Origin of the sequence: Pseudonocardia oceanicola (genome assembly GCF_047200735.1) — a bacterium.
GTDB lineage: Bacteria > Actinomycetota > Actinomycetes > Mycobacteriales > Pseudonocardiaceae > Pseudonocardia.
On the sequence record NZ_JBJZON010000002.1, the window covers coordinates 226,956 to 335,604 of the forward strand.

A 108,649-nucleotide genomic window follows, 5' to 3' on the forward strand; every position below is an offset into this window, starting at 1 on the left:
CCGCCTCGAGGGTGGACAGTAGTGCCGGTGTCGTGCAGAAGGCACTGACGCGGCGGTCCACGAGCTGCGCGTGCAACGCAGCGCAGGTGCGGCCCCTCGGGTGCAGGCACCACCGTGGCGCCCGACGCCCACGCCCTCCAGGTCTCCTCGATGCCTCCTCCGGACGACAGGGCCTTGCCTTGGCGAGGGTCGCCACGTGGGCCTCGACGCGGTCGTCGAACAGCAGCCCGACCCGGTCCCCGGCGTCGGTGCCGTGCAGCCGCAGGTAGCGGGCGAGCCGATTGGTGCGGGCGTCGAGCTCGTCGTAGGTCAGCCCGACCTCTGCCGTCGACGGCGAGCTGCCCGGCCCGTCCGTACTCCCGGATCCAGTCGCAGCGCTCCTCGAACACGAAGTCGAGCCGCTCGTGCCGGCGGACCCGCCAGCCCTGCGCCTCGTGCCGGTCGACGACCACCAGGTCCGCGAGCGACTCCGTCGCCTGATCCCGAGTTCGAGCACTTAACTGACGGCCCGCGACAACCGATCGCGGCCCGCCGACTACCGGTGACCGCCGGAGCTTCTCCCGTGGTGTGCATTCGGTATAGCCGCCGGCGGCTTTCTGGCCTGCTTAGACCGGTCGGCCGCGGCTGACCGGCACCCGGAAAGGCGGTCAGCCTCACACGTTCGCCCTAACGGCCGGATACGCAAAGTTGTCGATGCCGCCGTCCGGGGCGGTGGAGCACCATGGGCTCGAGCCGCCGGAGGGGCGGTGGCCCAGGGGTGGCACCCACCGGGTGTCGGATCCGGCGCGGGGCAGGGCACGGCTCCGCGCCGGGCACCCCGTCGCGAAGCCGCCGCCGGGGCAGCGCCTCCGCGCAGGGCGGGAACCCGATCACGGCAGGGGCGGGGATCACGGCAGGGGCGGGGCCTCGGCGTCCTCGTGGGTCGGGCTGTCGAAGTCGATCGACGCGTACTCACGCAGCTTGGTGAGCCGGTGGTAGCCGTCGATCAGCCGCACCGTGCCGGACTTGGACCGCATGACGATGGACTGCGTGGTGCAGCCGCCGGCGCGGTAGTGGACGCCGCGCAGCAGGTCCCCGTCGGTGACGCCGGTGGCGCAGAAGAACACGTTCTCACCGGTCACGAGCTCGTCGGTGGTGAGCACGCGGTCGAGGTCGTGTCCGGCGGAGATCGCCTTGGAGCGCTCCTCGTCGTCCTTCGGCCAGAGCCGGCCCTGGATCTCGCCGCCCATGCACTTCATCGCGGCGGCGGCGATGATGCCCTCCGGGGTGCCGCCGATCCCGACCAGCATGTCGACGCCGGTGGCGGGGCGGGCCGCGGAGATCGCGCCGGCCACGTCGCCGTCGGAGATGAAGCGGATCCGGGCACCGGTCGCCCGCACGTCGGCGACGAGCTGCTCGTGGCGCGGCCGGTCGAGGATGGTGACCGTGACGTCCCGGACGTCGATCTCCTTGGCCTTCGCCACGGCGCGGATGTTCTCGCCGACCGGCTTGGTGATGTCGATGTGCCCGGCGGCGTCGGGCCCGACCGCGAGCTTCTCCATGTAGAACACGGCCGAGGGGTCGAACATCGCGTCCCGCTCGGCGACCGCGAGCACCGCCAGGGCGTTGGGCATGCCCTTGGCCATCAGCGTGGTGCCGTCGATGGGGTCGACGGCGACGTCGCACCAGGGGCCCTCGCCGTTGCCGACCTGCTCGCCGTTGTAGAGCATGGGCGCCTCGTCCTTCTCGCCCTCGCCGATCACGACGATCCCGCGCATCGACACGGTCCCGATCAGCTGGCGCATCGCGTCGACCGCCGCCCCGTCCCCGCCGTTCTTGTCGCCGCGGCCGACCCAGCGCCCCGCCGCCATCGCGGCGGCCTCGGTGACGCGCACCAGCTCCATGGCCAGGTTGCGGTCCGGGGCCTCGCGGCGTCGCTCGGGCTTGGGTCCAGTCATCGGGCCTCCTTGGCTCGGGTGTACCGGTCGCATCGCGGGGACCGGCTGCGCCGCCGGCCCGCCGGCCCGCCGCACACTGCGGGCTCGGCGGCGGCGGGATTCGGACCGATCCTCGCAGAACCGCCCGGCCTGCGGGGTGGGAAGCGACGGACGCCATGCGCCGCCCGCGCGGTCGTGGGGGACGATGGACGGGTGAGTGCCGACCCGCCCCCCACCCCCCAGGGTCCGTCGGCGGGCCCACCGGGCTCGCTGCAGGGGCCGCCGCCACCGGCCAAGCCGCCGCGCGGGTCGCTGCGCGTGCGGGACATGCTGATGGCGCTCGCCGTGCTGCTGGTGGTCGTCGCGGTCGGCGGCGGTGTGCGCTCCTGCTCGTTCGCGCCCGCCGGGCCGACCGTCGACCCGGACGCCGCGCCGACGGTCGACGCGCCCGCACGGCTCGCGGAGTTCGCGCGGGTCTCCGAGTTCCCGCTGCGCGTCCCGGCGGTCCCGCCGGGCTGGCGCAGCAACTCCACCGATCGCAGCCCGGTCGACGGCGGTGGCACCGCCGTCCGGGTCGGTTACCTGACGCCGGAGGGGAAGTACCTGCGCCTCGTGCAGAGCGACGGCACCGAGGAGGCGCTCGTCGCCACCGAGGCCGGCGGCCCGCTGGCCGGGACCGGGGTGACCGACGCCGCCGGGGTGCGGTGGGTGACCTACCAGGCAGACGGCGGTGAGCCCTTCCGGGTGGCGACGGCCCCGGACAACCCGCAGGTCCAGTGGCTGATCACGGGCAGCGGCACGGAGGCGGACTTCGCCGCCCTCGCGCAGGCGACCGTGAACGGCCAGGTCCTCCCGGCGGGCGACGAGCAGAACTGACCGTCCGCCGGGTCGGTGGCCAGGCCCGTCCACGCTCGGGCGGACCTCCCGGCACGAGCTGCGCGCACCGGCACAGCACCGCGGACCCGCCGAGCGAGCAGGTCCTCGCGCCTGCCGCTCCCGGAGAGCGACGACCGGGCGACCCGGCCCTCAGTCCTCGGCCCGGGCCTCGGCGAGGGCCTTCTCGACCCGCTCGCGGGCCCCGGCGAGGCACTCCTCGCACCGCTCGGCCAGCGCCTCGCCGCGCTCCCAGAGCGCGACGGTCTCGTCGAGGCCCAGCCCGCCGGCCTCCAGGGCGCGGACGACCTCGACCAACTCGTCGCGGGCCTGTTCGTAGCCGAGGCCGCCGACCGGGGGACGCTCACTCATCGCGACCATCCTCCACGGCCGCCGCGACGGTGCCGTCTCCGACCCTGATCCGCAGCCGGTCACCGGGCGCGACCTCGCCGGTCGACCGCAGCACCGGCAGGATCCCGGCGCCGGTCATCCGCTGGACGATCGCATAGCCGCGGGCCAGGGTCGCCGTCGGGCCGAGCGCGGTCAGCCGCGCCCGCAGGTGCGCGATCTCCGTGCCGTCCCGCTCGACCCGCCGCTCGACGGCCGCGCGGGTGGCGGCCCGCAGCCGCTCCAGCTCCTCGTGCCGGCGGGCCATGTCCCGCAGCGGGTCCGCGAGCACGGGCCGGGCCCGCAGCGAGACGAGCAGGCGCTGCTCGCGGTCCACCCAGCCGTGCAGCGCCCGCCGGGCGCGGTCGCGCAGCCCGGTGATCCGGGCGATCTCCTCGGCGAGGTCGGGCACGAGCCGTCGGCCGGCCTCGGTGGGGGTGGAACAGCGCAGGTCGGCGACGTGGTCGACGAGCGGGGTGTCCGGCTCGTGGCCGATCGCCGACACCACCGGGGTCCGGCAGGCGGCGACGGCGCGGCAGAGCGTCTCGTCCGAGAAGGGCAGCAGGTCCTCGACGCCCCCACCACCGCGGGCGAGCACGATGACGTCGACCGCCGGGTCCCGGTCCAGGATCGCGAGCGCCTCGACGATCTGCGCGACCGCCAGCCCGCCCTGGGTGGCGGTGTTCTCGATCCGGAAGTCCACGGCGGGCCAACGGGCCCGGGCGTTGCTGACGACGTCGTGCTCCGCCGCCGACGCCCGGCCGGTGATCAGCCCGATCCGCTGCGGCAGGAAGGGCAACCGTCGCTTGCGGGCGGGATCGAACAGGCCTTCCGCGGCAAGCAGCCGGCGCAGCCGCTCGATGCGGGCCAACAGCTCACCGAGCCCGACGGCGCGGATCCGGTCCACGCGCAGGCTCAGCGTGCCGCGTCCCGGGAAGAAGGAGGGCCTGCCGTGCACGATCACCCGGTTGCCCTCGGCGACCACCTCCCGCTGCTCGGCGACCAGCGCCATCGGCGCGGTGAGCTGCAGCGACACGTTCGCCACGGGGTCGCGCAGGGTCAGGAACGCGGTCCCGGTGCCCGCCCGCGCCGTGACCTGCGCGAGCTGGCCCTCGACCCAGACCGCGCCCAGCCGGTCGATCCACTCCGCGATCTTGCGGGTGACCGTCCGGACCGGCCAGGGCGCCTCCTCGGTGGACGGGCCGGAGCTCATCCCTCCCGGACCGTGCTGATCCGGTTCGAGAGCATCGTGACGTACGGCGGGCGGTTCTGGTGCGAGGTCTCCCAGATCAGCAGCGCCTGCAGCCCGGGCAGGTCCAGCTTCCGCAGCTTCCCGCGCAGCTGGTGCAGGTTCATCCCGGGGTACTCGGGCAGCACGGCCGGCGGGGTGTCGGCCTCGTCGCCCAGCGTCTGCTCGGCGATGCCCTCGATCGCGGCGCCCGCCACCGTGTCACCGGGCTCGGCGAGGTGGTCGCCCTCGACCCGGTCCCGGGACCCGGCGTCGGGCCGCTCCTCGGCCGCGGGCTGGGTCGCCGGCTCGGCCGCTGCTCCGGGCGAGGGCACGAGGTCGGTGCGGGGGGTGGCCGGGGCCGCCGGGGCGCGGCCGTTGGCGCCGGGCTCGTCGACCTCGTCGTCGAAGGTGGCCCAGGCGGGGGTCTCGGGGGCCTGGCCGAACGCGCCGAGGGCCTTGTCGCCCTTGATCGCGAGCTCGGTGACCTTCTGCTGGACGCGCATGGACGCCTGCAGGGCCTGGCTGACCGCGGTCACGGGGAACTCGACGACCAGCCGCGGCAGCTCGCGGACCTGCTCGACGGCGGTGGCGGCCAGGCCGGCGGCGATCCGCACCGGCATCGGTAGCGGGCTCATGGCCGTATTGTCCCCCGTGATCGGCGCCGTCCGCAGCCCGGGGCGGGTCACCTCACCCACATCCCACGGCGGGGGCGATCGCGCGCCCGTACTCTGGGCGACATGAGTGGTACCGCCGGATCGGACGGCAAGCGCGTCCTCGTCGCGAAGCCCCGCGGGTACTGCGCGGGGGTGGACCGCGCGGTGGAGGCGGTCGAGCAGGCGCTCGAGCAGCACGGGGCGCCCGTGTACGTGCGCAAGCAGATCGTGCACAACAAGCACGTGGTGGAGACGCTGAGCGAGCGCGGTGCCGTGTTCGTCGACGAGACGAGCGAGGTGCCGGAGGGCGCGATCGTCGTCTTCTCGGCGCACGGGGTGTCCCCCGAGGTGCGCACCGAGGCGAAGGCGCGCTCGCTGCAGACCATCGACGCCACCTGCCCGCTGGTCACCAAGGTGCACCAGGAGGCCAAGCGGTACGCCCGCGAGGACTACGACATCCTGCTGGTCGGACACGAGGGACACGAGGAGGTCGAGGGCACCTCCGGCGAGGCCCCGACCCACATCCAGCTCGTGGAGAGCGCTGCCGACGCGGACAAGGTCACCGTGCGCGACCCGGAGAAGGTCGTCTGGCTCTCGCAGACCACACTGTCGGTCGACGAGACCATGGACACCGTCCGCGCCCTGCGCGACCGCTTCCCCACGCTGCAGAACCCGCCGAGCGACGACATCTGCTACGCCACCCAGAACCGTCAGGTCGCGGTCAAGGCGATGGCCCCGCACTGCGATCTGGTGCTGGTCGTCGGTTCGCCGAACTCCTCCAACTCGGTCCGGCTGGTCGAGGTCGCGCTCGGCGCCGGGGCGGGGGCCGCGCACCTGATCGACTACGCCCGCGAGATCGACGAGTCGTGGCTCGAGGGCGTGCGGACCGTCGGCGTGACGAGTGGTGCGTCCGTGCCCGAGGTCCTGGTCCGCGGGGTGCTCGACTACCTGGCCGAGCGCGGCTGGGAGTCGGTCGAGGAGGTCACCACCGCCGAGGAGACCCTGACCTTCGCCCTGCCCCGCGAGCTGCGGCCGAGTCGCGCCGGGCGCTGACCGGCGGCTCGTCCTCGTCGTCCTCCTCGATCGGGTCGCGCTCCCGGCCGCGCACCCCGAGCCGGCCGAGCCGGCTCACCACGTCGTCCGGGCCGGTGCGCTGCACGATCAGCCGCAGCAGGCCGATCAGCAGGGTGAGCCCGGTCGTCACGGCCATGATCGGGAAGCCGTTGACGAGGGGCGCCCCGACCATGAGCACGGTCTCGGTGAGCCCGGGTCCGGTGTTGCCCACCAGCAGCACGACCGTCGGCACCGTCACGGCGACCAGCAGCGGCGGCTGCACCATCGGGCCGAAGAGGTTGCGACGACGCACCCAGCCGACCGCGAGCACGCAACCGACCACGTAGGTGATCCCGAAGACCACCCCGAGCGTGCCGATCCGCAGCACGTCGACGAACACCCCGAGCGCAGTGAGCACCGCGGCGAGTGCGACGGCGGCCAGGGGTGGGATGCCCAGGACGGTGGCCAGCGCCGACCGTTCCGTGACCGGCCAGCCGCCGGAGGACCGCGGGGAAGGGGCACGCGACGTCACCCGGTCACGGTAGCCCGTGGCCCCTCCGGGCCCGCGTCGCGCGCCTGCCGGCCGCCGCCCTCAGCCTTCCGGGGGTCCTCCCGCTCCGTCTCCCGGGACTCCGGGACCAGTTCGTGCAGCGCGATCAGCGACTCGCCCGCCGAGGCCACGAGTTCCGGCGCGGAGACCGCCCGCGGCACGCGCTCGACGGGGCTCGGCGCCTCCAGGTCCCCCTCGGACACCTTGAGCTCGGTCAGCCGCCGCGCGGTGACGAGCACCCGCGCCTCCAGCGAGGAGACGGTGCGGTTGTAGCTCTCCACCGCGCCGTCGAGGCTGCGGCCGAGCTTGGCGACGTGCGTGCCCATGGTCGCGAGCCGGCCGTGCAGCTCCCTGCCCAGCTGGTGCACCTGGGCGGCGTTGCGCGCCAGGGCCTCCTGCCGCCACCCGTACGCGACGGTGCGCAGGAGCGCGATCAGCGTGGTGGGGGTGGCGATCACGACGTTGCGCGCGAAGGCGTGTTCCAGCAGGGCGGGGTCGGAGCGCAACGCCGCCTCCAGGAACGGGTCACCCGGCACGAACAGCACCACGAACTCGGGCGTGGGCTCGAACGACGCCCAGTAGGCCTTGGCGGAGAGCTGGTCCACGTGCGCCCGCAGCTGCCGCGCGTGCGACTGGAGCTTCTCGCGGTGCACGGCCGGGTCCTCGGTCTCGACGGCCTCGAGGTAGGCCGCGAAGGGCACCTTGGCGTCGACCACGATCTGCTTGCCGCCGGCGAGGCGCACGACCATGTCCGGGCGCACCCCGCCCTGGCCCTCGGCCGCTCCCTCGCCGGTGACCTGGGTGGAGAAGTCGCAGTGCTCGACCATGCCGGCGAGCTGCACGATCCGCTCCAGCTGCAGCTCGCCCCAGCGCCCGCGGACCTGCGGCGCCCGCAGCGCCGTGACCAGTTGCCGGGTCTCCCCGCGCAGCTTCTCCGCGTCCTTCGCCATGGCCTTGACCTGCTCGACGAGGCCCGCGTACGCCGCCTCGCGCTCGCGCTCGACGGTGCGCAGCTGGCCCTCCACCCGCTGCAGCGCCGCCGCCATCGGGTCGAGCAGCCTGCCGATCGCGGTGGCACGCGCCGCCTCGTCCTGCTCCGCCTTGGCGTGCAGGGCGGCGGCGGCCTCGCGGATCCGGCCCTCCGCCAGGCTGACGAACTGTTCGTTGTTGCGGGACAAGGCCTCCGCCGACAGCGCCTGGAACGTCTCGCGCAGCTCCGCGTCCCGCGCGGTGAGCAGCCGCTCCCGCTCCAGCGCCGCCTCCCGCTCGCCGGCCAGCGCGGCGCGGGTGGCCGACACGTCCGACTCCGCGCGGCGGAGCCGCTCGGTGGCGGTGCGCACCTCCTCGTGCAGCTCCTCGATGCGTTCCAGCAGCCCGGTCCGCTCGGCCTTGAAGGCCGCGGCCTCGGCCCGGGCCCCCGCCGAGGCGGTGGCCGTGGCCTTCGCCGCCTCCGCCGCCGCGACGCGGTGGCGCGCCCCGGCGAGCAGCCACGCCAGGCCGCCCCCGATCGCCAGGCCCAGGACGAGTCCGGCGAGCAGGAGCGGCAACGCGTTCGAAAGATCCACGATCAGCAGGGTGCACCCGACCCCCGACAATTCCGGCCACCGGCGCGCTCCTCCGGCGGAACCGACCCGCCGGGCGGGTCACGCCGCCTGCGACCGTGAGCGATCGGCACCGTCGCTCACGAGGGACGGGCGCCGAAGCCTCGTCCGATCGCGCGGTCGGCGGGGGCTCGGCCGGACGTGGCGCGGCTCGGTGGGCTCAGCGGGTCTCGCGGTCGAGCAGGCAGCGCTTGACCGACAGGCCCCAGCGGAAGCCGCCGAGCGTCCCGTCCGTGCGCAGCACCCGGTGGCAGGGCACGAAGAGGGCGGCGGCGTTGCGGGCGCAGGCGGAGGCCGCGGCGCGCACCGCCGCCGGGCGGCCGGCCTTCGTCGCGAACTCGGTGTAGGTCACCGGCCCGCCGGCCGGGACCTGCCGCAGTACCTCCCACGCGTGCTCCAGGAACGCGCCGGACCGCTGCCGCACCGGCACATCGTCCACGGCGGACAGCTCGCCGGCGTAGTAGGCGTGCACCGCCTCGGCGGCGGCGCCGCCGTCGCCGGGCTCCACCGTGGCCGGCCGGAGCACGGGGTGCACCAGCGGGACGAGCTCGCCGGTCCCGGAGGTCCAGCCCGAGGCGAGGACCGCGCCGTCGTCCGCGAGGACCAGGGTGAAGGGGCCGTCGGGCGTGTCGAGGGTCGTACAGGTGCTCATGCCGTTCTCCTGACGGTCGGGGCGGCGCTCGCGCGCCAGAGGTGGGTGGCGGCGTACGACCTCCAGGGCCGCCAGCGGGCGGCGTGCCGGGTCAGGGCGTCCACCGCGGACGGCAGGCCCAGCGCCGCGGCTCCGCGGCGGACGGCGAGATCGGACACCAGGGGTTCGTCGGGGTCGCCGAGCAGCCGCATCGCGACGTAACCGGCCGTCCACGGGCCGACCCCCGGCAGGGCCTGCAGGTCGGCCCGCAGCGCGGCGGCGTCGCGGCCCGCGTCGAGTGCGAGCGTGCCCTCGGCGACGGCCGTCGCGAGCGCGGCGAGGCCTGCGGCCCGGCGGGCGGGACCGCCGACCGTCGCCACGACCTGCTCCGCGAGCCGCTCGGCCGTGGGGAAGAGCCGGTCCGGCCCGTCCCCGGCCAGCTCGCCGGGCAGCGACTCGCCCAGGTCGGCGACGAGCCGGGCACCGGTCGTGCGGGCTGCGGCGACCGACACCTGCTGGCCCAGCACGGCCTTGACGGCGATCTCGAGCCCGTCGGCCGCGCCGGGCAGCCGGATCCCGGGCGTCGCCGCGACGGCCGGCGCCAGGGCCGCGTCCCGGCCCAGCAGCTCGTCGACGGCGATCGGGTCCGCGTCCAGATCCAGCAGCCGGCGCAGCCGCGCCACGGCCGGGCCGAGGTCGCGTGGTGCGGTCAGCCGCAGCTCCGCCCGCACGTGGCCCGGAGTTCGGTCCCCGAGCCGCAGCGCGACCGCGGCCGGGCCGTGCGGCAGCCGCAACGTCCGCCGGTAGACGCCGTCCTCGACCGACTCCACCCCGCTCAGGGCGCGGCCGGCGAAGTGGGCGAGCAGCCCCGCGGCGTCGAACGGCTCCCGGTGCGGCAGCCGCAGGCTCAGCGTGCCCGCGACCGGCGCCGGGCCGCGCCCGGCCGATTCCCGGCGCAGCACGCTGGGCGTGACCGCGTAGACCTCGCGGACGGTGTCGTTGAACTGGCGGACGCTCGAGAAGCCCGCGGCGAACGCGATGTCCGCCATCGCCAGCGGGGTGGTCTCGATGAGCAGCCGCGCCGTGTGGGCACGGTGCGCCCGGGCCAGTGCCAGGGGCCCCGCGCCCAGCTCGGCGGTGACGATCCGGGTCAGGTGGCGCTCGGAATAGCCCAGCGCCGTGGCCAGGCCGGCGACCCCGGAACGCTCGACCAGCCCGTCCGCGATGAGCCGCACGGCCCGGGCGGCGAGGTCGGACCGGCTGTTCCAGTCCGGCGAGCCCGGCACGGCGTCGGGCAGGCACCGGCGGCAGGCGCGGTAGCCCTGTTGCTGTGCGGCGGCCGCCGTCGGGAAGAACTCGACATTGCGCCGCTTGGGCGTGGTCGCGGGGCACGAGGGCCGGCAGTAGATGCCGGTGGTGCGCACCGCGGTGATGAAGACGCCGTCGAACCGCGGGTCGCGCGCGGCGACGGCGCGGTAGCAGCGTTCGATGTCCAGCACGAGGACGACTCTGCCACCTCCGCCGGCCCGCTTCTCGCGGAAATCGGACACGTGCGTGCGGGTCTGGTGGTGCGCGGGTGTGCTGCTCCGGGCCCGGCGGCGCAGGGGCGCGGCGCAGTGCGGGGCCGGTCGGGGAGGGGGGAGGACGATGCGGGCCCTCCCGTCCGGCGGGACTCAACCCAGGCGGCAGAGGCCCCCGTCGAGCACGCCCGTCGCGCAGGCCCGCCGCACCGCGGCACGGGTGTCCGGGGACAGGTGCTCGGCGATCCGCTGCCGGGCCCGCTCGCGCCGCGCTCCGCCCGGGCGCCGCTCGTCCTCCGCGCTCTGCCGTCGGGCGACGGGTACGGGTCGGGTGACGGCGGGGGCCGGCGGCTCGACGGGCTGCGCCGCCGCGGCGATCGCGGGAGTGAGCGCGATCGCCGCGAGCGTGCGGCCGTCGACGACGCCGGCCCCCGCGGGTTCGGGGGCCACGGCGGCCCGGGTGGGGGCGTCGGGGACGGGAGCGGCGGCCGGGGTGAAGGTCGGCAGCGGCACCGGTGCGTCCGCAGTGGACAGCGACACCGCCGTCAGCGTGCTGCCGGACAGCGCCGCAAGCACCGTCCCGGCGATCGCCGTGCGTCCCAGCGCAGCCGTCCCCACATCCGCTCCTCTCGCCGTCCGGTACCCGGGTCATCGCGGTCGGACGAGACGGCGTTAGCCCGGACGGAGCAGTGGAACCCGATCGGGGGGTGGTGCCAGCACCACGGTCGGCCCTCGGGCAGCACCGCTCACGATTGGCAGGCTCGCCGGATGTATCTCGGGACCCGGTCGGAGAAGTCTCTTGATCCGTGACGACCGGACGCCCCGGTCGTCGGGAAGGACGTCATGCGCCCCGCCGACCAGGCAACCCCGACCGAGGAGCCCACCGCCCGGATCGACCGGCTCGCCCGGGCGGCCGCGACCGGCGACCGACGCGCCTGCGAGGACCTGATGGCGGCCGTCCACCCACCCGTGCTCCGCTACTGCCGCGTACGGCTCGCGCAGGGCGCCGGCGATGCGACCTCGGCCGAGGACATGGCGCAGGACACCATGATCGCGCTGTTCCGTGCGCTGCCGAAGGCGGACCTGGACTCGGGCCCCTTCCTGGCGCTGGCGTTCACGATCGCGCGGAACAAGATCGTCGACACCGTCCGGCGGCGGGGGATCTCCCGGATCGACCTCACCGACCGGGTGCCGGACCGCGTCTGCACCGCCGAGGCACCGGACGAGCTGAGCGTGCGCGCCGAGCAGGCGCGGATGGTGCAGAAGCTGCTCGGGCGGCTCCCGCAGCGGCACCGGGACGTGCTCCGGCTGCGGCTGATCGAGGGGCTCTCCGCGGCGGAGACCGCCGCCGTGCTGGGGTCGACGCCGGGATCCGTGCGGGTCACCCAGCACCGTGCCCTGACCTCGCTGCGTCGCTACCTGGCCGAGCGGCCGGGGCCCGTGGTCGAGCGGGGCCCCGTGACCGTCGGGCGGCCCGTGGTCCAGCGGCAGGGCGCCGAGCTCGCCGCTGTCTGACTCGCCCCGCCGGGTCCGGTACGAGGGGTCCGGAGCCGGCGGGGCGGGACGACTACCCTGGACGCTCGTGTCCCTCACCCTCGGCATCGTCGGGCTGCCCAACGTCGGCAAGTCGACCCTGTTCAACGCCCTGACGCGCAACGACGTGCTCGCCGCGAACTACCCGTTCGCCACGATCGAGCCGAACGTCGGGGTGGTGCCGCTGCCGGACGCACGCCTCGACCGGCTGGCCGAGATGTTCTCGTCGGCCAAGGTCGTCCCGGCCACGGTCTCGTTCGTCGACATCGCCGGGATCGTGAAGGGCGCCTCCGAGGGGGCGGGGCTGGGCAACAAGTTCCTGGCCAACATCCGGGAGTCCGACGCGATCTGCCAGGTCGTGCGGGTGTTCTCCGACGACGACGTCGTGCACGTCGAGGGCAAGGTCGATCCCGCCGCGGACATCGAGACGATCGCGACGGAGCTGATCCTGGCCGACCTGCAGACCCTGGAGAAGGCGATCCCGCGGCTGACCAAGGAAGCCCGGATGCAGAAGGACCGGCGTGCGGTCCTGACGGCCGCGGAGGCGGCCGCGGAGATCCTGAACTCGGGCCGCACGCTCTTCCAGGCCGGCGTCGACGCCGCACCGCTGCGCGAGCTGACCCTGCTCACCACCAAGCCGTTCCTCTACGTGTTCAACGCCGACGAGGGCGTGCTCACCGACGAGGCCCGCAAGAAGGAGATGGCCGACCTCGTCGCGCCGGCCGAGGCCGTCTTCCTCGACGCCAAGGTCGAGTCCGAGCTGCTGGAGCTCGACGAGGAGTCCGCCCGCGAGCTGCTCGAGTCGATCGGTCAGCCCGAGCCCGGCCTGTACTCCCTGGCCCGCGCCGGCTTCCGCACCCTCGGCCTGCAGACCTACCTCACCGCCGGGCCCAAGGAGGCCCGCGCCTGGACGATCCACCAGGGCGACACCGCCCCCCAGGCCGCCGGCGTGATCCACTCGGACTTCGAGAAGGGCTTCATCAAGGCCGAGATCGTCTCCTACGACGACCTCGTCGAGGCCGGCTCGATGAACGCCGCCAAGGCCGCGGGCAAGGTCCGCATGGAGGGCAAGGACTACGTCATGCAGGACGGGGACGTGGTCGAGTTCCGCTTCAACGTCTGACCTGGGGCTGTTTTGCCAGGTCAGCCCGCTATGCGGCGCCGTCGTTCGTCAGCTGTTCGTCAGTAGGCGCGAAGACCTCGCCCAGCATCGCCGCTGCAGCGGCGCGCGTGCGGTCCTCGGCGGTCGGCCACAGGTGCGCGTAGGTGTTCAGGGTGACGGTCGCGCTGGAGTGCCCGAGGGAGCGCTGGACCGTCACGACGTCGCAGCCCGCCGCGATCAGGCCGGACGCGTAGAAGTGCCGGAGGTCGTGCAGCTTGGTCGTCGGGCAGCCCGCAATGGTGCGCGTCTTGCGCCACCAGTAGCCCACGGTGTTCTGGTGCGGCGGGTTGCCGTTCTCACCATGGAACAGCCACCGGTCTGCGCCCCGGCCGCGTAGCCGGGCCATGTGCCCCCGGACGATCGTGACCAGGCCGTCGGCGAGGTAGATCGTTCGCTCGCTGCCGTACTTGGGAGCGCGGATCTCGACCCCGCCGCCGCGCTCGCGCTGGACCTGGCGGTGCACGACGAGCCGACGATCGTCGAGGTCGAAGTCTCCGACCTTGAGCGCAGCAGCCTCGCCGAGCCGGAGCCCCGCAAAGGCGGCCAGTGCCACGAACGTACGGAAATCTCTCTCGGCCGAGTCGAGCAGCGTGCGGACCTGGCCGGCGGTGGGCAGCTGCATGGCGACGTCCGCGCGTCGGGCTCGCGGCAGCCGAACGCCCTCGCCCGGATCGGCAGCGATCACCCGGTCCTTGACCGCTCCGCGCAGTGTGGCCCGCACGTTGTTGAAGCGGGTCCGGATCGTGCCGGGCGCCAGGCCCGGGGGCTGTCCAGGGCCGCGGTCCATCGTCTGCATGTGCTTGACCCAGGCCTCGACATGGGAGCGCAGCAGCGACCGCATCGGGACGTCCCAGAAGGTCACCGAGCGCGCGGCGAGAGTCATCGCGCGTTCGGTGCCCGGCGCCCAGAGCTGCCGTGCAGCCCAGCGCTCGAAGTACTCCCCGAAGGTGACCCGGCCGGCGTTCGGGTCCACATAGTTGCCGCTGACGAGCGCGGTGGTCTGTTCGTCGAGCCACCGTTGCGCGTCGGTCTTCCGCCTGGTCGTGCGGGTGATCTGCTTGCCGCCCGGGAACGGCCGGTACTGCGCCTGCCATCGTCCGTCGGGCAGCTTCCGGATGCTGGCCACTACACAGCCTCACGGACGAGCGAGTCGACCCACGCACGCACGTCCTGGGGGCGGTAGCGAACGTGGCGGCCGATCCTGATGCCGCGAGGCCCGTAGTTGCGGCTGCGCCACTGGTAGAGCGTCTGGACCGGTACACGGAGGAACTCCGCGACATCCTTGACGCCCCAGAGCTGCTCGGTCATGACGTCCTCCTGGTCGTGCGCTGCTCACGGATGCGTGCGGCGTGGGCGATGGCGAGTTCGCGGTCGGTGTCGGTGTGGTGGCCGATGCCGACGAGGTGCCAGTCGTTGACGACGATCACCGGGTCGTCGGCGGGGTGGCCGAGCTGATCGAGCTGCTCGGCGAGGCGCCAGGCGCGGCGCTCGTGGCGGATGGTGCGGAAGGTCGTCGAGTAGGCGCGGCTCTTGGTGAGGAAGTGCCCGCGGAAGCCGAGCATGTGGGCCCACTTGCGCAGATTCAGCTCCGCGTACTGCGGGAGGCCGCCGAGGTGCCAGGCGGTCTCGATGAGCCGTCGATGGTGGCTGGCGAGGGTCATGCGCTCGAGGTGGGCCAGCGAGCGGATGGGGCGGTCGGGGTGGCCGTCGGTCTTGCCGGTGCCCTTGGTGGCGTACTTGGCGATGTAGCCGGCCAACCGGCTATCGGTGATCTCCCCGGTCTCGTCGGTGACAGCGTCGTGGGCGGTGGGGGTGATCTCGCGCAGGTCCAGTTGCGCGCCCCACCGCAGGGTGAGGGCCGTTCCGTCGGGGCGTTCGACGTCGAGGGCGGTCGCGGTGGCGGCCTCCCGGACGGCGTCGCGCAGGCTCTCGGCGGTGATCCCGGTCGGTGGTGGCTCGGTGGGCCCGTCGGGCCCGTCGAGGCGGAGGGCGGCGTGGAAGTGGACGAGTCCGCGGCGTTGGTATTCGGCGACCTTGGCGTAGGACAGCCGGGCAACCTGGGCGAAGCGGCGGCCGGAGACCCCGAGCCGGGCGGCGAGAGCACGCCGCAGGGTGATGGTGAAGCGGTGCCAGAGCTTCCCGGCGTGGGCCTGCCAGAGCACGGCGGCTTCGTAGTCGTAGGTGTCGTGGTCGATCGCGCCGCTGAGGTTCGGGTCGTGGTCGCGGTGGTGGGTTCCGCAGGCGCAGGGGATGACGCGGCCGCGGGCGGTGAGCCGGCGGGTGTGGACCGGCCCGAACGAGGGCGCGGTCAGGGTCAGGAACAGCCGAGGCCGGTCGGTGACCGAGGCTGGGATGCCGCGTTCGGCCCCGGCGAGTCCGGCGCGGATGAGGTGGAAGGCGTCGGCGGCGTAGCGGTCGGAGCAGGACGGGCAGACCGTGTCGCGGCGGTTCCCGCAGGGCGCCCAGACCTCCCCGGCGCGCTGGGCCAGGACCCGCCCGTCGGTGGTGGTGATCGTGGACGAGCCGCGCAGCCGGACCGGGTGGGCGCAGCCGCCGGTGGCCTCCATGCGGGCGCGCCAGGCCGGGTAGTCGAAGGCACGCAGCCGGTTCGAGAGTTCCGTGTCCATGGCGTCGCTCATCGGGCGTACACCTCGTGCTCGTGTTCGATCTCGACCGGGTCCGCGACGAACCCGTGATGGCGGGCCAGCCGCTCGGCGCCGGCGCGGTAGGAGCGGGCGCGGCCGATGACGTCGCCGGTCTCGGTCTCCACCAGGTAGGTGCCGTCCTCGCGGACGATCGAGCCGGAGAAGTCGGCGGCCCCGCAGGTGACCAGCCCGTGTCCGGGGCGGACGACGTCGACGTGGACCAGCACCCGGTCGCCGGGTTGCGGTCCGGTGGTGGCAACGGTGGCGACGTCGACCGAGGTGGCGGGCTCGGGTTCGGCTCGGCCGTCGACGGTCACCGAGACCCGGGGTCCGGGCACGAGGCGTCCGGCCGCGAGCAGCTGATAGACGGTGGCGGCGATGTCGGGCCGGGTGGGGATCGCGTGCTCGGCCGCGCGGGTGCCGGTGTGGCGGGTGTGCACAGCCTCGCTGATCCCGACCAGCACGAAGCCGGGATCAGCGGCCTCGCGCAGGGTCCGGTCGGTCAGCTCGTCGTCGAACAGCAGGTCCTGGCCGGCAATCTCGCGGCGCGGGCGGGGCAGCGGGCTCATCGGGTCCACCACCAGGCGTAGCGGGCCTCGGCGCCCCACTCAGCGGCGAGGGCGCGGGTGGCCTGCCACTCGACCAGGACGGCGCCGACGACGGCGGCCCAGAACCAGCCGGAGCCGGTGTCGAGCAGCAGCCAGAGGATCCCGAGGACGGCGGCGAGCGCCATGGTGATCTTGAGCCAGGTCGCGGCGGCCCATCCGGTGACGGCCCACATCACGCTGCCTCCTCGCCGTCAGCCAGATGCACCGGGAGAGCGCGCAGCTCGTGGGGTGCGGGTGGGGCGCAGCGCTTGACGAGCTCGTCGATCTCGTCGTCGGTGACCAGGGCAGCGCGGAAGCGGATGGGCAGCCGGGACCGCTGGTCGATCACGTACCCGATCCCGGCGTGGGCCTCGTCGCCGGGGATCTCATCGGCCAGCGCGCCCCGGTCCCGGGCCCCGTCTCCGAGGACCATGTCGACGTGCGAGGCGGCGGTGACGCCCAGGCAGATGCGGGTGGTGAACAGCTCCCGGACGTCGACGACGTCCTTGGTCGGTTCCTGCACGTAGCCCATTACCGAGGTCAGGCAGGCCCGGCCCTGGGTGAGGATCTCGGCGAGCAGCCGCAGGGCCTCGCGGACGTCGGCGCGTTCCCCGTAGGCGGTGAGCATCGCCATCTCGTCGATCACGACCAGGTCGAGCGGTGTCTCCGGGCTGACGTCGAGGCGGCGCAGGCCCTGGTCGGCCATGTGCTGCTGGCGGGCCTTCATCTCGTCCCGGACGTCGGTGAGCAGCGCGATCGCCTCCGCGGCGGTGGTGGCGTGGCGGTGGAACAACGGCACCCCCCGGCGGGTCTCCGCCCCGCCCTTGAGGTCGATCACGTGCACCCGGACCAGGCCGTCGCGGATGGCCGGGCCCATGGCGCGTAGCGGGGACCAGATCAGCGAGCCCTTCCCCGCGCCCGAGGCGCCGGCCACCACCACGTGCCGCCCCGGGACGGCGAGGGTGAAGGGGTGGCCGTATTCGTCCTCGCCGACCGGCAGCGCCGCGAGATCTACCGACTCTGCCGAGGCGGGGATCGCGGGGGCGGGGATCGGGAAGCGGAACGGCTGCTCTCGCTCCACCACGACCGTCAGGACGCCGGGTCGGTGGCGAGCGACGGCGACCCGGTGCGCGCGCAGGGCGTCGGCGAGGGGCTCGGTGCGGCCGGCCCAGAGCGTGAAGTCCTGGCCGCGGGCCAGCCGTACGCGAAGGGTGTCGATCGTCGGGGTCGCGGAGCGGACGCGCAGGACGCGGGGGGCGTCGATGTGGCCGGTGTGGTGGTTGGTGTGGGCGAGGCCGCAGTCGGCGAGCAGGGTGGCCCAGCGGCGACCGCGGTAGGTGGTCCAGCGCCGCCAGGTCGCGCGCAGGGTCGGGGCGGCGAGGCGGTCGAAGGAGGGCGGGTGCAGCCGGCCCCAGACCACGACCACGAGCGCTCCCGCGGCGACTGCGATCAGGGTCGGGAGTGCGCCGACGAGGACCGCGGCAGCGATCAGGGCTGCGGGGACGAGGGCGAATAAGGGGTGGCGGACGAGCCAGGCCAGGCCGCGGAACTCGCCGCCGACGCGGCGGGAGGAGTGGCGGATGAGGTCGTGGTGTGCGCGGTGGGGGCGCGGGGACGGGCGGTGGGCGGGGCGGGCCATGATCAGACTCCCTTGCGGATGGCGAGCTGGGCCAGGCGCAGGCCTTCGGCGACTCCGGCGCGCCAGGCCTGCTCGGTCGGGATCTCCGGGGTGGTGGCGTGGAGGAACCGGCGGCGTTCGCGGTCGAGGCGGCGTACCAGGCGCCCGACGCCGTGGGCGGGCTGGCGGACCCTGCCGTGGCTGGTGCGGGCGGTGGTCAGCGGCATGACGACTCCTCGGGAGTGATGGCGGTGCAGGTGATTGCGGTGCCGTGGCAACCGGGACAGACCCCGTCGCCGGGGCAGGCAGGGCAGGGGCGGGCGTCGGCGGCGCCAGGGTGGGTCTCGGCGGTGGTGCCGTAGCCGTCGCAGGTGTCGCACGAGCCGGAGCCGGTGCAGTCGGGACAGGTACTCATCGGCTGGCCTTCCGGGTGGGTGGGCCTGTTTTCGGGCAGGGGGCAGCCACTGCGGAATTGCTGGTGGTTTCGCCGATCAGTGAGGGGTTGGCTGCCCCGTGCCCGAGAGCGGCGCGGTCAGGCCGCGGTGGTGCTGGTGGCGCTGGTCTGGCTGCGTGCGGTTTCGAGCTGGCCGATGACGTCGGTGAGGACGTCGCGCAGGCGGACCAGGTCGCCGTGGTGGCCGAACACGGTCACGTGGGCGTCGGCGCCGTCGATGCGCACAGTGGCGCGGTCCTGCTCGGGGTAGAGGTGCGAGTGGTAGCGGGTGGTCTCGAAGACATGTAGGCCGACCTCCACATGGGTGGTGGGCAGCCAGTCCGGGCGACTCATCACTTGTCCCCGCTCGGACGTGGAGCCGGAGCCGGAGAGGCGTGCTTGATGCCCATCGCCCGCCAGGCCAGGCCCGCGTTGACCCGCCCGGCAGTCTCCATCTGGTACGGCGTGACCCGGGCGTCGATCAGCTCGACACGGGCGTCCTCGCCGAAGTCCGGACCGGGGTCGGTCCCGAGCGTCACCTTGATCTCCTCGCCCTTCGGTGCTCGCTCACCGGGCTTGACCCGCAGCTTCGCGAACAGCGACACCGTGAACTGGGTGGCGCCGTCCCGGTCGGTCACCGGCACCTGGGCGCCGTTGGCGTCCTCGCGCATCTTCGGGGCGGGCGGCTCAACGACGGTCAGCTTGTAGCCACCGAGGTTGACGGGGATGTCTCGCATCGCTTCTCCTCATCTCACATGGACGTCTAGGGGAGTACCAACGAGTCCGAGACTAGAGCATGTCTAGGGGAGTTGCAACGAGAAAGTCGGGGAGTCGAATCAGCGCAGCTCAGCGGGCGGGGAAGTCGTACTCCAGGACGTAGGCAGGGGCGGCCTTGACGGTGTCGCAGACCTCGACGGGAGTTCCCTCGGTGTCGAAGGCAGTCCGGACGACGACGAGGACCGGGACGCCGTCGGGCAGCTCCAGGCGGCGGCGTTCGTCGTTGGTCGGCATCCGCGCGGTGACTTCCTCGGTGAAGTGGTCCAGGACATGCCCGGCGTCCTCCAGGCGCGCGTAGATGCCACCGGGGCCGGGGTTGGGCTCGACGATCGGGGTGCCGTCGGCGATCGAGCGCGGCAGGTAGGACACGGCCACCTCGATCGGGCGCCCGTCGAGCAGATACCGCCGCGAGCGAGCCAGGACCTCCTCCTCGCCCAGGCGCAGGCGCTCGCGCACTTGGGGTGACGCGGGCACGTGCGTGATCTCGATCTGGTCGACACCTGGCGCTGCGCCAGCCTTGTCGGCCTCGGCGAGGAAGGCTGCCTGTCCGGCTTCACGGTGCTTGCGCGCGAACCGGTCCGACGCGAGCCGGCGCACCGGAGCGGGGGTGCGGACGAAGACCCCGCGGCCGTGCTCGGCGACGACGCGCCCCTCGCCGCGTAGTTCCTGTATGGCCTGGCGCGCGGTCATCCGGGCGACGGAATAGTGCCGGGTCAGCTCCGCCTCGGAGGGCAGCCGATCGCCCGGACGCAGGTCACCGGCATCGATCGCTGCCCGCAGTTGGTCGGCGATCTGCCGGTACGGCGGGCGGTCGTCGCGGCGGTCGATGGCGCCGAGTTGCACGGCGACTCCTCCAGTCGTCCAGGGGACTGTAGGGTACCGAGCCAGCCAACCCGGGGGAGGTGAGCCCGTGACCGACACTCCCAAGCACTCCGTCAGCGTCGCCGGGATCGTCGTCGACGGCCGCGGACGCGTCCTGGTCGTGCAGCGCCGCGACAACGGTCACTGGGAGCCCCCGGGCGGGGTGCTGGAGCTGGGGGAGACCTTCGAGGAAGGTGTCCGCCGCGAGGTCGTCGAGGAGACCGGCATCCGGGTCGAGGTCGAGCGGCTCACCGGCGCTTACAAGAACCTCTCCCGGGGAGTTGTCGCGCTCGTGTTCCGCTGCCACCCGGTGGCCGGCTTACCGACCGAGACCGACGAGTCCCAGCGAGTCCGCTGGTTCACCCTCGCCGAGGTTCGCGAACACATGACCCCCGCCTACGCGATCAGAGCCGAGGACGCCTTCGCCGACGGCGTGGCGACCCGAGCACACGACGGCGTCCAGCTCGTCCGCACCTGACAGCCGCTCCTCGCCCGGACGAGAACCGCTCAAGATCAACGCGATCACACCTATGCATCAAGACCTCTACGGGGGCCGCCCCGTCGTCAGCGGCCCGACTGTCACGTGACTTCTGAAACTCCGCCGCGCCCGCGCGAATGCGCAACGGCCCTCTGGCCAGCCACTTCGCGTAACCCGAGGCCGCGGGGTTCAGACTTTCTCTACCTGATCAAGGGGCGCCTGCGGCGCCCACGGTGCGAGGCTGCGGCCTTCGGCCGGTCCCCGCACCGTGCCAGCGCGCCTGGCGTTTGCAGGACGGGGCTCAGATCGATCACGGAGGGCGGAAGTGTCACCTAGACGCGCTACAGTTCGCTGGTGACCGAGCCGTCGTCCTTCGTAGCGATGCGCCTCACCGGGAGGCGCTTCGAGGATGGCGGCATGCCCGTCGAGGCGCTTCCAGAGCTTGCGGCTTACCGTGACCTAGTTCTTTCGGTTGCGCGAGAGTTGTACCTGAGGCAGAACCGGGCACGGCAGCGAGTGCCACGCGGGTTTGCTGACTCGTTCGAGCTTCGCCTTCGAGAGATTAACAAGGGCAGTGCTGTCCCGGTTCTCGAACGAGTGATAGGGGATGGCGCATTACTGCCATCGAGTACGGATCGATATTTTGACGACGCCCGTGACATGGTCCAGAATGCGATTCTTAGCGTGGCTGGATCTGGTCGACTTCCAGAGTCTTTCCCGGCGCGGACATTGCCCGAATTCTCGCGCTTTGGTCGTACGCTTAAAGCGGGCGAATTTATCGAGCTAAGCTCGCCCGTCAATCCAAGGCCAGCGAGGTACTCTGCGGCAGTTCGGCGCATCCTGATCAAGTCGAAGCGGACGAACTATATTCAGGAGTCCGTGCTAGACGGTGTAATAAGTGAGATCAATTCTGGCGGTCCGAGCTTCCAGCTCGCAATGAGGGGCAGGCCAGGAACGATCACGTGTACATTTGAGCCGGAGCTTTTCGCGTCTGTTCGTACGTACCTGCGGGCCCCCGACGAAGAAGGGGTGCCTGTAAGAGTCGAGGGTTTCGTATCATTCGATCCATCGGATCGTCCAATTGCTGTACCGCACGTTCTCGGTATCGCGACACCCGATGCGGACGAGGACGATGGTGCAGAGGCGCCGACGATCGACGTAGTGTCAACCGCCTCCGGACCTATCACCGCGGCGTTGCAGAGGCTGAGCGAGATTGAGTCGCTCGAAGCAGGCTGGCTGGATGGCGAGGGTGACGAGGTTTCGGCGGAGGCTCTAAGGTTCCTTCGAGGACTGCTCACACAGATGCCCGCTAGTACTGTCGGTGACCTTCGATTCTTTCCAACCGAGACCGGTGCCATTAAAGTTGAATGGCAACGGTATTCAACCGAATTCAGTCTCGATGTGAACGGTGACGGGACCGTCGTTTATGACGAAATTGATCTGCATACCGGTAGTGAGACTGAGCGCGACCTCACCTTCGATGATGTCGACGACATTCGTGTTCTTGTGGTCGGAGCCTAGTTGAGTAATCCGAACATTCCGCACCCTAGGCTGGAACCGGGTGAGGTCGAATGCGCTGACGTCGACGAAGTACTGCGTCGACAAGTGCACCCTAGCTGGATGGATCGAGGGTCGCCCTCTAGTCAAGCCTTCAAGCCGACTACGAAAGACGAGGGCAGGCTCTCGGTGCGCCGCGAGATCATGTCGCCCGAGGAGGCCTACAACGCGCACATTGAGTCCGGCCTTCAGACTGTCGGAACATGGGGCGTCTCTGTCGGTGAGATCCGCGGGGCAGGCGCAAGGGCGGTCGATGACTCCGCTCTCCCAGATGTCCCCGAGCATCATGCGTACGTTGATATGCGGACTCTCACAGCCAAGCAGTCGGAGCGAGCTGCCAAGGCTCTCAAGCGGGCTGCGATAGATCGTGGGTGCCTGTACACCCCGCCCAGCTAAGGGCATTGCCCTCGCCGGGCGGGCAGGTCTCCGAGATGGCGGCACCGTGCCATCCCGCCGACCTCCCGGAGGGCGTACCGCACGGCCACCCGTGGGCGGAGCCTGACAAGGTCGGATGCGGTTGCGTCGAGGGCCGCCCACGGGCGTCCGCGCGGTCGGTCTGGCGACAGGTCGACGGGATGGCACTCAGTAGGCGCGGGGGAGCGGGGCGCCCCCGGAGAACCCCGGAGATCAACGGCAGATGCCCACGCCGGGCCGAGGCAGGGGTACGTGCGCTCGCGCGTCCGGGCAGCGTACGAGGGGTGGCGGCAGATGCCGGGAGCCGCGGAAGTAGTGGAGCTTGTCTCCGCGGCTTCATGGCGCCCGACGGCGGAGGCAGCTCAAGGAGGAGGAGCGGCGCTGTCGTAGTAGCGGCGTCGGGCGGCCTTGATGACCTGGAGGGTGGGCCCCGAGGCGTGGTCGACGTTGAGGGGTGGGTGCAGCGTTTGGATGATGTCACCCTCGACGTCGCGGGGCGTGGGGTGCTCGCACCAGGAGACGCGAAGGTTGGTGCCCATCCACCCGGTGAGCCGAGCCTCGTCCTCGTCGACCAGGACCACGCGGTCGGTCCAGTGGGTCCGGTAGCCCTCCTCGTCGAGCAGAAGGCCGGCGAGGGTGCGACGGAGTGTCGAGCTCCCGCTCCGGCGGAGGTGGTTCGAGGCGAGCCGAGAACGAAGCTTCGTCGCGAGACCGACGTAGAGCAGGCGGAGGTCCGGCTCCGCGGGGTGGGCGGGGCCTACGAGCTCGGGCAGAATGGCAGGCGGCGCCCACCAGGCGTACAGACCCGGAGCGGCGGGCACCTGGGTGCGTACCTCGTCGGTGCGGACCGGGCGAGCCAGCAGCTCGTCGACGACGGCGTCGAGGGCCGGGGGAGCGGATGCCATGTCGGCAGTCTGCCCGGCGGCCCGGAAGCCCGAGGAGCCGTTCGTCAATCGTTCGTCAGGAGCCCCACCAGCAGCGACAGACGGCGAGCGCCAGCTAGACCTAACGACGCAGGTCAGAGCCGGTACGAACCAAATCGCCCCAGGTAGGTGCTACCTGCGGATTCGTTCCGTTTCAACGTCTGACCGAGGCGTTCCGGCTGATCGACCGCCGGCCGGCTCCACACACGCCTGCCGGTGTGAGCCCGCCGACAGAACCGGGCGGGAGCGCCAACTCTACCCTCACGTGAGGGTAGGTTCTGCTCGTTGCGGGTCCCCGTCGCCGTGTGCGCCCGCGTTCTCCCCGGTCTCTTCTTGTGAGTACTCATGTCTTCTTTCGTGCTGCCCAGGTTCGCCCGCGGGCGCCCGTCGTGGCTGTCGCCCAAGGTGTTGCGCACCGAGGTGCTGGCCGGGCTGGTGGTGGCGTTGGCGTTGATCCCGGAGGCGATCTCGTTCTCCATCATCGCCGGCGTCGACCCGCGGGTCGGGCTGTTCGCCTCGTTCACCATGGCCGTGACGATCTCGATCGTCGGCGGCCGCAAGGCCATGATCTCGGCGGCGACGGGGGCGATCGCGCTGGTCGTGGCGCCGCTGGTGCGTGAGCACGGCCTGGAGTACCTGATCGCCGCGGTCCTGCTCGGCGGGGCCCTGCAGGTGGTGTTCGGCCTGCTGGGGATCGCGCGGCTGATGCGGTTCCTGCCGCGGATGGTGATGGTGGGCTTCGTCAACGCCCTGGCCATTCTGATCTTCACCGCGCAGTTGCCGTACCTGGTCGACGTGCCGTGGGCGGTGTACCCGCTGCTGGCCGTCGGTCTGGCTGTGATGGTCGGGCTGCCGAAGCTGACCAGGGCCGTTCCGGCACCGCTGGTCGCGATCGTCGTGCTGACCGCGTTCACCGTGCTGGCCGGTGTGGCCGTGCCCACCGTGGGGGACCAGGGCACGCTGCCGGACAGCCTGCCCACCCTCGGCCTGCCCGCCGTGCCGCTGACCCTGGAGACCCTCGCGATCATCGGCCCGCCCGCGTTGGCCGTGGCCCTGGTCGGGCTGATCGAGTCGCTGATGACGGCCAAGCTGGTCGACGACATCACCGAGACCCACTCGAACAAGACCCGCGAGTCCGGGGTCAGGGTGTGGCCAACATCGTCACCGGCTTCTTCGGCGGGATGGGCGGCTGCGCGATGATCGGCCAGACGATGATCAACGTGAAGTCGGGGGCGCGGACCCGGCTCTCGACGTTCCTGGCCGGGGTGTTCCTGCTGATCCTGGTCGTCGCGCTCGGCCCGGTGGTGGCGCAGATCCCGATGGCCGCCCTGGTCGGGGTGATGATCATGGTGGCGGTGGGGACGTTCGACTGGCACTCCGTGCGCCCGGCCACCCTCAAGCGGCTCCCGCGTAGCGGGAACCTGGTCATGGTGGCGACGGTCGCGGTCACCGTGACCACGCACAACCTGGCCTACGGGGTCGGGGTCGGGGTGCTGGTCGCGATGGTGCTCTTCGCCCGCCGGGTCGCGCACCTGGTCGAGGTCACCGGGGTGCTCGACCCGGACGGGGAGACGAAGATCTACCGGGTGTCGGGGCAGCTGTTCTTCGCCTCGTCCAACGACCTGGTCTTCCAGTTCGACTACGCGAACGACCCGCAGCACGTGGTGATCGACCTGACCGCGGCGCACGTCTGGGACGCCTCCACCGTCGCCGCCCTCGACGCGATCACCACCCGCTACGAGGCCCACGGCACGAGCGTGGAGATCGTCGGGATGAACGAGAACAGCCGGGCCCGGCACGCCGCGCTGGCCGGCCACTTCGGTGGCGCGCACTGAAGGAGAGTGGACAGGTGCTGCAGATCGGTGAGGTCGCCACCCGCGTCGGGCTGTCGTTGCGCACCCTCCGGCACTGGGACGAGGTCGGTCTCGTGGTGCCCTCCGCACGCAGCGCGGGCGGCTTCCGCCTCTACACCGAGGAGGATGTCGAGCTGCTGCTGTTCGTCAAGTCGCTCAAGCCGCTCGAGCTCCCGCTCGACCAGATCGGCGACCTGGTCCGACTGATCACCGCGGTTCGAGACGGCGTGTTCGGGTCCGCGGCCGATCCGGCCGGCCGCGAGGGGGACGAGGCAGCCGCCGACGCGCGCGACCGGCTCGCCCTCTACCGATCCGCCGTCGAGGCGCGGCTCGAGGCACTGCGCGCGCAGATCGACGGGCTCGAATCGCTGGCCCGGGAACTGCAGGCGCTCGGGGTCTCCCTCGCCCCAGCTCGGTCACCGATCCGGCAGGACTGACACCGTCGACGAGTCGCCGCCCACCGGCACGGCCCGCGGGCGACGGACATCGGTCCGGCGCCCGCGGGAGCTCGGCGGGCCCCACCGGACGCGACGGCGGCGACGGCGTTCGGCGGCACCGGCTCGGCGGGGCCGCCCTCGCGATCTCCGGTCCGCCCTACCCGAGGATCTTCGCCTTCTGGGCGGCGAACTCCTCGTCGGTGAGCACGCCCTGGTCCCGGAGCTCGCCGAGCTGCTTGAGCTGCGTGATCACATCAGCACCGCCGGCCGGGGGCGGCGGGGCCATCTGCGCCTCGTAGGCCCGCTCGCGCTCGGCGGCGGTCTCCGCGTCGCGATCGGCGAAGCGGCGGGCCTGACGGCGCTGGACCCGCCCCGCCACCGAGCTGGCGGTGCCGGCGATCACCGCCGTCCGGGCGATTCCTCGCAACAGACCTGGCACGGTCGTCCTCCCTCTCAGCTCGGCAGTCCGGTCTCGAGGCGGTTCAGCGCCTCGATCACGTCCGGTGCCGGGATCCGCTGGCTCGCGATGAGCTCCCCGCCGGCGTCGAGCACTGCCCCGACCAGCGGGACGGCCCAGGTGTTCTCGTAGAGCAGGACCGCGGCCGTCGACCCCGGCCGCATCAACTCGGCGACGGCGCGCACGTCGTCGTCGTGGAGGAGCCCCGACCGGGCACCGTCGAAGACGCTGAAGCCGCCGATCCCGGACGAGGTGACGTCGGTGAGGTCGAGACCCGAGTACGACCCGTCGAGGGCCTTGCGGATCACCAGGACGTCGTAGAGGCGGACGACGTCCCGCCGCACCAGGTCCATGAGCGCGTCGCCGCAGGCCTTGGTGTCCGCGTCGTCGGGGAACTCGACGAGCACGAAGTCGACCGGCCCCGCGACCATCTGATCCTGCATTCCACTCTCCCGTCCCATCGGAGGCGCCGCACGGGACGGTAGGCGGCACCCGGGCCGTGGAGGTCACCCGTAGCGGACGACTTCCGCCCGCCTCACGTGAGGGAGGCGCCCCAGGAGCCGCGCCCGAGCCGGCCCGGGCCCACCCGCACGGATCCCGGCCGACAAGATCGGTGCTCGAAGGAGTGGTCCGGTGATCACGGGGAAGCACTCCCGAGGCCGCGCTCGGCGGACAGCGCCGGGGGCGGACGGGCGGCCGTCGGATCGTCCGACGGCGGTCAGGTGGGGTTGGTCGTGCCCTCCACGGCCCGCTTGATCTCGGAGAGGGTGCGCTCGAGGCCCGCGCGGACCCGGTCGCCGTCGCCGTGCTCGGTGTGCAGGGCGACGGTGACCTCGGAACCCTCGGACGCGGCGTTCACCGACAGCTCCCCGTGGTAGGCGTTCGGCCCCTCGGAGCCCCACCGCAGCGAGCGCAGGGCCGGGTCGCTGTCGAACCAGGCCTCGCCCTCCTTGCGCTCGCCGTCGACCTCCGCGACGACGTGCACCTCCTCCGCCCCGCCGGGCACGTCGCCGGTGGCGGCGCTCCCGGTCGGCTCCGCTTCGCGCATGGCGGCGAAGTAGTCCGGGAGGTTGTGGACGTCGGACAGGTACCGGAACAGCGTGTCGGGCTCGGCCGCCACGGTGGTCGAGTGTTCGTAGTCACCCATGGCGGGCGGATACCACCGGGCGACCGGCCCTATCCCCGGATCAGCGCCGGGCGCGCACGGCGGCGGCGAGCTCGTCGAGCAGCTCGGCCGTGGTGTCCCAGGACATGCACTTGTCCGTGACCGAGCGCCCGTAGACGAGCTCGCCGTCGAGGGACTGGTTCCCCTCCACCAGGAAGCTCTCCATCATCAGCCCGGTCACCCCGGTGTCACCGCCCGCGATCCGGTCCGCGATCTCCCGCACGACCCCGGCCTGGCGGACGTGGTCCTTGCGCGAGTTGCCGTGACTGGCGTCGACGACCACCCGCTCGGGCAGCCCCGCCTTCGAGAGCCGGGCACGGGCGTCGACGACGTCGTCGGCGGAGTAGTTGGGCCCGGCCGCGCCGCCGCGCAGGATGACGTGCGCGTCGGGATTGCCGGTGGTGCGCACCAGCGCGGCGAGCCCGTCGGCGTTGATGCCCATGAACACGTGCGGGGCCGCGGCCGCGCCGATGCCGTCGACGGCGACCTGGACGTCGCCGTCCGTCCCGTTCTTGATCCCCACCGGCATCGACAGGGCGCTGACCAGCTGCCGATGCACCTGCGAGGCCGCGGTCCGGGCCCCGATGGACCCCCAGGTCACGGTGTCGGCGATGAACTGCGGGGTGATGGGGTCGAGGAACTCGCACCCGACGGGCAGGCCGAGCGCGGTGATGTCGAGCAGCAGCCGGCGGGCGGTGCGCAGGCCGCGGTTGACGTCGAAGCTGCCGTCGAGGCCGGGGTCGTTGATCAGGCCCTTCCAGCCGACGGTCGAGCGGGGCTTCTCGAAGTACGCCCGCATCACGACGAGCAGGTCCCCGGAGAGCCGCTCCGCCTGGGTCGCGAGCCGGTGCGCGTAGTCGAGTGCCGCGTGGGGGTCGTGGATCGAGCAGGGGCCGACGACGACCAGCAGCCGGTCGTCGCGGCCGTCGAGGACGTCGACGACGTCGGCGCGGCCGCGGGTGACCACGTCGGCCACCCGGTCGTCGGCCGGCAGCTCGTCGCGCAGCAGTGCGGGGGAGAGCAGTGGGCTGATCCGCGCGGTGCGGTGCTGGTCCAGCGCGGCCGTGCGGATCGAGCTCGGCGCGGCGGTATCGAGGGGGGACATCCGGTGGGTCCTTTCGCGGACCGGCCCCGGTCGAGGATCCCGCCGAGCCGGCCCAGGTGGTTCCGGCTCTCGTGGGGATGGATGGTCAGCGCAGCGGGCTGCGTGCCGACCCATCCCGGGCCGGCCCGCTAAACCAGTATCGGCGCGCCATGCGGACCACCGTAGCAGCCACGGTCAGGACAGCGTCCAGATGGCGTAGTTCAGGGCGGCGGCGAAGGTGACCCAGCCGAGGTAGGGCACCAGCAGCCAGGCCGCGGCGCGGGAGTGCCGGGCGAACAGCCCGATCGTCGCGACGATGGACAGCCACAGCAGCACGATCTCGGCGAACGCGACGCCCTGCAGGCCCGCACCGAAGAACAGCGGGGTCCAGGCCATGTTGAGCAGGAGCTGCAGGCCGTAGACGACGTGTGCGGGCGCGGTGAGCCCGGCCCGGCGCCAGACGAGCCACCCGGACACCGCGATCGTGGCGTAGAGGACGGTCCAGACCGGCCCGAACAGCCAGGACGGTGGCGCCCACGAGGGGCGCGTGAAGTCGGCGTACTGCTCGGACGCCGACGCCGAGGCCAGCCCGCCGACCACGGCGACGACCGCGACGACGACGGCGAACCCCAGCAGCGCGAGCAGGGCGGGTGGGCGGATCCGGGACGCAGGAACGGTCATACCGGATAGTCTCGACGATCGAGAGACTTCTCGCGCGGCGAACCGCTCCTCGCCCGAGATCGGGCCTACCGGCCCACGGCGTCGATCCGGGCGGAGATCTGCGCCGCCAGTTCGGTGTCCTTCGCGGTGAGACCGCCGGCGGAGTGCGTCGAGAGCCGGAAGGTGACGTTCCGCCAGCGGATGTCGATGTCCGGATGGTGGTTGCGCTCCTCGGCGTCCTCGGCCACCCGGTCCACGACCGTGATCGCGTCGGGGAAGCTCGGCAGCTCGGCGGTGCGCACGATCGCGTCGCCGTCGCGCTCCCAGCCCGGGAGCTCGGCCAGCGCGGCGGTGACGGCGGCGTCGTCCAGCAGTTCGGCCATACCGGCCATCATGGATCAGTCGCGCGCCCCGGTCATCCCGATCAGGCGTCCCGCCGCTGCATCCGCCAGATCGTGAAGCCGATCCCGATGGCCGCGTAGCAGAGTGCACGCAGTGTCGAGGTGCCCATGGCGTCGAGCACGATCGGGTCGCGCAGCGCGTCCGCCCCCGCGGACCAGCCCGAGGTGAGCAGCCAGGGCTGGAGCCAGTCCAGCGCCGGGATCGCGCTCAGCACCCCGAAGGCGATGAGCCCGCCGAGCACGCTCGCCAGCACCACCAGCGGGTGCTCGGTCAGCGAGGACACCGCGAGCGCCACCGCTCCGACCGCCGCCAGCTGCCCGACGACCCACACGGTGACGAGCGCGACCCGCGCGAGCCCGGGGCCGAGGCCGAGCGTCGTGCCGGACAGGGTGACCATGCCGCCGTCCGCGCTGCCGACCACGACCATGCCCGCCACCACCCCGACGACGGCGATCACCAGGGCCGCCGCCGCGGCCACCACCAGCACGCCGAAGGCCTTCACCCCGACCAGCCGCAACCGGCTCACCGGCGCGAGGAGCAGCCCGCGCAGGGTCCCGCTCGCGGCCTCACCGGCGAGCGCGTCGGCCGCCGCCATGGCCACCGCCAGCGGCAGCAGCAGGGCCAGCGCGACGGTCAGGGCCGCGATCGGCAGGACGAGCCCGTTGCCCGCGACCGCGCCGATCAGCCCGCCGCCACCCTGACGGTCCGCGATCACGACACCGACCGCGATGAGGACCGGGATCAGCGCGAAGAGCCCGAGCGTGACCAGGGTGCGCGGGCGGCGGAACACCCAGCGCACCTCGGCCGCGAGCAACCGGCCCAGCGGGGCGGCGGAGCGGGCGCCCGGCTCCCGCACGGTCGTCGTCATGGTCCCTCCGTGAGCTGCGCGAACAGCTCCTCCAGCCGCGGGCGCCGGCGGCGCGCCTCGTGCACCGCGACGCCCGCGCGCACCAGCAGCGCGACGATCTCCGGGGGCTCCGGCCCGTCCGTCACCACCACGCCGGGCTCGCCGCCGGAGTCGCGCGTCGCGACCGCACCGGCCTCGGTCAGCACCCGCAGGGCGGGCTCCACGTCCGGTGTCACGACGACGAGGCCTCCCGTCCGCGCGTCGAGCAGCCCGCGCAGCTCGCCGGCCGCGACCAGCGAGCCGGACTGCAGCACCGCGACGTGCGTGCAGGTCGCCTCCACCTCGGCCAACAGGTGCGAGGACACGATCACCGTGGATCCGGCCGCGTGCAGCTCGGCGATGATCGCCCGGACGTCCCGGGTACCGGCCGGGTCCAGGCCGTTGGTCGGCTCGTCGAGCACCACGAGCCGGCGGGGGACGAGCAGCGCCCCGGCCAGCCCCAGCCGCTGCTTCATCCCGAGCGAGTACCCGCGGAAGCGGCGGTCGGCCGCGTGGGCGAGCCCGACCCGTTCGAGCGCGGTGCCCACGGCCCCGGGGATGGCCGCCGCCGCGAGCAGCGGCTCGGCCGCGGCCATGCGGCGCAGGTTCTCCCGCCCCGAGAGGAAGGGATGGAAACCGGGGCCCTCGACCAGCGCGCCCACGTACGGGAGCGCGGCGGCGACCTCGGGCAGCGGCCGGCCGAGCAGCTCGGCCGTGCCCGCGCTCGGGCGGGTCAGCCCGAGCAGCATCCGGATCAGGGTGGTCTTGCCCGAGCCGTTGGGCCCGAGCATGCCGAGCACGGCGCCGGCGGGGACCTCCAGGTCGAGGCCCGCCACCGCGACCGTGCGGCCGTAGACCTTCCGCAGGCCGACGGCCCGGGCGGCGGGAGCGGCGGTCACCCGCGCAGCCTCCCGCACGGGGACGGTCGTCACCGCGACAGGGCCTCGGTGAGGACCTGCTCGGGCACCGCGCCGGCGGCGACCCGGCCGTCGTCGGTGACGATCGCGCTCGCCACCGCGGTGGTGACCAGCCGCCCGCTGCCCCACGACCCGCTCACCGGGGTCCCGAGCCGGGAGAGGTCGGGCCCGCCCTGCGGCGCCTGCTCCCCGGCCGGTCGCTGCGCGACGACCACCGTGTCCCATCCGTCGCCGATCACGGTCGGCTCGCCGCCGCGCGCCCTCGGGCCGCGCTCGCGCCCGTCCTGCGGAGCGTCCGTCACGGTGGTGCCGGGCGGCGGGGTGAAGGTGAACAGCGAGGCGTCCTGCGGGCCGAAGGTGATGTCGGTGAACCCGACCTCGAAGGCCGGGTCGGCGGAGCCCGTGGCCAGCACGGTCAGCCGCAGCGGGATCCGCTTCTCCGCGTCGACGGCGATCCGGACCTCGCGCAGCAGCGTCCGCTCGGTGGGCTTGGGCGCCAGGACCAGCTCGTACGCCGGGCGACCCGCCACCTCGGCCGTGCCGTCGACGGTCACGGTGCTGGTGGTGCGCAGGTGGGCGATGGCGCCGGCGGCCGACCGGGTCGGGTCGGCGGCACCGGCGCCCGGCCGGTGCTCACCCGGCGTGACGGCCTTCCTCGTGGCGGTGCGGTCCGCCGAGTCGTAGGACCAGGCGGTGGTGCCGTCGGAGACCAGCACCTTCTCGCCCTGGTCCGAGGCCAGCGCGACCCGGCCCTTGCCCTCGCCGTCCGACCAGACCCGGGCCTCGGTGGTGCCGTTCGCGAGCTCCGGGGCGCCGGGGATCGCCGGCAGGCCGAGCGCGTTGTCCAGCTCCACCGTGCCGTTCAGCGGCCCCGGGTCCGCCCGCTCCACCGAGGCCACCAGGTCCTCCGGCGAGACCGGCGGGAGCTCGGGCGCCGCACCCGCGCCGGCGGGCGTGGCCACCAGTCCCAAGCCGACCACGCCCGCGATCGCCACACCCGTCCCGATCCGGGCCCAGAGCCGTCCTGCCGTTCCCGCTGCCATGCCGGTAAGCCTGACGCATGCGGGCTGAGAGAGGTCTCAACCGACCCCCCGCGGCTGAGAAACGGCTGAGCGGAGCGAGCATCGGTTCCCGAGGTTCCCCACGGTGCCCGGCGGTAGGTTGGCGCCGATGGCCAGGGTGCTGGTGGTGGACGACGAGCCCGCGGTGCGCACGGCGCTGACCCGCGGGCTCACCGCCGAGGGGATGGAGGTCGTCGCGGTCGGCGACGGCGACTCCGCCCTGCGCGCCGCCCTGACCGGGGGATTCGACGCGATCGTGCTCGACATCATCCTGCCGGGGCTCTCCGGGTACCGGGTGCTCGAGCGGATGCGGGCCGCCGGTGTCGACACCCCGGTGCTGATGCTCTCCGCCAAGGACGGCGAGATCGACCAGGCCGACGGGCTGGACCTCGGCGCCGACGGCTACCTGGTCAAGCCCTTCTCGTTCGTCGTGCTGGTGGCTCAGCTCAAGGCGATGCTGCGCCGCCGCGACGCCGCCCTCGGCCGCTCGGGACAACGGGTCCGGCTCGGCGGCCTCGTCGTCGACCCGGCCTCGCGCTCGGTGACCTGGGAGGACGTGCCGGTCGAGCTCTCGCCGCGGGAGTTCGAGCTGCTGCACGCCCTGGCCCGCAGGCCCGACACCGCCGTCGCCAAGGACGAGCTGCTGCGCCTGGTCTGGGGCGACGAGCAGGCCGCGAGCCGCAACGTCGTCGAGGTCTACGTGGGGTACCTGCGCCGCAAGCTCGACGCCGTCGGCGCCGGGCACGTGCTGCGCACCGTCCGCGGGCACGGGTACCTCGTCGGATCGGGCTGAACCGGTGCTGCGCCGTCGGTTCGGGCGCGGCCTGGCGCGTGCGCGGGCCCTGCGGGTCCGCGGCTGGTGGCGGTGCCGCACGTTGCGCTTCCGGATCACCACGGTGGTCGGCCTGGTCGCGCTGGTCGCCCTGCTGGCGTTGAGCCGGCTCGGGGTGACCCTGCTCTACACGACGCTGATCACGGCGGCCGACAACGAGCTGCACACCCAGGCCCGGGTCGTCGTGTCGCGGCTGGAGGCGGGCGAGGCCGTCGACGACCGGGCGGCCCCGCCGTCGATCCGGATCACCGACACCGCGGGCACCCCCGTCGACGGCCGGGGGCCGTTGCCGATGAGCGGCCGCGACGTCCGTGACCTCGCCGCCGGGCGGGCGGAGAGCGTGTTCCGCGACGGCACCGCCACCCGCTGGGTCGCGGACCCGGCGATCCTGCCCGACGGGACGACCCGGCTGGTGTTCGCCTCGGGGGACCTGGTGGGCGGGGCGACGCTGCTGGCCCGGGCGGCCGTCGGGTTCGTCGTCGCGGGGCTGCTCGCGGCGGGGGTCGTGGCGCTCGCGGCCTGGGTGGCGACCCGGGCGGCGCTGCGGCCCGTCGACCGGATGCGCGCCGCCGCCGCCGCGCTGCCGCCCGGGCGGCGGTTGCCGGTCCCCGTGGCGCACGACGAGCTGCGTGCCCTCGCCGAGGAGCTGAACTCGCTCCTCGCCCGCCGCGACGACGCCGCCGCCCGGCTCGAACGCTTCACCGGGGACGCGGCGCACGAGTTGCGTTCCCCGGTCGCCGCGATCCGGGCGCAGGCCGAGGTGGCGGTGGCGCACCCCGACCCGGAGCTCGCGGAGGAGACCCTGCGCAACGTCGCCGTCGAGGCGCAGCGGCTGTCCGGGCTGCTCGCCGACCTGCTGGCGCTCGCCCGTGCCGACGCCGGGCAGCGGCCCGACCCGGAGCCGGTCGACCTGGTGGCCGCGGCCCGCGCGGCGATCGACCGGGTCACGAGCGGCCCGGCGCCCGAGCTGCTCGCGCCGGGGACCGCGCTGGCCGCGGCCGGGCCCGCGGAGGTCGCGCTGGTGCTGGAGAACCTGCTCGGCAACGCCGCCCGCTACGCCGCGACCCGGGTCCGGATCGAGGTGCTGCCGGCCGGGCGGGTGACCCGGTTGGTGGTCTCCGACGACGGCCCGGGCATCCCCGAGGCCGACCGCGTCCGGGTGTTCGACCGGTTCACCCGGCTCTCCCAGGAGGCGGGCGCCGGGCACGCGGGTCTGGGATTGGCGCTGGTCGCGGCGCTGGTGCGGGGGCGCGGCGGCGAGGTGTCGGCGGGGGAGTCGGCGTGGGGCGGGGCGCGGCTGGAGGTGCGCTGGCCCGCGCCCTGAGGCGGCGCCGCGTCTGGAACGATCCCGGACGTGCCGGTGGAGAGTTGCTCGACCCTGATCGCGGCACCGCGCCGGCTGGTCGCCGGGGTGGTGCGGGACGGTGAGGCGGCCGCCGAGTCGCTGCGCGCGGCCGGGCACCGGTACTCCGCGGCCGTACGGCTGCTGGTCCCGGGCGACGAGGTGCTGCTCGACGCCCGGCTCGTCCCGGGCGTCCGCCTGCCGTACCGCTCGCGGATCCGCACGGTCGGCGTCGACGGGATGGTCTCCGACCTGGTGGGTGGACCGGCGAGGAGCCTGCGGCACACCACGACCCTCGGCGACTCCCCGGGCGGGACCGTCATGCGGGACGAGATCCGCTGGCGGTCGCCCTTCGGCGCGCTCGGCCGGATCGGGGACGCGATCCTCGTGCGCCGGTTGATGCGCGAGATGCTCGCCGCGCGGTCCGCCGTCTACCGGCGCCGGGCCGAGGACCTGGCCGCGGCACCCGCCGTGGTCGGGGCGGCGGTCGTCCGGGACGGGGCGGTGCTCGCGGCCCAGCGATCGCGGCCGGCCGAGCTGCGGGGGCGGTGGGAGCTGCCGGGCGGGCGGGTCGAGCCGGGGGAGACGGAACCGGAGGCGCTGGCCCGCGAGTGCGCCGAGGAGCTCGCCGCGCAGGTCGAGGTGGGGGAACGGACGGGCACCGACCTCCCCGTCAGCACCCCCGGGGGAGAGGTGGTGCTGCGCATGTACGCCGCCGCACTGCACCCGGACTCCCCGGAGCCCAAGCCGCTCGAGCACCTCGCGGTGCGCTGGCTGAGGGCGCGGGAGCTGCCCACCGTCGGGTGGGTGGACGCCGACCGCGCCGTCGTGGCGGACCTGGAGGCCCTCCTCGTCACCTCGCTGCCGCAGTAGGGATCCACAACGCGCTCAGGGCCGGGTGTGGATCGCACAATGGTTCCATGACGCGGCCAAAGGTCGGGTGTGGAGCGCGATGTGGTTCCCTACTGCGAACTCGGCCGCCAGTGGTGGAACCGGGGCGGGTGGACCCCCGTCGAACCCGGACATGGAGCCGATCACGCACCTCAGCCCCGCTGCTGTCCACCTCACCCACCTTCCCCCCGCCGACGCCCGTCCCACCGCCGCTCCCCGTGCGGGGGCCGCCTCCATCGGCGTTCCCGTCACCGGCGTCGCTTCGGCCGGTGCCGCCTCCGCCGGCGCTCCGGCCGCTGATCCCGCTCCCGCCACGGCCCGTTCGACGGCCGGCCACCCCGCCGTCGCCGCGCTGCTCCGGCGGCAGGCGGGGGTGATCTCACGGGCGCAGGCACGAGCGGCGGGCCTGTCGGCCGACGCGATCGACCGGAAGCTGGCCGGGCGGCACTGGGTCCCGCTGCACCCGCGCGTCTACCTCGACCGCAGCCACCGTCCGACGGACGAGGCGAGGGTCCGGGCGGCCGTCCTCTGGGCGGGCGACGGCGCGGTGCTCAGCGGGCTGGCCGCCGCCTGGTGGCACGGGGTGGCCCCGGCCCTCGCGGGCGAGATCGCGGTGACGGTGCCGCGCCGGCGCTCGCCCCGGAACCGCCCGGGCGTCACGGTCCGGCGTCGCGACCTGACCGACGACGACCGGGCGAGCCGGCACGGCGTACCCGTCACGGCCCCGCCACTCGCCGTGCTCGAGGCGGTGGTCGAGCTCGGTGGGGCGGGCGGCCCGTTCCTGGACCGCGCGTTGCAGTCGCACGTCGCGTTCGCCGAGGTGGCGCGGGCCCACGCGCGCAACCCGGGTGCGGCGGGCGCCACGGCCGCCCGGGCCGCCCTCACCGCCAGCGCCGAACGGGCCGCACCTGCGGCCGCGCGGCTGCTGGTCGGGCGGCTGCGGGAGGCCCGGATGATCGGCTGGCGCACGGAGCACCCGGCGGCCGGCGTGGTGCTGCCCGTGGCCTTCCCGCAGGCGCGGGTGGCGGTGGAGGCCGAGGGCTGGGCCCGCCCGCTCGGCGCGGAGGCACGCCGGGGCGTGCTCTGGCGGCGCGGGGTCCTGTCGCGGGCGGGCTGGACCGTGCTGACCTGTCGCTGGCACGACCTCGCCACGCGTCCCGCGGTCGTGCTGGCGGAGATCGGGCGGGCCGTCGCGCTCAGCCGGCGGGCGGGGTGAGCGGGCGTGGAACGGCCCGCGGGGTCGGGATCACTCTGTGACCTTGGTCATCGGCTCCGACGGTGCGGCGCCGGGGTCGGGTCCGCCGACGACCGCCGAGGCGAAAACGATCCAGAACCGGTCGCGCCGACCCGTGCGCACCGTCCACGGAGGACGGACGGGGGCCCCCGCGGGCCTGCGACCTCAGTAGATGCGGGCGGCCTTGACCGCGCGCGTGTACTCCTTGCCGCTCAGCCCCTGGGCGTCGATCTTCTTCAGCCGCAGGTGCACGACCGGGCAGCTCTTGCACCGCTTCGGCTTCGACCGGCAGCACTTCTTCTTCACCTTGGCCATCGTGAGGGCAGCCTAGGCTCACCTCTCGGCGAGGTCCAGACGTCACCCGGGATACCGTGAATCGTGACTTCAGCTGGATCCGCGCTCGCCGACGCCCCGCAGACCGCCGACCGCGGCCTGCCCGACGGCGTGCGCGCTCTGCGCAACGTGGCCATCGTCGCGCACGTCGACCACGGCAAGACCACCCTGGTCGACGCGATGCTGCGCGCGTCGGGAGCGTTCGGCGAGCGGGCCGAGCCGGTCGACCGGGTCATGGACTCCGGGGACCTGGAGCGCGAGAAGGGCATCACCATTCTCGCCAAGAACACCACCGTGACCTGGCAGGGCGTCACGGTCAACGTCATCGACACCCCGGGCCACGCCGACTTCGGCGGCGAGGTCGAGCGCGGCCTCTCCATGGTCGACGGCGTGGTGCTGCTCGTCGACGCCTCCGAGGGGCCGCTCCCACAGACCCGCTTCGTGCTGCGCAAGACCCTCGCCGCGGGCCTGCCGGTCATGCTCGTCGTGAACAAGACCGACCGTGCGGACGCCCGTATCGAGGAGGTCGTCGACGAGTCCCTGGAGCTGCTCCTCGAGCTGGCCGACGAGCTGGGCCTCGACGAGGACCGGACCGCCCACCTGCTGGACCTGCCCGTCGTCTACGCCTCCGGTCGTGCGGGCCGCGCCTCCCGCAACCGCCCGGGCGACGGCGAGCTGCCGGACTCCGAGGACCTCCAGCCCCTCTTCGACGTGTTGTTCGACGTCGTGCCGGCGCCGAAGGACGACCCGACCGCCCCGCTGCAGGCGCACGTCACCAACCTCGACGCCACCTCCTTCCTGGGCCGCATCGCGCTCTGCCGCGTCCGTGCGGGCGTGCTCCGCCGCGGCCAGCAGGTCGGCTGGTGCCAGGCGGACGGCACGGTCACCCGCGTGAAGATCACCGAGCTGCTGCGCACCGAGGGACTGGAGCGGGTGCCGGCCGAGGAGGCCGTGGCGGGCGACATCGCGGCCGTCGCGGGCATCGCGGACGTCATGATCGGCGACACGCTCGCGGACCCGGAGAACCCGGTGCCGCTCGAGCGGATCCACGTCGACGAGCCCGCGATCTCGATGACCATCGGCATCAACACCTCGCCCCTGGTCGGGCGCGACCCGAAGCCGGGCCAGAAGCTCACCGCCCGCCAGGTCAAGGGCCGGCTCGACGCCGAGCTGGTCGGCAACGTGTCGCTGCGCGTGCTGCCCACCGAGCGGCCGGACACCTGGGAGGTGCAGGGCCGCGGCGAGCTCGCGCTGGCGATCCTGGTGGAGACCATGCGCCGCGAGGGCTTCGAGCTGACCGTGGGCAAGCCCGAGGTCGTCACGAGGACGATCGACGGCAAGCTCCACGAGCCGTTCGAGAACCTCTCGATCGACGTCCCGTCCGACTCCCTCGGCGCCGTCACCCAGCTGCTGGCCGCCCGCAAGGGCGAGATGAGCCAGATGGTGCACGGCGAGAACCGGGTCCGGCTGGACTTCCGGGTGCCCTCGCGCGGCCTGATCGGCTTCCGCACCGAGTTCCTCACGATCACCCGGGGCGCGGGCATCGCGAGCCACGTGTTCGACGGCTACGGCCCGTGGGTCGGCGAGATCTCCAGCCGGCTGCGCGGTTCGCTGATCGCCGACCGCACCGGTGCGGTCACCGCCTACGCGGTCGACGCGCTGTCGGACCGCGGCGTGCTGTTCGTCGGCCCGGGCACCCAGGTCTACGAGGGCATGGTGATCGGCGAGTACACCCGCAACGAGGACCTCGAGGTCAACATCGTGCGGGAGAAGAAGCTCACCAACATGCGCAAGTCGACCGGCGACGAGCTGGTCAAGCTCACCCCGCCGACGATCCTCACCCTGGAGCAGAGCCTGGAGTTCTGCGCCAACGACGAGTGCGTCGAGGTCACGCCGGAGAACGTCCGGATCCGCAAGGTCGAGCTGGACTCGCACCAGCGCGGCCGCCAGCGGGCCCGGGCCAAGGCCGCGGCGGCCGGCGTCTCGCGCTGATCCGCAGGACCCCGGACCTGCGGGGCGGGCCGTCGGTGCGACGATGGCGGTCCGGCGGGCCGCCCGGCCCGCGGGCCGGGGAGGGCGCGTGATCGGCTGGGGGCGCAGGGCGCTGCTCGTGGTCGGCGGCTGCCTGCTCGCCCTGCTGACCGCCTGCACGGACGCGCCGGTGGAACAGCCCGCGCCGCCCGCGCCCGCACCTCCACCCGTGAACGCCCGGGTGACCGAGGTCGTCGTCGGGGTGGACGACCTCGGCGCGGGATTCAACCCGCACCTGCTGGCGGACCGCTCGCCCGTCACCCAGGCGCTCGCGACCCTCGTGCTGCCGTCGGTCTTCCGGCCCGACGCCGACGGGGCCCTGCACCTCGACCGCACGGTGGCGACCAGCGCCGAGGTCGTCTCGACCAGCCCGTTCACGGTGAGCTACGAGCTCAACGTGCAGGCCTCGTGGTCGTCGAACTCGCCCATCGCCGCCGAGGACTTCGTGTACCTCTGGCAGCAGATGCGGACCCAGCCGGGCACGATCGACGCCGAGGGGTACCGGCACATCACGGACGTCCGGTCGCGGGCCGGGGGCAAGGCCGTCGACGTCGTGTTCGACGAGCCCTACCCGCAGTGGCAGCACCTGTTCACCGGGCTGCTGCCGGCACAGATCCTCAAGGACGCGCCGGGCTCGTGGACCGGGGCGCTGCAGGGCGGGCTGCCCGCCTCCGGCGGTCCGTTCCGGGTCGCGGCGGTGGACCGCGCGCGCGGCGAGGTCGTGGTCGTACGCAACGACCTCTACTGGGCCACCCCGGCCACCCTCGACCAGATCGTGCTCCGCCGGCTCGACCCCCAGACCCTCGCCGAGGGCCTGCAGGTCGGCGACGTCGACGTCGCGATGCCCGCCGCGGGTCCCGAGGTCACCGAGGCCCTCGCGGCGCTCGGCCCCGCGGTGACGACCGCGCCCGCACCCCGCGCGACCGTCACCGACCTCGCGCTCCGCTCGGACTTCGGCCCCCTGTCCGACGTCCGGGTGCGCCAGGCCGTCGGGGCCCTGCTGGACCGCGAACGCATCCGCGCCGCGGTGGCGCCGTCCGCCCTGCCCGCCGACGCGTTCGGCCTCGCCCCGTCGGAGCCCGGCTACGCGGCCACCGCGCCCGCGGGCGCCCCGGCCCGCCCGGATCCGGCGACGGCCCGGCGCCTGCTCACCGAGGCCGGTTACACCCGCGACGCCGACGGCACCTGGACCCTCGGCAACACCCCGCTGGACCTCGTGGTGGCCGCCGGCGCCGAGCGCACCACGGACGTCGAGGTGGCCGAGGCCGTCGCGGAGCAACTGCGTGCCGCCGGCATCGGCGTGCAGGTCGTCGCACCCCCGGCGACGGACCTGTTCACGCAACGGGCCGTGCCGGCGACCCCACCGGACACGACCCCGTCGGCCTCGGGCACCGTCCCGACCTCGGCGAGCGGCGCGGTCACCCCCACCCCGAGCGCGGCCCCGACCGGCGGACCGGCGACGGGGCCCACGACGGGGCCCACGACGGGGACGAGTGCGTCGGCCACCACCACGGCGCCGCCGAGCGGCGCCGCCCCGAACGCCCCGGTCCGGGCGGACATCCTGGTCGAGCCCCGGGCGGTCGGCGGGCCGGTCGGACCGCAGTTGGCCTCGGACTACGGCTGCCCGGAGCCGACGTCGGCGCTGCCGGCGCCGCCGGCCCTGCCCAACGGCTTCTGCTCGGACTCGCTGCAACCGGTGCTCGAGTCGCTCGCCACGGCCGCGGTGCCCGATCCCACGGACCTCGGGACGGCGGAGCGGGTGCTCTGGGCCCAGCTGCCGGCCCTGCCGCTCTTCCAGCAGGTGTCGCTCCTCGTGAGCACCGCGCCCGGCGCTGCCGCGACCGGGTTCGACCCGGGCCCGCTCCGGACGGGGCCGCTCACCGGTGCGCAACGATGGAGCGCTCCGGTCAGCTGAGCCTTCCCTCGTCGGAGATAAGTTACTGCAGAGTAATCACGATGTGTCGCGCTGTCCACGTCACGTCACCCTTTGGTCACGATCGGCGACTTCGTTGGCGGGGTCACCTGTGAGGTTCCTAAGTTGCGCAGGGATCGGGCGGCCGCCCGGCACAGGGACGGCCACGCGGCGAGGGGTGGAGTGCCCCGATCCCGCGGCTCGACCGGGCCGGGACGGGCGAGAGATCGAGGAAGTCCATGAAGAGAACGAGGGCGGCCGCGGCCGCAGCGGTCGTCACGGCGGCGACCCTTGTCCTGGCGGCCTGCGGCGGCGGTGGTGGCGCCGGCGGCAGCTCGGGCGGTGTCTACGCGGACTGCGCGACGAACCCGAACACCTGCAACAGCGTTCCCGCGGACCAGCTGCAGCAGGGCGGGACGGTCACACTGGCGTCCGAGAAGAACATCGACAACTGGAACGTCATCTCGTCCGAGGGCAACACGGACTGGACGGGGATGTCGACCAAGCCCCTCCTGCCGTACGTCTTCTACACCTCGCCGGACCTGAAGGCGACGCTGAACACGGACCTCGTCGACTCCGCGGACCTCACGGACCCGACGACGATCGTCTACAAGATCAAGCAGAACGCGGTCTGGAACGACGGCACGCCGATCACCGCCGACGACTTCGCGATGAACTGGAAGTGGCAGAACACCCGGGACTGCCCGGACTGCGAGACCGCCGGCAACGGCGGGTTCGACCTCATCCAGAGCGTGGTCGGCTCGGACGACGGTAAGACCGTCACCGTCACGCTGTCGCAGCCCTACATCGACTGGAAGAGCTTCTTCAACTCCGCGGCGCCGCTGTTCCCGGCGCACGTGGGCGCGCAGCAGGGTGACCTGAACACCCCCGCGGGCCTGGCCGCGGCGTTCGACTACTTCGGCAAGACGGTGCCGGACTACTCCGGCGGCCCCTTCCAGGTCGAGAACTGGCAGGACAACGTCGCGCTGACGCTGGTCCCGAACCCGCAGTGGTACGGCGCGACCACGCCGAAGCTGGACCGGCTGGTGATCCGGGTGATCACCGACGCGACCCAGGAGCCGCTGGCCCTGCAGAACAACGAGGTCCAGGCGCTGTTCCCGCAGCCGCAGGTCGACATCGTCAGCCAGCTGAACAACATCCCGAACGTCTCGCAGTACCAGGCGGCCGGGCTGTCGTGGGAGCACTACGACTTCAACCTGCAGAACCCGTTCCTGGCCGACACGGCGTTGCGCCAGGCGCTCTACACCGCCGTGAACGTCCAGGACGTCATCTCGAAGACGGTCGGGCAGTTCAACCAGGACATCACGCCGATGAAGAACAAGATGTTCGTGCCGCAGCAGGAGGGCTACCAGGACAACCTGAGCGCCACCGGCCAGGGCACCGGTGACGTGGAGCGGGCCAGGACCATCCTCACCGACGCCGGCTACACCGGGGTGGGCACCGCCCTCGTCGCCCCCAACGGGCAGGCCGTGCCGACGCTGCGGATGCGCTACACGACCGGCAACGCCGTGCGGCAGACCGAGTGCGAGCTGTTCCAGCAGTACGCCAAGCAGCTCGGGGTGAACGTGGACATCGCGACCACGGACAGCCTCGGCACCACGCTGGACAGCGGCGACTACGACGTCATCGTGTTCGGCTGGATCATGTCGCCCGCGCCGTTCGGCGGGGCGCAGCAGGTGTGGCTCTCCGACTCGGGCTCGAACTTCGGCAAGTACCAGAACCCGACGACCGACCAGCTGATCAACGAGGCGGCCTCCTCGACCGACATCGCCGACGCCACGGCGAAGCTGAACGAGGCCGACCGGATCATGGCCGAGGACGCCTACGTCCTCCCGCTGTACCAGAAGCCGACCCTGGCCGCGGTGCAGAACACGCTGGGCAACGTGCGCAACAACGCGTCGCTCGACGGGATCACGTACAACACGGCCGAGTGGGGGATCCGCGCCGACTCGTGACGTGACGTGACGGACCGGGACGGGCCCGAGGCCGCCGGCGCCGCGCGCTGCTCGCGCGGCCCGGGCCCGTCCCCGGCGCTACCCTGCTCCTGCCGGCGGCCCGCCCCGCCACGAGCGGAGCGGACCGTGCTCCCACCACGAGTCGGAAGAAGCACATCCGCATGCTCGCCTTCGCCGTGCGCAGGATCCTGTACTCGCTACCGGTCCTGCTCGTCGCGTCGTTCATCATCTTCGCGCTGGGGTCGGCGTCCGCCGACCCGCTGGCGCCGCTGCGGGAGAAGAACCCGCCCGCTCCGCAGAGCGTCATCGACGCCGAGACCGTCCGTCTGCACCTCGACCAGCCGCTGATCCCGCGCTACCTCGGCTGGTTGGGCGGGTTGTTCACCGGGGATTTCGGGCCCTCCGTCGTGTCGACCGCGGACATCGGCACCGACCTGGCCGACCGCTTCCTCGTCACCATGCGGCTGATCGCCCTGGCCATGGTGATCGCGCTGCTGCTGGCCGTGCTGATCGGCGTGCTCACGGCGGTGAAGCAGTACACGACGTTCGACTACACGGCGACCTTCGTCGGCTTCCTGTTCCTGGCGATGCCCGCCTTCTGGTTCGCGATCCTGCTCAAGCAGGCCGGCATCGACTTCAACAACGCCGTCGGCACCCAGGCGATCTACACGATCGGGCAGGTCTCGGTGCCGGCGCCGCAGGGCGCCGGCGCCTACGTCCTCGACGTCCTCGGGCACATGGTCCTGCCGACCATCTCGCTTGCGCTCATCTCCTACGCCGCGTGGAGCCGGTTCACCCGCGCCTCCATGCTCGAGGTGATGAACTCCGACTACGTCCGGCTCGCCCGCGCCAAGGGCCTCTCCCGGCGCACGGTGATGGTCAAGCACGCCCTGCGCACCGCACTGATCCCGCTGACCACGGTCACCGCGCTGGACATCGCGTCGATCATCGGCGGCGCCGTCGTCACCGAGAACGTCTTCCAGTGGAAGGGCATGGGCGACTACCTGGTCACCTCGATCCGCACCAACGACGTCTACGCGACGGCGTCCTGGCTGCTGGTCGCGGCGACGGTGGTCATCGCCTTCAACCTGATCGCCGACCTGCTCTACGGCGTCCTCGACCCCAGGATCCGCTATGCCTGACACCACCACCACCACGACCGGCACCGGCCCGGCGCCGGCGGCGGAACGCGAGTTCACGGTCGAGGAGCGCAGCCAGGCCCAGCTGGTCCTCCGGCGCTTCCTGCAGCACCGCGCGGCCGTCGTCAGCCTCTGCGTGCTCGTCGCGCTGGTCCTGCTCGCCTACGTGGGCGGCTTGCTGTGGAAGTACGACGCCGGCGAGTACACCCCGGACAACTCCGTCCCGCCCTCCTGGGACCACCCGTTCGGCACCGACTCCGCGGGCCGCGACCAGTTCGCCCAGGTGCTGCGGGGCACCCGCATCTCGCTGCAGGTCTCGGTCAGCGTCGCGATCCTCGCCACGCTGGTCGGCACGCTGTGGGGCTCCGTCGCCGGGTACTTCGGCGGCAAGACCGACACGATCATGATGCGCATCTCCGACCTCGTGCTGACCCTGCCGCTGATCGCCGTCGCCGCGATGCTCGCGCACAACTTCGGCGGCACCTGGTACCTGATCGCGCTGGTCATCGCGGGGCTGTACTGGGCCTACGTCTCCCGGGTGGCGCGTGGCGTCGTGCTCTCGCTGCGGGAGAAGGAGTTCGTCGAGGCCGCGCGGGCGCTCGGCGCGAGCGACACGCGGATCATCCTGCGCCACCTCGTGCCCAACGCGCTGGGCTCGATCCTGGTGAACCTGACGATCCTGGTGGCGCTGGCGATCCTGCTCGAGACCGCGCTCTCCTACCTGGGCTTCGGCGTCACCCCGCCGGACACGTCGCTCGGACTGCTGGTCAGCGAGGCGCAGACGGCGCTCACCACGCGGCCGTGGCTGTTCTACTTCCCCGGAGTGTTCATCATCCTCATCGCCCTCACGATCAACTTCATCGGCGACGGCCTGCGTGACGCGTTCGACCCGCAGCAGACGAAGGTGCGCCAGTGAGCGAACGGTCGCGCGCAGGAGGAGCCGGCGACATCGACCTGTCGCCGAACGGGACACGCGGCCCCGGCCGCGCCGGGGACGTCGTGCTCGAGGTCTCGGGGCTCGACGTCACCTTCCCCGGCGCGGACGGGGCCGTGCGCGCCGTCCGCGGCGTGGACTACACGCTCCATCGCGGCGAGGTGCTCGGCATCGTCGGCGAGTCCGGCTCCGGCAAGTCCGTGACCTCGCTGGCGGTGATGCGGCTGCTGCCGGACACCGCGCAGGTCACGGGCTCGGTGCGGTTCGACGGCCGGGACCTGCTCACGCTGTCCGAGCCCGAGATGACGCGGGTCCGGGGCTCCCGGATCGCCATGATCTTCCAGGACCCGATGACCTCGCTGAATCCCGTCTACACGATCGGGGCGCAGATCGCCGAGGCCGTCCGGGCCCACCGGGACGTGTCGAAGCAGGCGGCCATGGACCGCGCCGTCGAGCTGCTCGACAAGGTCCGGATCCCCCACGCGAAGGACCGGGCCGACTCCTACCCGCACGAACTCTCGGGTGGCATGCGGCAGCGCGTGGTCATCGCGATCGCCATGGCCAACGATCCGGACGTGATCATCGCCGACGAGCCGACGACCGCGCTCGACGTCACCGTCCAGGCGCAGATCCTCGACTCGCTCGCCGCGGCGCAGGCGGAGACGGGGGCCGCGATGGTGCTCATCACCCACGACCTGGGTGTGATCGCGGGCCAGGCCGACCGGGTGATGGTCATGTACGCGGGCAAACCGGTCGAGGTCGGCACGGCGGAGGAGGTCTTCTACACCCCGCGCATGCCCTACACCCTCGGCCTGCTCGGCAGCCTGCCCCGGCTCGACCGGCCCAGCGAGCGGCTCACCCCGATCCCGGGGTCGCCGCCGTCGGTCGTCGCCATGCCGCCCGGCTGCCCGTTCGGGCCGCGTTGTCCCAAGCACACCGGGCGGTGCGACGAGAGCGAGCCGGAGCTGCGCGTGACCACGGGGCCCGGGCACCTCGCCGCCTGCCACTACGCCGAGACGCTCGAGGGCCAGGAGGCGGCCGACGTGTTCGGCCGCGAGGTCGCGGACCACGGGACGCCGGCCGGGCTCGCCGCGCCGGCCGGCACGGACGGGGAGGCCGTGACGTGACCACCACCGAGACGGTGCCGACGGGCACGCGGACGCTGCTGAGCGTCCGCAACGTCGTCAAGCACTTCCCGATCCGCTCCAAGGGCCTGGTCCGCCGGCAGATCGGCGCGGTGCAGGCCGTGTCCGACGTCTCGTTCGAGATCGCCGAGGGGGAGACCCTCGGCCTCGTCGGGGAGTCCGGCTGCGGCAAGTCCACCACCGCGCGCGTGGTGCTGAACCTGCTGCCCGCGACCTCGGGCGAGGTGCTCTACAAGGGCCGGGACCTCACCAGGATCGGCCGCGGGGACATGCGCGCGCTGCGCCGCGAGCTGCAGATCGTGTTCCAGGACCCGTACGCCTCGCTGGACCCGCGGCTGCCGGTGAACGAGATCATCGCCGAGCCGCTGCGGATCCACGGGCTCTACCGCGAGGACGGCCGCGAGCAGGTCCGGCGGCTGATGCAGACCGTCGGGCTCAAACCCGAGCACGGCAACCGGTACGCCCACGAGTTCTCCGGCGGGCAGCGGCAGCGCATCGGCATCGCCCGCGCGCTCGCCCTGCGCCCGAAGCTGCTGGTGCTCGACGAGCCGGTCTCGGCCCTGGACGTGTCCATCCAGGCAGGCGTGCTCAACCTGCTCGACGAGCTGCAGGCCGAGCTGGGGCTGTCGTACCTGTTCGTGAGCCACGACCTGTCCGTCGTGCGGCACATCGCGGACCGGATCGCGGTCATGTACCTCGGCTCGATCGTCGAGACGGGGACGTCCGACGAGCTGTTCGCGGGCCCCGCGCACCCGTACACGCAGGCGCTGATCTCGGCGATCCCGCTGCCCGACCCGCGCAAGGAGCGGGCCCGGGAGCGGATCACCGTCGTCGGGGACCTGCCGAGCCCGGCGAACCCCCCCAGCGGCTGCCGCTTCCGCACCCGCTGTCCGAGATTCGCGACCGAGCTCACGGAGGCGGAGCGCACGCGGTGCGTCGAGGAGCCGCCGGCCCTGGTCGAGCGGGGGCAGGGGCACCCGGTGGCCTGCCACTACGCCGAGCGCAGGGCGATGCTGTGAGGACGTAGGCTCCCGCCGTGCTGCCCGCTCGCCGGATCCTGTTCGTCCACGCGCATCCCGACGACGAGACCCTCACCACCGGCGGTGCGATCGCCCGGTACGCCGCCGCGCCGGGCACCGTCTGCGCGGTCGTGACCTGCTCGCTGGGCGAGGAGGGCGAGGTCATCCCGCCGGAGCTGCGCGAGCTCGCGCCGGACCGCGGCGACCAGCTCGGCGGGTACCGGGTGCACGAGCTCGCCGCGGCGCTGGGGGCCCTGGGCGGCCCGGAGCACCGGTACCTGGGTGGGCTCGGACGCTGGCGGGACAGCGGCATGGAGCACGGCGAGGGCACCCGCGCGCTCACCCCGGCCGTGCTGCACCCGCGCGCCCTCGCCGCGCCGGGGGCGTTCGACGAGCAGCTCGGGCAGCTGCTCGGCGTCGTCGACGAGCTGCGCCCCCAGGTGGTGGTCTCCTACGCCGACGACGGCGGGTACGGCCATCCCGACCACGTCCGCGCCCACGAGCTCACCACGGCGGCGGCGGCCGCCCGGCCGGACGTCGTGGCCCGGGTGTTCCACGCCGTCCGGTCCCGTTCGGCACTCGACGCGGGGCTGGCGGGGATCCGGGACCTGCCGGGCATGCCGTTCCGGGTCCCGGGGCCGGACGAGCTGCCCAGCGCGCCCGACGCCGTCGTCACCACCCGGCTGGACGTGCCGGAGCACCGGGCGGCGCGCGTCGCGGCGATGCGCGCGCACGCCACGCAGATCGCGGTGTGGGAGCACGCCGACGGTGCTCGGGGCGCTGCCGGGGCCGCCGGGACCGTGGCCTTCGCGATGAGCAACGGCGTCGCGCAGCCGTTGATCGACGTCGAGGAGTACGCGATGGCGTCGGGGGCGGGCCCGACCCCGACCGACGACCTGTTCGCGGGGCTCGACTGATGCGCTGGGTCACGCTCGCGGCGGTGCTGCTGGCCGCCGTGCTGCTGACCGCGCTCGAGCTGCTGCTGCAGCCCCTGTACCTCGGACCCGTGCCGGTTCCGGTCGGCACCGTGCTGGTGCTGCTCACGATGCCCTGGTTGACCCAGGCCGCCGCGGAGGTCTCGACCGCCACCGCCGTGGCGGCGTCGCCGCTCGCCGTCTGGGTCGTGGTCGTGGGCGTGCTGGGCTTCGCGGGACCGGGCGGCGACGTGGTGCTCCCGGCCACCTGGCAGTCGCTGCTGCTGCTGGTCGCGGGCCTGCTGGCCGGCCTGATCCCGCTGCGCCGGGTCGTCGGGGCGGCCGACCGGCTGCGCGCGGGACGTTCCGCCGAGCACAGCCAGCGCTAGTGCCCTCCACCGGGTCCGAGGTAGTGGTAGCGGTGGTGCTCGGTGCAGCCCAGCCGCGCCCAGAAGGAGCGGGCGCCCTCGTTCTGCAGGTTGACCTGCAGCACCGCCCAGCGCGCGCCCTGTTCCCGTCCCCACACGGCCGCCGCCGCGGTCAGCGCGGTGCCGACCCCCTGCCGCCGGACCTCCGGACCGGTGGCGAGGCGGGACAGGTGCAGGTGGTCCTCGACGACGGCGGCCCGCAGCGCGCCCGTGGGCGTCCCGCCGGCGCCGCGCGCGACGACGAAGCCCGGTCGCGCGGCCCTGGTGAGGACGTGCCGTTCCGCGTCGCTCGCGGGGGCGCCGGTGACGGCCCACCAGTCGTCCGTCGGACCGTGGGTGAGCTCGACGTCCTCGACGGGCGGTCCGGACCCGCCGGCGGCCGCCAGCGCCGTGAGATCCGCCACGAGGACGGCGACCTCCGGCCCCGCCTGGTGGCCGCCGTCGAGCACCCAGCCCTCCCGCCGCGCGGCCTCCGACCAGGGCGACCCCATCGGCGTCTGCAGCCGCGGGACGAGCCCGTGGACGCCGGCGAACTCCCGGACCCGGTCGAGCGCGGCGGGGACGGGCAGGCCCGGGTCGCCGACCGCCAGCGCGGAGTTCGCCCGGCCCGTGAACCCGCCCGCCGCGCGCAGCCGCCAGCCCCCCAGCCGCTCGTCGACCAGGGTCGGCCAGGCGTCGGCACAGAGGTTCTCCAGGCGGGACACCGCACTCCACGAGGCGCGGCGGGCAGGGGCGGGCGGCACCACCCGCAGCGCGACGACGGCCGCGCGGTCGACCCGTACCGGCCCCTTCCGGGTGTCGACGAGGACCGTGCCGGCACCGCCGTCGGACAGCGTGCCGACGGCGTCGGTGTAGAGCGGGCGGCCCTCGCGCCCGCCGATCCGATGGCGCAGGGCGACCCGCTCGCCGAGGGCGGACTCGATCAGTGCGGCGATCCGCGCGTCGGTCCCGGAGCCGGGGGTCGCGCCGGGCGCGTCGTGAGGGGGCATGGAGTGAGGGTTGCCTTCCCGTGTGTGAGCGGTACCCGCGGGGTTAACCTGCCACGGAGAACGCCCGCGCCAGAACAGCGCCCCGCTTGTGGAGGACCTTCCGTGACGTACGTGATCGCCGAGCCCTGTGTGGACCTCAAGGACAAGGCGTGCATCGAGGAATGTCCCGTGGACTGCATCTACGAGGGCGCCCGCATGCTGTACATCCACCCCGACGAGTGCGTGGACTGCGGGGCCTGCGAGCCGGTCTGCCCGGTCGAGGCCATCTACTACGAGGACGACGTCCCCGACCAGTGGGGCCCGTACACCAAGGCCAACGCGGACTTCTTCGAGGAGCTGGGCTCGCCCGGCGGCGCCTCGAAGGTCGGGCTGACCGAGGCCGACCCGGAGCCGATCAAGAGCATGGCCCCGGTCGAGCACGACGAGTGAGGGAGCGGCAGCCGGCGAACCGTCGGCGGGGCATCGCGCTCCCCGACTTCCCCTGGGACTCCCTCGCCGAGGTCAAGGCGCTCGCCGCCGCCCACTCCGGCGGCATCGTCGACCTCTCGGTCGGCACCCCGGTCGACCCGGTCCCGGCCGTGGTCCGCGCCGCCTTGGCGGGCCCGGCCGCCGACGAGCCCGGCTACCCGACCACCTACGGGCCCGACTCGCTGCGCGAGGCGGTCGCCGAGTCGCTGACCCGCCGTTTCGGCGTCGCGGGTGCCGACCCGGCGGCCGTGCTGCCCACGATCGGCTCCAAGGAGCTGGTCGCCTGGCTGCCGACCCTGCTCGGCCTCGGTGCGGGCGACGTGGTCGCGGTGCCCGAGCTCGCCTATCCGACCTACGAGGTGGGTGCGCTGCTCGCGGGGGCGTCGGTGGTCCGGCTCGCCGACGGCGAGGCCCCGCCCGCGGGCACGAGCCTGGTCTGGCTGAACTCGCCGTCGAACCCCACCGGGCGGGTGCTCGACGCCGCCGCGCTCCGGTCCGCCGTGGAGGCCGCCCGGGCCGTCGGTGCGGTCGTGGCGTCCGACGAGTGCTATCTCGGGCTGTCCTTCGGCGCGCCGGTGGCGTCGGTGCTCTCCCCGGAGGTGAGCGGGGGCCGGCACGAGGGCCTGCTCGCCGTGCACTCGATGTCCAAGACGTCGAACCTCGCCGGATACCGGGCGGCGTTCGTCGCGGGCGACGCGGCGCTGGTGCGGACGCTCCTGGAGATCCGCAAGCACGCCGGCATGATCGTGCCGTTCCCGGTGCAGGCGGCACTCGCGGCCGCCGTGGCGGACGACACCCACGTCGCCGAGCAGGTGAAGATCTACGAGAAGCGGCGCTCCCGGCTGCGGAGCGCCCTCGAACGCGCCGGCTACCGGATCGACCACTCCGAGGCCGGGCTCTACCTCTGGACGACCGAGGGCCGGCCCTGCCGCGACACGGTCCGGTCGCTGGCCGAGCGGGGGATCCTGGTCGCGCCGGGTGAGTTCTACGGTCCGTCGGGGGCGCAGCACGTCCGGATCGCACTCACGGCCACGGACGAGCGGATCGACGAGGCGGCGCGGCGGCTCGAGGGCTGAGGGGCCCGAGCCGCCGCGGCGCCGCTCAGATCTCGGCGGCGCGGGCGGCGACGTGCTCCCACGCCGCCCACCACTCTCCCCGCTTCGCCGTCGCGCGGGCGCGCTCGCGCTCCACGAGCCGGCCCGCGACGAACACGACGTGGGCGTCGGGGTACTCGCCGAGGCCGTCGAGCAGCGTGCGGATGCGCTCCTCGGCCACGCACGCGTCCTGGTGGTCGCCGAGCACCTCCTGCAGGCCCGCGGTGGCCTTGAGCAGTCGCTTCACCCGGGCGCCGAGCATCGGTTCGACCAGCTCACCGGTGTAGCGCACCCGCTTCCCCAGGATCCGCAGGTCGTGCAGGGTCTGGTCCGGCGGGTCGTCACCGGCGCGGCGCACGGCCTTGCGCAGCCGGCGTACCTCGGCGCGCACCAGGTCGATGAGCTCCGGCTGCGCGTGGGTGGCCGAGGGGGTGGGCAGCGGCAGCCGGATCGCGTCCGCCAGCCGCTCGAGCAGGGCGCGGTACCGGCCGGACTCCAACGCGGCCAGCATCTCGGCCCGCGCCTCCTCGCGCTCACCGTCGAGCGCGGCGACGAGCTGCTCACCGGCCGCCCGCTCCCGCTCGGGCAGGGCCGCGATCTCGCCGCGCAGGCGCAGCAGCAGGACGTCCAGGTCGCGGACGGGCCCGAGGGCCCGCCCGAGCCAGCCCAGCTCCGCCCGCAGCCCGTCGGCCCAGCTGCGGTCGAGCAGCGGGCGCGCGGCCTTCAGCGCGGCGCGCATCCGCCGTACCGCGACCCGCATCTGGTGCAGGTCCTCGATGTCGCTGCCGTCCCGGGTGCCCGGGTCGTGCGCGAGCAGGGCCCGCAGCCGGAGGTCGAGGGCGGCCCGGACGTGGTGCACCGGCGAGTCCGACGGCGCGGCCGTCAGCGGGGCCGGCAGGTCGTCGTGGGTGAGGGCGAGCGGGGTCAGGCTGGGGGCGGACACGAGCGGCCACCGTAGTCGACGCAGGTGAACGCGCCGGCCCGCCGCCCCGCCGTCAGTTCTTGTGCAGGTCCTCGTTGAGCGCGATGCCCTGGCCCGTCCGGGGGAGCGCCTCCACCGCGCCGGAGACGCTGTTGCGGCGCAGCAACAGCCCGTCCTGGCCGGACAGGCTGCGGGCGGCGACCGAGGTGCCGTCCGGCAGGGCGACCTTCGTGCCCGCGGTGACGTAGAGGCCGGCCTCGACCACGCAGTCGTCGCCCAGCGAGATGCCGATGCCGGCGTTGGCGCCGAGCAGGCAGCGCTCGCCGATCGAGATGACCGCGGTGCCGCCGCCGGAGAGCGTGCCCATGATCGAGGCGCCGCCGCCGACGTCCGAGCCGTTGCCGACGACCACCCCGGCCGACACCCGGCCCTCGATCATCGACGAGCCCAGCGTGCCGGCGTTGAAGTTGACGAAGCCCTCGTGCATCACGGTCGTGCCCTGGGCCAGGTGCGCGCCGAGCCGGACGCGGTCGGCGTCGGCGATCCGGACGCCGGACGGGAGCACGTAGTCGACCATGCGCGGGAACTTGTCGACGCCGTACACGATCACCGGGCCGCGGCGGCGCAGCTTCGCCCGGACCAGCTCGAACCCGGGGACGGCGCAGGCGCCGAAGTTGGTCCAGGCGACGTTGGCGAGCAGCCCGAACTGGCCCTCGAGGCTGATCTCGTGGGGCTTCACGTGGCGGCCGGAGAGCAGGTGCAGGCGCAGGTAGACGTCGGCGGCGTCGACCGGCTTGTCGGCGAGCGAGCCGATCCCGGTGCGCACCACCTGCACGGTGACGCCGCGGTCCGCGTCCTCCCCGGCGAGCGGCTCGAGGTCGGCCGCGGTGTCGGGGGCGTCCGTGCCCAGCGCGGGGGCCGGGTACCAGACGTCGAGGACGGTCCCGTCGGCCGTGACGGTCGCCAGGCCGGTGCCGGAGGCGGGATCGGTGCGGAACTCGGTGCTCACGGGCGTCGAACGTACCCGGCCGGACCCGTCCGGCCCTCCTCCGGGTGCGGGCGAGGTGCCTGGCCGGGAAGTGTCGGGAAGAGTTGACATGTCGGAGAAGTCCGACGCATACTGGTCCCGTGCCCGACGACGTCTTCCTCGCGCTGGCCAATCCGGTGCGCCGGCGGCTGCTGGAGCTGCTGGCGGACGGTCCGCGCACGGCGGGGGCGCTCGCCGGGGAGTTCGCGCTGAGCCGGCCGGCGGTCGCCGAGCACCTGGGCGTGCTGCGGCGCGCCGGGCTGGTGCGGGACGAGCCGGAGGGGCGGCGGCGCCACTACCACCTGGAGCCGCGGCCGCTGGCCGAGATCGGCGAGTGGCTCGCGCCCTTCGAGCACTACTGGCGCGGTCGGCTGAAGGACCTCGCCGGGTTCGTGGAGAACGAGATGCCGGACGAGAGTGAGGACCGATGACGGGCAGCCTGAGCGCGGCCGTGACCGTGGACCAGTTCGTCGCCGGCCCGCCCGCGAAGGTGTGGCGGGCGCTGACCGAGCCCGAGCTGCTGGCGCGGTGGTGGGCGCCGGGGGACGTCGCGGCCGAGGTCGGGCACCGCTTCACCTTGCGGATGCCGGGCTGGGGCGACGTGCCCTGCAAGGTCCTGGAGGTCCGCGAGCCGGAGCGGTTCGTCCACACGTTCCACGGCGCCTGGACGCTCACCTGGACGCTGGTGCCCGAGGGCCGCGGGACCCGGCTGGTCCTGGAGCACTCCGGCTTCGACCTCGACGACCGGCAGGGCCGCTTCGCGTTCGAGCGGATGGGTCCGGGCTGGCGGGACGAGGTGCTGCCCCGGCTGGCCGCGCTCGTGGAGGAGACGGCGGACGCGGCACCTTGACCCCCGTGGCGGAGACGGCGGACCCCGCACCCTGACCCCCGTGGAACAGTAGGGCCCGTGAGCGCCCCGACCGTCGCCCTGGACCTGACCGAGGACCCCGCCGCGCTGACCGCCGCGCTCGTCGACGTGGCCAGCGTGTCCGGCGAGGAGCGGGTGCTGGCCGACGCCGTCGAGGCCGCGCTGCGCACCCAGGCGCCGCACCTCGAGGTCCTCCGCGACGGCGACGCCGTGCTCGCCCGCACCCACCTCGGCCGCGAGCGACGGGTCCTGCTCGCCGGCCACCTCGACACCGTGCCGATCGCCGGCAACGTGCCGAGCCGCCGGGAGGGCGACCTGCTCTACGGCTGCGGGACGAGCGACATGAAGGCGGGCGACGCCGTGTTCGCGCACCTCGCCGCCACCCTCACCGAGCCGCGGCACGACCTCACGGTCGTGTTCTACGACTGCGAGGAGGTGGAGGCCGTGCGCAACGGCCTCGGCCGTCTCGAGCGGAACCACCGGGACTGGCTCGCCGCCGACCTCGCGATCCTCGGCGAGCCCACGGACGGCGAGGTCGAGGCGGGCTGCCAGGGCACCCTGCGCGTCGAGGCCCGGACTCGCGGTCGTCGGGCCCACTCGGCCCGATCATGGTTGGGGGACAACGCGATCCATCACGCGGGCGAGGTCCTGCGCCGGCTGGGCGACTACACCCCGCGGCGGGTGACCATCGACGGCTGCGAGTACCGCGAGGGCCTGCAGGCGGTCCGGGTCGCCGGGGGCGTCGCGGGCAACGTGGTGCCGGACGAGTGCGTCACGACGATCAACTTCCGGTTCGCCCCGGACCGCTCCGTCGAGCAGGCCGAGCAGCACGTCCGCGAGGTGCTCGCGGGTGTCGAGGTCACGCTCACCGATTCCTCGCCCGGCGCGCTGCCGGGTCTGTCCCAGCCCGCCGCCCAGGAGTTCCTCGCCGCCACGGGCGCGACGGCGCGGGCCAAGTTCGGCTGGACGGACGTCTCCCGCTTCGCCGCCCTCGGCATCCCGGCGGTCAACTACGGGCCCGGCGACCCCGACCTCGCGCACACCCGGGACGAGCACGTCGACGTCGGCGTCATCGCCCGCTGCACGGAGGTACTGCGCACGTTCCTGCGCTGACCGGCCCGGAGGGGCCCCGGCCTGACCCCGCACGTTCACGCCCGCTCCGTACGCTGGCGCTCATGAGCGTCAACGGGTCCGGGTCCCGTCCGGACGAGCGGCTGCGCGGCCCGGTCGTGCTGCGCCGCGAGCAGAAGCTCGAACCGACGACCACCGATCAGCGCCTGCTCGACTCGCGGGGCCCCACCGACTGGGTGCACACCGACCCCTGGCGGGTCCTGCGGATCCAGGCGGAGTTCGTCGAGGGCTTCGGCATGCTGGCCGAGCTGCCCCGCGCCGTCACCGTCTTCGGCTCCGCCCGCACCCCGCGCGACCACCAGGAGTACGCCGCCGGCCGGGCGCTCGGCACCGCGCTCGCCGAGGCCGGCTACGCCGTGATCACCGGTGGCGGGCCGGGCGCGATGGAGGCGGTCAACAAGGGCGCCCAGGAGGCGGGCGGGCTGTCGGTCGGGCTCGGCATCGAGCTGCCGTTCGAGCAGGGCCTCAACGACTGGGTCGACCTGGGCATCAACTTCCGCTACTTCTTCGTCCGCAAGACGATGTTCGTCAAGTACTCCCAGGCCTTCGTCTGCCTCCCCGGCGGCTTCGGCACGTTCGACGAGCTCTTCGAGGCGCTCTGCCTGGTGCAGACCAAGAAGGTCACCAAGTTCCCGGTGGTGCTGCTCGGGCGGCACTACTGGCAGGGGCTCTACGACTGGATCTCCGGTCCCGTGCTCGAGTCCGGCAAGATCGGCGAGAAGGACCTCGAGCTCCTGCACGTCACCGACGACGTCGACGACGCGGTGAAGGTGGTGCACGAGGCGTACCGGGCCTGGGAGGAGGCGCACTGATGGCGGTCGACGGGATCGCGACCGAGCGGGGAGGGCGCGACCCGCACGCCGTGTGCGTCTACTGCGGCTCCTCGGACGGTGTGCCGCGGCGCTACCTGGACCTCGCCGCCGAGACCGGGACCGCGATCGCCGCGCGCGGCTGGTCGCTCGTGTCCGGTGGCGGCCGGCGCTCGATGATGGGCGCCGTCGCGATCGCGGCGCGGCAGGGCGGCGCGCGCACCCTCGGCGTCATCCCGCGCTCGATGGTGGAGCGCGAGTGGGCCGACCACGACTCGGACGAGCTGCTGGTCACCGAGACCATGCGCGAGCGCAAGGCCGTGATGGAGGTGCACGCCGACGCCTTCCTCGCCCTCCCCGGCGGCCTCGGGACCTGCGAGGAACTGTTCGAGGTGTGGTCGGCCGGCGGGCTGGGGCTGCACGGGAAGCCGGTCGTCCTGCTCGACCCCGACGGTCACTGGACCGGCCTGCTCGACTGGGTCTCCGGTCTGGTCGAGGCGGGGTTCGCGAGCCGTGCGCCGCTGGAGCGCCTCGTCGTGGCCCGCACGGTCGACGAGGCGCTCGACGCCTGCGCGCCCACCCCGGCATCCGCCCCCGCGGGCGCCCCGGGCTCGCCGCCTCCGGCACCCGCCTCCGCCGACGGCACATCCGTGTCACGATCGCAGGCGTGAGCACGCCCGCAGTCCCGCCGTTGCGCTTCGGCACCCGTACCCCGGCCGGTGACCGGGCGCTGGTGATGGCGATCGTCAACCGCACCCCGGACTCCTTCTACGACCGCGGCGCCACCTTCGCCGACGACGCCGCGCTCGCCCGGGTGGACGCCGCCGTCGCGGACGGCGCCGACATCGTGGACATCGGCGGGGTCAAGGCGGGCCCCGGTGCCGTCGTCGACGTCGAGGAGGAGGTCCGCCGGGTCGTGCCCTTCGTGGTCGCGGTGCGCGAGCGGCACCCGGAGGTCGTGATCAGCGTGGACACCTGGCGCGGGGAGGTCGGCAGGCTCGCCGTGGCCGAGGGCGCGGACCTGCTCAACGACACCTGGCAGGGTGCCGACCCGACCCTGGCGGAGGTGGCCGCGGAGACGGGCGTGGGAATCGTCTGCTCGCACACCGGGGGAGCGGTGCCGCGCCGCCGGCCGCACCGGGTCCGCTACGCCGACGTCGTCGCGGACGTGGTCGCCGAGGTCACCCGCCAGGCCGAGCGACTGGTGGCCCGGGGCGTGCCGCGCGAGGGCATCCTCGTGGACCCGACGCACGACTTCGGCAAGAACACCTGGCACGGTCTCGCCCTGCTCCGGCACTGCGACGCCCTGGTGGCGACCGGATGGCCGGTGCTGATGGCCTTGTCGAACAAGGACTTCGTAGGCGAGACCCTCGGCGCGGGCGTCGACGGCCGGCTGGAGGGCACACTGGCGGCGACCGCCCTGGCGGCGGCCGCCGGCGCCCGGGTCTTCCGGGTGCACGAGGTGGGCGAGACCCGGCGCGTGCTCGACATGGTGGCGTCGATCCGGGGTACCCGGCCCCCGGTCCGCGCCGTGCGGGCGCTCGCATAGAAAGGGACCCGAATCACCCGGAAGAATGGTTTGAGCGTCCATGCTACGCCGTTACCGGAACCGAATCGATGCTCTTAACGGCTCCGTAACCCACCGAGACCCCTGCAGTAATCGGGGCCAGAACTAATCGTGCCCGGCCGGTGCTCACCCGCCGCGGCGCCCGGCCCGCTCCATCGAGTTGTCCGTCCGTCCCTCGCGTAGACCACGCCCGAGACCGACCCGAGGAGAACCATGATGCCCAACACCGAGGACTGGTTCGCCCGTCGCACCTGGCAGACACCCGACTGGACCGTCGAGGACCTGATCGCCGCGAAGCGCGGCCGGAAGGTCTCCGTCGTGCTCCCCGCGCTGAACGAGGAGGCGACGATCGGGGCCATCGTCGCCGGGATCCGGCCCTTCACCGAGGGGGACCGGCCCCTGGTCGACGACCTGCTGGTGATGGACTCCGGCTCCACCGACGACACGATCGCCCTCGCCCGGGACAACGGTGCGCGCGTCGCGCTGCGCACGGACGTCGTCCCCCACCTCGAGCCGGTCCCGGGCAAGGGCGAGGTGCTCTGGCGGTCGCTGGCCGCCACCGACGGCGACGTCATCTGTTTCATCGACTCGGACCTCGTCGACTTCGACCCGGGATTCGTCCCGTCGCTGCTCGGCCCGCTGCTGCTGGCCGACGGCGTGCACCTGGTCAAGGGCTTCTACCGGCGCCCGCTGCGGCTGGAGGTGAGCGACGCCGGCGCGCTGGACCACGGCGGCGGCCGGGTGACCGAGCTGGTCGCGCGTCCGCTGCTGTCGGCACTGCGTCCCGAGCTCGCCGGGATCGTCCAGCCGCTGGGCGGGGAGTACGCGGGCACCCGCGAGCTGCTCGAGTCTGTGCCCTTCGCCACCAGCTACGGCGTGGAGATCGGGCTGCTGCTCGACACCGTGTCCGGCTTCGGGCTCGACGCGATCGCGCAGGTCAACCTGGGCGTCCGCAAACACCGCAACCGCAACCTGATGGACCTCGGGGTGATGTCGCGGCAGATCACCGCCACGGCCCTGCGGCGCTCCGGGCTGCCGGACACCGGGGCCGCACTCACCCAGTTCGTGCAGGTCGGCGGGGAGTGGGTGCCCAACAGCCGGGAGCTCGACCCCACCGAACGACCGCCGATGCGCACGCTCGTCGCCGCCCCGGACCAGGTCGCCTGAGGGCGACCGGCCCCCACGCGGCTCGCGCGCCGTCCCCCGCCCGTGATGTGATTCCCGGGTGGGGACCGCGCTCATCTACCTGCTCGTCGTCGCGGTGGTGGCGGCAGTGGTGTTCGTGCTCGCCGGGCTCGTGTTCGGCCGCGGCGAGGAGCTGGCCCCGCTCGCCCCGAGCGCCACGCCGACCCGGCTGCCCGCCGACGCGGTCCGCGGCGAGGACGTCCGTGACCTGCGTTTCCCGCAGGTGCTGCGCGGCTACCGGATGGGTGAGGTGGACTGGGTGCTCGACCGCCTGGCCGAGGAGCTCGACCGGGTCGCGGACGAGTGCGACCGGCTGACCGACGAGCGGGACGCCCTCGCCCTGCGGGTGCGCGAACTCGAGGCCGGCGCCCGGCCGCGGGTGGAGGGGGACCGGTGAGGGCGCGCCGCGACCTCGTCGTCGCCGTGGACGTGGCGGCCCCGGCGGCGCGGGTCTGGGACCTCGTCACCGACTGGGAGCGGCAGCGGGAGTGGATCCTGGCCACCCGGGTGCGGGTGGTGTCCGGCGACGGCCGGTCCCCGGGGTCCGTCGTCCTGGCCGTGACCGGCGTGGGCGACGTCGGCGTCGTCGACACCATGAGCGTCACCGCCTTCCGGCCCGCCCCGGACGGCGGTGGACGGGTCGACGTCCGGCACACCGGACTCGTCGTGACCGGCGACAGCTCGTTCGTCGTGACCGCGCAGGGCACCGACCGCAGCCGCTTCACCTGGACCGAGGGCCTGGAGCTGCCGTTCGGCCGGCTCGGGGCGCTGGGCTGGCCGCTCGTGCGGCCCGTGACCGCCGCGGGCTTCCGGCTGTCGCTGCGCCGGCTCGCCCGGCTCGCCGAAACCGTCGGACCCGCCGCGTAGCGTCCCGTTCGTGACCGGTTCCGTGTCCGACGGGGTGAGCCGCTGCGGCTGGGCGACCTCCGCGCCCGACTACGTCGCCTACCACGACGAGGAGTGGGGCTTCCCGCTGCACGGTGAGCGCGCCATGTTCGAGCGGCTCACCCTGGAGGCGTTCCAGTCCGGGCTGTCGTGGCTGGTCATCCTGCGCAAGCGGCCGCACTTCCGGAAGGCGTTCGCCGACTTCGACCCCGCCGCCGTCGCGGCGTACGGGGACAGCGACGTCGCGCGCCTGCTGGGCGACGCGGGGATCGTGCGCAACCGCGCCAAGATCGAGGCGACACTGGCCAACGCCCGCGCGGTGCTCGCGCTGGACACCCCGCTCGACGATCTGCTCTGGTCCTTCGCCCCCGCGGACCACGTCCGCCCGGCCACGCTCGCCGACGTCCCGGCCGTCACGCCGGAGTCGACCGCCATGGCGAAGGCACTCAAGCGCCGCGGGTTCCGGTTCGTCGGACCCACCACGTGCTACGCGTTGATGCAGGCCGCGGGGCTGGTCGACGACCACGTCGCGGACTGCTTCCGGGCGGCCGGACCAGGCGCGTCGGCGAACCCCGCGTCCACGCCGGACTAGCCTTGCGCGGTGCGCGACAGCGCGGTTGCGCTGGGTGAACGCGACCCGATTGATCGCCTCGGTTGCGTGTCGAGATCGGCGATGGGGAAGAATGAGGGCCACCATCCCGCCTGTGCGCGCTCCCCAGCGCATCGGCGCCCTGCACGAGACGACAGACGGAGGGAGCAGGACATGGCGGCGATGAAGCCCCGGACCGGCGACGGACCCCTGGAAGTGACCAAGGAGGGCCGGGGCATCGTGATGAGGGTGCCGCTCGAGGGCGGCGGCCGCCTCGTCGTCGAGATGACGCCCGAGGAGGCCGAGAACCTCGGAGAGGCCCTACGGGGCGCGACGGGCTGAGGCCCGCCCTCCATACGGCCGACCGGCGGCGGTCCGGGTCTCGTCAGGCCCGGACCGCGTGCAGGTCGCGGATGCGCACCCCCGAGGCCTCCGCGACGGCGCCCGGTCCCGCCGGGAACACCCGCACCGGCTCGACCGGGATCGTCAGCATCTCGATCGACATCGCTCCGCACGCACACTTCTGGTAGCGCACCAGGCCCTCCGAGGTGTGGTGCGTGGAGAGTGTCGTGGCGTCGGCGGTCGGTCCGCACTGCGCGCAGCGCATGGATGCCCTCGATTCGGTAATATGCATCCGTCGTTGACGGCTTACAGTCGAGGGTAGCAGGTGTAAGGGGCCAGTGGATTTCATCGGTTACCGGAGTGACGCGCTCGGGGCGGCCGTCGCGCTCGTGAACACCGTGACCGCGCGGGCGCGCGGCAGCGTCGAGGAGGCGGCGCAGCCGGACCAGCTGCGGCGCGTCCTGGTGGAGCACGGGTACGTGGCCGGGCGGGCGCCCGCGTCGGTCGAGCCCGCGCTGCGCGGGTGGGCCGGGCGGCTGCGGACCGTCTTCGACGCCGACGACCTCGACACCGCCGCCGCAGCGGTCAACGCGCTGCTCTCGGAGGTCCGGATCGGGCCGCACCTCACCCGGCACGACGGGCAGGGCTGGCACCTGCACTACTCGCCGCCCGACGCCGCCGTGCTCGACCGGTTCCGCTCCACCACCGCCTTCGCGCTGGCGATGCTGATCTCGGAGTACGGCCTCGACCGGCACGGGCGCTGCGCCGCCGACGGGTGCGAGCGGGTCTTCGCGGACACCTCTCGCAATGCCGCTCGCCGCTACTGCTCCCCGGCCTGCGCCAACCGTTCCGCGGTCGCCGCGCACCGGGCCCGTCAGCGCTCCGCCCGCTGAGAGAGCCCCGAAACTGCCGACTCGGGGAAGCCCAGAGCCCGACTCGGGGAAGCTCAGGGCGCGACTCGCGGGAGCCCAGGGCGCGACTCGCGGGTTACAGGCTGCGGTAGATGGCGACGGTGCGCTCGGCGGCGGTGGCCCAGGCGAACTCCCGCACCGCCCGCTCGCGCCCGGCCCGTCCCATCGCCGCGGCCCGCTCGGGGTCGCGGACCAGCTCGTTGACCGCGGCGGCCAGGCGGGTGCGGAAGGCGGGGACGGCGTCCTCGTCGTAGTGCGCGAGGAGCCCGGTCTCGCCGTCGGCCACGACCTCGGGGATACCGCCGACGTCCGACGCCACCACGGCCGTGCCGCACGCCATCGCCTCGAGGTTCACGATCCCCAGCGGCTCGTACACCGAGGGGCACACGAACACCGTCGCGGCGGACAGCAGCTGCCGCACCTCCGCGGTCCCCAGCATCCGCCGCACCCAGATCACCCCCGGGCGCGAGGCGGCGAGCTCACCGACCGCCTTCTCCGTCTCCTCGGCGATCTCCGGGGTGTCCGGCGCGCCGGCGCAGAGCACGATCTGCGCCTCCTCGGCGACGTCGTGCGCCGCGGCGATGAGGTGCGCGAGCCCCTTCTGCCGGGTGATCCGCCCGACGAACACCACACTCGGCCGGTCCGGGTCGACCCCGTTCGCGACCAGCGCCTCCCGGCCCGGGTCGGGCCGGTAGAAGTCCGTGTCGATCCCGTTGTGCACCACGTGTACCCGGCCGGGGTCGAGCGAGGGGTAGCAGTCCAGGACGTCCCGGCGCATGCCGTCGCTGACCGCGATGACGGCGTCGGCGCCCTCGTAGGCCGTCCGCTCCACCCAGGACGACAGCCGGTACCCCCCGCCGAGCTGCTCGGCCTTCCACGGCCGCCGCGGCTCCAGCGAGTGCGCCGTCACCACGTGCGGCATGCCGTAGAGCATCTTCGCGAGGTGGCCGGCCATGTTGGCGTACCAGGTGTGCGAGTGGGCGACGTCCGCGCCCTCGATGCCGGCGACCATGGTCAGGTCGGTGCCCAGCGTCTGCAGCGCGGCGTTCGCCCCCGCCAGCCCCCCGGGCGTCGGATAGGCCCGGACCCCCTCGCGCGGTGGCCCGTCGGGGGAGCCGAAGCAGTGGACGTCGACCTCGGCGAGGGCGCGCAGCGCGGGGACGAGGTGGGCGACGTGCACCCCCGCCCCACCGTAGACGTCCGGGGGGTACTCGCGGGTGAGCAGACCGATCCGCACGCGGCCACACGCTATCGGTAGACCCGCACGGGCACAGCACGGAGGAGTCGGTTCCGTATGGCCGGGTACACCCCCGGCGCACTAGGGTTCACGCTCGAGAGGCCCCGGCGCCGACAGGGCGGCCGGCAGGACCGTCCACCCCGGTCCGACACGGGACCGCGGTGCGACGAGGGACGGGGGACAGCGGTGACGACCTCCTCGCGGATGCTGGGTCCGGGCGGCATGCCCGCCAACGTCCTGGGCATCGTCCTGGCGGGGGGTGAGGGCAAGCGGCTCTGGCCGCTCACCGCGGACCGGGCGAAGCCTGCGGTGCCGTTCGGCGGCAACTACCGGCTGATCGACTTCGTGCTGTCGAACCTGGTCAACGCCGGGATACACCAGATCTGCGTGCTCACCCAGTACAAGTCGCACTCGCTGGACCGCCACATCTCCACCACCTGGCGGCTGTCGAGCGTGCTGGGCCAGTACATCACCACGGTGCCGGCGCAGCAGCGGCTCGGCCGGCGCTGGTACACCGGCAGCGCCGACGCGATCTTCCAGAGCCTCAACCTGGTCTACGACGAGCGGCCGGACTACATCGCGGTCTTCGGCGCGGACCACGTCTACCGCATGGACCCGAGCCAGATGATCGCCCAGCACATCGCCACCGGTGCGGGGGTCACGGTCGCGGGCATCCGGGTGTCCCGGATGGAGGCCAAGGCCTTCGGCTGCATCGACTCGGACGAGAGCGGCAAGATCGTCGGGTTCCTGGAGAAGCCGTCGGACCCGCCGCACGTGCCCGACGACCCCGAGGTCACCTTCGCCTCGATGGGCAACTACGTGTTCACCACGGACGCCCTGATCGACGCCCTGCGCGCCGACGCCGAGGACGGCGACTCCGACCACGACATGGGCGGCGACATCATCCCGCGCCTGGTCAAGGACGGCGACGCGCACGTCTACGACTTCGCCGACAACGTCGTCCCCGGGGCGACGGACCGGGACGCGGGCTACTGGCGGGACGTCGGGACGATCGACGCCTACTACGACTCGCACACCGACCTGGTGAGCATCCACCCGGTCTTCAACCTCTACAACATGCGCTGGCCGATCCGGACGGCCACGCCGCCGCTGCCGCCCGCCAAGTTCGTGGAGGGCGGGATCGCGCAGGACTCCATCGTCGGTGCGGGCTCGATCGTCTCGGGCGCGATCGTGCGCCGGTCCACGATCAGCCCCGGGGTGACCGTGCAGGCGGGCGCGGAGGTCTCCGACTCGGTGATCATGCCGGGCGTGCGCATCGGCCGGGGAGCGGTGGTGCGCCGCGCGATCCTGGACAAGAACGTCGTGGTGCCGGACGGTGCGCTGATCGGCGTGGACCTGGCGCTGGACCGGGCACGCTACACCGTGAGCCCCGGCGGGGTGGTCGTGCTGGGCAAGGGCGTCACCGCCCTCTAGCAGAGCGCCCGGCGCGGTCACCGCCGGGTGGCCACCAGCAGGCCGTCGCCGAGCGGGAGCAGGGCGGGTACCAGCCGCTCGTCCTCGCGCACCTGCCGCGCCACCTCGCGCAGGCCCGCCGCGGCGCGGTGGGCCGGGTCGTCCCCGTCGGCGGCCGGGTCGCCCGCCTCGCGCTCGGCCACATCGAGGGTCCCGGCCGCCAGCACCCCGTCGAGCACCAGGACGCCGCCCGGACGGAGCAGCCGGATCGCCTCGGCGAGGTAGTCCGGGTAGTCCGCGGCGCCGGGTGCGAGCCGGGCCCCGCCGCCGCTGCGTGCGACGTCCACCAGGACCAGGTCGTAGCCCCCGTCCGTGAGCCGGGGGAGCACCTCCAGCGCCAGCCCGTTGATCAGGCGCAGCCGCCCGGGCCCGTGCCCGGCGTCGAGGAAGGAACGGCGCGCCGCCCGCTGCAGCTCCGGATCGACGTCGATCGAGGTCAGCGTGCCCTCGGCGGCCATCCCCCGGAGCAACCAGAGTCCGGAGACCCCGGACCCGGTGCCGATCTCGACGACGGCCCGCGCCGCGGTGGTCGCAGCGAGGAGGGCGAGCGCGGCGCCGGTCCCCGCACTGACCGGGTCGGCCCCCGCCGCCAGGCCGCGAGCACGCGCGTCGCCGAGTACCTCGTCCTCGGCCAGGTAGCCGTCCACGTCGGCCGCAGTGGCGGTCATGGGCGTTGAACATACTGGTCGAACGTCTCGGCACCGTGCCGGAACGGGAGGTGATCACTCTCCCGGCGGGTTCACAGGTTCTTCTCAGACGGTTATCACGCTCCTGTCACGGGCATCCGGCACGGTGGTCGTCGTGGGACCGGGGTCGTCGGTCCCACGCCGGGGCCGGGAACTCGACCCGCCGGCCCACCGTTGGCCGAACGGCACGACCCGCCGCAGGAGGTGCGCTCCCCATCATGACCGACCGACCGGCCACCGTGGGCTTCGACGCCGAGCCGTCGCTCGGGTCGTCGCAGCCCGGCGAGGGGGCCGACTGGACCCCTCCGAGCTGGGACGAGGTCGTCCGGGAGCACGCGGACCGGGTCTACCGGCTCGCCTACCGGCTCACCGGCAACCCGCACGACGCCGAGGACCTCACCCAGGAGACCTTCATCCGGGTCTTCCGCTCCCTCGCGAACTACCGGCCCGGCACCTTCGAGGGCTGGTTGCACCGCATCACCACGAACCTGTTCCTCGACATGGTCCGCCGTCGCGCCCGGCTGCGGATGGAGGGCCTGCCCGAGGACACCGACCGGCTGCCCGGCGGCGGCCCCGAGCCGGAGGACGTGTTCTCCGCCACGCACCTGGACCCGACCCTGCAGGCCGCGCTCGACGAGCTGGGGCCGGAGTTCCGCGCCGCGGTCGTGCTCTGTGACGTGGAGGGCCTCTCGTACGAGGAGATCGGCGCCACCCTCGGTGTGAAGCTGGGTACCGTGAGGAGCAGGATCCACCGGGGCCGGGCGGCGCTGCGTCAGGCGATCGAGCGGCGGCGTGCCCTGGAGGGGGCCGCGGACGGCACGGAGGGTCGCGAGCTGGTGGCGGCCGGAGAGAGGTAGGGAGTCCATGGCCGACGCGCGTCGGAGGTTCGGACGGAGCGTCCCGGACTGGGGCGTCGACCACCTGTCGCAGGACGCGACGGTGGCCTTCGTCGACGACGAGCTCTCCACCGCCGCGCGCCAGCGGGCCGCCGCCCACGTCGCCTCCTGCGGGGAGTGCGCCGCCGAGGTGGTCGCCCAGCGTCAGGTGCGTTCGGCCCTGCGGGCGGCCGACGAGCCGCACGTGCCCTCCTCCCTGCTGTCGATGCTGCGGGCCATCCCGCAGGAGGCCGAGCTGCCGCCCTCGCCACCCGGTCTCGCCGTGACCGCGGACGGCCAGGTGGTGTCCGTGCTGCGCCCCGAGCGGATGCCGCACGCGCGCACCCCCGCCGGCCCTCCGCCCGCCGCCTCGGTGCGGCGCACCCCAGACCTGAGCGGGCCAGACCTGAGCGGGCCAGACCTGACCGGGCCAGACCTGACCGGGCCCGCGGGGCTCGGCGGCGGTCACCTGCCCGCCCCGTCGCGCGGCCGCAGGCTGCGCGCCGGCGCCGCGGCCGCGTCGGGCCTCGCGCTGGGGGCGCTCGCGTTCGGCGTGCTGCCCTCGGCCACCGTCGCGCCTGCCGCCCCGGCCCAGCCCGACCGCGGCGTGCTCGGCGGCAGCGTGCTCAACGGCGGGTCGGAGGGCGCCGCCCGGCTCGGCACCGGGGCACCCTTCCAGCCCGCGGCGATCCGGAACGAGACCGCGCCGTCGGCGGCACCGAGCACCACGCCCGCCACGCCCAGGCTCACGTCCGCCCCGCCGGGCGAGCCCCGCACCGAGCGCTGAACCGCACTCCGCCGTCGCGGAGCGTCCGGCCGGCGGACCCGCCCGGCTACGCGGACTTCACCACCGGTGGGGCAGGCTGGTGCCCACCATGAGCGACGCGCAGGACCCCGCCGACGAGCGCGGGACGGAGGGTGCGGGCCCGGCCGACGGGGCCGCGGGCCCGGCCGAGCCTCCGCGGGAGGCCCCGCCCCGGTTGCCGCCGCGCGGCCTGGAGCGGCCGGCCGTCGATCCGGCCGCCGCCGAGGTGTTCGGCCGCCCCGCCGGCGTGGACGGCGGGTTCGCCGACACCGGCAGCACCAACGGACACACCCGGTCCACGCTCGCCCCCGCGCCGACCGCCGCCCTGGCCAGCGCGTTCGGCCGCCCCGCCGCCCACGGGCCCACGCTGCAGCGACCGCCCGGCGGCACCGGCGAGCGGCCCGGGGACGACGAGGCCTTCTGGCCGACGGGCGACCGCGCCGGGACGGACGGGCGCGAGGACCCCTGGCGGCGCCCCGAGAGCCCCGTCGAGCTCGGGCCGCCCCCGCCCGGAGAGGCGGAGCCCACCACCGAGCGCGGACGGGGGCCGCGGCTCAGTGTCCGGGAGGTGCTGTTCGGCCGCCGCGTCGAGCCGAAGGCGCTCGCGCTCCTCGGCGTGCTCGCGCTCCTGATCGGGGCGGTCGGCGGGCTGGTCGGCCGGTACACCGCCGAGGGCGCCAACTCGCTGACCGAGCCCGGCGCCACGCTCAGTGCGACCACCGAGGGCAAGGAACGACCGCCCGGCTCGGTGTCCGACATCGCCGGCCGGGTGCTGCCCGCCGTCGTCTCCCTCGACATCAAGGTGGGTCGGCAGGGCGGCACCGGCTCCGGCGTCGTCATCGACCCGGCGGGGTACATCCTCACCAACAACCACGTCGTCGCCCCCGCGGCGGACGCCCAGGGCGCCACCGTCCAGGCGGTGTTCAGCGACGGCAGCCGGGCCCCGGCCGCGATCGTCGGCCGGGACCCGAAGACCGATCTCGCCGTGGTGAAGGTACAGGTCACGAACCCGACCGTGGCCCGCATCGGGTCCTCCGACGCGCTCGCGGTCGGCGACGCGGTGATCGCGATCGGCTCCCCGCTGGGACTGGCGGGCACCGTCACCACCGGTATCGTCAGCGCGCTCGACCGGCCCGTCCGGCTCGACGGCGAGGGCACCGACGTCGCGGTCATCGACGCCGTGCAGACCGACGCGGCGATCAACCCCGGCAACTCGGGTGGCCCGCTCGTGGACTCGACAGGCGCCGTCGTCGGCGTCAACACGGCGATCCGCAGCCTCGGCGGGTCGAGCCAGTCCGAGGGCGGCTCCATCGGTCTGGGCTTCGCCATCCCGATCGAGACGGCTCGCGCCATCGCCGAGGAGCTCATCCGGACCGGCCGCGTCTCGCACGCGGAACTGGGCGTCAACGTCCGGTCGGTGACGGACGGGCAGGCCGACGGCGCGCAGGTGCAGAACGTCGTGCAGGGCGGGGCCGCCGCCGGCGCCGGGATCGTGGAGGGGGACGTGATCGTCAAGGTCGGCGAACGCGACATCGCCGGTGCGGACGAGCTGATCGTGGCGGTGCGGGAGAAGAACCCCGGCGACGTGGTGCCCGTCCGGCTCGTGCGCGACGGACGGCCGTTGACCGTCAACGCCACGCTGGCGTCCGACTGACACCGCGTAGGCTGAGCGCGTGTTCGACAGCGTCGGCTGGGGAGAGATCCTGGTCCTCGTCGTGGCCGGGCTGTTCATCCTGGGCCCCGAGCGGCTGCCGTCCGCGGCGGCGTGGCTGGGCAAGACGATCCGCCAGGTGCGCGATTACGCCACCGGCGCGCAGACCAAGCTGCGCGACGAACTGGGCCCGGAGTTCGACGAGCTGCGCAAGCCCCTCGAGGACCTGCGTGGGCTGCGGAACTTCAACCCCCGCACCGCGGTGCGCCGCACGCTCTTCGAGGACGACCCGGACCCGCTGGGCATCAACGCGTTGCGGTCGAACGGCAGCAACGGCAGTGCGGGCACCGGCGGGACCGCGCCCGCGACACCCCCGGCGGCGAAGCCGGTCGAACGCCTCGCCCCCGACGAGCGCCCCCCGATCGACCCCGACGCGACCTGACGCACCGGTGGGGTTGGGCAGCCGTCCCGCCAGAACCGGTGGGAGCCTCTGACACCGCCGAAGAGCCCGTAGTTCGGGCTGGGTCCTCCAGGAACAGGTCGAAGGTCGGGGTCCGACGAAGCTCGCACGTGGAACGGGGCGCTGCGCGAGTGCCCGGCCCCGCACTCGTGATCGGGACCGGGCACTGCTTCCGGTGGCGGCTAGGCCGGGGGGCGCGACTCCGGACGCGATTCGAGTCGTGGCTGGGTCGTCGGGTTCTCCGACGGGTCCTTCCTGGTGGGACGCCCCCGGAGCAGGGCCACCGGCTCGAGGGCCGCGATCTCCTCGGGTGTGGCGGTGCGGAAGGGCGGCGTGGTGGGCGTGGGTAGGGCCCTGCGGCCCTGACCGCGGGTGGCCCGCAGGCTCGCGGCCACGGCGGTGCCGAGGATGACGGCGATGACGGCCAGCGAGACGGTGGTGGGGATGTAGTAGAGGTCCACCTTGAGCAGCATCTTGATCCCGACCCAGATCAGGACGAGGGCCAGGCCGAGCTTGAGGTGGACGAAGCGGTGGACGAGGTCGGCGAGCAGGAAGTACATCGCCCGCAGCCCGAGGATGGCGAAGGCGTTGGCGGTGAAGACGAGGAACGGCTCGCTGGTGACGGCGAAGATCGCGGGAATGGAGTCGACGGCGAAGATGACGTCGGTGACCTCGATGAGCACGAGGACCGCGAGCAGCGGGGTGGCCAGCAGGATCCCGTGGCGCCGGATGAGGAAGCGCTGTCCGTGATAGGCGTCGGCCATCGGAACCCAGCGGCGGAACAGCCGCAGCGCCTTCGACGACTCCGGGTCGAGGTGGGAGTTGCGCTGGCGGATCATGCGGTAGCCGGTCCAGACCAGGAACGCTGCGAAGACGTACAGCACCCAGGCGAAGTTCGTGATGAGCACCGCACCGGCGGCGATGAACAGCCCGCGGAACACCAGCGCGCCGAGGACACCGAGAAACAGGACCCTGTGTTGGAGCTGCGCGGGCACGGCGAAATAGCTGAAGATGATCGCCCAGACGAACACGTTGTCGACGGCGAGGGACTTCTCGATGACGTAGCCGGCGAAGTACTGTTGGCCGAACTCGGCTCCGTGGACCCACCAGATCAGAGCCCCGAATCCGACGCCCAGCGCGACCCAGACCAGCGACCATCCGGCGGCTTCCCGCAGCCCGATCACGTGGGCGTGGCGGTGGGCGAACAGATCGACAGCGAGCATGGTCAGGATGACGCCGAGGACGGCGAACCAGGCCCAGAGCGGTACAGACACGTGCGATCACCTCCGGTGGCGCATGACAGCGACTCCAGAGGTCTCTCCCGACCGACCCCGCACCTCGGCGTGGCCTTGGCCCCGCTCGCCGGGCCGAGGGATCGGCCGGACTGACGACGAGACGGCTGGGGATACTCCCCTCCACGCCAACCAGTGAAGCGTGCTTCGTGTTTCGCGTCAAGCCGTCGAGAGCAGTGACCGACTCTGCGAAGGTCGAGACACCGCTCGGGTGTCGCCTACTCGGTCTGCGTCTCGTCGGCGGGAACGGAGGTGTCGCGGTCGGCGAACAGCTCCAGCAGTTCGCCGATCCGGTGCCGGGCCTCGGCAGGATGGCGAAAGCGGCGGTGCGGATGTAGCTGGTAGACGTTGCGTCGCCCGACCCGGATGCGGGTGATGTAGCCGGCTTCCTCCAGGTCGGCCACGATGGCCTGCACGGTCCGCTCGGTGACGCCGACCGTGGCCGCGACCTCGCGCAGGCGACGTTGCGGGTCGCGGGCCAGCGCGAGCAGGACGTGTGCGTGGTTGGTCAGGAAGGTCCACTCCGGCAGATGCCTCGACGAGGTCATGGCGTCCCTCCTGTTCGATCACCGTGGTCGTTGCCGGAAATGTATGACGGGCGAGCTGCGTGCGCTTCGCCGGTGGACGCCGAGGTCGCCCCCTCTTGACATGCGATACATATTTCATGCAAAGTTGTGCGTACGAGGGGAGTACCTCCCGTCGACCTCGTCGTCATCACGGCACCACCGAGGGTTCCCGGCGGGTGTGAGCCCCTGAGCTCGTGGGGCGAGGGAGACCCCTGATGGGCAGCTCGGGCACCGGTGCCGGACCGGCTTCAGACCGGTCCCGGCCCGGAGCGGCCGGCTGCTGGGAGGAGATCCTGGTGCCCACGTCCGTGTCCGAGTGCGACATCGGCCCGCGGCCGCGTGTCCCCACACCGACCCGGCCGTTGCTGGTTGCCGTGCAGAACCCGGGCGAGGTGCTCGAGGTCCTGCCGGGCGCTCTCGGTCGGGCCCGCCTGCAGGAGGAACGATGACCACCACCGATGTCGTGAGCCCGTCCCGACCGAGCACGCCGGCCGGGGCCCTGGTCGAGCTGCTCGAGGGCAACCGACGCTTCGTCGTCGGCCGACCCGAGCACCCCAACCAGGACAGCGCACATCGCGCGCGGTCCGCCGCCGGGCAGCGGCCCTTCGCCGTGATCCTGGGCTGCTCGGACTCCCGAGTCGCCGCGGAGATCGTGTTCGACCGAGGCCTGGGCGACCTGTTCGTGGTCCGCACCGCCGGGCACCTGCTCGGCGCCGAAGTCCTGGCCAGCGTCGAGTTCGCCGTCCTGGACCTCGATGTGCCGCTGGTCGTCGTGCTCGGCCACGACCACTGCGGTGCCGTGAAGGCCGCGGTCGCAGCACACGACAGCGGGCACAGCCCGAGCGGGCACCGACGGCTGGTCGTGGAACGGTTGAGCCCGGAGATCCTGCGTGCCCAGGCCGACGGCATCTGCGACAGGGAAGCGATCACCCGGCTGCACATCGCCAGCACCGCCCAGCGTCTGCTCGACGAGGCCCCTGCCCTGCGCCGGCGCGTCGAGGTGGGCCGTTGCGCGGTGGCCGGCCTCGGGTACACCCTCGCCGAGGGGTACGTCCGTCAGGTCGTCGCCCACGGCAACCTCCCCCGCAGCAGCGCCGCGACGACTCGTGCACGGTCATGACCACGCGAACTCGCCCCGCCGCCGACACGGCGCCGACCCCGCTGACCGGGGCGGCCGTGCTCAGCTTGCAGCGCCACCGCACCTACCCCAGCGTGTCGTTGCTGCTGAGCACCACCCCCCGGGGACCGTCTGGACGACACGGGCCGGGCCACCCTGCTCCGGCTGGCCTCCGAAGCCCGCCGCAGGCTGCTCGCCGTCGACAATCCCGCCGCCGACGACGCCGTAGCCGGCTCGCCCGTCGATGACCGCTCCGTCGATGGCCGCGCTGTCCATGACTGCCCGGTCGGCGACCTCGTCCATACCCTCGACTGCATGGTCGACGCGGTCGACGGGCCCGTCGAGCGAGGACTCGCGCTGTTCGCCTCGGCCACCCGGACCGCCCGCTTCGACCTCCCGGTCGAGGTCACCGACCGCTGCATCATCGACCCGACCTTCGCCACCCGCGACCTCGTCCGCGCCCTCCACCGGACCCCACGTCACGTGGTGCTGCTCCTGTAAGAATGCGCTCACGAGCCGGATCTGAGCGCACTGTGGAACCACAATGCGCTCACGAGCCGGACCTGAGCGCACTGTGGAACCATACTGCGGTCACCAGTCCGGCACTCCGCCTGCGATACGGAACCTTCACGCACCACCGTGGCGCCGCTCGGATCCGACGCGCGCGTAGCGGTCCCTGACGCTCGGGCCCGCGGTCGCGAACTGCGCGTGCGACGGCCGGGGGTGCCTCACCTCAGCAGGGTCGGCACCGCCTGGTGGTGGTCCGTGGCCTGCTCGAAGGCGTGGGCGGCGGCGAGCACGCGACCGTCGGCGTGCCGCGGCCCCACGATCTGCAGCCCCACCGGCAACCCCTCGGCCGTGAACCCGCACGGCACGCTCGCCGCCGGCTGCTGGGTCATGTTGAACGGGTAGGTGAAGGGCGTCCAGCTCGTCCAGCGCCCCTCGCCGGACGGCGTCTCGCGGCCGCCCTCGAACGCCGGGATCGGCAGCGTCGGGGTGAGCAGCAGGTCGTAGTCGGCGTGGAAGGCGCCCATCAGGGTGCCCATGTCGTTGCGCACGGCCATCGCGCCGAGGTAGTCCAGCGCGGAGTACCGCGCCCCCTGCTCGGCGATCTCCACCAGCGCGGGGTCCATCCTCGCCCGTTGCTCGGCGGAGTAGGGTTCCAGGCACTTGGCCGCGCCGGAGAACCAGAGGACGTGGAAGGGCTCCACGCAGTCCGCGAACCCGGGGTCCGCGCGCTCGACGGTCGCGCCGAGCCGCGCGAACACCTCGGCGGCGGCCTCGAAGGCGGCCTTCACGTCCGGGTGCACGTCGACGAAGCCCAGCGTCGGGCTGATCGCGATCCGCAGACCCGCGACGCCGTCGGTCGCCTGCTCGGCGAAGGAACGGGCCGGGGCATCCAGCAGCCAGGGGTCGCGGGCGTCGAACCCGGACACGACGTCGAGCAGCAGGGCGGCGTCGAGGGCGGTGCGGGTCATCGGCCCGACGTGCGCCAGGGTGCCGAACGGGCTGCCCGGGTGGTGGGCGACGCGACCGTAGGTCGACTTGTGCGCGACCGTGCCGGTGAACGCGGCCGGGATGCGGACCGAGCCGCCCGCGTCCGTCCCGAGCGACAGCGCCCCCATCCCGAGCCCGACGGCCGCGGAGGACCCGCCGGACGAGCCGCCCGCGGTGAGCGTCGGGTCCCAGGGGTTGGTGGTCACGCCCCACCGGGGTGAGTCCGTGACGCCCTTCCACGCGTACTCGGGCGTGGTCACCTTGCCGAGCAGGACGGCGCCCGCCTCGCGGACGCGCGCGACCGGCGGGCCGTCGACGTCGTACGGCTCGGGTTGGGCGGCGACCCAGGAGCCGCGCGTCGTCGGCCAGCCCTTGGTCAGCAGGATGTCCTTGATCGAGGTCGGCACCCCGTCGAGCGGCCCGATCGGCCGCCCCGCCTTCCAGCGCTCCGCCGACTCGCGGGCCGAGGCCAGCGCCGAGTCGGCGTCGACCAGGGTGTACGCGTTGACCCGGTCGTCGAACTGCTCGATGCGGTCCAGCGCGTCCTGCGTGGCGTCGACCGGCGAGATCTCGCCCTTCTCGTATCCGGCGAGGAGCTCGGTGGCGGGGAGGTCGGCGGTGGTCATGCGGTGCCCTTCACGTATCCGAGACTCTTGTCGACGACGTTGTGCAGCGGCTCGCCCGCCCGGTAGCGCGCGAGGTTGTCCAAGAACTGGTCCAGCAGCATGTCCCGCCAGCCCACGACGTCGCCGGACATGTGGGGGGAGACGATCACGTTCGCCATGTCCCACAGCGGCGAGTCCGCGGGCAGCGGCTCGGTCTCGAAGACGTCGAGCGCCGCGCCGGCGATCCTGCCGCCCTGCAGCGCCGCGACCAGGTCGGGCTCGACGACGAGGCCGCCGCGACCGACGTTGACCACCCGGGCGGTGTCCGGCAGCAGGTCCAGCGCGGCCTTGTCGAGCATGCCGCGGGTGGCGTCGGTGAGCGGCGCGGCGAGGACCAGGACGTCGGCCGAGGGCAGCAGGTCGTGGAGGGCGTCGAAGGCGTGCACCCCGTCGGCGGCCCGCCGGCCGACCAGTTCGGTGCGCAGCCCGACGGCGCCGAGCATGTCCGCGATCGCCCGCCCGATCGGGCCGCTGCCGACCACGACGGCGGTGCGGCCGTGCACCGTGGCCGTCTCGCGGTGCCGCCACTCCCGGCGGGACTGCAACCGCAGCGTGGTGGGCAGGTCCTTGGCGAACGCCAGCACCACGCCGGTGACGTACTCGGCGATCGGCCGGTCGAACACGCCGCGGGCGTTGGTGATGTGCGCGGGGTGCTCGCGGATCTCGGGGAACGAAACCTTGTCCACACCCGCGCTGGCGGTGTGGACCCAGCGGACGGCATCGGTGTCGGCCGCGCGCCAGGCCGTCGGGACGGCGGGGGACAGGAAGTCCCACACGAGCAGCACATCGGCCCCGGACAGCGCACCTGCCAGGTCGGACGGGCCGGCGAGGCGGATGTCGGCGCCCTCCGCGCGCTCCTCGAGGCCGGTCGGTGGATCGTCTCCGGTCAGCACGGCGATGACGGGCTGACCTGCGGGAACGGGCACGCCGAAGATCCTTCCGGGACGGGGGAGCCGATTGACACGCTAGGAAGCGCTCGTATGATTGTCAACAATCCGCGTCCGGCGCGGAGGTCGTGACCTGCCCCCGACGCCGTATGAGGTGTGTGCGTTGCCCAAGTACATCCGGATCAGCCTCGAGCGCCGCGGTGTGTCCTGTGTGGCCGAGCTGCTCGAGAAGGAGGCCCCGCGGACCACCGCGGCGGTGTGGGAGGCGCTCGCCGGCGGCCCGCTCGGCGGCCCGGCCCAGCACGCGAAGTACGCCCGCAACGAGGTCTACTCGATCGTCCCGCGGTTCGGCCCGACCATCGGCCAGGAGAACCCGACCGTCACCCCCATCCCGGGCGACGTCTGCTACTTCGACTTCCACGGCGGCATGCTCGACGCCTCCTTCAAGGAGGACCAGGACATCGACCAGGCCGCGGGCGGCATCGACCTGGCCATCTTCTACGGCCGCAACAACCTCCTGCTCAACGGCGACGTGGGGTGGGTCCCCGGCAACGTCTACGCCACGATCGTGGAGAATCTGCCGGCGATGGCGGAGGCGTGCCACGACGTGTGGCGTTCCGGCAGCGTGGGGGAGCGGCTCGTGTACGAGCGGCTGCCCGAGGGTTCCTCCGAGTAGGGTGGTCTACTCGGGGCGTTCGAGTGGAGTGACCCGATGCCCGCTGAACTCTCCGTCGGTCTCGTCGACCCGGATGCCGGCCCCGGTTCCGGTGCGGACGAGCCGACCGACGACGCACCCGGGGTCGGTGTCGTCGCTCCGTTCGACTTCGCCCTGGACCGGGAGCTGTGGCGCTGGGCGCCGGACGACGTCTCGCTGTACCTGACCCGGCTGCCGTTCTTCACCACGCCCGTCACGGTCGAGATGGCCGTGGCGGTCGGGGACCGGCGCGCCGTGCGGCGGGCCACCCGGGACGTGCTCACGCCGCGGCCCGGCGTCGTGGCCTTCGCGTGCACCTCGGGCAGCTTCGTCAGCGGCGTGGCCGGGGAGTTCGTGCTCCGCCGGACCATGGTCGAGGCGGGCGCCCCGGAGGCGACGACGACGAGTGGCGCCCTGGTCGACGCGCTGCACCTGCTCGGGGTGCAGAACCTGGCGATCGCCACGCCGTACATCGCGGCGGTCACGCAGCGGCTGACCGGCTTCCTCGCCGACAGCGGGATCAGCACGGTCGCCAGCGAGGGTCTCGGGCTGCTCGGCAACATCTGGCGGGTCGGCTACGAGCAGGTCGTGTCGATCGTCAAGGCCGTCGACCGGCCCGAGGCGGACGCGTTGTTCATCAGCTGCACCAACCTGCCGACCTACGACATCATCGAGCCCCTCGAGCAGGCCCTGGGCAAGCCGGTGATCACGGCGAACCAGGTCACCATGTGGGCCTCGCTGCGCGCGATCGGCCGGCAGGCCGTCGGCGGCGGGCGGCTGCTCCAGATCCCGGTCGAGCGCTCGGTGGCGTGACCCCGCCGGGTCAGGCTTGTACGATTGTCGACAACCTGCCCGGCTCGACCCGCGAGGAACGCCCGTGACACCCACCGCCCCCGTGCCCCCCACCGTCGGGATCCTGTACCCCGGGTACTCCGCCGAGGACGACTACCCGCGCGCCGAGCAGCGGCTCGGCGACGGCAGCCGGCTCCCGCTCGTGCACACGCTGATGCGGGAGGACGCGCACCGCGTCGACGCGCTGCTCGACGTCGGATCCGAGGACATCCTCGCCGACGGCGCGAAGGCCGTGGCCGCGCAGGCCGGGCCCCTCGACTCGATCGTCTGGGCCTGCACCTCGGGGTCCTTCGTGTTCGGCTGGGACGGGGCCGCGGCGCAGGTCAAGGCGCTGCAGGACGTGGCCGGGGTGCCGGCGTCGAGCACGTCGTTCGCGTTCGTCGACGCCTGCCGCCGGCTCGGGATCGACACCGTCGCCGTCGGCGCCACCTACCCGGACGACGTGGCCGAGCGGTTCGTCGAGTTCCTCGGGAAGGCCGGCATCCGCGTCCTCACCCTGACCTCGCGCGGGATCATCACCGCGGCCGAGGTCGGCACCCTGACCGACGACGTCGTGCTCGAGTTCGCCGCGGCCGTCGCCACCGATCCGGCCGCCGCCGAGGCGCAGGCGATCCTCATGCCCGACACGGCGCTGCACACGATCGACGTGCTCGACCGGCTCGACGAGCGGGCCGGCAGGCCGGTGCTCACCGCCAACCAGGTCAGCGTGTGGCAGGGGCTGCGGCTGGCCGGCGCCGACCGGGCGCGGGCGGGGCTCGGTGCGCTCTTCGCCGCCGGCCCGGAGGCGGGCTGAGGCCATGCGGGCGGGCGGCGCGGGGACGCACATGGGGGACCTGGAGCCCATCGACCGCCGGTCGACGGCCGCGATCGTCGCCGACCGCATCCGGGCCGCGATCATGCGCGGCACCTTCCCGCCCGGCACGCAGCTGGGCGAGGTCGACCTGGCGGCGCGGCTCGGGGTGAGCCGCGGGCCCCTGCGTGAGGCCATGCAGCGGCTCGTCGCCGAGGGGCTGCTGCGCAGCGAGCGGCACCGCGGGCTGTTCGTCCGCGACCTCGACGCCGCCGACGTGCGGGACGTCTACACGGCCCGCACGGCGGTCGAGCGGGCGGCCGCGCTGCTCCTGCTCGCCGAGCCGGACCGCGGCCCCGCCGTCGCCCGGCTGGACGCGGCGATCGCCGCGATGGAGGCCGCGGCGGGGGTGGGCGACGCCGTCGCGCTGGCCGACGCCGACCACGACTTCCACGCCGAACTCGTGGCCGCGTCGGGCAGCCCGCGGCTGCACCGGATGTCCCGGACGCTGCTGGTGGAGACGCGGATGTGCCTCGCGGCCCTGCAGCAGACCGCGCCGCCGTCGGAGGACCTCCTCGCCGAGCACCGCACCCTGCGGGACGCCCTCGCGGCCGGCGACGCCGAGCTCATGACCCGGGTCCTGGAGTCCCACATGGCCGACGCCGTCGCCCGCATCCTCGACGTGGCACCGCCGCCGGCCCTGCCCGCGTGACCCCTGGCGGGCGATCCCCGGAGCGGCGACGTCGGGACGTGCGGCGCCGCGCCACCCGCTGCTCGCGCTCGTGGTCGGCGGCGTGCTGCTCGGGCTGTCGGGGCCGGCGTTGACCGCGGTCGTGGTCTGCGCCGCGCCGCCCACCGAGCAGAACGTCTTCGGCTACGCGGTGCGCTTCGACGAGGGCGTGCGGCTGGGTCGCGACGCCGCGTCGACCACGACGATCGTCTCCGCGCCGTCGGGCTGCTCTCCGCCTGACCCACTTGCCCGGGCCCGCCCCGGCATGGTTCCCTGGGATTGTCGACAACCCGACAATCACCGACTCGTGGAGCGGAATTCCATGGCACAGCTGTCCCCGGTCCTGACCCAGGCCACGCCCGTCCAGGCCGCGCGCGGCGAGGGCGTCCACCTCTACGACACCGAGGGGCGCCGGTACCTGGACTTCACCGCCGGGATCGGCGTCACCTCGACCGGACACTGCCACCCGAAGGTCGTCGCGGCGGCGCAGGAGCAGGTGGGCACGCTCATCCACGGTCAGTACACGACCGTGATGCACCAGCCGCTGCTGAAGCTCGCGGAGCGACTCGGCGACGTGCTGCCGCCGGCGCTCGACAGCGTCTTCTTCCTCAACTCGGGCTCCGAGGCGGTGGAGGCCTCCGTGCGGCTCGCCCGGCACGCCACCGGCCGGCCGCTGATCCTGGCCTTCGACGGCGGGTTCCACGGCCGCACGATGGGCGCCGCGGCGCTCACCACCTCGGGCGCCAAGATCCGCTCCGGGATCGGTCCGATGATGGGCGGCACGGTGTTCGCGCCGTTCCCCTACGCCTACCGCTACGGCTGGAGCGAGGAGCAGGCCGTCGAGTTCGCGCTCGCCGAGCTCGACCGCCAGCTCGTCAGCACGGCGCCTGCGGCCGACGTCGCCGCGTTCGTCATCGAGCCGGTGCTCGGCGAGGGCGGCTACGTGCCCACCCCGCCGGCCTTCCTGCGCGGCCTGCGCGAGCGGGCGGACCGGCACGGCATCCTGCTGATCGCCGACGAGGTGCAGACCGGGTACGGCCGCACCGGGAAGTTCTGGGGACACCAGCACGCCGACGGCGTCACCCCGGACATCCTCATCACCGCCAAGGGCCTGGCCAGCGGCTTCCCGCTGTCCGGCATCGCCGCCCCGCGCGAGCTGATGAGCAAGGCGCGCCCCGGCTCGCAGGGCGGTACGTACGGCGGCAACGCCGTCGCCTGCGCCGCGGCGCTCGCCACCCTCGACGTGGTGCAGGAGGAGGGCCTGGTCGAGAACGCCGCCGTCCAGGGCCGCCGGCTGCTCGAGGGCCTGCGCACCGCCTCCGCCGACGTCAAGCAGGTCGGCGACGTCCGCGGCCTCGGCCTGATGGTCGCCGTCGAGTTCACGGCGCCGGACGGTTCGCCCGACGCGGCCACCGCCGTCAAGGCGCACGCGGCCGCCGCCGAGCAGGGCCTGCTGCTGCTGACCTGCGGGCCGTTCGGCAACGTCGTCCGGTTCATCCCGCCGCTGATCACCACCGCCGAGCAGGTCGACGAGGGCCTGGCGCTCTGGGGCAAGGCCCTGTCGAGCGCGGCCTGACGCCCTCGCGCTATGGAACCATAGTGCGCATTCCAGCTCAGCTGGAGCGCATTATGGTTCCATAGTGCGATCAGATTCGGCGTGTGAGCGCATTATGGTTCCATAATGCGGCTCGGGCAGGTCACTTCCGGACGGGGGAGAGGCCCAGGCTCATGCCGGCGAGGCCCCGGGAACGGACCGTCAGTTTCTCGGCGATGCCGTTGAGGACCTGCGCCGCGCCGGTCTCGGGGCTGCGCAGGACGATCGGGGTGCCGGAGTCGCCGCACTCGCGCACGCCCGGCTCGAGCGGGACCTGGCCGAGCAGCGGGACCGGCGCGCCGAGCGCCTGGCTCAGCCGGTCGACCACGGTCTGGCCGCCACCCGCGCCGAAGACCTCCATCCTCGAGCCGTCGGGCATCTCCAACCACGACATGTTCTCGACGACGCCGGCGATCCGCTGCCGGGTCTGCAGCGCGATCGAGCCCGCCCGCTCGGCCACCTCGGCCGCGGCCTGCTGAGGGGTGGTGACCACCAGCAGCTCCGCGTTGGGGATGAGCTGCGCGGTGGAGATCGCGATGTCGCCGGTGCCCGGGGGCAGGTCCAGCAGCAGGACGTCCAGGTCGCCCCAGAACACGTCCGCCAGGAACTGCTGCAGCGCCCGGTGCAGCATCGGGCCGCGCCACACCACGGGGGTGTTGTCCGCGACGAACATGCCGATCGAGATGACCTTCACGCCGTGCGCCTGCGGCGGCATGATCATGTCGTCGACCTTGGTCGGCCGGTCCGCCGCGCCCAGCATCCGCGGGACCGAGTGCCCGTAGATGTCGGCGTCGACCACGCCGACGTGCAGGCCCTTCGCGGCCATGGCCGCCGCCAGGTTGACCGTGACCGAGGACTTGCCGACGCCGCCCTTGCCGGACGCCACGCAGTACACGCGGGTCAGCGAGCCGGGCTGGGCGAACGGGATCTCCGGCTCCGCCGAGTCGCCGCGCAGCTGCTTGCGCAGGGCGGTCCGCTGCTCGTCGCTCATGACGTCCAGCTCGACCCGGACCTCGGTCACCCCGGGCACGGCCGACACGGCCTCGGTCACCCGACGGTTGATGGTGTCCCGCATCGGGCAGCCCGCGACCGTCAGGTAGACGCCCACCTGCGCGACGCCGTCCGGGGACACCGTGACGCCCTTGACCATGCCGATCTCGGTGATCGGTTTGCGGATCTCGGGGTCCTCGACCTTGCTCAACGCGGCGCGGATCGCCTGTTCGACGGTCTCGGTGCTGGTGTTTCCCATGAGGGACATCTGGGTCTCCGCTGAACCTTCCTCGTCGACGAGTGCCGCGAGAGGGGTCACGGCCTGTCCCCTCCCATGCTACGTGCGCTCCCGGGGCCGTTCGCACGTCCGTAGCATCTGTGGGCGTGACGGACATCGCCGAAGGGCGGGCTGGGACGAGCAGCCCGCGCACCACGCGGTCCGCGCACGGGGGGAAGTACCGGTCGGCGCACGTCGTGCCCGCTCCGGAGGAGATGGCGGCGTGGCGGTCGTTCCTGCGGGCGCACGCCACGATCACCCGGGCGCTGGAGACCGAACTCGTCGCGGAGCAGGAGCTGTCGTTGGCGGCCTACGACGTGCTGGTCCAGCTCGCGGAGGCGCCCGGGCGGCGGCTGCGGATGACGGAGCTGGCCGACGCCGTGCTGCTCTCGAGGTCCGGGGTGACCCGGCTCGTCGACCGGCTCGAGCGGGCCGGGCTCGTGCGCAGAGCCCGGGTCGAGTCGGACGGGCGGGGGGTCACCGCCGGGCTGACGCCTGCGGGACTGGACCGGCTGCGCACCGCCTCCCGCACCCACCTGCGTGGGGTCACGGAGCACTTCGCCCGCCGGCTCGAGTCCGACGACCTGGCCGCGTTCGAGCGGATCTGTTCCCGCCTGGTCGTCACCTGAGCTCAGCCGGGCCCACGACCTGCGGTGCGGGACCTCGCGTCTCGCGGTGCGGGATCTCACGACTCGAGGTGGTGTGGGATCTCGCGTCTCGCGGTGCGGGATCTCGCGTCTCGCGGTGCGGGATCCCGCGACTTGCGGTGCCGGATCTCGCGACTCGCGGGAGCCCGGAGACCGGAGCCCGGCTCGTGGGTCAGCGGCGGCGGGGTTTGGCGTCCCGCTTCTCCGCTCGCTTCTCCGGCCGCCGGTCGGACCCCTCGCCCCGCGCCGCGGCGTCGACGCTGGCCTCGAGGCTCTGGGTGAGGCGTTCGAGCTCGCCGCGCAGGTAGTCGCGGGTGGCGACCTCGCCGACCGCCAGGCGCAGGGCGGCGAGCTCGCGGGCGAGGTACTCGGTGTCGGCCTTCGTGCGCTCGGCGCGCCGCCGGTCCTCCTCCAGCGCGACCCGGTCGCGGTCGTCCTGCCGGTTCTGCGCGAGCAGGATCAGTGGCGCCGCATAGGCCGCCTGGGTGGAGAAGGCCAGGTTGAGCAGGATGAACGGGTACGGGTCCCACTGCAGGTGCCAGCTGGCCACGTTCAGCACGATCCAGACGATCACGATCACGGTCTGGATGGCGAGGTAGCGGCCGGTGCCGAGGTAGCGCGCGATGCGCTCCGCGGCGCTGGCGAAGCTGCTCGGGTCGAACTCGAGGCGGCGCCGGCCGATCAGCGGCTGGTCGAGGCGGCGGTCGGTCTGCAGCTCAGGCATCGGCGGCCCCCGTCCGTCCGCGCCCGTCCGGCCCGGTCCCGTTGCGGGCGTAGCCCACGACCAGCCCGCCGTCGGGGTCCACGTGCCCCACGGTGGGCTGGTCCCGCCAGCCCTCCGGCAGCAGGTGGTCGAGCAGGTCGTCGACGGTGACCGCGCCGAGCAGGTGGTCCTCCGGGTCGACGACCGGACCGGCCACCAGGTTGTACGTGGCGAAGTAGCGGGTGATCTCGTCGATCGTCGCGTCGGGCTCCAGCCGGGCCAGCTCGCTGTCCACCAGCCCCGCGACCAGCTCGAACGGCGCCTCGCGCAACAGCCGCTGCGAATGCACGCAGCCGAGGTAGCGCCCGGTCGGCGTGGCGGAGGGCGGGCGGCAGACGAAGACCATGCTCGCCAACGCCGGCGGGACGTCCGGGTTGCGGACGTGGGCGAGCGCCTCGGCGACGGTCGCGTCCGGCCTGAGCACGATCGGCTCCGGGGTCATGAGCCCGCCGGCGGTGCGCGTCTCGTAGGTCATCAGCCGCCGCACCGGCTCGGACTCCTCGGGCTCCATGAGCGAGAGCAACCGGCCGGCCTCCTCGTCGCCGAGCTCGCCGAGGAGGTCGGCGGCGTCGTCGGGCGACATGGCCTCGAGGACGTCCGCGGCCCGCTCGGAGTCCAGGTGCGCGAACAGCACGCGCTGGTCGTTCTCCGAGAGCTCCTCGAACACGTCGGCCAGCCGCTCGTCGTCGAGCGCGTCGACGACCTCGCGCTGGCGCTTGCGGGGCAGCTCGGAGAGGGCGGCCGCGACGTCCGCGGGGCGCATGGCGTCGAACACCGTGAGCAGGCCCTCGGTGCCCTGCCGGTCCGACAGCGTCAACCCCTGGACCGCGCTCCACGGCTGCACCTGCACCGGGTTCCGACGCCCGAGCCGGCGCGGGCCGGTGCGCAGGGCGAGCCTGCTGACCACCCAGTCGCGGCTGCGGGTGGGTTCGATGGCCGCGTCGACCACGACGGCGTGCTCGCCGGACTCGCGGACGGTGACCGGCGCGTCGAGCATCTGTCCGAGCACGAGCGTCTCGTTGGGGCGCTGGTGGAAGCCGGAGAGGCTGATCGAACCGCTGGCCAGCGTGACGGCGGCCGGGTCGACGGCGGCCACCCGCAGCATCGGCACGAAGATGCGCCGCCGGCTGGACAGTTCCACGACCAGGCCGAGCACCCGCGGCGGGGTGGCGTCGAGGCGCAGGGTGGCCACGACGTCGCGCACCTTGCCGATGCGCTCCCCGTCCGGCCCGAACACGGCGAGGCCCGCCATCCGTGCCACGAAGATCCGGCCCGCGCCCATGGGGCACAGACTAGGCCGTCGACGCTGGTGGGGAGGGGTCGGACCGGCCGGCCCGGCGAACGCCACGGTCCGCGCACGCGCGCTGCGGCACGACGTCGACCGCCATAGTGTCGTCGCCGTGTCGACCCTGCGCTTCGACGTCGTGGACGTGTTCACCGACCGCCCGTTCGCGGGCAACCCGCTCGCGGTGGTCCGTTGCGAGCAGCACGAGCTGCCGGCCGCGGCGATGCAGGCGATCGCCACCGAGTTCCACCTCTCCGAGACGGTGTTCACCCTGCCGCCGACCACCCCGGCGGCGGACTACCGCGTGCGGATCTTCACCCCGGCCGTCGAGCTGCCGTTCGCCGGGCACCCCAGTGTCGGCGCGGCCTGGACGCTCGCGCGGGACGGCGCGATCCGGCACGGCGACGTCGTCCAGGAGTGCGGCGCCGGGCTGCTCCCGGTCTCGGTCGACGCCGACGGGGCACGGGTCGAGGGCGGGCGGCCGGAGGTGGGGGACGACCTCGACGCCGCCCTGCTCGCCGCCGCGGCCGGGCTGACCCCGGACGACGTGGACGGCGCCGCCGCGCCCGGCGTGGCCGCGGCCGGGGCGCCGTTCGCGTTCCTGCTCGTCCGGCCCGACGCGGTGGCCCGCGCGGTGCCCGATCCCGAGGCGGTGGGCGCGCAGACCGAGGGGCTGACCGGGCTCGTGGTCGCGAGCGTGTCCGGCGACGCCCGGCAGGTGCACCTGCGGATGTTCGGCGCCGGCGTCGGGGTGGACGAGGACCCCGCGACCGGCTCCGCGGCCGTCGCCCTCGGGGTGTTCCTCGTCGACCGCGGGCTGCTCGCCCCCGACGGCGACACGGCCTTCACGATCGCCCAGGGAGCCGAGATCGGCCGGCCCTCGCGGCTCGACGTCGAGGTCCGGGCCGAGGGCGGGCGGGCGCTGGCCGCGACCGTGCGCGGCGGCGTGGTGCCGGTGTCGCGCGGCGAGCTGACCGCCCTGCCCTGACGACCGCCCTGCCCTGACGACCGCCCTGCCCGCCGGGCGCGCCGATCCGGCTCCCCGGCCGCCGTCCACCCACCTGGACCGTCCGTCCGGAGGGGAGTACCGGCGGGTAACCCTCGTCCACCTCACGTGGGTGAGAAACCAATCACCTGATGGCGCGCTGGGGCCCGGGACGTGCCAGCATCCGTAGCGGCCCCGATCAGCGACGAGGAGTTCGACAGTGACGTCTGTAGCGTCTGGGAGCACACGCCCGCTCCGCCCCCGCCGGTCCTGCCTGGCGGTCCCCGGCTCGAGCCAGAAGTTCATCGACAAGGCCCGGACGCTGGACTCCGACCAGGTCTTCCTCGACCTCGAGGACGCGTGCGCGCCGCTGGCCAAGCCGGGCGCTCGCAAGACGATCGTCGCCGCGCTGAACGAGGGCGGCTGGGGCGAGAAGGCCCGCGTGGTCCGGGTCAACGACTGGACCACCGAGTGGACCTACCGCGACGTCGTCGAGGTCGTCGAGGGGGCCGGCGCCAACCTGGACGCGATCATGCTGCCGAAGGTGCAGACGCCGCAGCAGGTCGTCGCGCTCGACCTGCTGATGACGCAGATCGAGAAGACCATGGGCTACGAGGTCGGCAAGATCGGCATCGAGGCGCAGATCGAGAACGCGCTGGGCCTCACGAACGTCAACGAGATCGCCACCGCGAGCCCCCGCGTCGAGACCATCATCTTCGGCCCGGCCGACTTCATGGCGTCGATCAACATGAAGTCGCTGGTCGTGGGCGAGCAGCCACCGGGCTACGACGTCGGCGACGCCTACCACCACATCCTGATGAGCATCCTGATGGCGGCCCGCGCCCACGACAAGCAGGCCATCGACGGGCCCTACCTGCAGATCAAGGACGTCGACGGCTTCCGGCGGGTCGCCGGCCGCTCCGCCGCGCTGGGCTTCGACGGCAAGTGGGTCCTGCACCCCGGCCAGATCGACGCGGCCAACGAGGTCTTCAGCCCCTCGCAGGAGGACTACGACCACGCCGAGAACATCCTCGACGCCTACGACTGGTTCACCTCCGAGGCCGGCGGCAAGCGCGGCGCCGCGATGCTCGGCGACGAGATGATCGACGAGGCCTCCCGCAAGATGGCCCTGGTGATCTCGGGCAAGGGCCGCGCCGCGGGTATGCAGCGCACCGACAAGTGGACCCCGCCGGAGGCCTGAGCGGCCCCTGACCCGACTCGAAGAGGAGAGGCACGATGGCCCGCCTGGCCCAGACCGCCGGTCTCACGGACGTGCAGGAGGAGATCATCTCCACCGTCCGCACGTTCGTGGACAAGGAGATCATCCCGCACGCCACCGCCCTGGAGCACCAGGACGCCTACCCGCAGGACATCGTCGACGGGATGAAGGAGATGGGGCTGTTCGGCCTCACCATCCCGGAGGAGTACGGCGGGCTGGGCGAGTCCCTGCTGACCTACGCCCTCGTCGTCGAACAGATCACGCGCGGCTGGATGAGCGTCTCCGGCGTGATCAACACCCACTTCATCGTGGCGTACATGCTGATGCACCACGGCACCGAGGAGCAGAAGCGGAAGTACCTGCCGAGCATGGCGCTGGGGGAGACCCGCGGCGCGTTCTCGATGTCGGAGCCGGACCTGGGCTCGGACGTCGCGGCGATCAAGACGCGCGCCAAGCAGGACGGTGACGACTACGTCGTCGACGGCGCCAAGATGTGGCTGACCAACGGCGGGTCCTCGAACCTGATCGCGCTGCTGGTCAAGACGGACCTCGGGAAGCCGAAGCCGCACCAGAACCTCACCACCTTCCTGGTGGAGAAGCCCTCCGGCTTCGGCGAGGTCGCGCCCGGGCTCACCATCCCCGGCAAGATCGACAAGATGGGGTACAAGGGCGTCGACACCACCGAGGCGGTGTTCGACGGCTTCCGCATCCCCGCGTCGCAGATCCTCGGCGGGGAGGCCGGCAAGGGCTTCGCGCACATGATGGACGGTGTCGAGGTCGGCCGCGTGAACGTCGCGGCCCGCGCCTGCGGCATCTCCATCCGGGCCTTCGAACTGGCCGTGGAGTACGCGCAGCAGCGCGCCACCTTCGGCAAGCCGATCGCCGAGCACCAGGCCATCGCGTTCAAGCTCGCCGAGATGGGTACCAAGGTCGAGGCCGCCCACCTGATGATGGTCAACGCGGCCCGGCTCAAGGACCGCGGCGAGCGCAACGACGTCGAGGCCGGCATGGCCAAGCTGCTCGCCAGCGAGTACTGCGCCGAGGTCACCCAGGAGGCCTTCCGCATCCACGGCGGCTACGGGTACTCGAAGGAGTACGAGATCGAGCGGCTGATGCGCGAGGCGCCCTTCCTGCTGATCGGCGAGGGCACCAGCGAGATCCAGAAGACGATCATCTCCCGCGGCCTGCTCAAGGAGTACCGCTCCCGCTGAGCGCCCGGCCGGTGCGGGAGGCCCCGCCGCGATCCGGCGGGGCCTCCCGCGTTCTCGCCGGCCCTACCGCACGCCGGTCGTCAGGAACTGCTCGATCCGCTCGGTGCAGGGGCGAGGTCGAGGCCCTGCGCGGCGACCCAGAGGTCGTCGTGGTAGCTGTGGCGGTAGCGTTCGCCGCCGTCGCAGATCAGCGTGACGATGTTGCCGCGCCCGCCCTCGGGGAGCATCCGCGCGACCAGCGTGGAGACCCCGACGGGTTCGTGCCGGTGCTCCCACCCGCGAAGCGCCAGGTGCGCTCGTGCAGCCGGCGCGCGGCGGCGATGCCCGCCGCGTCGGGCACGGGGAGCATCAGGTCGATCACCTCCGACAGGAAGACCTGCGCGCCGTGCTCCACGAACCGGCACCGCCCGCCCTGCCGTTCGATCGGCGTGACCTTCTCGGGGCTCGTCGAGCGGCGCATGACGGCCACGAACGGCACCCCGATCCGCCGGGCGAAGGACGCCTCGGACACCGCCGTGGACCCCGAGCTGGCCTCGACGACCGTCGTGTGCGAGGTCGGTCCTGCCGGGGCCCCCACCCGGACGGCCCGCAGCGCTCCCGGCGCCGTGCCTCTATCGTGACCAGCGCGGAGGGCACTTCAGCGCGGTCCCGCTCGTTGACATCATGGGCGCCGAGATGTCCGAGGTGTCCCAGTCGGCCGTACCGAGGAGAGAGCTCGTGACCACCCCGTTCGGCGGCAGCGGTCAGCCCGCACCGGGCCTGCCCAACCTGCCCACCCCGCCCACCGGTTGGCCGGTCGGCTCCTACGCCACCTACGAGGAGGCGCAGCGGGCGGTCGACCACCTCGCCGACAGCGACTTCCCCGTACGGGACGTGACGATCGTCGGCGTCGACCTGATGCTCGTCGAGCGGATCGTCGGACGGCTGACATGGGGCCGTGTGCTGCTGTCGGGCGCGGCGTCCGGCGCCTGGTTCGGCCTGTTCGTGGGCCTGCTGCTCAGCCTCTTCAGCACCGGGGGCGACGGCGTCGTCCGGATCGTCGTCGCGCTGCTCGGCGGCATCGTGTTCGGCCTGGCGTTCGCGGCGGCCCAGTACTGGAGCACCCGCGGCCGGCGGGACTTCACCTCGGCCAGCCAGATGGTCGCCGGCCGCTACGACGTGTTGTGCCAGCCGCGCAACGCGGAGAAGGCCCGCGAACTGCTGGCCAAGCTGGCGATGGGTACCGCCGCCGGCGCCTGAGCGCACGCGGGGCTCGTCCGTTCGCGCCCGTCTCGGCCTGATCAGCGTCGACGACCTGTGGGTCGTGTGGTGCGAACGGCCCACACGGCGGGTGGTCCCGGGCGGGTCGGCGTCCGCTCGACGGGGCTCGCCGGACGGGGAGCCGAGGACGTTCCGGGGCGGCGGGCCGTGTGGTCGAGGGGGGCTGCCGGTGCCGCGCTGTGTGGACGTCCGGTTCGCCGTCCTGGTGGCTCCGGTGTTGCTGACCGCGTGCGGCAGCGAGGATTCGCCGGTGGTCTGAAAGGACTGAGCCCGCCGTCCGGAGGCCGGGTGAAGGGCGCTCCACCCGGCCCCGAGGGCTTCTGCATGGTGCCTGTTCAGCCGCCCGCGCGCAGTCCGGCGAAGGCGGCGTCGATCGCTGCTGTCGCGGTCGACGGGTCGGTTCCCGTGCGTGCCAGGAGCGAGGTTCCCTGGGCGAGGACGAGCAGGAGATGCGCCTGCGCTTCGGGCGGGGAAGCGGTGCTGACCTCCCCGCGTTCCTGGGCCTGCCGGAGCGCCTCGGTCATCAAGTCGGAGAACCGGGCGAACGCGTCGGTGACGAGGGCCGTGGCTTCGGGGTCCTGGGGGACGAGTTCGGCGACGGTGTTGCCCATCATGCAGCCGTGCGGGGCCTGCGGGTCGGAGGCCACTGTTCCGAGTTGCGCGGGCATCACCAGGACCTCGCGCAACGCGGGAAGCAGCGGGACCTGCGTGAGCGCTGACCGGAGCGTCTTCTCGTACTCGGCCCAGTACAGCTTCACCGTCTCGAAGTGCAGCCGGCGCTTGTCGCCGAACGCGGCATACAGGCTCCCGCGTTCGAGTCCCATGCCGTCGACGAGCGCCTGGATCGAGGTTCCGCCGTAACCGGACGCCCAGAAGATGCTCTGCGCCGTCGCCAGCGCTTCCGCCGGGTCGAACGCTCTCGGCCGTCCTGTCCTCGCCATGCCCCCAGTCTATGACTTCTTGACTGAGTGTTCAATAAGTCGTAGGGTCGCGGACATCTTCTGGAACGCTTGCACTGAAATCGTGCGTTCCCCGGCACGGACAGGAACACCATGAAAGACCTGCGCACCTACGGCGCCTACGCGGTCGTCACCGGAGCGTCCTCCGGCATCGGCGAACAGTTCGCGCGGCAGCTGGCCGCCGCGGGCGTGAACCCCGTCCTCGTCGCGCGCCGGAAGGACCGCCTCGAAGCGCTGGCCGCGGAGCTCTCGGGCGCCTACGGCGTCGACAGCAAGGTGGTCGCGCTCGACCTCCTCGGCGACGGCGCCGTCGACGAGCTGTCGCGACAGGTCAGTGGCCTCGACGTCGGGGTCGTCGTCGCGAACGCCGGCATCTTCCACGCCGGCCCCTTCGTGGCAAACGAGCTGTCCGACGAGCTGGACGTCCTCGCCCTGGACGGGTCGCTGCCGCTGCAGCTGGCGCACCGGTTCGGGCGCGAGTTCGTCGGCCGCCGTCGCGGCGCCCTGATCCTGGTGTCGTCGAGCCTCGCGGCCAGCCCGGTGCCCTTCCAGGCCAACTACGCTGCGGTGAAGGCGTATGTGCTCTCGCTTGGGCAGGCGCTGAACCACGAGTGGTACAAGCACGGCGTGGACGTCCTTGTCGTCTCCCCGGGCCCGACGCGGACCGAGGGTCTGGACAACGCGGCCGGCATCGACTTCGGCAGGCTGGGCGGGCGCAAGATGGACCCCGCCGTGGTCGCGCGCACCGCATTGCGCAAGCTCGGCCGGAAGGCGCACGTCATACCCGGCCTGATGAACAACCTCGCCGACCTGGCGGGGAAGTACCTGCTTCCCCGGTCGGCGTCGGTCCGGCTGTACGGGCGGATCATCGAGCAGGCCCTCACCGGACCGGGGACCGCGGCATGAGCCGGGCCGTCCTCCGCGAAGAGTTCGGCGGGCCAGAAGTGCTTCAGGTGCGCGAAGTTCCCGAACCCCACGCCGGTCCCGGCGAGATCCGCGTCGCCGTCCGCGCGGCCGGCCTGAACCCGATGGACTGGCAGATGGCCGGTTCGGCCCGTCACGCGGCCAGGTTCGGCATCACCGGACCATCCGGGTTCGGCTGCGACCTCGCCGGCGTCGTGGACGAGGTCGGGCAGCGCGTCAGCGAGTTCGCCCGGGGCGACCGCGTGTACGGCGGGGTGCTCGCCGGCGCCGTCGCCGACCACATCGTGCTGCGCGTGCCGCTGACACCACCGAACCTGCTGCTGAGCACCCCCGACGGCATCGACGACGCCACCGCCGCCGCGCTGCCCACCCCCGGGCTCACCGCGGCTGCTGCCCTTGATGCGATCCGGGTCGGGCCGTCGGACACCCTCCTCGTCGGCGGCGCCGCCGGCGGTGTGGGCGTCCTGGCCGTGCAGCTCGCCCGGCTGGCCGGCGCGACCGTGATCGGAACCGCGTCCCCGGGAACGTTCGATTTCCTGGAGCGGCTCGGCGCGCTACCGGCCGCCTACGGCACCGGCCTCGCGGACCGGGTTCGCGTACTCGCCCCAGACGGCATCACCGCCGCCACCGACCTGCACGGCACGGAAACCGCCGAGACAGCCCTCGCACTCGGCGTGCCACCTGGGCGAATCTCGACCATCGCCGCGGACCGTCACGTCCCCGGAGTGCACGCGACCGGCGCCTTCGCCGCCGAACCGGCCGCGCTCGAGCGCATCACCGACGCGGTCGCCGCCGGAGCCGTCACCGTGCCCATCGCGGCGTCGTTCCCGCTCGACCGGATCCAGGAGGCCGTCGCCCTCCAGGTCGACGGCCACGTGCACGGGAAGATCGTCGTCACCCCGTGACCGGGCGTCACCGTCAACCGGGCCGGCCGTTCCCGGACCTCCGAGCGATGGTGGAGGGGGTCCTCCACCGCGACCGGTGCGGGATCTCGTGGCGGGATGTGCCGGCGGTGCCGCTGATCGTGCCGCCTGATCAGGTCTCGGCTTGGTCACTGCCCCGATCTCGGATTGCGGGGGGCCCGAACCCGACATAGGTTGCCTCTACCGATCGCTACTGGTGATCGGGGTCACACGACTGTGCGATGCCGCGCCGCCGCGTTCCGTCACGGCGCTCCGGCGTCGGAACGGGAGGCCGGGATGGGGCAGCCGCCGGGAGCGCGGGGCGGGGGAGCCGACGGACGCCGGCGACGGCGCCGAGGACGCGGCCGCTGGGCGGCCGCCGGTGGTGCCGTGCTCTGCGCGGCGGTGCTCGCCGGGTGCGGGGCCGAGACCGCCGGACCGCCGACCCTCAACTTCTACACCCCCGCGGACGGCGCGACCCAGTACGGCCAGGCCGCCGAGGACTGTACGGCGGCCGCCGGCGGGCGCTACACGATCGCCCAGCAGACGCTGCCGAAGAGCGCGGACGACCAGCGGCTGCAGCTGGCCCGCCGGCTCGTGGCCGGGGACACCTCCGTCGACATCGTCGGCATCGACGTCACCTGGACCGCGGAGTTCGCCGAGGCCGGCTGGCTGGAGAAGTACCCGCCGGCCGTGCGCAGCCAGGTCGAGCAGGGCACGCTGCCCGCCGCCCTGGAGACCGGCACCTACCAGGGGGATCTCTGGGCGGCGCCGCTCAACACCAACACCCAGATCCTCTGGTACCGCAAAGACCTCGCGCCCACCCCGCCGGCGACGTGGGACGAGATGATCCAGATGTCCGAGGACCTGCACCAGCAGGGCCTGCCCTCCTACATCGAGGTCCAGGGCGCCCAGTACGAGGGCATCACCGTCTGGTTCAACACGCTCGTCAACAGCGCCGGCAGCCAGATCATCGACGAGAACGGCACCGTCCTGATCGCCCAGGAGCCCGGCCGCAGCGACGCCGAGGAAGCTGCCTCGATCATGAAGCGGGTCGCCACCTCGCCGGCGGCCGATCCCTCGCTGTCGGTGGCGAAGGAGAACGACGGCCGGCTCGCGATGGAGGCCGGCACCGCGGCGTTCCAGGTCAACTACCCGTTCGTCTACGCCTCCATCAACACCCCACCGCCGGACGGTGGCGGCGGCGGCACCTTCATCGACGAGCAGGGCGGGCCGACCGGCGCGGACACCGGCCGGCAGGTGATCGACGAGTTCGCCTGGGCGCCCTATCCGTCGGTGAACCCGGGCGAACCGGCCAAGGTCACCATCGGCGGGCTGAACCTCGGCGTGAGCAGCACGTCGCTGCACAAGGACCTGGCCTTCGAGGCCGTGCAGTGCCTGCGCAACCGGGAGAACCAGCTGCGCAACGCCGTCGACGGTGGTGTGCCGCCCACCCTGGAGGCGCTCTACTCGGACCCGGCGTTCCAGCAGGAGTACCCGGCCTGGCAGGCGATCAAGGAGTCGCTGGACAACGCGAGCGTGCGGCCGGAGACCCCGGCCTACCAGAGCATCTCGATCGTGATCTCGGACCTGCTCAACCCGCCGGCGGACATCGACCCCGCCGCGGTGCCGGGCGAGCTCGCCGACCAGATCGTCCGCGCGCAGAATTCGGAAGGGCTGGTGCCGTGATGGCCGCACCCACCGTGTCGTCGGAGACCACGTCCGCCCCGGTCTCCCACCGCAAGGGCAAGCCCGAGCTGTCCGAGGGCAAGAAGGCCGAGCGCCGCCTCGGGCTCCTGCTCTGCGCCCCCGCCGCGATCATCATGGTCGCCGTGACCGCCTACCCGATCGCCTACGCGGTCTGGCTGTCCTTCCAGCGCTACGACCTGCGGTTCCCGGCGGACCGCTCGTTCGCCGGGCTCGCCAACTACGCCGCCGTGCTCACGTCGGAATACTGGTGGCGGGCCTTCCTGGTCACGATGATCATCACGGTGGTCTCCGTGGCCATCGAGTTCGTACTCGGCCTGGCGCTGGCGCTGGTCATGCACCGCACCATCGTCGGCCGGGGGCTCACGCGCACCGTCGTGCTGATCCCGTACGGCATCGTCACGGTCGTGGCCGCGTTCAGCTGGCAGTTCGCCTGGACGCCGGACAAGGGCTACCTCGCGGCGATGCTGCCCGAGGGCGCCGCGCCGTTGACCGGACAGGCCTCGGCGATCGCGCTGATCATCCTGGCGGAGGTCTGGAAGACCACGCCGTTCATGGCGCTGCTGCTCATGGCCGGCCTCGCCCTGGTACCGGACGACCTGCTCAAGGCCGCCCAGGTCGACGGCGCCGGCCCGTGGCAGCGGCTGACCCGGATCATCCTGCCGATGATGAAGCCGGCCATCCTGGTCGCGCTGCTGTTCCGCACGCTCGACGCCTTCCGCGTGTTCGACAACATCTACATCCTCACGCAGGGGTCCAACGGGACCGGCTCGGTCTCGATGCTCGGCTACGACAACCTGTTCAAGGCCTTCAACCTGGGCATCGGCTCGGCGATCAGTGTGCTGATCTTCATCGCCGTCGCGCTGATCGCGTTCCTGTTCATCAAGATATTCGGCGCGGCGGCGCCCGGCTCCGACGAGGGGAAGCGCTGATGGCCACCGCAGTGGAGCCCCGGCCGGCCGCACCGGCGAAGGGCACGTCCAAGGGCGCGGGCATGTCCGAGGGGCAGAAGAAGACCTGGTGGGCCGTGGCCGACCTGGTCGTGCTGCTCTACGCGCTGGTGCCCGTGCTCTGGATCCTGTCGCTCAGCTTCAAGACCACCGACACGATCACGGACGGGAACTTCTTCCCGCGCAGCTGGACGCTGGACAACTACGCCGAGATCTTCCAGATCGGACTGTTCACCGCCGCCCTGCGGAACTCCATCGGCATCGCGCTGATCTCCACGGTGTTCGCCGTCGTCATCGGCACCATGGCGGCCTACGCGATCGCGCGGCTGGACTTCCCGGGCAAGAAGGTCCTCGTCGGCGTCTCGCTGCTGATCGCCATGTTCCCGCAGATCTCGCTGGTCAGCCCGCTGTTCGACATCGAGCGCTCGATCGGCATCTTCGACACGTGGATCGGCCTGATCCTGCCGTACATCACCTTCGCGCTGCCGCTGGCGATCTACACGCTCTCCGCCTTCTTCCGGGAGATCCCGTGGGAGCTGGAGAAGGCGGCGAAGATGGACGGCGCCACGCCGCTGCAGGCCTTCCGCTCGGTCATCGTCCCGCTCGCGGCGCCCGGCGTGTTCACGACGGCCATCCTGGTGTTCATCTTCTGCTGGAACGACTTCCTGTTCGCGATCTCGCTGACCTCGACCAGCCGCTCGCAGACGGCGACGGTGGCGATCGCGAACTTCACCGGCGCCTCGCAGTTCGCCGAGCCGACCGGGTCGATCGCGGCCGCGGCCGTGCTGCTGACCATTCCGATCATCGTCTTCGTGCTGTTCTTCCAGCGCCGGATCGTCGCCGGGCTGACCTCCGGCGCAGTGAAGGGATAACCCGATGGCCGACATCGTCCTCGACCACGTCTACAAGCGGTACCCCGACGGCACCCTCGGCGCCGACGACGTCAACCTCGAGATCGCCGACGGGGAGTTCATCATCCTCGTCGGACCGTCGGGCTGCGGGAAGTCCACGACGCTCAACATGATCGCCGGGCTCGAGGACATCTCCGACGGTGAGCTGCGCATCGGCGGCCAGCGCATGAACGAGCGCGCGCCCAAGGACCGCGACATCGCGATGGTGTTCCAGTCCTATGCGCTCTACCCGCACATGACGGTGCGGGAGAACATGGCCTTCCCGCTGAAGCTGGCCAAGGTCGACAAGGCCGAGATCGACCGCAAGGTCACCGAGGCGGCGAAGATCCTCGACCTCACCCAGCACCTGGACCGCAAGCCCGCCAACATGTCCGGCGGCCAGCGGCAGCGGGTCGCGATGGGCCGGGCGATCGTCCGCAGCCCCAAGGCCTTCCTCATGGACGAGCCGCTGTCGAACCTCGACGCCAAGCTGCGCGTGCAGATGCGCACGATGGTCTCGAAGCTGCAGCAGCGCTTGGAGACGACCACGGTCTACGTCACGCACGACCAGACCGAGGCGATGACGCTCGGGGACCGGATCGTGGTGATGCGCAGCGGCGTGGTGCAGCAGATCGGCTCGCCGCAGCACCTCTACGACAACCCGGCCAACCTGTTCGTCGCCGGCTTCATCGGCTCGCCGGCGATGAACTTCCTGCCGGCGCGGCTGGAGAACGACTCGCTCCGCACGGCCCTCGGCGACCTGGCACTCGGCGACCGGCTGCGGCAGGCGCTGTCGGCGTCGCAGGCCGAGCGCGACGTCATCGTCGGCATCCGCCCGGAGCACTTCGAGGACGCCGCCCTGGTCGAGGAGGGCGTCCGCGGCCGGGGCTCGATCTTCACCGCCCAGGTCGACGTGCTGGAGTCGATGGGCTCGGACAAGTTCGTCTACTTCACCGTGGAGGAGCAGGCGACCTCGGCCGAGCTCGCCGAGCTGGCCGCCGACGCCGGCACCGCCGACGTGCCGGGCGGCGACGCGGGCTCGCTGGTCACCCGGCTGTCCGCCGCCTCCCGGGCCGCCGAGGGCCACCCGGTCGAGGTGTGGGTCGACACCTCCAAGCTGCAGGTCTTCGACCCCAAGAACGGCCGGAACCTGACGACGACCGAGGCCGCCCCCGCCGCCGTCTGACCCCGCGAGTCGGTGCGGGAGGGCCGGGTCGTGCACGCGGGCCCGGCCGCCGTGCCCGACGAGCACCGGGTGCCCGACCCGGTGCGGGAAGGGAGCTGACATGAGCGCCGACGGGCTCGACCTGCCGCTGGGCTCCGGGTCGTGACACCGCCGCTCGGCGTCGGCATGATCGGCTACGCCTTCATGGGCGCGGCGCACTCGCAGGCGTGGCGCACCGCGGCCCACGTCTTCGACCTGCCGCTCGCCCCGGAGATGGTCGTCCTGTGCGGTCGCGACCCCGCGGCGACGCAGGCGGCCGCGGCGAAGCTCGGGTGGCGGGCGGTCGAGACCGACTGGAGGCAGCTGCTGACCCGGGACGACGTCGCGCTCGTCGACGTCTGCACCCCCGGGGACACGCATGCGGAGATCGCGATCGCGGCGCTCGACGCGGGCAAGCACGTGCTGTGCGAGAAGCCGTTGGCCAACACCGTCGACGAGGCACGGGTCATGGTCGCGGCGGCGGAGCGGGCGCGGGACCGCGGGGTGCGGTCGATGGTCGGGTTCAACTACCGACGGGTGCCGGCGATCGCCCTGGCCCGCCGGCTGGTCGAGCAGGGGCGGATCGGACCGGTGCGGCACGTGCGCGGCGTCTACCTGCAGGACTGGATCGTCGACCCGGAGTTCCCGCTGGTCTGGCGGCTGCAACGGGACCAGGCGGGATCGGGGGCGCTCGGCGACATCGGGGCGCACATCGTCGACCTGGCGCAGTACGTCGTGGGCGAGCGGCTGACGGGGGTCTCCGCGCTCACCGAGACGTTCGTCAGGGAGCGGCCGCTCGCAGCGCAGCCCGGCGAGCTGTCGGGCGCGGGCACCGCGGAGCGCGGCGCGGTGACCGTCGACGACGCGGCCCTCTTCCTCGGCCGGTTCGCCGGCGGCGCGGTCGCGTCGTTCGAGGCCACCCGGTTCGCGACCGGCCGCAAGAACGCCCTGCGGCTGGAGGTCAACGGCGCCGCGGGCTCGCTCGCCTTCGACTTCGAGGCGATGAACGAGCTCTGGTTCCACGACGGCGGTGCGGAGCCGGACACCGCCGGGTTCCGGCGCGTCCACGTCACCGAGCCGACCCACCCGTACCTGGAGGCCTGGTGGCCGCCGGGCCACGGGTTGGGCTACGAGCACACCTTCGTGCACGAGGTGGCGGACCTCGTGCACGACATCGGGACCGGGGCGGACCCGGTGCCGTCGTTCGCCGACGGGCTGCAGGTGCAGCTGGTGCTCGACGCGGTCGAACGATCCGCGGCCGGGGGCAGCTGCTGGGAGACGATCGAGGGAGACACCTGAGGAGCGACGTCCCCGGGGACGACCGTTCCGCCGGCTGCCCGACGACCGGTCAGCCGGGGTCGGCCCGGAGCCGCTCGACCACCTCGTCGTCCCAGCGGTGGGTGCGCAGCAGCCGGTAGCGCTGGCAGGCGAGGTGGAGGTAGGCGTCCGTCTCGGTGCGCGGGCCGACCAGCTCGGCCTGCGTGAGCATGCGCACGACCGGCCGGTACTCCTCGGCCCACCAGCGCCGGGCCACGGTCTCGCGGTCGAGGTAGCGACCCTCGCTCTGCATCAGCCGGAAGCCCCACGCCTCCACGGTCTCGGACAGCTCCGCGTACCTCCAGGCGTCGCCGACCTCGATCGTGGCCAGCTGAGCGCGGCCGAGCGGGACCCGGTCGAGGAACACGCGCCGGAGGTCCTTCGTGATCAGGTCGCCGCGGTGGGCGATCCCGGTCGAGTCGATCCTCGTGGTGACCTCGGTGACGAGGGCGTCGACCGTCCGCAGGCCGAGGGCGAGCGCCACGGAGACCCGGTGGTGGCCGTCGCGGACGAAGTGCAGCCCGCCCACCCGGTACAGGTCGACCGGCGGGATCGTCTCGCCCCGGCGCCGGGCCCGGGCCAGCCTTTCCCAGCGCTCCCGGGAGTGGCGGCTGCGTGGCCGGAACCACCGGTCGAAGTCCGCGGTGCGGTCGACGCTGCCCACGACCGAGCCCAGGTCCACGATCTGGATGCCCGGCAGCCGCCGCTCGCCGGTGCGGCCCAGGGCGGCCACGACCTCGTCGAACGGCAGGATCTCCGAGACGTCGTCGGGCTCGTGGCGCAACCACGCCACCAGCCGGGAGAGCACCTGCCGGCGGCGCTGGCGCAGGAAGTCGTGCTCCGCGTCGGTCTGCGGGAATCCGGTCTCCATCTACAGGTCCAGCACCTTCCGCCCGACGACGTTGACGACCCGGGTGGTGCCGAGCATCCGGTCCGGTACGCGCTCACCGTAGGGGTGGATGTGACCGTGCACCAGGACGCGCGGCCGCAGTTGCGCGACCACGCCGTGCAGGCAGACGAAGCCGCGGTGCGGACCGTCCTCGCGGTCGCCGCAGTGGCGCGGCGGGGCGTGCGTCAGCAGGACGTCGACGCCCCGGCCGTCCTTGCGCTGGGCCCGTTTCGCCCGCCGGACGAGCCGCTTCGCCCGCCGGGTCTGCTCCGTCTCGGTCCACTGGTTCGGCCCGGGGCGGTAGCGCAGGCAGCCGCCGAGGCCGGCGATGCGCAGCCCACCCGCGTCGACGACCCGGCCGTCGGCGTTCTCGAAGCCCGCCGGTCCCGGCCACTCGCAGGGGTGCCCGGCGCTGGTCCACAGCCCGCGGCGCTGGCGGAAGCCGCCCAGGTCGCGGTCGTGGTTGCCGGGCACCATCACGCCGGGGCGGTCCACCTCGTCGGCGATCGCCGCGAGGTAGTCGAAGGGCAGGTCACCCGCGGCCAGGACGAGGTCGACGCCGCTGCGCCGGGCCGCGCCGCAGCGCAGTCCGGGGATCTCCTCGTCGGCCACGGCCAGGGTACGCACCATCGCCCGACCAGCCTATTCGTTCCGGGCGCGGCGCGCGTCCCCTTGGGTGCGACCTCGCGATGAGCCAGGATCGGGGCGTGAGCGGAACGGAGACCAGCGCACCCGAGACCGTCCCGCCGGCGGCCGACACCGTGTTGCCGGCGACCGACACCGCCCTGGACCAGCCCGCCCGGGCCTTCGACCGGATCGTCCGCACCAGCGACGCGTACCGCGGGCAGTTGCGGACCACGATCCACCGGATGGGCCTGAGCGGGCGCAAGCGCACGCTCCTGGTCCTGGGGTGCGGCAGCGGGGCGCCGGTCCAGGGGGTCGTCGACGAGGCGCCCGGCTGGAAGGTGGTGGCCGTCGACGAGTCCGCCGAGCTCGTCGGCACGGCCCGCCGGCTCGACTGGGCGCCGGACTACCGCTTCCTGCACGGCACCCTCGGCACACTCGACGACGCGCTGCACGCCGAGGGCATCGAACCCCCGTTCGACGCGGCCCTCGTCGTGTTCCAGATGCGCCACCAGCGCAACCTCGACGACACCCTGGACTACCTGCTGGAGCTGCTGAAGCCGGGCGCGCCGCTCGCGGTGCACGAGTACTCGGTCCGCGGGGACCGGGCCGCGCGGCTGCGGTGGACCGCCGCGTGCTGGCTGAACTACCTGCCGCGGATCCGGATGCGCGGGCGGGTGCCGGGGATGGCCTCGTTCCTGTGGCAGTCGGTGCTGCGCTTCGACTCCGCGAGGACGTTCAAGGAGCGGCTCGAGGTCGCCGGGTTCACGGACGTCCGGGTCCAGACGGTCGGCGGCTGGCAGGAGCACATCCTCCACACCTTCCTCGGACGCAAAGCGGAGGACGAGGTCGACGAGCCGATCGACGACCTGGACGCCGGGGACGGCGGCCCCGACTCCTGGGCCGACGAGGGCACCGACGCCCCGCTCGCCCCGCGGGCCCGACCCGCCCCGCCCGCCCCGCGGGCCCGACCGGCCCCGCCCGCGTCGTCGGTCCCGGCGCCGCCGAGCCAGGCGGACCGGCCGGAGTGGGGCCCGGTGCCACGCGCCGACCCCGCCGACGGCGCGGACGTCTTCGACCTCGACGAGGAGGAGGCGGGGTACGAGGTGCCGGACGGCGATGCGGGCGCCGCTCCGGCCGAGGACCCCGACGAACCCACCTCCTACGCGGACCTCGACGAGTTCGCCGACAACCACGACCTGGACGGCACGCGGTACCTCGACGATCCGGACGAGGCCGTGCTGTTCACCCACGCCGACCCGGACGCCGAGACCCCGCCGGCCGGAATGCCGGTGACCGGTACCGAGGTGCCGCCGGAGCGCGCAGCCGCGGAGCCGCCCGAGGAGCCGTCCCCCGAGGCGGGGGAGGAGTCGCGCGAGGGCGCGGCCACGGGGCAGGGCGCGGCCATGTCACCCGCCGAGGCGGACCCCGCGGCGTGGACCGAGGTGACCGAGGCCCCGACCGTCGCCGAGGACGCCGATGCGGGACGGACGGCCGGGGACGAGCCGGAACCCGAACCGGTGGAGCCCGCTGCGGCGCCGACGAAGGGCCGCCGCCGCAACCTCATCCGGATCCCGCGCCGCACCTCGGCCCCGGCCGAGGCCCCCGGGTCGCCGTGGTTGCGGCGGGCCGAGCGCGAGGCCGTGCGCAGCACGGACGAGGAGTAGCGCTACCGCGTCCGGACGGTGTAGCGCCGCTCCGCGTACGCGATGTCGTCCTTCCACAGCCGGGCGGCGGTGGCGCGGACCAGCGGCCGCAGCGCCGCCCCCACCTTGGCGACGTGTCCGAACCCGCTGCGGTCCGAGTAGGCCACGACCGCCTCGATCACCGCGGTCCGAGGTGCGCCGTCCGGGCCGGGACCGAGCGGCGTGGCGTGCGTCTCGACCACGCTCCCGGTGCCCTCGCCGTCGACGATCTCCATCGTGACCGTGCGCGGTTCGGGGCAGCTGAACGCGGCGTGCACCGGCACGCCGATCCGCCCGGCGACGCGGAAGCTGACCTCCACGAGGAAGCGGTCCTCGGCACCGGAGGCCCCCGGGGAGGGGGCGTCGAGCACCCGCAGCGACGCGAACGAGTACGGGTGGAACCAGGCGCCGTGCCACGGGTCGAGCCGGTTGGCGACCACGTCCTGCGGCTCGCACCGCCCGATCACCGTCGCGACGGCGGCGAACGACCCCTCGGCCGGCGGCCGCGGGCCCAGCACGGGCGCGTCGGTGGGGCTCTCACCGGGCGCCAGCAGCTCGTCGAGCCGGACCCAGGCCAGCACGCCGTCGTCGTGCGCGGGCAGCGGCGACCAGCCCGGCCGTCCGCCGGGGCCGAGGGCGAGCCCGTGCCACCGGCAGACCAGCTGCCCGTCGTGCACCGGGGCGTCGCACAGCGCCGCGCCGAGGTGCGGGCAGGCGCCGGGCCCGACGTGCAGCGCGCCGGCGTCGTCGCGCCAGGCCACGAGCTCGCGGCCGGCCACGGTCCGCCCGAACGCCTTGCCGGGTCGCACCTCCCGGCCGGCGGCGAGCACGACCCACCCGCCCGACGGCCGCGCGGCGGCCCGCTCGGTCGCAGCGCGGATCAGCGCGGGGCTGGCCCCCCGCCAGGACGGCTCCTGCTCCGCCCACGGGGGCGTGCGCAGCAGGCGGAGGGGGGTGACGGGGCGGCGCTTCGGCACGGGTCGAAGGCTAGCCAGGTCCGGCCGATCCGCGAGTCGAACCTCCACCTCGTGCGTGCGGTGGTCGCTGCGGCGCCCGTCGCCGGCCGCGACGGGCTACAGCCAGCCGTTCCTGCGGAAGTTGCGGTAGAGCAGCCCGCACGCCAGCACGATCACCACGATCACCAGCGGGTAACCGAACTGCCAGTGCAGCTCGGGCATGTAGTCGAAGTTCATCCCGTAGATGCCGGCGACCATGGTCGGCACGGTGATCAGCGCGGCGTAGGCGGTGATCTTGCGCATGTCGGAGTTCTGCCGCATCGACACCTTGGCCAGGACCGCGTCGACCAGGGTGGTGAGGAGCTCGTTGAACCCGGCGACGCGCTCGGCGACCCCGGACAGGTGGTCCTCGACGTCCCGGAAGTAGCTGCGCACCTCGTGCGGGATCAGCGAGCTGTACCCCTCGGTGATCTTGCGAAGCGGCTTGAGCAGGGGCGTGACGGCGCGGCGCAGCTCGAGGATCTCGCGCTTCATCACGTAGATCTGCTCCGGGTCCATCGTGGTCCGCGGGGCGAAGACCTCGGCCTCGAGCTCGTCGATGTCGTCCTCGATCGCCTCGGTGACCTCGAGGTAGGTGTCCACGACGTGGTCGGCGATGGCGTGCAGCACCGCGGCCGGGCCGAGCGCGAGCTGCTCGGGGTCCTCCTCCAGCCTGCGCCGCACCGCCGCGAGCCCGGTGTGCTTGCCGTGTCGGACCGTGACCACGAAGTCCCGGCCGACGAAGGCCTGCACCTCGCCGGTCTCCACGATCTCGTTGCTGGTGGTCGGCTCGGCGTGGCCGACGTAGCTCACGGTCTTGAGCACCATGAACAAGGTGTCGTCGTAGCGTTCGAGCTTCGGCCGGTTGTGCGCGTGCACCGCGTCCTCGACGGCGAGGTCGTGCAGCCCGTAGGTCTCTGCGACGCCGGTGATCTGGTCCTCGGTGGGCTCGTGCAGCCCGATCCAGACGAAGCCCTCGCCCCGCTCGCGGACCTCCTCGATGGCCGCGTCGTGCGTCCAGCGGCCGGGCAGCCGCCCGCCCTCGACGTAGACGCCGCAGTCGACCACGTAGGCCGAGACGGGCACGCGCAGCCGCGGCAGCACGCTGGTGTGGGCGTTGCGCCCCAGGCGGGCACGTGAGCCGGCCGCCTTGATGGCGGGGCGGAGGGAGGACAGGGGCGGCACGGAGTACCTCCTGCGGCGAGGGCGGGCGGGGACGCGGGGAAGGCACGTCTCGCCGGACGCCGCAGGGCGTGACTCAGCCCACGACGGGAGCGGCGGGGACGCGCTCGGTACTACTGCCTGGCGCCGGATCCATCGCGCGTCACCTCCCTCGTCGCTCGACGGCCCGTGCTGTCCCGCTCGGTGCGTGACCGTGGTCGCGCCACGCCTCTGCAGAAGCGGGCCACCGGCTAGATTACCCGGCCGTACGGAATGTCGGCGATGGAGGCGAGAACGTTGCAGTTCGGCCGGTACTACGAGGAGTTCGAGGTCGGGGCGGTGTACAAGCACTGGCCGGGGAAGACGGTCACCGAGTACGACGACCACCTCTTCTGCCTCCTGACGATGAACCACCACCCCCTCCACATGGACGCGAACTACGCGGAGGAGACGACGGACTTCAAGCGCAACGTCGTCGTCGGGAACTACATCTACTCGCTGCTGCTGGGCATGTCCGTGCCGGACGTGTCGGGCAAGGCGATCGCGAACCTCGAGGTCGAGTCGCTGAAGCACACCAAGCCGACCTTCCACGGCGACACGATCTACGGCGAGACCGAGGTCCTGGACAAGACCGAGTCGAAGTCGAAGGACGACCGTGGGGTGGTGTCCGTCGAGACTCGCGGCTACAAGCAGGACGGCACCGTCGTGTGCACCTTCCGGCGCAAGGTGATGGTTCCCAAGCGCAGCTACGGCGACGCCCGCGGCGGGGAGCAGCCCGGCCGCCCGACGCCGGCCTCCTGAGTCGGTCCGGGACGAACGGCACTCCCGCCCCGTCGGTGTGGGCGAGGGTGCCGTTCGTGCGTCCGGGCCCGCGGCGCGCGTCCAGGGGCAGCGGGGCAGGACGGCCTCAGCGGGGCAGGACGGCCCAGCCCGCGAGCGTCTCGGCCAGACCCTCGACGAGAGGGAGGGCGGCGAACTCGGCGGCGTCGACCCAGCGGGCGTCCGCGGCGTCGTCACCGGCGACGAGCGTGCCGCCGACGACGGTGGCGCGGTAGTCCGCGATCCGGTAGGGCCCCACCAGGACCGTGCCGACGTGCGGACCGGGCTCCACCGCCAGCCCGGTCTCCTCCGCCATCTCGCGCACCAGCGCCGCAGCGTCGTCCTCACCCGGCTCGACGCGCCCGCCCGGGAGCGACCAGAGCCCGCGTCCGGGCTCCGTCCCCCGTTTGATCAGCAGTAACCTGCCGGCCGTGTCGTGCGCGATCGCCCCCACACAGGCGACGTGTCGGCTACCCTCGGTCATCGTTCTGCACGGTACGCTGCCCGCGTGGCCGTATCCTCATGCCCGGGGATGTCGGTATTTTCTGATCTTGCTAGCTCCCTCCTTGCCGGAACGGTGGTCGTGTGAACGTCAAGAAGCTGACCGGGCTGATCGTCATCGCCCTGGTTGTGTTCTTCATCGTGACGAACCCCAGCGGCGCCTCGGGTGCCGTCAGCGGCATCGGCAACTGGCTGTACGGCGTGGGTCAGAACGTGACCACCTTCTTCTCGGACCTCGCGCCGAGCTGATGCTCGCACCCCGGGAGATCGACGAGTACCTGCTGCCCACGGAGCGGCGGGTCATCCGGGTGCGCCAGCACTGGGCCGTCATGATCCCGCACATCACGCAGACCGCGCTCTTCCTGATCGCGATGATCGCGATCGACCGGCTGCTGCAGGGGCGGATCGGCGAGGCCGGCGGGTTCGGCGAGGCCGTCGTCGACAACCTGACCTTCTACCTGGCCCTGGTCGCGGTCCTGCGTTTCGCGGTGAACTCGATCCTCTGGTGGATCGAGCGGATCGTGATCACGGACAAGCGCGTGATGCTCGCGCAGGGCATCATCACGCACAAGGTCGGCATGATGCCGCTGGGCAAGGTCACCGACCTGACGTTCCAACGCAGCATCGGGGGCCGCACGTTGGGCTACGGCACGTTGATCGTGGAGTCCGCCGGTCAGATCCAGGCGCTCAACAAGATCGACTACATGCCGCGCCCGGAGGAGATCTACGAGGCGCTCTCCGAGCTGGTCTTCGGCGAGAAGGGCAAGACCCGGGCCACGGGCATGCTCGCGCGCAACCGCTGGCGGCGCTGACGGGCCGGCGGGGCCCGTTCATCTGGACGAGGTGATGCCGCCCCGCCACCGGTCCTGCGACCGTCGGTGGCGCCGCGCTGTGCGCCGGCGAACACGGACCCTGGGAGGCTCGCATGGTCAGCTCGTACCGCCGCACGGACCCGTCCCCGGACGACCTTCCCCGAGGGATGCTCGTCGTCGCCGCCGTCCTGACGGCCGCGGGCAGCCTGCTGGGGCTGGCCGGTGTGGCGGTCGCCGCGGCGGCCGCCTGGAGCACGGCCCACCGGTGGTACCGGCGGACGGACCTGCCGGCGAGCGACCTCGCCCGGCTGAAGTGGGAGCAGGCCAGGGCGGCCGCGGCGGCCGGTAGCGGGGCCTGGCGGGACACCGAACTGGCCAAGTACTCGCCACGGGGCGAGCAGGCGAGGTCGTAGCCCGCGCGGTGACCGGGGCCCGGCCGGGCCCCGGTCACCCGGGGCGCCCGGCCCCGCCGCCGGTCACGATCAGGTCGACGTGGTGGCCCCCGGCCACGGTCGACCTTCCGTCGGGTGCTCGTCCGGGCGGTCGGTGCCGGCGGCCGGCTCGTCGTAGACGTCCCGCAGCGTCTCGATCTCGTGCGTGGTGAACGTGCGCTCCCGCCGGGCGTCGCGGGCGAAGGCGGCGGCCCAGGTCAGTACCGCGCCGGCCCGGTTCCGGTAGCCGGTGAGGAAGGCGAGGTGCAGGAGCAGCCAGGCCAGCCAGCCGGCGAACCCGCCGAAGTGCAGCGGACCGGCCGAGACGACGGCGTTGCCGCGGGAGAGGTAGGCGGCCGAGCCCAGATCGCGGTAGCGGAAGGGGCGGACGGGCTGCCCGCGCAACCGGTGCCGGATGCGACGGCCCGCGTAGAACCCGGACTGCATCGCGACCTCGGCGACGCCCGGCAGGTGGTCGCGGCTCATGAGGTCGCCGATCACGGTGATCTCCGGGTGGCCCGGCACCGTGAGGTCCGGCTCGACCTCGATCCGGCCGGCCCGGTCGCGCGCGGCCCCGGTCGCGTCGGCGAGCGCGGTCGCGATCGGCGGTGCCTCCACCCCGGCGGCCCAGAGCGCGGTCCCGGCGGGGTACCGGTGGGTCGTGCCCGTCCCGTCGCGGACGTCGAGTCCCCGGGCGTCCACGCCGGTCACGATCGAGCCCAGGTGCAGCTCCACGCCGAGCGCGCGCAGCCCGGCCGCCGCCTTCGCCGAGAGCGCCGGGCCGAACGACGCCAGCGGCGCCTTCCCGGCGTCGAACAGCAGCACCCGCGCGTCCTCCGGGCGGATGCGGTGGAACTCCCGGTGCAGCGTGCGCGTGGCCAGCTCCCGGATCTGGCCCGCCAGCTCGACGCCCGTGGGCCCCGCGCCCACCACGGCGAAGGTGAGCCAGCGTCGCTGCTCGTCCGGGTCGGTCGCGGTCTCGGCCAGCTCGAACGCGCCGAAGACGCGGCGCCGGATGGCGAGGGCGTCGGCGATCGTCTTCATGCCGAGCGCGTACCGGGCGAACTCGTCGTGGCCGAAGTACGACTGCCGCACGCCGGCGGCGACGATCAGGTCGTCGTAGGCCAGGGTGAGGCGCTCGCCGTTCGGCCGTTCCGCGGTGACGGTCCGGTCGGCCGGGTCGAGGTCCACCACCTCCGCGAGCACGCACTCGACGTCGCGGTGCCGTTTGAGGACGTCGCGCAGCGGCGCAGCGATCTGTCCCTCGGAGAGGATCCCGGTCGCGACCTGGTAGAGCAGCGGCTGGAACAGGTGGTGTTGCGCGCGGTCCACGAGGGTGATCGCGGCCGTCGAGCCGTGGAGCGCGCGGGCGGCGAAGAGCCCGCCGAACCCGCCACCCACGATCACGACGCGGTGGGGTGCCGGAACGGGTCGGCCGTCGTGGGAGGCGGGCCGGGTCAGCCGGTCGGGTCGTGCCATGTGTCCCCCTCGGGCAGCAGGTCGTCGGCTTCCTTGGGTCCCCAGGTGCCGCGCGGGTAGCGCTGCAGGGGGACCACGTCGCCGAGGATCGGGTCGACCACCCGCCAGGCGGCCTCGACGGTGTCCTGCCGGGCGAACAACACCCGGTTGCCGTCCAGGGCCGCGCCGATGAGCCGGTCGTAGGGGCGCGCGTCCTCCCCGGGGTGTTCGGCGAAGACCAGTTCCTGCTGCTGGGGTTCCCGCCGGATCCCCGGCTTCTTACCGGCCAGGCTCAGCACGACCGCGGCGGTGGGCCAGATCCGGAACCGCAGCGCGTTGACCGGGCGCGGGCCCGGCACGTCGAACAGATCGAGCGGGACCGGGCGGAACCGGATGCTCACCTCGGTCGCGGTGACCGGCATCGTCTTGCCCGCGCGGATCAGGATCGGCACGCCCGCCCAGCGCCACGAGTCGAGCTGAAGGCGGACCGCGGTGAAGGTCTCGGTGGTCGAGACCGGGTCGACCCCGGCCACCTCCCGGTAGCCCTCGTACTGGCCGCGGACGGTGTGCTCCGGGGTCAGCGGGCGGATCGCGGACAGCACGCGGGCCTTGGCGTCGACCCAGGACAGCAGGCCCGACCCGTCCGGCGGGTCGGCCACCACGGTGGCCAGCACCTGCAGCATGTGGTTCACCCGATCCGTCGCCATGGCCTGCTCCTTCTCCGTCGAGGTCGGCGAGGTCACGCGCGCTCACGACCGTCCTGCGCGCGCGGGGGCCGCACCTCACTCGCTCCGGGTGAGCCGACGTCGGTGGCCCGCCGGTGAGCTGTGCCGGCCCACCCGAGGACGGGTGAGGCGCGGGGTTCCCGGTTAGGGTCGGTGGGTGGCCGTGATCGACCTGCACACCCATTCGACCGTCTCCGACGGGACCGAGACCCCCGAGGAGCTGGTCGCCACGGCGGCCGCCGCGGGCATCACGACGCTCGCGCTCACCGACCACGACACGACCGGCGGCTGGGAGCGCGCGGCCGCGGTGCTGCCGCGCGGGATGCGGCTGGTCCGCGGGGCGGAGTTCTCCTGCGTGAGCCCCACCGGTCGCCCCGGGACGCCGGGCGACCGGGCCACCGTCGCGGTGCACCTGCTCGGCTACCTGTTCGACCCGGCCCACCCCGCGATCGTCGCCGAGCAGCGGCGGCTGGTGGCCGAGCGGGTCGAGCGCCTGCGCGCGATGGCCCGCAACGTCGCCGAGGACTACCCGCAGCTCGACGCCGAGCGCGTGTTCGACCTGGTTCCCGAGGGCACCACCCCGGGCCGCCCGCACCTGGGCCGGGCGCTGGTGGCGGCGGGGGTCGTCGGATCGGTCAACGAGGCGTTCGCGGACATCCTGCGCACGGGCAGCAGGTACTACGTCCCCAAGAAGGACACCCCGGTCGAGCGGGCCGTCGAGATGATCGTCGAGGCCGGCGGGGTGGCGGTGTTCGCCCACCCGCTGGCGCGCCGGCGCGGCCGGGTCATCGAGACCTCGGTGCTGGGCGACCTCGCCGCGATCGGACTGTCCGGGGTGGAGGTCGACCATCCCGACCACGATCCCGCGGACCGGGAGCTGCTGCGCGGCGCCGCCGCCGAGCTCGGCCTGGTCGCCACCGGGTCCAGCGACTTCCACGGCACCAACAAGACCACCCCGATCGCCGCCGAGACCACCGCGCCCGAGGCGCTGGAGGACCTGCTCGCCAAGGCCACCGGGGTCGAGGTGATCGAGGGCGCCTGAGCGCGGGCCGTGGCCGCCCGGCCGGTACCGTGTCGCGGTGCCCGGTTCCTCCTCCCGCGCCGCCGGGAGCGGCGGACAGCTCGGCTTCGACGACCTTCTCGACGACACGGCGCTCCCCGCGGGAGCGGCACGCGAGGCCGCGCGGTGGGCCCGGCCGCTCGTGCGCGTCACGCCCGCCCGGCTCGCGACCTGGGAGTCCTGCCCGCGGCGCCACCGGTTGACCTATGTCGACAGGCCCGCTCCGCCGCGTGGCGGTCCGCGGGCGGCCAGCACGCTCGGCGCCGTCGTGCATCTCGCGCTGCGGGCGCTCCACCTGCGCCCGCCGCGGGAGCGGACCCCGGAGCACGCCGCCGCGCTCGTCGACCGCACCTGGTCCGGTGAGGGCTTCCGCGACTCCGCCCAGGAGGCCGAGTACCGCGGCCGGGCGCGCGACTGGACGGCCGACTACGTCGCCGAGCACGTCGAGGGGGCACCGGACCCGCTGGGCGTGGAGCGCTGGGTGTCGGCGCCGACCGCCGCGATCGTCGCGGAGGGCCGGGTGGACCGGATCGACGCCACCGCGGACGCCGCGGTCGTCGTCGACTACAAGACCGGGCGGCACGTGCCGGGGCCGGCCGACGCGCGGGACTCGGCGGCGCTCGCGCTGTACGCCCTCGGCGTCGCGCGCACGTTGCGCCGCGACTGCCGGCGCGTGGAGCTGCACCACCTGCCGACCGGCCGGATCGCCGTCTGGGAGCACGACGAGGCCTCCCTGGCCGCGCACGTCGAGCGGGCCGAGCGCGGTGCCCTCGCGGCCGCCGACGCCGCCGACGCGCTCGCCCGCGGCGGGGACCCCGATGCCCTGTTCCCGCCGCGCCCCGGCTCCCGGTGCGCCGCCTGCGACGTCCGCCGGCACTGCCCCGAG

At 73.4% G+C, this 108,649-nt stretch carries 122 protein-coding genes and 1 pseudogene (2 of these 123 only partly in view); 68 read left to right on the top strand and 55 right to left on the bottom strand.

The window, feature by feature from the left end:
- Both ACL02T_RS05250 and glpX read right to left on the bottom strand, forming a co-directional pair.
- Positions 1-496 carry the 5' portion of a non-ribosomal peptide synthetase gene (locus ACL02T_RS05250; protein ID WP_412829519.1) on the bottom strand. Its footprint begins 821 nt before the window's first position, so the window shows 496 of its 1,317 coding nt (coding positions 1-496); the start codon lies at positions 494-496; its stop codon lies beyond the left edge, outside the window.
- Positions 497-887: 391 nt separating this feature from the next.
- The gene (glpX, locus tag ACL02T_RS05255) at positions 888-1,937 is read right to left on the bottom strand and encodes a class II fructose-bisphosphatase (RefSeq protein ID WP_412829520.1); all 1,050 of its coding nucleotides are present in this window, start codon (positions 1,935-1,937) and stop codon (positions 888-890) included.
- 192 nt (positions 1,938-2,129) lie between these two features.
- On the opposite strand from glpX, the gene ACL02T_RS05260 reads away from it, so the two are divergent.
- Positions 2,130-2,792, top strand: a complete 663-nt coding sequence (locus ACL02T_RS05260) for a DUF4245 domain-containing protein (protein ID WP_412829521.1) — start codon at positions 2,130-2,132, stop codon at positions 2,790-2,792.
- 150 nt (positions 2,793-2,942) lie between these two features.
- On the opposite strand, the gene ACL02T_RS05265 is transcribed toward ACL02T_RS05260, so the two are convergent.
- The 3 genes from ACL02T_RS05265 to ACL02T_RS05275 are packed head-to-tail and all read right to left on the bottom strand — an operon-like array spanning position 2,943 to position 5,042.
- A complete protein-coding gene (locus ACL02T_RS05265) occupies positions 2,943-3,161 on the bottom strand; it encodes an exodeoxyribonuclease VII small subunit (protein WP_412829522.1) in 219 nt (72 codons plus the stop codon).
- Entirely contained in the window at positions 3,154-4,389 is a 1,236-nt protein-coding gene (gene xseA / locus ACL02T_RS05270) for an exodeoxyribonuclease VII large subunit (RefSeq protein WP_412829523.1), read from the bottom strand. The genes ACL02T_RS05265 and xseA overlap by 8 nt, the downstream gene beginning before the upstream one ends.
- Positions 4,386-5,042, bottom strand: a complete 657-nt coding sequence (locus ACL02T_RS05275) for a lipid droplet-associated protein (protein ID WP_412829524.1) — start codon at positions 5,040-5,042, stop codon at positions 4,386-4,388. Before ACL02T_RS05275 ends, xseA begins: the two co-directional genes overlap by 4 nt.
- Before the next feature lie 102 nt (positions 5,043-5,144).
- On the opposite strand from ACL02T_RS05275, the gene ACL02T_RS05280 reads away from it, so the two are divergent.
- On the top strand, positions 5,145-6,113 hold the full coding sequence (locus ACL02T_RS05280) for a 4-hydroxy-3-methylbut-2-enyl diphosphate reductase (RefSeq protein ID WP_412829525.1): 969 nt from the start codon (positions 5,145-5,147) through the stop codon (positions 6,111-6,113).
- Here ACL02T_RS05280 and ACL02T_RS05285 read toward each other — a convergent pair.
- The 5 genes from ACL02T_RS05285 to ACL02T_RS05305 form a co-directional block, all read right to left on the bottom strand.
- Positions 6,043-6,645, bottom strand: a complete 603-nt coding sequence (locus tag ACL02T_RS05285) for a DUF6542 domain-containing protein (RefSeq protein ID WP_412829526.1) — start codon at positions 6,643-6,645, stop codon at positions 6,043-6,045. The two genes, ACL02T_RS05280 and ACL02T_RS05285, sit on opposite strands and share 71 nt — an antisense overlap.
- Positions 6,642-8,228: a DNA recombination protein RmuC gene (locus tag ACL02T_RS05290; protein WP_412829527.1), complete on the bottom strand. Its 1,587-nt coding sequence runs from the start codon at positions 8,226-8,228 to the stop codon at positions 6,642-6,644. Before ACL02T_RS05290 ends, ACL02T_RS05285 begins: the two co-directional genes overlap by 4 nt.
- 196 nt (positions 8,229-8,424) lie before the next feature.
- On the bottom strand, positions 8,425-8,916 hold the full coding sequence (locus tag ACL02T_RS05295) for a methylated-DNA--[protein]-cysteine S-methyltransferase (protein WP_412829528.1): 492 nt from the start codon (positions 8,914-8,916) through the stop codon (positions 8,425-8,427).
- Positions 8,913-10,394: an AlkA N-terminal domain-containing protein gene (locus tag ACL02T_RS05300; RefSeq protein ID WP_412829529.1), complete on the bottom strand. Its 1,482-nt coding sequence runs from the start codon at positions 10,392-10,394 to the stop codon at positions 8,913-8,915. Before ACL02T_RS05300 ends, ACL02T_RS05295 begins: the two co-directional genes overlap by 4 nt.
- Positions 10,395-10,568: 174 nt before the next feature.
- On the bottom strand, positions 10,569-11,033 hold the full coding sequence (locus ACL02T_RS05305; protein ID WP_412829530.1) for a hypothetical protein: 465 nt from the start codon (positions 11,031-11,033) through the stop codon (positions 10,569-10,571).
- Between the two features lie 225 nt (positions 11,034-11,258).
- Here ACL02T_RS05305 and ACL02T_RS05310 point away from each other — a divergent pair, with 225 nt between their 5' ends.
- Positions 11,259-11,930: a sigma-70 family RNA polymerase sigma factor gene (locus ACL02T_RS05310; protein WP_412829531.1), complete on the top strand. Its 672-nt coding sequence runs from the start codon at positions 11,259-11,261 to the stop codon at positions 11,928-11,930.
- Between the two features lie 67 nt (positions 11,931-11,997).
- Positions 11,998-13,071 (top strand): redox-regulated ATPase YchF, encoded by a 1,074-nt coding sequence (ychF, locus tag ACL02T_RS05315; protein WP_412829532.1) that lies wholly within the window; start codon positions 11,998-12,000, stop codon positions 13,069-13,071.
- Between the two features lie 28 nt (positions 13,072-13,099).
- On the opposite strand, the gene ACL02T_RS05320 is transcribed toward ychF, so the two are convergent.
- From ACL02T_RS05320 to ACL02T_RS05365, 10 genes are all read right to left on the bottom strand, one after another.
- Complete coding sequence (locus ACL02T_RS05320) at positions 13,100-14,236, bottom strand: tyrosine-type recombinase/integrase (RefSeq protein ID WP_412829533.1); 1,137 nt, start codon at positions 14,234-14,236, stop codon at positions 13,100-13,102.
- Complete coding sequence (locus tag ACL02T_RS05325; protein ID WP_412829534.1) at positions 14,236-14,418, bottom strand: helix-turn-helix transcriptional regulator; 183 nt, start codon at positions 14,416-14,418, stop codon at positions 14,236-14,238. The genes ACL02T_RS05320 and ACL02T_RS05325 overlap by 1 nt, the downstream gene beginning before the upstream one ends.
- A complete protein-coding gene (locus tag ACL02T_RS05330) occupies positions 14,415-15,749 on the bottom strand; it encodes a replication initiator (protein WP_412829535.1) in 1,335 nt (444 codons plus the stop codon). Before ACL02T_RS05330 ends, ACL02T_RS05325 begins: the two co-directional genes overlap by 4 nt.
- Positions 15,746-16,324, bottom strand: a complete 579-nt coding sequence (locus ACL02T_RS05335) for a hypothetical protein (protein ID WP_412829536.1) — start codon at positions 16,322-16,324, stop codon at positions 15,746-15,748. The genes ACL02T_RS05330 and ACL02T_RS05335 overlap by 4 nt, the downstream gene beginning before the upstream one ends.
- A complete protein-coding gene (locus ACL02T_RS05340; RefSeq protein ID WP_412829537.1) occupies positions 16,321-16,539 on the bottom strand; it encodes a hypothetical protein in 219 nt (72 codons plus the stop codon). Before ACL02T_RS05340 ends, ACL02T_RS05335 begins: the two co-directional genes overlap by 4 nt.
- The gene (locus ACL02T_RS05345) at positions 16,536-17,981 is read right to left on the bottom strand and encodes an FtsK/SpoIIIE domain-containing protein (protein ID WP_412829538.1); all 1,446 of its coding nucleotides are present in this window, start codon (positions 17,979-17,981) and stop codon (positions 16,536-16,538) included. The genes ACL02T_RS05340 and ACL02T_RS05345 overlap by 4 nt, the downstream gene beginning before the upstream one ends.
- Positions 17,982-17,983: 2 nt before the next feature.
- A complete protein-coding gene (locus tag ACL02T_RS05350) occupies positions 17,984-18,187 on the bottom strand; it encodes a hypothetical protein (RefSeq protein WP_232874837.1) in 204 nt (67 codons plus the stop codon).
- A 305-nt stretch (positions 18,188-18,492) separates the two neighbouring features.
- Entirely contained in the window at positions 18,493-18,747 is a 255-nt protein-coding gene (locus ACL02T_RS05355; protein WP_412829539.1) for a hypothetical protein, read from the bottom strand.
- Positions 18,747-19,130 carry a hypothetical protein gene (locus ACL02T_RS05360; protein ID WP_412829540.1) on the bottom strand — a complete coding sequence of 128 codons (384 nt, stop codon included), beginning with the start codon at positions 19,128-19,130 and terminating at the stop codon, positions 18,747-18,749. The genes ACL02T_RS05355 and ACL02T_RS05360 overlap by 1 nt, the downstream gene beginning before the upstream one ends.
- 109 nt (positions 19,131-19,239) lie before the next feature.
- Positions 19,240-20,013: a GntR family transcriptional regulator gene (locus ACL02T_RS05365; protein ID WP_412829541.1), complete on the bottom strand. Its 774-nt coding sequence runs from the start codon at positions 20,011-20,013 to the stop codon at positions 19,240-19,242.
- 67 nt (positions 20,014-20,080) lie between these two features.
- On the opposite strand from ACL02T_RS05365, the gene ACL02T_RS05370 reads away from it, so the two are divergent.
- On the top strand, positions 20,081-20,509 hold the full coding sequence (locus ACL02T_RS05370) for an NUDIX hydrolase (RefSeq protein WP_412829542.1): 429 nt from the start codon (positions 20,081-20,083) through the stop codon (positions 20,507-20,509).
- A gap of 354 nt (positions 20,510-20,863) precedes the next feature.
- Complete coding sequence (locus tag ACL02T_RS05375; protein ID WP_412829543.1) at positions 20,864-22,030, top strand: hypothetical protein; 1,167 nt, start codon at positions 20,864-20,866, stop codon at positions 22,028-22,030.
- Positions 22,031-22,842: 812 nt separating this feature from the next.
- Here ACL02T_RS05375 and ACL02T_RS05380 read toward each other — a convergent pair.
- Entirely contained in the window at positions 22,843-23,385 is a 543-nt protein-coding gene (locus ACL02T_RS05380) for a GIY-YIG nuclease family protein (protein ID WP_412829544.1), read from the bottom strand.
- Between the two features lie 363 nt (positions 23,386-23,748).
- Here ACL02T_RS05380 and ACL02T_RS05385 point away from each other — a divergent pair.
- The 3 genes and pseudogenes from ACL02T_RS05385 to ACL02T_RS05395 all read left to right on the top strand — a co-directional run.
- A pseudogene (locus ACL02T_RS05385) lies at positions 23,749-24,779 on the top strand (SulP family inorganic anion transporter); the annotation flags it as partial.
- A 126-nt stretch (positions 24,780-24,905) separates the two neighbouring features.
- Positions 24,906-25,238, top strand: a complete 333-nt coding sequence (locus tag ACL02T_RS05390) for an STAS domain-containing protein (protein ID WP_412829758.1) — start codon at positions 24,906-24,908, stop codon at positions 25,236-25,238.
- A gap of 14 nt (positions 25,239-25,252) precedes the next feature.
- A complete protein-coding gene (locus ACL02T_RS05395; protein WP_412829545.1) occupies positions 25,253-25,693 on the top strand; it encodes a MerR family transcriptional regulator in 441 nt (146 codons plus the stop codon).
- A gap of 157 nt (positions 25,694-25,850) precedes the next feature.
- Here ACL02T_RS05395 and ACL02T_RS05400 read toward each other — a convergent pair whose 3' ends face one another.
- From ACL02T_RS05400 to ACL02T_RS05440, 9 genes are all read right to left on the bottom strand, one after another.
- A complete protein-coding gene (locus ACL02T_RS05400; protein WP_412829546.1) occupies positions 25,851-26,132 on the bottom strand; it encodes an SHOCT domain-containing protein in 282 nt (93 codons plus the stop codon).
- 14 nt (positions 26,133-26,146) lie between these two features.
- Positions 26,147-26,593 (bottom strand): DUF6325 family protein, encoded by a 447-nt coding sequence (locus ACL02T_RS05405; protein ID WP_412829547.1) that lies wholly within the window; start codon positions 26,591-26,593, stop codon positions 26,147-26,149.
- A gap of 275 nt (positions 26,594-26,868) precedes the next feature.
- A complete protein-coding gene (locus ACL02T_RS05410) occupies positions 26,869-27,297 on the bottom strand; it encodes an SRPBCC family protein (RefSeq protein ID WP_412829548.1) in 429 nt (142 codons plus the stop codon).
- A gap of 40 nt (positions 27,298-27,337) precedes the next feature.
- Positions 27,338-28,420, bottom strand: coding sequence for a 3-deoxy-7-phosphoheptulonate synthase (locus ACL02T_RS05415; protein WP_412829549.1), 1,083 nt, complete (start codon positions 28,418-28,420; stop codon positions 27,338-27,340).
- A gap of 174 nt (positions 28,421-28,594) precedes the next feature.
- Positions 28,595-29,080: a TspO/MBR family protein gene (locus ACL02T_RS05420; protein ID WP_412829550.1), complete on the bottom strand. Its 486-nt coding sequence runs from the start codon at positions 29,078-29,080 to the stop codon at positions 28,595-28,597.
- 65 nt (positions 29,081-29,145) lie between these two features.
- Positions 29,146-29,442 carry a 4a-hydroxytetrahydrobiopterin dehydratase gene (locus tag ACL02T_RS05425; RefSeq protein WP_412829551.1) on the bottom strand — a complete coding sequence of 99 codons (297 nt, stop codon included), beginning with the start codon at positions 29,440-29,442 and terminating at the stop codon, positions 29,146-29,148.
- Positions 29,443-29,483: 41 nt separating this feature from the next.
- Entirely contained in the window at positions 29,484-30,329 is an 846-nt protein-coding gene (locus ACL02T_RS05430; RefSeq protein WP_412829552.1) for an ABC transporter permease, read from the bottom strand.
- On the bottom strand, positions 30,326-31,246 hold the full coding sequence (locus ACL02T_RS05435; RefSeq protein WP_412829553.1) for an ABC transporter ATP-binding protein: 921 nt from the start codon (positions 31,244-31,246) through the stop codon (positions 30,326-30,328). The genes ACL02T_RS05430 and ACL02T_RS05435 overlap by 4 nt, the downstream gene beginning before the upstream one ends.
- Before the next feature lie 29 nt (positions 31,247-31,275).
- Entirely contained in the window at positions 31,276-32,307 is a 1,032-nt protein-coding gene (locus ACL02T_RS05440) for a LolA family protein (RefSeq protein ID WP_412829554.1), read from the bottom strand.
- Between the two features lie 127 nt (positions 32,308-32,434).
- Between ACL02T_RS05440 and ACL02T_RS05445 the strand changes: the two genes are divergently transcribed.
- The 4 genes from ACL02T_RS05445 to ACL02T_RS05460 all read left to right on the top strand — a co-directional run bounded on the left by ACL02T_RS05445 (position 32,435) and on the right by ACL02T_RS05460 (position 36,606).
- On the top strand, positions 32,435-33,118 hold the full coding sequence (locus tag ACL02T_RS05445) for a response regulator transcription factor (RefSeq protein WP_412829555.1): 684 nt from the start codon (positions 32,435-32,437) through the stop codon (positions 33,116-33,118).
- Positions 33,119-33,122: 4 nt separating this feature from the next.
- Entirely contained in the window at positions 33,123-34,481 is a 1,359-nt protein-coding gene (locus tag ACL02T_RS05450) for a sensor histidine kinase (RefSeq protein ID WP_412829556.1), read from the top strand.
- Positions 34,482-34,511: 30 nt separating this feature from the next.
- Positions 34,512-35,372 (top strand): NUDIX domain-containing protein, encoded by an 861-nt coding sequence (locus ACL02T_RS05455; RefSeq protein WP_412829557.1) that lies wholly within the window; start codon positions 34,512-34,514, stop codon positions 35,370-35,372.
- 151 nt (positions 35,373-35,523) lie between these two features.
- Positions 35,524-36,606, top strand: coding sequence for a putative endonuclease domain-containing protein (locus ACL02T_RS05460; RefSeq protein WP_412829558.1), 1,083 nt, complete (start codon positions 35,524-35,526; stop codon positions 36,604-36,606).
- A gap of 183 nt (positions 36,607-36,789) precedes the next feature.
- Here the strand turns inward: ACL02T_RS05460 and ACL02T_RS05465 are convergent, their stop codons facing one another.
- On the bottom strand, positions 36,790-36,939 hold the full coding sequence (locus ACL02T_RS05465) for a hypothetical protein (protein WP_358199931.1): 150 nt from the start codon (positions 36,937-36,939) through the stop codon (positions 36,790-36,792).
- 117 nt (positions 36,940-37,056) lie between these two features.
- On the opposite strand from ACL02T_RS05465, the gene typA reads away from it, so the two are divergent.
- The 9 genes from typA to ACL02T_RS05510 all read left to right on the top strand — a co-directional run bounded on the left by typA (position 37,057) and on the right by ACL02T_RS05510 (position 48,416).
- Complete coding sequence (gene typA, locus ACL02T_RS05470) at positions 37,057-38,949, top strand: translational GTPase TypA (RefSeq protein WP_412829759.1); 1,893 nt, start codon at positions 37,057-37,059, stop codon at positions 38,947-38,949.
- Between the two features lie 88 nt (positions 38,950-39,037).
- Entirely contained in the window at positions 39,038-40,903 is a 1,866-nt protein-coding gene (locus ACL02T_RS05475; RefSeq protein WP_412829559.1) for an ABC transporter family substrate-binding protein, read from the top strand.
- Between the two features lie 236 nt (positions 40,904-41,139).
- Entirely contained in the window at positions 41,140-42,876 is a 1,737-nt protein-coding gene (locus ACL02T_RS05480) for an ABC transporter family substrate-binding protein (RefSeq protein WP_412829560.1), read from the top strand.
- Between the two features lie 161 nt (positions 42,877-43,037).
- On the top strand, positions 43,038-44,018 hold the full coding sequence (locus ACL02T_RS05485; protein WP_412829561.1) for an ABC transporter permease: 981 nt from the start codon (positions 43,038-43,040) through the stop codon (positions 44,016-44,018).
- Positions 44,011-44,931, top strand: coding sequence for an ABC transporter permease (locus ACL02T_RS05490; RefSeq protein WP_412829562.1), 921 nt, complete (start codon positions 44,011-44,013; stop codon positions 44,929-44,931). The genes ACL02T_RS05485 and ACL02T_RS05490 overlap by 8 nt, the downstream gene beginning before the upstream one ends.
- A gap of 38 nt (positions 44,932-44,969) precedes the next feature.
- The gene (locus tag ACL02T_RS05495) at positions 44,970-46,076 is read left to right on the top strand and encodes an ABC transporter ATP-binding protein (RefSeq protein WP_412829760.1); all 1,107 of its coding nucleotides are present in this window, start codon (positions 44,970-44,972) and stop codon (positions 46,074-46,076) included.
- Positions 46,073-47,113 carry an ABC transporter ATP-binding protein gene (locus tag ACL02T_RS05500; protein ID WP_412829563.1) on the top strand — a complete coding sequence of 347 codons (1,041 nt, stop codon included), beginning with the start codon at positions 46,073-46,075 and terminating at the stop codon, positions 47,111-47,113. The genes ACL02T_RS05495 and ACL02T_RS05500 overlap by 4 nt, the downstream gene beginning before the upstream one ends.
- A 17-nt stretch (positions 47,114-47,130) precedes the next feature.
- On the top strand, positions 47,131-48,030 hold the full coding sequence (gene mshB / locus ACL02T_RS05505) for an N-acetyl-1-D-myo-inositol-2-amino-2-deoxy-alpha-D-glucopyranoside deacetylase (RefSeq protein ID WP_412829564.1): 900 nt from the start codon (positions 47,131-47,133) through the stop codon (positions 48,028-48,030).
- Positions 48,030-48,416: a hypothetical protein gene (locus ACL02T_RS05510; protein WP_412829565.1), complete on the top strand. Its 387-nt coding sequence runs from the start codon at positions 48,030-48,032 to the stop codon at positions 48,414-48,416. The genes mshB and ACL02T_RS05510 overlap by 1 nt, the downstream gene beginning before the upstream one ends.
- Here the strand turns inward: ACL02T_RS05510 and ACL02T_RS05515 are convergent.
- Positions 48,413-49,444 (bottom strand): GNAT family N-acetyltransferase, encoded by a 1,032-nt coding sequence (locus ACL02T_RS05515; protein ID WP_412829566.1) that lies wholly within the window; start codon positions 49,442-49,444, stop codon positions 48,413-48,415. The two genes, ACL02T_RS05510 and ACL02T_RS05515, sit on opposite strands and share 4 nt — an antisense overlap.
- Before the next feature lie 102 nt (positions 49,445-49,546).
- Between ACL02T_RS05515 and fdxA the strand changes: the two genes are divergently transcribed.
- Complete coding sequence (gene fdxA, locus ACL02T_RS05520) at positions 49,547-49,873, top strand: ferredoxin (RefSeq protein ID WP_412829567.1); 327 nt, start codon at positions 49,547-49,549, stop codon at positions 49,871-49,873.
- Positions 49,870-50,988 carry a succinyldiaminopimelate transaminase gene (dapC, locus tag ACL02T_RS05525; RefSeq protein WP_412829568.1) on the top strand — a complete coding sequence of 373 codons (1,119 nt, stop codon included), beginning with the start codon at positions 49,870-49,872 and terminating at the stop codon, positions 50,986-50,988. The genes fdxA and dapC overlap by 4 nt, the downstream gene beginning before the upstream one ends.
- Before the next feature lie 25 nt (positions 50,989-51,013).
- On the opposite strand, the gene ACL02T_RS05530 is transcribed toward dapC, so the two are convergent.
- Together ACL02T_RS05530 and dapD are read right to left on the bottom strand one after the other, a co-directional pair.
- Positions 51,014-51,949 carry a CHAD domain-containing protein gene (locus ACL02T_RS05530; RefSeq protein ID WP_412829569.1) on the bottom strand — a complete coding sequence of 312 codons (936 nt, stop codon included), beginning with the start codon at positions 51,947-51,949 and terminating at the stop codon, positions 51,014-51,016.
- Between the two features lie 52 nt (positions 51,950-52,001).
- The gene (dapD, locus tag ACL02T_RS05535) at positions 52,002-52,937 is read right to left on the bottom strand and encodes a 2,3,4,5-tetrahydropyridine-2,6-dicarboxylate N-succinyltransferase (protein WP_412829570.1); all 936 of its coding nucleotides are present in this window, start codon (positions 52,935-52,937) and stop codon (positions 52,002-52,004) included.
- 119 nt (positions 52,938-53,056) lie between these two features.
- Here dapD and ACL02T_RS05540 point away from each other — a divergent pair, with 119 nt between their 5' ends.
- The 11 genes from ACL02T_RS05540 to ACL02T_RS05590 all read left to right on the top strand — a co-directional run bounded on the left by ACL02T_RS05540 (position 53,057) and on the right by ACL02T_RS05590 (position 60,331).
- Positions 53,057-53,386, top strand: a complete 330-nt coding sequence (locus ACL02T_RS05540) for an ArsR/SmtB family transcription factor (RefSeq protein WP_412829571.1) — start codon at positions 53,057-53,059, stop codon at positions 53,384-53,386.
- On the top strand, positions 53,383-53,805 hold the full coding sequence (locus ACL02T_RS05545; protein WP_412829572.1) for an SRPBCC family protein: 423 nt from the start codon (positions 53,383-53,385) through the stop codon (positions 53,803-53,805). The genes ACL02T_RS05540 and ACL02T_RS05545 overlap by 4 nt, the downstream gene beginning before the upstream one ends.
- Before the next feature lie 57 nt (positions 53,806-53,862).
- Positions 53,863-54,936 (top strand): succinyl-diaminopimelate desuccinylase, encoded by a 1,074-nt coding sequence (gene dapE, locus ACL02T_RS05550; RefSeq protein WP_412829573.1) that lies wholly within the window; start codon positions 53,863-53,865, stop codon positions 54,934-54,936.
- Positions 54,937-54,998: 62 nt separating this feature from the next.
- Positions 54,999-55,766 carry an LOG family protein gene (locus ACL02T_RS05555; protein ID WP_412829574.1) on the top strand — a complete coding sequence of 256 codons (768 nt, stop codon included), beginning with the start codon at positions 54,999-55,001 and terminating at the stop codon, positions 55,764-55,766.
- Positions 55,766-56,434, top strand: a complete 669-nt coding sequence (locus ACL02T_RS05560) for an LOG family protein (RefSeq protein WP_412829575.1) — start codon at positions 55,766-55,768, stop codon at positions 56,432-56,434. The genes ACL02T_RS05555 and ACL02T_RS05560 overlap by 1 nt, the downstream gene beginning before the upstream one ends.
- A 65-nt stretch (positions 56,435-56,499) precedes the next feature.
- Entirely contained in the window at positions 56,500-57,312 is an 813-nt protein-coding gene (folP, locus tag ACL02T_RS05565) for a dihydropteroate synthase (protein WP_412829761.1), read from the top strand.
- A 231-nt stretch (positions 57,313-57,543) separates the two neighbouring features.
- Positions 57,544-58,497, top strand: coding sequence for a glucosyl-3-phosphoglycerate synthase (locus ACL02T_RS05570; RefSeq protein WP_412829576.1), 954 nt, complete (start codon positions 57,544-57,546; stop codon positions 58,495-58,497).
- 58 nt (positions 58,498-58,555) lie between these two features.
- Positions 58,556-58,912: a DivIVA domain-containing protein gene (locus tag ACL02T_RS05575; protein ID WP_412829577.1), complete on the top strand. Its 357-nt coding sequence runs from the start codon at positions 58,556-58,558 to the stop codon at positions 58,910-58,912.
- Positions 58,909-59,382, top strand: a complete 474-nt coding sequence (locus ACL02T_RS05580; RefSeq protein ID WP_412829578.1) for an SRPBCC family protein — start codon at positions 58,909-58,911, stop codon at positions 59,380-59,382. The genes ACL02T_RS05575 and ACL02T_RS05580 overlap by 4 nt, the downstream gene beginning before the upstream one ends.
- Before the next feature lie 10 nt (positions 59,383-59,392).
- On the top strand, positions 59,393-59,992 hold the full coding sequence (locus tag ACL02T_RS05585; protein WP_412829579.1) for a DNA-3-methyladenine glycosylase I: 600 nt from the start codon (positions 59,393-59,395) through the stop codon (positions 59,990-59,992).
- Between the two features lie 171 nt (positions 59,993-60,163).
- Entirely contained in the window at positions 60,164-60,331 is a 168-nt protein-coding gene (locus ACL02T_RS05590) for a DUF3117 domain-containing protein (protein WP_081923922.1), read from the top strand.
- Between the two features lie 43 nt (positions 60,332-60,374).
- Here the strand turns inward: ACL02T_RS05590 and ACL02T_RS05595 are convergent, their stop codons facing one another.
- On the bottom strand, positions 60,375-60,596 hold the full coding sequence (locus ACL02T_RS05595) for a hypothetical protein (RefSeq protein WP_412829580.1): 222 nt from the start codon (positions 60,594-60,596) through the stop codon (positions 60,375-60,377).
- Positions 60,597-60,669: 73 nt separating this feature from the next.
- Here ACL02T_RS05595 and ACL02T_RS05600 point away from each other — a divergent pair, with 73 nt between their 5' ends.
- A complete protein-coding gene (locus ACL02T_RS05600) occupies positions 60,670-61,224 on the top strand; it encodes a CGNR zinc finger domain-containing protein (RefSeq protein ID WP_412829581.1) in 555 nt (184 codons plus the stop codon).
- 94 nt (positions 61,225-61,318) lie between these two features.
- Here ACL02T_RS05600 and glgA read toward each other — a convergent pair whose 3' ends face one another.
- A complete protein-coding gene (glgA, locus tag ACL02T_RS05605) occupies positions 61,319-62,479 on the bottom strand; it encodes a glycogen synthase (protein ID WP_412829582.1) in 1,161 nt (386 codons plus the stop codon).
- A 204-nt stretch (positions 62,480-62,683) separates the two neighbouring features.
- Here glgA and glgC point away from each other — a divergent pair, with 204 nt between their 5' ends.
- Complete coding sequence (glgC, locus tag ACL02T_RS05610; RefSeq protein WP_412829762.1) at positions 62,684-63,913, top strand: glucose-1-phosphate adenylyltransferase; 1,230 nt, start codon at positions 62,684-62,686, stop codon at positions 63,911-63,913.
- A 17-nt stretch (positions 63,914-63,930) separates the two neighbouring features.
- Here the strand turns inward: glgC and ACL02T_RS05615 are convergent, their stop codons facing one another.
- On the bottom strand, positions 63,931-64,620 hold the full coding sequence (locus ACL02T_RS05615) for an O-methyltransferase (protein ID WP_412829583.1): 690 nt from the start codon (positions 64,618-64,620) through the stop codon (positions 63,931-63,933).
- Positions 64,621-64,856: 236 nt separating this feature from the next.
- On the opposite strand from ACL02T_RS05615, the gene sigE reads away from it, so the two are divergent.
- The 4 genes from sigE (at position 64,857) to tatB (ending at position 68,411) form a co-directional block, all read left to right on the top strand.
- Positions 64,857-65,495, top strand: coding sequence for an RNA polymerase sigma factor SigE (sigE, locus tag ACL02T_RS05620; protein WP_412829584.1), 639 nt, complete (start codon positions 64,857-64,859; stop codon positions 65,493-65,495).
- 7 nt (positions 65,496-65,502) lie between these two features.
- Positions 65,503-66,300 carry an anti-sigma factor family protein gene (locus tag ACL02T_RS05625; RefSeq protein ID WP_412829585.1) on the top strand — a complete coding sequence of 266 codons (798 nt, stop codon included), beginning with the start codon at positions 65,503-65,505 and terminating at the stop codon, positions 66,298-66,300.
- An 88-nt stretch (positions 66,301-66,388) separates the two neighbouring features.
- Positions 66,389-67,972, top strand: coding sequence for a S1C family serine protease (locus ACL02T_RS05630; protein WP_412829586.1), 1,584 nt, complete (start codon positions 66,389-66,391; stop codon positions 67,970-67,972).
- Between the two features lie 19 nt (positions 67,973-67,991).
- Entirely contained in the window at positions 67,992-68,411 is a 420-nt protein-coding gene (gene tatB, locus ACL02T_RS05635; RefSeq protein ID WP_412829587.1) for a Sec-independent protein translocase protein TatB, read from the top strand.
- Between the two features lie 200 nt (positions 68,412-68,611).
- On the opposite strand, the gene ACL02T_RS05640 is transcribed toward tatB, so the two are convergent.
- Together ACL02T_RS05640 and ACL02T_RS05645 are read right to left on the bottom strand one after the other, a co-directional pair.
- Positions 68,612-69,703 (bottom strand): TerC family protein, encoded by a 1,092-nt coding sequence (locus tag ACL02T_RS05640; RefSeq protein WP_412829588.1) that lies wholly within the window; start codon positions 69,701-69,703, stop codon positions 68,612-68,614.
- Positions 69,704-69,939: 236 nt separating this feature from the next.
- Complete coding sequence (locus tag ACL02T_RS05645) at positions 69,940-70,269, bottom strand: helix-turn-helix transcriptional regulator (RefSeq protein WP_412829589.1); 330 nt, start codon at positions 70,267-70,269, stop codon at positions 69,940-69,942.
- A gap of 314 nt (positions 70,270-70,583) precedes the next feature.
- Between ACL02T_RS05645 and ACL02T_RS05650 the strand changes: the two genes are divergently transcribed.
- Both ACL02T_RS05650 and ACL02T_RS05655 read left to right on the top strand, forming a co-directional pair.
- Positions 70,584-70,736, top strand: coding sequence for a hypothetical protein (locus ACL02T_RS05650; protein WP_412829590.1), 153 nt, complete (start codon positions 70,584-70,586; stop codon positions 70,734-70,736).
- Positions 70,733-71,407 (top strand): carbonic anhydrase, encoded by a 675-nt coding sequence (locus ACL02T_RS05655; protein ID WP_412829591.1) that lies wholly within the window; start codon positions 70,733-70,735, stop codon positions 71,405-71,407. The genes ACL02T_RS05650 and ACL02T_RS05655 overlap by 4 nt, the downstream gene beginning before the upstream one ends.
- A 60-nt stretch (positions 71,408-71,467) precedes the next feature.
- Here ACL02T_RS05655 and ACL02T_RS05660 read toward each other — a convergent pair whose 3' ends face one another.
- A complete protein-coding gene (locus ACL02T_RS05660; RefSeq protein ID WP_412829592.1) occupies positions 71,468-71,707 on the bottom strand; it encodes a hypothetical protein in 240 nt (79 codons plus the stop codon).
- Positions 71,708-71,719: 12 nt separating this feature from the next.
- Here ACL02T_RS05660 and ACL02T_RS05665 point away from each other — a divergent pair, with 12 nt between their 5' ends.
- Positions 71,720-71,905 (top strand): hypothetical protein, encoded by a 186-nt coding sequence (locus ACL02T_RS05665; protein WP_412829593.1) that lies wholly within the window; start codon positions 71,720-71,722, stop codon positions 71,903-71,905.
- Between the two features lie 227 nt (positions 71,906-72,132).
- On the opposite strand, the gene ACL02T_RS05670 is transcribed toward ACL02T_RS05665, so the two are convergent.
- The gene (locus tag ACL02T_RS05670; protein WP_412829594.1) at positions 72,133-73,527 is read right to left on the bottom strand and encodes an amidase; all 1,395 of its coding nucleotides are present in this window, start codon (positions 73,525-73,527) and stop codon (positions 72,133-72,135) included.
- Positions 73,524-74,492: a D-2-hydroxyacid dehydrogenase gene (locus ACL02T_RS05675; protein WP_412829595.1), complete on the bottom strand. Its 969-nt coding sequence runs from the start codon at positions 74,490-74,492 to the stop codon at positions 73,524-73,526. The genes ACL02T_RS05670 and ACL02T_RS05675 overlap by 4 nt, the downstream gene beginning before the upstream one ends.
- Positions 74,493-74,616: 124 nt before the next feature.
- Between ACL02T_RS05675 and ACL02T_RS05680 the strand changes: the two genes are divergently transcribed.
- From ACL02T_RS05680 to ACL02T_RS05700, 5 genes are all read left to right on the top strand, one after another.
- Complete coding sequence (locus ACL02T_RS05680; protein WP_412829596.1) at positions 74,617-75,129, top strand: DUF3830 family protein; 513 nt, start codon at positions 74,617-74,619, stop codon at positions 75,127-75,129.
- 36 nt (positions 75,130-75,165) lie between these two features.
- A complete protein-coding gene (locus tag ACL02T_RS05685; protein WP_412829597.1) occupies positions 75,166-75,960 on the top strand; it encodes a maleate cis-trans isomerase family protein in 795 nt (264 codons plus the stop codon).
- Positions 75,961-76,042: 82 nt separating this feature from the next.
- On the top strand, positions 76,043-76,792 hold the full coding sequence (locus ACL02T_RS05690) for a maleate cis-trans isomerase family protein (protein ID WP_503129082.1): 750 nt from the start codon (positions 76,043-76,045) through the stop codon (positions 76,790-76,792).
- 31 nt (positions 76,793-76,823) lie between these two features.
- Positions 76,824-77,501 (top strand): GntR family transcriptional regulator, encoded by a 678-nt coding sequence (locus tag ACL02T_RS05695; RefSeq protein ID WP_412829599.1) that lies wholly within the window; start codon positions 76,824-76,826, stop codon positions 77,499-77,501.
- 340 nt (positions 77,502-77,841) lie between these two features.
- The gene (locus ACL02T_RS05700; protein WP_412829763.1) at positions 77,842-79,095 is read left to right on the top strand and encodes an aspartate aminotransferase family protein; all 1,254 of its coding nucleotides are present in this window, start codon (positions 77,842-77,844) and stop codon (positions 79,093-79,095) included.
- Between the two features lie 121 nt (positions 79,096-79,216).
- On the opposite strand, the gene ACL02T_RS05705 is transcribed toward ACL02T_RS05700, so the two are convergent.
- Positions 79,217-80,371, bottom strand: coding sequence for an Mrp/NBP35 family ATP-binding protein (locus ACL02T_RS05705; RefSeq protein ID WP_412829764.1), 1,155 nt, complete (start codon positions 80,369-80,371; stop codon positions 79,217-79,219).
- Positions 80,372-80,595: 224 nt separating this feature from the next.
- On the opposite strand from ACL02T_RS05705, the gene ACL02T_RS05710 reads away from it, so the two are divergent.
- The gene (locus ACL02T_RS05710) at positions 80,596-81,009 is read left to right on the top strand and encodes a MarR family winged helix-turn-helix transcriptional regulator (protein ID WP_412829765.1); all 414 of its coding nucleotides are present in this window, start codon (positions 80,596-80,598) and stop codon (positions 81,007-81,009) included.
- Positions 81,010-81,199: 190 nt separating this feature from the next.
- On the opposite strand, the gene ACL02T_RS05715 is transcribed toward ACL02T_RS05710, so the two are convergent.
- A complete protein-coding gene (locus ACL02T_RS05715; protein ID WP_412829600.1) occupies positions 81,200-81,751 on the bottom strand; it encodes a DUF1003 domain-containing protein in 552 nt (183 codons plus the stop codon).
- Positions 81,744-83,072, bottom strand: coding sequence for a magnesium transporter MgtE N-terminal domain-containing protein (locus ACL02T_RS05720; RefSeq protein WP_412829601.1), 1,329 nt, complete (start codon positions 83,070-83,072; stop codon positions 81,744-81,746). Before ACL02T_RS05720 ends, ACL02T_RS05715 begins: the two co-directional genes overlap by 8 nt.
- 118 nt (positions 83,073-83,190) lie before the next feature.
- Here ACL02T_RS05720 and ACL02T_RS05725 point away from each other — a divergent pair, with 118 nt between their 5' ends.
- The 3 genes from ACL02T_RS05725 to ACL02T_RS05735 all read left to right on the top strand — a co-directional run bounded on the left by ACL02T_RS05725 (position 83,191) and on the right by ACL02T_RS05735 (position 86,490).
- A complete protein-coding gene (locus ACL02T_RS05725; RefSeq protein WP_412829602.1) occupies positions 83,191-84,063 on the top strand; it encodes a PhzF family phenazine biosynthesis protein in 873 nt (290 codons plus the stop codon).
- 217 nt (positions 84,064-84,280) lie between these two features.
- Positions 84,281-85,261 carry an HpcH/HpaI aldolase/citrate lyase family protein gene (locus tag ACL02T_RS05730; RefSeq protein ID WP_412829603.1) on the top strand — a complete coding sequence of 327 codons (981 nt, stop codon included), beginning with the start codon at positions 84,281-84,283 and terminating at the stop codon, positions 85,259-85,261.
- Positions 85,262-85,296: 35 nt separating this feature from the next.
- Complete coding sequence (locus tag ACL02T_RS05735) at positions 85,297-86,490, top strand: acyl-CoA dehydrogenase family protein (protein WP_412829604.1); 1,194 nt, start codon at positions 85,297-85,299, stop codon at positions 86,488-86,490.
- Positions 86,491-86,570: 80 nt separating this feature from the next.
- On the opposite strand, the gene ACL02T_RS05740 is transcribed toward ACL02T_RS05735, so the two are convergent.
- Together ACL02T_RS05740 and ACL02T_RS05745 are read right to left on the bottom strand one after the other, a co-directional pair.
- Entirely contained in the window at positions 86,571-86,717 is a 147-nt protein-coding gene (locus ACL02T_RS05740) for a hypothetical protein (protein ID WP_412829605.1), read from the bottom strand.
- On the bottom strand, positions 86,678-87,067 hold the full coding sequence (locus ACL02T_RS05745; RefSeq protein ID WP_412829606.1) for a pyridoxal-phosphate dependent enzyme: 390 nt from the start codon (positions 87,065-87,067) through the stop codon (positions 86,678-86,680). Before ACL02T_RS05745 ends, ACL02T_RS05740 begins: the two co-directional genes overlap by 40 nt.
- 140 nt (positions 87,068-87,207) lie before the next feature.
- Here ACL02T_RS05745 and ACL02T_RS05750 point away from each other — a divergent pair, with 140 nt between their 5' ends.
- The gene (locus tag ACL02T_RS05750; protein WP_412829607.1) at positions 87,208-87,729 is read left to right on the top strand and encodes a YflT domain-containing protein; all 522 of its coding nucleotides are present in this window, start codon (positions 87,208-87,210) and stop codon (positions 87,727-87,729) included.
- 356 nt (positions 87,730-88,085) lie between these two features.
- Here ACL02T_RS05750 and ACL02T_RS05755 read toward each other — a convergent pair whose 3' ends face one another.
- Positions 88,086-88,691 (bottom strand): TetR/AcrR family transcriptional regulator, encoded by a 606-nt coding sequence (locus ACL02T_RS05755; RefSeq protein WP_412829608.1) that lies wholly within the window; start codon positions 88,689-88,691, stop codon positions 88,086-88,088.
- A 111-nt stretch (positions 88,692-88,802) separates the two neighbouring features.
- Here ACL02T_RS05755 and ACL02T_RS05760 point away from each other — a divergent pair, with 111 nt between their 5' ends.
- The 7 genes from ACL02T_RS05760 to ACL02T_RS05790 all read left to right on the top strand — a co-directional run bounded on the left by ACL02T_RS05760 (position 88,803) and on the right by ACL02T_RS05790 (position 96,585).
- Positions 88,803-89,615 carry an SDR family NAD(P)-dependent oxidoreductase gene (locus ACL02T_RS05760; RefSeq protein WP_412829609.1) on the top strand — a complete coding sequence of 271 codons (813 nt, stop codon included), beginning with the start codon at positions 88,803-88,805 and terminating at the stop codon, positions 89,613-89,615.
- Entirely contained in the window at positions 89,612-90,538 is a 927-nt protein-coding gene (locus ACL02T_RS05765) for an NADP-dependent oxidoreductase (RefSeq protein ID WP_412829610.1), read from the top strand. The genes ACL02T_RS05760 and ACL02T_RS05765 overlap by 4 nt, the downstream gene beginning before the upstream one ends.
- 387 nt (positions 90,539-90,925) lie before the next feature.
- The gene (locus tag ACL02T_RS05770) at positions 90,926-92,224 is read left to right on the top strand and encodes an ABC transporter substrate-binding protein (protein WP_412829611.1); all 1,299 of its coding nucleotides are present in this window, start codon (positions 90,926-90,928) and stop codon (positions 92,222-92,224) included.
- Positions 92,224-93,174, top strand: coding sequence for a carbohydrate ABC transporter permease (locus tag ACL02T_RS05775; protein ID WP_412829612.1), 951 nt, complete (start codon positions 92,224-92,226; stop codon positions 93,172-93,174). The genes ACL02T_RS05770 and ACL02T_RS05775 overlap by 1 nt, the downstream gene beginning before the upstream one ends.
- Positions 93,175-93,236: 62 nt before the next feature.
- Entirely contained in the window at positions 93,237-94,064 is an 828-nt protein-coding gene (locus tag ACL02T_RS05780) for a carbohydrate ABC transporter permease (protein ID WP_412829766.1), read from the top strand.
- A 4-nt stretch (positions 94,065-94,068) separates the two neighbouring features.
- Entirely contained in the window at positions 94,069-95,268 is a 1,200-nt protein-coding gene (locus ACL02T_RS05785; RefSeq protein ID WP_412829613.1) for an ABC transporter ATP-binding protein, read from the top strand.
- A gap of 165 nt (positions 95,269-95,433) precedes the next feature.
- Positions 95,434-96,585 carry a Gfo/Idh/MocA family protein gene (locus ACL02T_RS05790; RefSeq protein WP_412829767.1) on the top strand — a complete coding sequence of 384 codons (1,152 nt, stop codon included), beginning with the start codon at positions 95,434-95,436 and terminating at the stop codon, positions 96,583-96,585.
- Between the two features lie 49 nt (positions 96,586-96,634).
- On the opposite strand, the gene ACL02T_RS05795 is transcribed toward ACL02T_RS05790, so the two are convergent.
- Both ACL02T_RS05795 and ACL02T_RS05800 read right to left on the bottom strand, forming a co-directional pair.
- Positions 96,635-97,474 carry a chromosome partitioning protein ParB gene (locus ACL02T_RS05795; protein WP_412829614.1) on the bottom strand — a complete coding sequence of 280 codons (840 nt, stop codon included), beginning with the start codon at positions 97,472-97,474 and terminating at the stop codon, positions 96,635-96,637.
- Positions 97,475-98,122: a metallophosphoesterase family protein gene (locus ACL02T_RS05800; protein ID WP_412829615.1), complete on the bottom strand. Its 648-nt coding sequence runs from the start codon at positions 98,120-98,122 to the stop codon at positions 97,475-97,477.
- Positions 98,123-98,199: 77 nt separating this feature from the next.
- Here ACL02T_RS05800 and ACL02T_RS05805 point away from each other — a divergent pair, with 77 nt between their 5' ends.
- Complete coding sequence (locus tag ACL02T_RS05805) at positions 98,200-99,783, top strand: class I SAM-dependent methyltransferase (protein WP_412829616.1); 1,584 nt, start codon at positions 98,200-98,202, stop codon at positions 99,781-99,783.
- A 2-nt stretch (positions 99,784-99,785) separates the two neighbouring features.
- Here the strand turns inward: ACL02T_RS05805 and ACL02T_RS05810 are convergent, their stop codons facing one another.
- Both ACL02T_RS05810 and corA read right to left on the bottom strand, forming a co-directional pair.
- The gene (locus ACL02T_RS05810) at positions 99,786-100,778 is read right to left on the bottom strand and encodes a DUF5914 domain-containing protein (protein WP_412829617.1); all 993 of its coding nucleotides are present in this window, start codon (positions 100,776-100,778) and stop codon (positions 99,786-99,788) included.
- A gap of 96 nt (positions 100,779-100,874) precedes the next feature.
- Entirely contained in the window at positions 100,875-101,981 is a 1,107-nt protein-coding gene (gene corA, locus ACL02T_RS05815; RefSeq protein WP_412829618.1) for a magnesium/cobalt transporter CorA, read from the bottom strand.
- A gap of 273 nt (positions 101,982-102,254) precedes the next feature.
- Here corA and ACL02T_RS05820 point away from each other — a divergent pair, with 273 nt between their 5' ends.
- Positions 102,255-102,758 (top strand): MaoC family dehydratase, encoded by a 504-nt coding sequence (locus ACL02T_RS05820; RefSeq protein WP_412829768.1) that lies wholly within the window; start codon positions 102,255-102,257, stop codon positions 102,756-102,758.
- Between the two features lie 106 nt (positions 102,759-102,864).
- Here ACL02T_RS05820 and ACL02T_RS05825 read toward each other — a convergent pair whose 3' ends face one another.
- Positions 102,865-103,260: an NUDIX hydrolase gene (locus ACL02T_RS05825; RefSeq protein ID WP_412829619.1), complete on the bottom strand. Its 396-nt coding sequence runs from the start codon at positions 103,258-103,260 to the stop codon at positions 102,865-102,867.
- Positions 103,261-103,361: 101 nt separating this feature from the next.
- Between ACL02T_RS05825 and ACL02T_RS05830 the strand changes: the two genes are divergently transcribed.
- The 3 genes from ACL02T_RS05830 to ACL02T_RS05840 all read left to right on the top strand — a co-directional run bounded on the left by ACL02T_RS05830 (position 103,362) and on the right by ACL02T_RS05840 (position 104,502).
- On the top strand, positions 103,362-103,526 hold the full coding sequence (locus tag ACL02T_RS05830) for a hypothetical protein (RefSeq protein WP_412829620.1): 165 nt from the start codon (positions 103,362-103,364) through the stop codon (positions 103,524-103,526).
- A complete protein-coding gene (locus ACL02T_RS05835; RefSeq protein WP_412829621.1) occupies positions 103,526-104,089 on the top strand; it encodes a PH domain-containing protein in 564 nt (187 codons plus the stop codon). The genes ACL02T_RS05830 and ACL02T_RS05835 overlap by 1 nt, the downstream gene beginning before the upstream one ends.
- A gap of 113 nt (positions 104,090-104,202) precedes the next feature.
- The gene (locus tag ACL02T_RS05840; RefSeq protein ID WP_412829622.1) at positions 104,203-104,502 is read left to right on the top strand and encodes a hypothetical protein; all 300 of its coding nucleotides are present in this window, start codon (positions 104,203-104,205) and stop codon (positions 104,500-104,502) included.
- 69 nt (positions 104,503-104,571) lie between these two features.
- Here the strand turns inward: ACL02T_RS05840 and ACL02T_RS05845 are convergent, their stop codons facing one another.
- Both ACL02T_RS05845 and ACL02T_RS05850 read right to left on the bottom strand, forming a co-directional pair.
- Positions 104,572-105,999 carry an NAD(P)/FAD-dependent oxidoreductase gene (locus tag ACL02T_RS05845; RefSeq protein ID WP_412829623.1) on the bottom strand — a complete coding sequence of 476 codons (1,428 nt, stop codon included), beginning with the start codon at positions 105,997-105,999 and terminating at the stop codon, positions 104,572-104,574.
- Positions 105,978-106,685, bottom strand: coding sequence for a hypothetical protein (locus ACL02T_RS05850; protein WP_412829624.1), 708 nt, complete (start codon positions 106,683-106,685; stop codon positions 105,978-105,980). The genes ACL02T_RS05845 and ACL02T_RS05850 overlap by 22 nt, the downstream gene beginning before the upstream one ends.
- A 175-nt stretch (positions 106,686-106,860) precedes the next feature.
- On the opposite strand from ACL02T_RS05850, the gene ACL02T_RS05855 reads away from it, so the two are divergent.
- Together ACL02T_RS05855 and ACL02T_RS05860 are read left to right on the top strand one after the other, a co-directional pair.
- Positions 106,861-107,745, top strand: coding sequence for a PHP domain-containing protein (locus tag ACL02T_RS05855; protein WP_412829625.1), 885 nt, complete (start codon positions 106,861-106,863; stop codon positions 107,743-107,745).
- A gap of 37 nt (positions 107,746-107,782) precedes the next feature.
- Positions 107,783-108,649: the 5' portion of a RecB family exonuclease gene (locus tag ACL02T_RS05860; RefSeq protein ID WP_412829626.1), read on the top strand. 51 nt of this gene lie beyond the right edge of the window; only the first 867 of its 918 coding nucleotides appear in the window; it begins with the start codon at positions 107,783-107,785; the stop codon falls past the right edge of the window.

What these genes read in the sequence shown, in the direction of transcription:
- ACL02T_RS05560 (WP_412829575.1), top strand. Translation starts at nt 55,766, where the DNA reads ATGGCGGTCGACGGGATCGCGACCGAGCGGGGAGGGCGCGACCCGCAC.
- ACL02T_RS05430 (WP_412829552.1), bottom strand. Translation starts at nt 30,329, where the DNA reads ATGACGACGACCGTGCGGGAGCCGGGCGCCCGCTCCGCCGCCCCGCTG.
- ACL02T_RS05420 (WP_412829550.1), bottom strand. Translation starts at nt 29,080, where the DNA reads ATGACCGTTCCTGCGTCCCGGATCCGCCCACCCGCCCTGCTCGCGCTG.
- ACL02T_RS05840 (WP_412829622.1), top strand. Translation starts at nt 104,203, where the DNA reads ATGGTCAGCTCGTACCGCCGCACGGACCCGTCCCCGGACGACCTTCCC.
- ACL02T_RS05715 (WP_412829600.1), bottom strand. Translation starts at nt 81,751, where the DNA reads ATGCCTGAGCTGCAGACCGACCGCCGCCTCGACCAGCCGCTGATCGGC.
- ACL02T_RS05310 (WP_412829531.1), top strand. Translation starts at nt 11,259, where the DNA reads ATGCGCCCCGCCGACCAGGCAACCCCGACCGAGGAGCCCACCGCCCGG.
- ACL02T_RS05655 (WP_412829591.1), top strand. Translation starts at nt 70,733, where the DNA reads ATGACCACCACCGATGTCGTGAGCCCGTCCCGACCGAGCACGCCGGCC.
- ACL02T_RS05355 (WP_412829539.1), bottom strand. Translation starts at nt 18,747, where the DNA reads ATGAGTCGCCCGGACTGGCTGCCCACCACCCATGTGGAGGTCGGCCTA.
- ACL02T_RS05345 (WP_412829538.1), bottom strand. Translation starts at nt 17,981, where the DNA reads ATGGCCCGCCCCGCCCACCGCCCGTCCCCGCGCCCCCACCGCGCACAC.
- ACL02T_RS05795 (WP_412829614.1), bottom strand. Translation starts at nt 97,474, where the DNA reads ATGGAGACCGGATTCCCGCAGACCGACGCGGAGCACGACTTCCTGCGC.
- ACL02T_RS05545 (WP_412829572.1), top strand. Translation starts at nt 53,383, where the DNA reads ATGACGGGCAGCCTGAGCGCGGCCGTGACCGTGGACCAGTTCGTCGCC.
- ACL02T_RS05720 (WP_412829601.1), bottom strand. Translation starts at nt 83,072, where the DNA reads ATGGGCGCGGGCCGGATCTTCGTGGCACGGATGGCGGGCCTCGCCGTG.
- ACL02T_RS05295 (WP_412829528.1), bottom strand. Translation starts at nt 8,916, where the DNA reads ATGAGCACCTGTACGACCCTCGACACGCCCGACGGCCCCTTCACCCTG.
- ACL02T_RS05515 (WP_412829566.1), bottom strand. Translation starts at nt 49,444, where the DNA reads ATGCCCCCTCACGACGCGCCCGGCGCGACCCCCGGCTCCGGGACCGAC.
- ACL02T_RS05440 (WP_412829554.1), bottom strand. Translation starts at nt 32,307, where the DNA reads ATGGCAGCGGGAACGGCAGGACGGCTCTGGGCCCGGATCGGGACGGGT.
- ACL02T_RS05780 (WP_412829766.1), top strand. Translation starts at nt 93,237, where the DNA reads ATGTCCGAGGGGCAGAAGAAGACCTGGTGGGCCGTGGCCGACCTGGTC.
- folP (WP_412829761.1), top strand. Translation starts at nt 56,500, where the DNA reads ATGGCGATCGTCAACCGCACCCCGGACTCCTTCTACGACCGCGGCGCC.
- ACL02T_RS05335 (WP_412829536.1), bottom strand. Translation starts at nt 16,324, where the DNA reads ATGAGCCCGCTGCCCCGCCCGCGCCGCGAGATTGCCGGCCAGGACCTG.
- sigE (WP_412829584.1), top strand. Translation starts at nt 64,857, where the DNA reads ATGACCGACCGACCGGCCACCGTGGGCTTCGACGCCGAGCCGTCGCTC.
- ACL02T_RS05790 (WP_412829767.1), top strand. Translation starts at nt 95,434, where the DNA reads ATGATCGGCTACGCCTTCATGGGCGCGGCGCACTCGCAGGCGTGGCGC.
- ACL02T_RS05660 (WP_412829592.1), bottom strand. Translation starts at nt 71,707, where the DNA reads ATGGACGAGGTCGCCGACCGGGCAGTCATGGACAGCGCGGCCATCGAC.
- ACL02T_RS05785 (WP_412829613.1), top strand. Translation starts at nt 94,069, where the DNA reads ATGGCCGACATCGTCCTCGACCACGTCTACAAGCGGTACCCCGACGGC.
- ACL02T_RS05510 (WP_412829565.1), top strand. Translation starts at nt 48,030, where the DNA reads ATGCGCTGGGTCACGCTCGCGGCGGTGCTGCTGGCCGCCGTGCTGCTG.
- xseA (WP_412829523.1), bottom strand. Translation starts at nt 4,389, where the DNA reads ATGAGCTCCGGCCCGTCCACCGAGGAGGCGCCCTGGCCGGTCCGGACG.
- ACL02T_RS05800 (WP_412829615.1), bottom strand. Translation starts at nt 98,122, where the DNA reads ATGGTGCGTACCCTGGCCGTGGCCGACGAGGAGATCCCCGGACTGCGC.
- ACL02T_RS05835 (WP_412829621.1), top strand. Translation starts at nt 103,526, where the DNA reads ATGCTCGCACCCCGGGAGATCGACGAGTACCTGCTGCCCACGGAGCGG.
- ACL02T_RS05325 (WP_412829534.1), bottom strand. Translation starts at nt 14,418, where the DNA reads ATGACCGAGCAGCTCTGGGGCGTCAAGGATGTCGCGGAGTTCCTCCGT.
- ACL02T_RS05695 (WP_412829599.1), top strand. Translation starts at nt 76,824, where the DNA reads ATGGGGGACCTGGAGCCCATCGACCGCCGGTCGACGGCCGCGATCGTC.
- ACL02T_RS05765 (WP_412829610.1), top strand. Translation starts at nt 89,612, where the DNA reads ATGAGCCGGGCCGTCCTCCGCGAAGAGTTCGGCGGGCCAGAAGTGCTT.
- ACL02T_RS05415 (WP_412829549.1), bottom strand. Translation starts at nt 28,420, where the DNA reads ATGTCCCCCCTCGATACCGCCGCGCCGAGCTCGATCCGCACGGCCGCG.
- ACL02T_RS05280 (WP_412829525.1), top strand. Translation starts at nt 5,145, where the DNA reads ATGAGTGGTACCGCCGGATCGGACGGCAAGCGCGTCCTCGTCGCGAAG.
- ACL02T_RS05570 (WP_412829576.1), top strand. Translation starts at nt 57,544, where the DNA reads ATGATGCCCAACACCGAGGACTGGTTCGCCCGTCGCACCTGGCAGACA.
- ACL02T_RS05740 (WP_412829605.1), bottom strand. Translation starts at nt 86,717, where the DNA reads ATGCTCCCCGAGGGCGGGCGCGGCAACATCGTCACGCTGATCTGCGAC.
- ACL02T_RS05275 (WP_412829524.1), bottom strand. Translation starts at nt 5,042, where the DNA reads ATGAGCCCGCTACCGATGCCGGTGCGGATCGCCGCCGGCCTGGCCGCC.
- ACL02T_RS05670 (WP_412829594.1), bottom strand. Translation starts at nt 73,527, where the DNA reads ATGACCACCGCCGACCTCCCCGCCACCGAGCTCCTCGCCGGATACGAG.
- ACL02T_RS05380 (WP_412829544.1), bottom strand. Translation starts at nt 23,385, where the DNA reads ATGGCATCCGCTCCCCCGGCCCTCGACGCCGTCGTCGACGAGCTGCTG.
- ACL02T_RS05390 (WP_412829758.1), top strand. Translation starts at nt 24,906, where the DNA reads ATGGTGCTCTTCGCCCGCCGGGTCGCGCACCTGGTCGAGGTCACCGGG.
- ACL02T_RS05590 (WP_081923922.1), top strand. Translation starts at nt 60,164, where the DNA reads ATGGCGGCGATGAAGCCCCGGACCGGCGACGGACCCCTGGAAGTGACC.
- ACL02T_RS05685 (WP_412829597.1), top strand. Translation starts at nt 75,166, where the DNA reads ATGCCCGCTGAACTCTCCGTCGGTCTCGTCGACCCGGATGCCGGCCCC.
- glgC (WP_412829762.1), top strand. Translation starts at nt 62,684, where the DNA reads ATGCTGGGTCCGGGCGGCATGCCCGCCAACGTCCTGGGCATCGTCCTG.
- ACL02T_RS05485 (WP_412829561.1), top strand. Translation starts at nt 43,038, where the DNA reads ATGCTCGCCTTCGCCGTGCGCAGGATCCTGTACTCGCTACCGGTCCTG.
- ACL02T_RS05700 (WP_412829763.1), top strand. Translation starts at nt 77,842, where the DNA reads ATGGCACAGCTGTCCCCGGTCCTGACCCAGGCCACGCCCGTCCAGGCC.
- ACL02T_RS05425 (WP_412829551.1), bottom strand. Translation starts at nt 29,442, where the DNA reads ATGGCCGAACTGCTGGACGACGCCGCCGTCACCGCCGCGCTGGCCGAG.
- ACL02T_RS05625 (WP_412829585.1), top strand. Translation starts at nt 65,503, where the DNA reads ATGGCCGACGCGCGTCGGAGGTTCGGACGGAGCGTCCCGGACTGGGGC.
- ACL02T_RS05775 (WP_412829612.1), top strand. Translation starts at nt 92,224, where the DNA reads ATGGCCGCACCCACCGTGTCGTCGGAGACCACGTCCGCCCCGGTCTCC.
- ACL02T_RS05480 (WP_412829560.1), top strand. Translation starts at nt 41,140, where the DNA reads ATGAAGAGAACGAGGGCGGCCGCGGCCGCAGCGGTCGTCACGGCGGCG.
- ACL02T_RS05330 (WP_412829535.1), bottom strand. Translation starts at nt 15,749, where the DNA reads ATGAGCGACGCCATGGACACGGAACTCTCGAACCGGCTGCGTGCCTTC.
- glpX (WP_412829520.1), bottom strand. Translation starts at nt 1,937, where the DNA reads ATGACTGGACCCAAGCCCGAGCGACGCCGCGAGGCCCCGGACCGCAAC.
- ACL02T_RS05665 (WP_412829593.1), top strand. Translation starts at nt 71,720, where the DNA reads ATGGTCGACGCGGTCGACGGGCCCGTCGAGCGAGGACTCGCGCTGTTC.
- ACL02T_RS05845 (WP_412829623.1), bottom strand. Translation starts at nt 105,999, where the DNA reads ATGGCACGACCCGACCGGCTGACCCGGCCCGCCTCCCACGACGGCCGA.
- ACL02T_RS05460 (WP_412829558.1), top strand. Translation starts at nt 35,524, where the DNA reads ATGGAGCCGATCACGCACCTCAGCCCCGCTGCTGTCCACCTCACCCAC.
- ACL02T_RS05760 (WP_412829609.1), top strand. Translation starts at nt 88,803, where the DNA reads ATGAAAGACCTGCGCACCTACGGCGCCTACGCGGTCGTCACCGGAGCG.
- ACL02T_RS05445 (WP_412829555.1), top strand. Translation starts at nt 32,435, where the DNA reads ATGGCCAGGGTGCTGGTGGTGGACGACGAGCCCGCGGTGCGCACGGCG.
- ACL02T_RS05595 (WP_412829580.1), bottom strand. Translation starts at nt 60,596, where the DNA reads ATGCGCTGCGCGCAGTGCGGACCGACCGCCGACGCCACGACACTCTCC.
- ACL02T_RS05405 (WP_412829547.1), bottom strand. Translation starts at nt 26,593, where the DNA reads ATGCAGGATCAGATGGTCGCGGGGCCGGTCGACTTCGTGCTCGTCGAG.
- ACL02T_RS05630 (WP_412829586.1), top strand. Translation starts at nt 66,389, where the DNA reads ATGAGCGACGCGCAGGACCCCGCCGACGAGCGCGGGACGGAGGGTGCG.
- ACL02T_RS05410 (WP_412829548.1), bottom strand. Translation starts at nt 27,297, where the DNA reads ATGGGTGACTACGAACACTCGACCACCGTGGCGGCCGAGCCCGACACG.
- ACL02T_RS05350 (WP_232874837.1), bottom strand. Translation starts at nt 18,187, where the DNA reads ATGCCGCTGACCACCGCCCGCACCAGCCACGGCAGGGTCCGCCAGCCC.
- ACL02T_RS05615 (WP_412829583.1), bottom strand. Translation starts at nt 64,620, where the DNA reads ATGACCGCCACTGCGGCCGACGTGGACGGCTACCTGGCCGAGGACGAG.
- ACL02T_RS05465 (WP_358199931.1), bottom strand. Translation starts at nt 36,939, where the DNA reads ATGGCCAAGGTGAAGAAGAAGTGCTGCCGGTCGAAGCCGAAGCGGTGC.
- ACL02T_RS05490 (WP_412829562.1), top strand. Translation starts at nt 44,011, where the DNA reads ATGCCTGACACCACCACCACCACGACCGGCACCGGCCCGGCGCCGGCG.
- ACL02T_RS05265 (WP_412829522.1), bottom strand. Translation starts at nt 3,161, where the DNA reads ATGAGTGAGCGTCCCCCGGTCGGCGGCCTCGGCTACGAACAGGCCCGC.
- ACL02T_RS05825 (WP_412829619.1), bottom strand. Translation starts at nt 103,260, where the DNA reads ATGACCGAGGGTAGCCGACACGTCGCCTGTGTGGGGGCGATCGCGCAC.
- ACL02T_RS05360 (WP_412829540.1), bottom strand. Translation starts at nt 19,130, where the DNA reads ATGCGAGACATCCCCGTCAACCTCGGTGGCTACAAGCTGACCGTCGTT.
- ACL02T_RS05710 (WP_412829765.1), top strand. Translation starts at nt 80,596, where the DNA reads ATGGCGGCGTGGCGGTCGTTCCTGCGGGCGCACGCCACGATCACCCGG.
- ACL02T_RS05735 (WP_412829604.1), top strand. Translation starts at nt 85,297, where the DNA reads ATGGCCCGCCTGGCCCAGACCGCCGGTCTCACGGACGTGCAGGAGGAG.
- ACL02T_RS05755 (WP_412829608.1), bottom strand. Translation starts at nt 88,691, where the DNA reads ATGGCGAGGACAGGACGGCCGAGAGCGTTCGACCCGGCGGAAGCGCTG.
- ACL02T_RS05555 (WP_412829574.1), top strand. Translation starts at nt 54,999, where the DNA reads ATGAGCGTCAACGGGTCCGGGTCCCGTCCGGACGAGCGGCTGCGCGGC.
- ACL02T_RS05645 (WP_412829589.1), bottom strand. Translation starts at nt 70,269, where the DNA reads ATGACCTCGTCGAGGCATCTGCCGGAGTGGACCTTCCTGACCAACCAC.
- ACL02T_RS05705 (WP_412829764.1), bottom strand. Translation starts at nt 80,371, where the DNA reads ATGTCCCTCATGGGAAACACCAGCACCGAGACCGTCGAACAGGCGATC.
- ACL02T_RS05850 (WP_412829624.1), bottom strand. Translation starts at nt 106,685, where the DNA reads ATGGCGACGGATCGGGTGAACCACATGCTGCAGGTGCTGGCCACCGTG.